Annotated in this window: 115 protein-coding genes (2 of these 115 cut by a window edge); 60 read left to right on the top strand and 55 right to left on the bottom strand. The window is 63.9% G+C overall.

Annotation, left to right across the window (positions count from 1 at the left end; translation table 11 throughout):
- From gcvH to ACK3BK_RS05325, 6 genes are all read left to right on the top strand, one after another.
- Positions 1-118: the 3' end of a glycine cleavage system protein GcvH gene (gcvH, locus tag ACK3BK_RS05350; protein ID WP_411383859.1), read on the top strand. The gene continues 266 nt to the left of window position 1, outside the view; 118 of the gene's 384 nt are visible here — the last part of the coding sequence; the start codon falls outside the window, past its left edge; the stop codon is at positions 116-118.
- A gap of 11 nt (positions 119-129) precedes the next feature.
- A complete protein-coding gene (gene gcvP, locus ACK3BK_RS05345) occupies positions 130-2,985 on the top strand; it encodes an aminomethyl-transferring glycine dehydrogenase (RefSeq protein WP_186721707.1) in 2,856 nt (951 codons plus the stop codon).
- A 106-nt stretch (positions 2,986-3,091) separates the two neighbouring features.
- Positions 3,092-4,468 carry an L-serine ammonia-lyase gene (locus ACK3BK_RS05340; RefSeq protein WP_411383858.1) on the top strand — a complete coding sequence of 459 codons (1,377 nt, stop codon included), beginning with the start codon at positions 3,092-3,094 and terminating at the stop codon, positions 4,466-4,468.
- A 26-nt stretch (positions 4,469-4,494) separates the two neighbouring features.
- Complete coding sequence (gene gcvT, locus ACK3BK_RS05335) at positions 4,495-5,616, top strand: glycine cleavage system aminomethyltransferase GcvT (RefSeq protein WP_411383857.1); 1,122 nt, start codon at positions 4,495-4,497, stop codon at positions 5,614-5,616.
- Between the two features lie 344 nt (positions 5,617-5,960).
- Positions 5,961-6,173 carry a cold-shock protein gene (locus ACK3BK_RS05330; protein WP_046854299.1) on the top strand — a complete coding sequence of 71 codons (213 nt, stop codon included), beginning with the start codon at positions 5,961-5,963 and terminating at the stop codon, positions 6,171-6,173.
- Between the two features lie 92 nt (positions 6,174-6,265).
- On the top strand, positions 6,266-6,754 hold the full coding sequence (locus ACK3BK_RS05325; RefSeq protein WP_411383856.1) for an RDD family protein: 489 nt from the start codon (positions 6,266-6,268) through the stop codon (positions 6,752-6,754).
- A gap of 79 nt (positions 6,755-6,833) precedes the next feature.
- Here ACK3BK_RS05325 and lptG read toward each other — a convergent pair whose 3' ends face one another.
- Both lptG and lptF read right to left on the bottom strand, forming a co-directional pair.
- Positions 6,834-7,895: an LPS export ABC transporter permease LptG gene (lptG, locus tag ACK3BK_RS05320; RefSeq protein ID WP_054895506.1), complete on the bottom strand. Its 1,062-nt coding sequence runs from the start codon at positions 7,893-7,895 to the stop codon at positions 6,834-6,836.
- Positions 7,888-9,003 (bottom strand): LPS export ABC transporter permease LptF, encoded by a 1,116-nt coding sequence (lptF, locus tag ACK3BK_RS05315; protein WP_186667899.1) that lies wholly within the window; start codon positions 9,001-9,003, stop codon positions 7,888-7,890. The genes lptG and lptF overlap by 8 nt, the downstream gene beginning before the upstream one ends.
- A 354-nt stretch (positions 9,004-9,357) precedes the next feature.
- Between lptF and ACK3BK_RS05310 the strand changes: the two genes are divergently transcribed.
- From ACK3BK_RS05310 to rlmF, 5 genes are all read left to right on the top strand, one after another.
- Positions 9,358-10,851 (top strand): leucyl aminopeptidase, encoded by a 1,494-nt coding sequence (locus ACK3BK_RS05310; protein WP_186667897.1) that lies wholly within the window; start codon positions 9,358-9,360, stop codon positions 10,849-10,851.
- A gap of 137 nt (positions 10,852-10,988) precedes the next feature.
- Positions 10,989-11,417, top strand: coding sequence for a DNA polymerase III subunit chi (locus tag ACK3BK_RS05305; RefSeq protein WP_186721699.1), 429 nt, complete (start codon positions 10,989-10,991; stop codon positions 11,415-11,417).
- A gap of 5 nt (positions 11,418-11,422) precedes the next feature.
- Positions 11,423-11,791: a DNA polymerase III subunit chi gene (locus tag ACK3BK_RS05300; protein WP_186667893.1), complete on the top strand. Its 369-nt coding sequence runs from the start codon at positions 11,423-11,425 to the stop codon at positions 11,789-11,791.
- Between the two features lie 208 nt (positions 11,792-11,999).
- Positions 12,000-14,846: a valine--tRNA ligase gene (locus ACK3BK_RS05295; RefSeq protein WP_186721697.1), complete on the top strand. Its 2,847-nt coding sequence runs from the start codon at positions 12,000-12,002 to the stop codon at positions 14,844-14,846.
- 170 nt (positions 14,847-15,016) lie between these two features.
- Positions 15,017-15,973, top strand: a complete 957-nt coding sequence (gene rlmF / locus ACK3BK_RS05290; RefSeq protein ID WP_411383855.1) for a 23S rRNA (adenine(1618)-N(6))-methyltransferase RlmF — start codon at positions 15,017-15,019, stop codon at positions 15,971-15,973.
- 50 nt (positions 15,974-16,023) lie between these two features.
- Here the strand turns inward: rlmF and ACK3BK_RS05285 are convergent, their stop codons facing one another.
- Positions 16,024-16,305 (bottom strand): HU family DNA-binding protein, encoded by a 282-nt coding sequence (locus ACK3BK_RS05285; protein WP_054894359.1) that lies wholly within the window; start codon positions 16,303-16,305, stop codon positions 16,024-16,026.
- 389 nt (positions 16,306-16,694) lie between these two features.
- Here ACK3BK_RS05285 and yejK point away from each other — a divergent pair, with 389 nt between their 5' ends.
- Entirely contained in the window at positions 16,695-17,702 is a 1,008-nt protein-coding gene (gene yejK / locus ACK3BK_RS05280) for a nucleoid-associated protein YejK (RefSeq protein ID WP_186667880.1), read from the top strand.
- Positions 17,703-17,713: 11 nt separating this feature from the next.
- Here the strand turns inward: yejK and ACK3BK_RS05275 are convergent, their stop codons facing one another.
- Entirely contained in the window at positions 17,714-18,004 is a 291-nt protein-coding gene (locus ACK3BK_RS05275; RefSeq protein WP_288374342.1) for a GIY-YIG nuclease family protein, read from the bottom strand.
- Between the two features lie 57 nt (positions 18,005-18,061).
- Here ACK3BK_RS05275 and ACK3BK_RS05270 point away from each other — a divergent pair, with 57 nt between their 5' ends.
- Entirely contained in the window at positions 18,062-18,934 is an 873-nt protein-coding gene (locus ACK3BK_RS05270; protein ID WP_186667879.1) for a hypothetical protein, read from the top strand.
- An 8-nt stretch (positions 18,935-18,942) separates the two neighbouring features.
- Here ACK3BK_RS05270 and ACK3BK_RS05265 read toward each other — a convergent pair whose 3' ends face one another.
- The 13 genes from ACK3BK_RS05265 to ACK3BK_RS05205 form a co-directional block, all read right to left on the bottom strand.
- Complete coding sequence (locus ACK3BK_RS05265; protein ID WP_186721693.1) at positions 18,943-19,410, bottom strand: nuclear transport factor 2 family protein; 468 nt, start codon at positions 19,408-19,410, stop codon at positions 18,943-18,945.
- 102 nt (positions 19,411-19,512) lie between these two features.
- Positions 19,513-20,793, bottom strand: a complete 1,281-nt coding sequence (locus tag ACK3BK_RS05260; RefSeq protein WP_411383854.1) for a CynX/NimT family MFS transporter — start codon at positions 20,791-20,793, stop codon at positions 19,513-19,515.
- A gap of 13 nt (positions 20,794-20,806) precedes the next feature.
- On the bottom strand, positions 20,807-21,454 hold the full coding sequence (locus tag ACK3BK_RS05255; protein ID WP_186667872.1) for a FadR/GntR family transcriptional regulator: 648 nt from the start codon (positions 21,452-21,454) through the stop codon (positions 20,807-20,809).
- Between the two features lie 120 nt (positions 21,455-21,574).
- Positions 21,575-22,624 (bottom strand): histidinol-phosphate transaminase, encoded by a 1,050-nt coding sequence (gene hisC, locus ACK3BK_RS05250; protein ID WP_186667870.1) that lies wholly within the window; start codon positions 22,622-22,624, stop codon positions 21,575-21,577.
- A gap of 2 nt (positions 22,625-22,626) precedes the next feature.
- On the bottom strand, positions 22,627-23,949 hold the full coding sequence (gene hisD, locus ACK3BK_RS05245) for a histidinol dehydrogenase (RefSeq protein ID WP_411383853.1): 1,323 nt from the start codon (positions 23,947-23,949) through the stop codon (positions 22,627-22,629).
- 127 nt (positions 23,950-24,076) lie between these two features.
- Positions 24,077-24,712, bottom strand: a complete 636-nt coding sequence (hisG, locus tag ACK3BK_RS05240; RefSeq protein ID WP_186667866.1) for an ATP phosphoribosyltransferase — start codon at positions 24,710-24,712, stop codon at positions 24,077-24,079.
- Between the two features lie 103 nt (positions 24,713-24,815).
- Complete coding sequence (gene murA, locus ACK3BK_RS05235) at positions 24,816-26,081, bottom strand: UDP-N-acetylglucosamine 1-carboxyvinyltransferase (RefSeq protein ID WP_186721687.1); 1,266 nt, start codon at positions 26,079-26,081, stop codon at positions 24,816-24,818.
- A gap of 24 nt (positions 26,082-26,105) precedes the next feature.
- Positions 26,106-26,345, bottom strand: a complete 240-nt coding sequence (locus ACK3BK_RS05230; RefSeq protein WP_028689666.1) for a BolA family protein — start codon at positions 26,343-26,345, stop codon at positions 26,106-26,108.
- Positions 26,346-26,463: 118 nt separating this feature from the next.
- Positions 26,464-26,766 (bottom strand): lipid asymmetry maintenance protein MlaB, encoded by a 303-nt coding sequence (locus tag ACK3BK_RS05225; protein WP_186667862.1) that lies wholly within the window; start codon positions 26,764-26,766, stop codon positions 26,464-26,466.
- On the bottom strand, positions 26,763-27,416 hold the full coding sequence (locus ACK3BK_RS05220) for a phospholipid-binding protein MlaC (protein WP_186667860.1): 654 nt from the start codon (positions 27,414-27,416) through the stop codon (positions 26,763-26,765). The genes ACK3BK_RS05225 and ACK3BK_RS05220 overlap by 4 nt, the downstream gene beginning before the upstream one ends.
- 9 nt (positions 27,417-27,425) lie before the next feature.
- Positions 27,426-27,911 (bottom strand): outer membrane lipid asymmetry maintenance protein MlaD, encoded by a 486-nt coding sequence (gene mlaD, locus ACK3BK_RS05215; protein WP_186667858.1) that lies wholly within the window; start codon positions 27,909-27,911, stop codon positions 27,426-27,428.
- Positions 27,911-28,708, bottom strand: a complete 798-nt coding sequence (gene mlaE / locus ACK3BK_RS05210) for a lipid asymmetry maintenance ABC transporter permease subunit MlaE (RefSeq protein WP_186667856.1) — start codon at positions 28,706-28,708, stop codon at positions 27,911-27,913. The genes mlaD and mlaE overlap by 1 nt, the downstream gene beginning before the upstream one ends.
- Complete coding sequence (locus tag ACK3BK_RS05205; RefSeq protein ID WP_186667853.1) at positions 28,708-29,517, bottom strand: ATP-binding cassette domain-containing protein; 810 nt, start codon at positions 29,515-29,517, stop codon at positions 28,708-28,710. Before ACK3BK_RS05205 ends, mlaE begins: the two co-directional genes overlap by 1 nt.
- Before the next feature lie 245 nt (positions 29,518-29,762).
- On the opposite strand from ACK3BK_RS05205, the gene ACK3BK_RS05200 reads away from it, so the two are divergent.
- The 10 genes from ACK3BK_RS05200 to ACK3BK_RS05155 all read left to right on the top strand — a co-directional run bounded on the left by ACK3BK_RS05200 (position 29,763) and on the right by ACK3BK_RS05155 (position 36,761).
- Positions 29,763-30,737: a KpsF/GutQ family sugar-phosphate isomerase gene (locus ACK3BK_RS05200; protein ID WP_186721685.1), complete on the top strand. Its 975-nt coding sequence runs from the start codon at positions 29,763-29,765 to the stop codon at positions 30,735-30,737.
- Positions 30,738-31,262 carry a 3-deoxy-manno-octulosonate-8-phosphatase KdsC gene (gene kdsC, locus ACK3BK_RS05195; protein ID WP_186711068.1) on the top strand — a complete coding sequence of 175 codons (525 nt, stop codon included), beginning with the start codon at positions 30,738-30,740 and terminating at the stop codon, positions 31,260-31,262.
- An 8-nt stretch (positions 31,263-31,270) separates the two neighbouring features.
- Positions 31,271-31,843: an LPS export ABC transporter periplasmic protein LptC gene (lptC, locus tag ACK3BK_RS05190; protein ID WP_186667840.1), complete on the top strand. Its 573-nt coding sequence runs from the start codon at positions 31,271-31,273 to the stop codon at positions 31,841-31,843.
- Complete coding sequence (gene lptA / locus ACK3BK_RS05185) at positions 31,830-32,354, top strand: lipopolysaccharide transport periplasmic protein LptA (protein WP_065863249.1); 525 nt, start codon at positions 31,830-31,832, stop codon at positions 32,352-32,354. The genes lptC and lptA overlap by 14 nt, the downstream gene beginning before the upstream one ends.
- The gene (gene lptB / locus ACK3BK_RS05180; RefSeq protein WP_186667838.1) at positions 32,355-33,080 is read left to right on the top strand and encodes an LPS export ABC transporter ATP-binding protein; all 726 of its coding nucleotides are present in this window, start codon (positions 32,355-32,357) and stop codon (positions 33,078-33,080) included.
- 173 nt (positions 33,081-33,253) lie between these two features.
- Positions 33,254-34,747, top strand: coding sequence for an RNA polymerase factor sigma-54 (locus ACK3BK_RS05175; RefSeq protein WP_186667837.1), 1,494 nt, complete (start codon positions 33,254-33,256; stop codon positions 34,745-34,747).
- Positions 34,748-34,825: 78 nt separating this feature from the next.
- A complete protein-coding gene (gene hpf, locus ACK3BK_RS05170) occupies positions 34,826-35,134 on the top strand; it encodes a ribosome hibernation-promoting factor, HPF/YfiA family (RefSeq protein ID WP_054894382.1) in 309 nt (102 codons plus the stop codon).
- A gap of 12 nt (positions 35,135-35,146) precedes the next feature.
- A complete protein-coding gene (ptsN, locus tag ACK3BK_RS05165) occupies positions 35,147-35,611 on the top strand; it encodes a PTS IIA-like nitrogen regulatory protein PtsN (protein WP_186667836.1) in 465 nt (154 codons plus the stop codon).
- A gap of 2 nt (positions 35,612-35,613) precedes the next feature.
- Positions 35,614-36,468 carry an RNase adapter RapZ gene (rapZ, locus tag ACK3BK_RS05160; RefSeq protein WP_186667835.1) on the top strand — a complete coding sequence of 285 codons (855 nt, stop codon included), beginning with the start codon at positions 35,614-35,616 and terminating at the stop codon, positions 36,466-36,468.
- 20 nt (positions 36,469-36,488) lie between these two features.
- Positions 36,489-36,761 carry an HPr family phosphocarrier protein gene (locus ACK3BK_RS05155; RefSeq protein WP_054894385.1) on the top strand — a complete coding sequence of 91 codons (273 nt, stop codon included), beginning with the start codon at positions 36,489-36,491 and terminating at the stop codon, positions 36,759-36,761.
- A gap of 29 nt (positions 36,762-36,790) precedes the next feature.
- On the opposite strand, the gene ACK3BK_RS05150 is transcribed toward ACK3BK_RS05155, so the two are convergent.
- From ACK3BK_RS05150 to pmbA, 6 genes are all read right to left on the bottom strand, one after another.
- Positions 36,791-37,684: a ZIP family metal transporter gene (locus ACK3BK_RS05150; protein WP_411384442.1), complete on the bottom strand. Its 894-nt coding sequence runs from the start codon at positions 37,682-37,684 to the stop codon at positions 36,791-36,793.
- 11 nt (positions 37,685-37,695) lie between these two features.
- On the bottom strand, positions 37,696-38,307 hold the full coding sequence (locus ACK3BK_RS05145) for a superoxide dismutase (RefSeq protein ID WP_411383852.1): 612 nt from the start codon (positions 38,305-38,307) through the stop codon (positions 37,696-37,698).
- Position 38,308: 1 nt separating this feature from the next.
- A complete protein-coding gene (locus ACK3BK_RS05140) occupies positions 38,309-38,770 on the bottom strand; it encodes a hypothetical protein (protein ID WP_186667833.1) in 462 nt (153 codons plus the stop codon).
- Between the two features lie 28 nt (positions 38,771-38,798).
- Positions 38,799-40,175 carry a class II fumarate hydratase FumC gene (gene fumC / locus ACK3BK_RS05135; RefSeq protein ID WP_411383851.1) on the bottom strand — a complete coding sequence of 459 codons (1,377 nt, stop codon included), beginning with the start codon at positions 40,173-40,175 and terminating at the stop codon, positions 38,799-38,801.
- A complete protein-coding gene (locus tag ACK3BK_RS05130; RefSeq protein ID WP_082421003.1) occupies positions 40,168-40,569 on the bottom strand; it encodes a FagA protein in 402 nt (133 codons plus the stop codon). The genes fumC and ACK3BK_RS05130 overlap by 8 nt, the downstream gene beginning before the upstream one ends.
- A gap of 130 nt (positions 40,570-40,699) precedes the next feature.
- On the bottom strand, positions 40,700-42,046 hold the full coding sequence (pmbA, locus tag ACK3BK_RS05125; RefSeq protein WP_411383850.1) for a metalloprotease PmbA: 1,347 nt from the start codon (positions 42,044-42,046) through the stop codon (positions 40,700-40,702).
- Positions 42,047-42,155: 109 nt separating this feature from the next.
- Here pmbA and yjgA point away from each other — a divergent pair, with 109 nt between their 5' ends.
- Positions 42,156-42,677, top strand: a complete 522-nt coding sequence (gene yjgA, locus ACK3BK_RS05120) for a ribosome biogenesis factor YjgA (RefSeq protein ID WP_054894391.1) — start codon at positions 42,156-42,158, stop codon at positions 42,675-42,677.
- Between the two features lie 74 nt (positions 42,678-42,751).
- Here the strand turns inward: yjgA and tldD are convergent, their stop codons facing one another.
- From tldD to mreB, 8 genes are all read right to left on the bottom strand, one after another.
- Positions 42,752-44,191, bottom strand: a complete 1,440-nt coding sequence (tldD, locus tag ACK3BK_RS05115; protein ID WP_411383849.1) for a metalloprotease TldD — start codon at positions 44,189-44,191, stop codon at positions 42,752-42,754.
- Between the two features lie 2 nt (positions 44,192-44,193).
- Complete coding sequence (locus ACK3BK_RS05110; protein WP_411383848.1) at positions 44,194-45,045, bottom strand: carbon-nitrogen hydrolase family protein; 852 nt, start codon at positions 45,043-45,045, stop codon at positions 44,194-44,196.
- Between the two features lie 8 nt (positions 45,046-45,053).
- A complete protein-coding gene (locus tag ACK3BK_RS05105; protein ID WP_411383847.1) occupies positions 45,054-48,875 on the bottom strand; it encodes a YhdP family protein in 3,822 nt (1,273 codons plus the stop codon).
- Between the two features lie 73 nt (positions 48,876-48,948).
- Positions 48,949-50,406: a ribonuclease G gene (gene rng, locus ACK3BK_RS05100; protein WP_186667824.1), complete on the bottom strand. Its 1,458-nt coding sequence runs from the start codon at positions 50,404-50,406 to the stop codon at positions 48,949-48,951.
- 54 nt (positions 50,407-50,460) lie between these two features.
- Positions 50,461-51,057 (bottom strand): Maf family protein, encoded by a 597-nt coding sequence (locus tag ACK3BK_RS05095; RefSeq protein ID WP_186711499.1) that lies wholly within the window; start codon positions 51,055-51,057, stop codon positions 50,461-50,463.
- 29 nt (positions 51,058-51,086) lie between these two features.
- The gene (mreD, locus tag ACK3BK_RS05090) at positions 51,087-51,575 is read right to left on the bottom strand and encodes a rod shape-determining protein MreD (protein ID WP_054894397.1); all 489 of its coding nucleotides are present in this window, start codon (positions 51,573-51,575) and stop codon (positions 51,087-51,089) included.
- Positions 51,575-52,582 carry a rod shape-determining protein MreC gene (mreC, locus tag ACK3BK_RS05085; RefSeq protein ID WP_411383846.1) on the bottom strand — a complete coding sequence of 336 codons (1,008 nt, stop codon included), beginning with the start codon at positions 52,580-52,582 and terminating at the stop codon, positions 51,575-51,577. Before mreC ends, mreD begins: the two co-directional genes overlap by 1 nt.
- A gap of 223 nt (positions 52,583-52,805) precedes the next feature.
- Positions 52,806-53,843: a rod shape-determining protein MreB gene (gene mreB / locus ACK3BK_RS05080; protein ID WP_003255163.1), complete on the bottom strand. Its 1,038-nt coding sequence runs from the start codon at positions 53,841-53,843 to the stop codon at positions 52,806-52,808.
- Between the two features lie 202 nt (positions 53,844-54,045).
- Here mreB and gatC point away from each other — a divergent pair, with 202 nt between their 5' ends.
- The 6 genes from gatC (at position 54,046) to ACK3BK_RS05050 (ending at position 59,195) form a co-directional block, all read left to right on the top strand.
- Positions 54,046-54,333, top strand: coding sequence for an Asp-tRNA(Asn)/Glu-tRNA(Gln) amidotransferase subunit GatC (gene gatC / locus ACK3BK_RS05075; protein ID WP_054894398.1), 288 nt, complete (start codon positions 54,046-54,048; stop codon positions 54,331-54,333).
- A gap of 15 nt (positions 54,334-54,348) precedes the next feature.
- A complete protein-coding gene (gatA, locus tag ACK3BK_RS05070) occupies positions 54,349-55,800 on the top strand; it encodes an Asp-tRNA(Asn)/Glu-tRNA(Gln) amidotransferase subunit GatA (RefSeq protein ID WP_411383845.1) in 1,452 nt (483 codons plus the stop codon).
- 11 nt (positions 55,801-55,811) lie between these two features.
- Positions 55,812-57,257 (top strand): Asp-tRNA(Asn)/Glu-tRNA(Gln) amidotransferase subunit GatB, encoded by a 1,446-nt coding sequence (gene gatB, locus ACK3BK_RS05065; RefSeq protein WP_054894400.1) that lies wholly within the window; start codon positions 55,812-55,814, stop codon positions 57,255-57,257.
- Between the two features lie 74 nt (positions 57,258-57,331).
- Positions 57,332-57,706 carry a septal ring lytic transglycosylase RlpA family protein gene (locus ACK3BK_RS05060; protein ID WP_176717867.1) on the top strand — a complete coding sequence of 125 codons (375 nt, stop codon included), beginning with the start codon at positions 57,332-57,334 and terminating at the stop codon, positions 57,704-57,706.
- Positions 57,707-57,766: 60 nt separating this feature from the next.
- Positions 57,767-58,810 (top strand): calcium/sodium antiporter, encoded by a 1,044-nt coding sequence (locus ACK3BK_RS05055; protein ID WP_186668001.1) that lies wholly within the window; start codon positions 57,767-57,769, stop codon positions 58,808-58,810.
- Between the two features lie 10 nt (positions 58,811-58,820).
- The gene (locus ACK3BK_RS05050; protein ID WP_186667816.1) at positions 58,821-59,195 is read left to right on the top strand and encodes a carboxymuconolactone decarboxylase family protein; all 375 of its coding nucleotides are present in this window, start codon (positions 58,821-58,823) and stop codon (positions 59,193-59,195) included.
- 107 nt (positions 59,196-59,302) lie between these two features.
- On the opposite strand, the gene ACK3BK_RS05045 is transcribed toward ACK3BK_RS05050, so the two are convergent.
- A complete protein-coding gene (locus ACK3BK_RS05045) occupies positions 59,303-60,664 on the bottom strand; it encodes an amino acid permease (protein WP_186667814.1) in 1,362 nt (453 codons plus the stop codon).
- A 51-nt stretch (positions 60,665-60,715) separates the two neighbouring features.
- Positions 60,716-61,657, bottom strand: a complete 942-nt coding sequence (locus tag ACK3BK_RS05040; RefSeq protein WP_186667812.1) for an AEC family transporter — start codon at positions 61,655-61,657, stop codon at positions 60,716-60,718.
- 198 nt (positions 61,658-61,855) lie between these two features.
- On the opposite strand from ACK3BK_RS05040, the gene ACK3BK_RS05035 reads away from it, so the two are divergent.
- Entirely contained in the window at positions 61,856-63,472 is a 1,617-nt protein-coding gene (locus tag ACK3BK_RS05035) for a phospholipase (protein ID WP_411384441.1), read from the top strand.
- Positions 63,473-63,486: 14 nt separating this feature from the next.
- On the top strand, positions 63,487-63,675 hold the full coding sequence (locus tag ACK3BK_RS05030) for a hypothetical protein (protein WP_186667808.1): 189 nt from the start codon (positions 63,487-63,489) through the stop codon (positions 63,673-63,675).
- A 58-nt stretch (positions 63,676-63,733) separates the two neighbouring features.
- Here the strand turns inward: ACK3BK_RS05030 and ACK3BK_RS05025 are convergent, their stop codons facing one another.
- On the bottom strand, positions 63,734-64,294 hold the full coding sequence (locus ACK3BK_RS05025; RefSeq protein ID WP_186667806.1) for a response regulator transcription factor: 561 nt from the start codon (positions 64,292-64,294) through the stop codon (positions 63,734-63,736).
- Positions 64,291-65,550, bottom strand: coding sequence for an ATP-binding protein (locus ACK3BK_RS05020; protein ID WP_186667804.1), 1,260 nt, complete (start codon positions 65,548-65,550; stop codon positions 64,291-64,293). Before ACK3BK_RS05020 ends, ACK3BK_RS05025 begins: the two co-directional genes overlap by 4 nt.
- Positions 65,551-65,749: 199 nt before the next feature.
- Here ACK3BK_RS05020 and ACK3BK_RS05015 point away from each other — a divergent pair, with 199 nt between their 5' ends.
- The 9 genes from ACK3BK_RS05015 to ACK3BK_RS04975 all read left to right on the top strand — a co-directional run bounded on the left by ACK3BK_RS05015 (position 65,750) and on the right by ACK3BK_RS04975 (position 77,428).
- The gene (locus ACK3BK_RS05015) at positions 65,750-66,463 is read left to right on the top strand and encodes an SIMPL domain-containing protein (protein WP_186667802.1); all 714 of its coding nucleotides are present in this window, start codon (positions 65,750-65,752) and stop codon (positions 66,461-66,463) included.
- A 369-nt stretch (positions 66,464-66,832) separates the two neighbouring features.
- Positions 66,833-68,458, top strand: coding sequence for an ABC transporter substrate-binding protein (locus tag ACK3BK_RS05010; RefSeq protein ID WP_411383844.1), 1,626 nt, complete (start codon positions 66,833-66,835; stop codon positions 68,456-68,458).
- 204 nt (positions 68,459-68,662) lie between these two features.
- Positions 68,663-70,255, top strand: a complete 1,593-nt coding sequence (locus tag ACK3BK_RS05005; RefSeq protein WP_186711246.1) for an ABC transporter substrate-binding protein — start codon at positions 68,663-68,665, stop codon at positions 70,253-70,255.
- A 161-nt stretch (positions 70,256-70,416) separates the two neighbouring features.
- The gene (locus tag ACK3BK_RS05000) at positions 70,417-71,796 is read left to right on the top strand and encodes an OprD family porin (protein ID WP_186667796.1); all 1,380 of its coding nucleotides are present in this window, start codon (positions 70,417-70,419) and stop codon (positions 71,794-71,796) included.
- Positions 71,797-71,865: 69 nt separating this feature from the next.
- The gene (locus tag ACK3BK_RS04995; protein ID WP_411383843.1) at positions 71,866-73,461 is read left to right on the top strand and encodes an ABC transporter substrate-binding protein; all 1,596 of its coding nucleotides are present in this window, start codon (positions 71,866-71,868) and stop codon (positions 73,459-73,461) included.
- Positions 73,462-73,533: 72 nt separating this feature from the next.
- Positions 73,534-74,544, top strand: coding sequence for an ABC transporter permease subunit (locus tag ACK3BK_RS04990; RefSeq protein WP_186667792.1), 1,011 nt, complete (start codon positions 73,534-73,536; stop codon positions 74,542-74,544).
- Positions 74,545-74,554: 10 nt separating this feature from the next.
- Entirely contained in the window at positions 74,555-75,481 is a 927-nt protein-coding gene (locus tag ACK3BK_RS04985; RefSeq protein WP_186667790.1) for an ABC transporter permease subunit, read from the top strand.
- A gap of 10 nt (positions 75,482-75,491) precedes the next feature.
- A complete protein-coding gene (locus tag ACK3BK_RS04980) occupies positions 75,492-76,460 on the top strand; it encodes an ABC transporter ATP-binding protein (RefSeq protein ID WP_186667788.1) in 969 nt (322 codons plus the stop codon).
- Positions 76,460-77,428, top strand: a complete 969-nt coding sequence (locus ACK3BK_RS04975; protein WP_186667786.1) for a peptide ABC transporter ATP-binding protein — start codon at positions 76,460-76,462, stop codon at positions 77,426-77,428. The genes ACK3BK_RS04980 and ACK3BK_RS04975 overlap by 1 nt, the downstream gene beginning before the upstream one ends.
- A 167-nt stretch (positions 77,429-77,595) precedes the next feature.
- On the opposite strand, the gene ACK3BK_RS04970 is transcribed toward ACK3BK_RS04975, so the two are convergent.
- Entirely contained in the window at positions 77,596-78,534 is a 939-nt protein-coding gene (locus tag ACK3BK_RS04970) for a hypothetical protein (protein ID WP_411383842.1), read from the bottom strand.
- A gap of 240 nt (positions 78,535-78,774) precedes the next feature.
- Here ACK3BK_RS04970 and ACK3BK_RS04965 point away from each other — a divergent pair, with 240 nt between their 5' ends.
- The 4 genes from ACK3BK_RS04965 (at position 78,775) to ACK3BK_RS04950 (ending at position 82,584) form a co-directional block, all read left to right on the top strand.
- Positions 78,775-79,599 carry an AraC family transcriptional regulator gene (locus ACK3BK_RS04965; RefSeq protein ID WP_186667782.1) on the top strand — a complete coding sequence of 275 codons (825 nt, stop codon included), beginning with the start codon at positions 78,775-78,777 and terminating at the stop codon, positions 79,597-79,599.
- A gap of 67 nt (positions 79,600-79,666) precedes the next feature.
- Entirely contained in the window at positions 79,667-81,073 is a 1,407-nt protein-coding gene (locus ACK3BK_RS04960) for an NAD(P)/FAD-dependent oxidoreductase (protein ID WP_186721652.1), read from the top strand.
- A gap of 33 nt (positions 81,074-81,106) precedes the next feature.
- Complete coding sequence (locus ACK3BK_RS04955; protein WP_054893487.1) at positions 81,107-81,448, top strand: cupin domain-containing protein; 342 nt, start codon at positions 81,107-81,109, stop codon at positions 81,446-81,448.
- A 56-nt stretch (positions 81,449-81,504) separates the two neighbouring features.
- Positions 81,505-82,584 carry a polyamine ABC transporter substrate-binding protein gene (locus ACK3BK_RS04950; protein ID WP_186721650.1) on the top strand — a complete coding sequence of 360 codons (1,080 nt, stop codon included), beginning with the start codon at positions 81,505-81,507 and terminating at the stop codon, positions 82,582-82,584.
- A gap of 71 nt (positions 82,585-82,655) precedes the next feature.
- Here ACK3BK_RS04950 and ACK3BK_RS04945 read toward each other — a convergent pair whose 3' ends face one another.
- From ACK3BK_RS04945 to ACK3BK_RS04925, 5 genes are read right to left on the bottom strand one after another with little or no spacing between them, the layout of a single operon-like run.
- Positions 82,656-83,633, bottom strand: a complete 978-nt coding sequence (locus tag ACK3BK_RS04945) for a FecR family protein (RefSeq protein ID WP_411383841.1) — start codon at positions 83,631-83,633, stop codon at positions 82,656-82,658.
- Positions 83,630-84,187 carry an RNA polymerase sigma factor gene (locus ACK3BK_RS04940; protein WP_054893490.1) on the bottom strand — a complete coding sequence of 186 codons (558 nt, stop codon included), beginning with the start codon at positions 84,185-84,187 and terminating at the stop codon, positions 83,630-83,632. The genes ACK3BK_RS04945 and ACK3BK_RS04940 overlap by 4 nt, the downstream gene beginning before the upstream one ends.
- Positions 84,184-84,510: a DUF3325 domain-containing protein gene (locus ACK3BK_RS04935; RefSeq protein ID WP_411383840.1), complete on the bottom strand. Its 327-nt coding sequence runs from the start codon at positions 84,508-84,510 to the stop codon at positions 84,184-84,186. The genes ACK3BK_RS04940 and ACK3BK_RS04935 overlap by 4 nt, the downstream gene beginning before the upstream one ends.
- Positions 84,510-86,081: a PepSY-associated TM helix domain-containing protein gene (locus ACK3BK_RS04930; protein WP_186667770.1), complete on the bottom strand. Its 1,572-nt coding sequence runs from the start codon at positions 86,079-86,081 to the stop codon at positions 84,510-84,512. Before ACK3BK_RS04930 ends, ACK3BK_RS04935 begins: the two co-directional genes overlap by 1 nt.
- Positions 86,078-86,383, bottom strand: a complete 306-nt coding sequence (locus tag ACK3BK_RS04925) for a DUF3649 domain-containing protein (RefSeq protein ID WP_054893493.1) — start codon at positions 86,381-86,383, stop codon at positions 86,078-86,080. Before ACK3BK_RS04925 ends, ACK3BK_RS04930 begins: the two co-directional genes overlap by 4 nt.
- Positions 86,384-86,561: 178 nt before the next feature.
- Between ACK3BK_RS04925 and ACK3BK_RS04920 the strand changes: the two genes are divergently transcribed.
- From ACK3BK_RS04920 to ACK3BK_RS04900, 5 genes are all read left to right on the top strand, one after another.
- Positions 86,562-87,056 (top strand): sigma-70 family RNA polymerase sigma factor, encoded by a 495-nt coding sequence (locus ACK3BK_RS04920; protein WP_186721645.1) that lies wholly within the window; start codon positions 86,562-86,564, stop codon positions 87,054-87,056.
- Entirely contained in the window at positions 87,053-87,976 is a 924-nt protein-coding gene (locus tag ACK3BK_RS04915; RefSeq protein WP_411383839.1) for a FecR domain-containing protein, read from the top strand. Before ACK3BK_RS04920 ends, ACK3BK_RS04915 begins: the two co-directional genes overlap by 4 nt.
- A gap of 94 nt (positions 87,977-88,070) precedes the next feature.
- Complete coding sequence (gene fecA, locus ACK3BK_RS04910; RefSeq protein WP_186710696.1) at positions 88,071-90,386, top strand: TonB-dependent Fe(3+) dicitrate receptor FecA; 2,316 nt, start codon at positions 88,071-88,073, stop codon at positions 90,384-90,386.
- A gap of 348 nt (positions 90,387-90,734) precedes the next feature.
- Positions 90,735-91,079 (top strand): HPF/RaiA family ribosome-associated protein, encoded by a 345-nt coding sequence (locus tag ACK3BK_RS04905; protein WP_186667761.1) that lies wholly within the window; start codon positions 90,735-90,737, stop codon positions 91,077-91,079.
- A 158-nt stretch (positions 91,080-91,237) separates the two neighbouring features.
- Positions 91,238-91,537 (top strand): DUF3509 domain-containing protein, encoded by a 300-nt coding sequence (locus ACK3BK_RS04900; protein WP_186667758.1) that lies wholly within the window; start codon positions 91,238-91,240, stop codon positions 91,535-91,537.
- A gap of 156 nt (positions 91,538-91,693) precedes the next feature.
- Here the strand turns inward: ACK3BK_RS04900 and ACK3BK_RS04895 are convergent, their stop codons facing one another.
- Positions 91,694-92,167: a phosphate-starvation-inducible protein PsiE gene (locus ACK3BK_RS04895; protein WP_186667756.1), complete on the bottom strand. Its 474-nt coding sequence runs from the start codon at positions 92,165-92,167 to the stop codon at positions 91,694-91,696.
- A gap of 256 nt (positions 92,168-92,423) precedes the next feature.
- Between ACK3BK_RS04895 and ACK3BK_RS04890 the strand changes: the two genes are divergently transcribed.
- Positions 92,424-92,687, top strand: a complete 264-nt coding sequence (locus ACK3BK_RS04890) for a YebG family protein (RefSeq protein WP_288374297.1) — start codon at positions 92,424-92,426, stop codon at positions 92,685-92,687.
- Positions 92,688-92,748: 61 nt separating this feature from the next.
- Here ACK3BK_RS04890 and ACK3BK_RS04885 read toward each other — a convergent pair whose 3' ends face one another.
- The gene (locus ACK3BK_RS04885) at positions 92,749-93,768 is read right to left on the bottom strand and encodes a Glu/Leu/Phe/Val dehydrogenase family protein (protein ID WP_186667752.1); all 1,020 of its coding nucleotides are present in this window, start codon (positions 93,766-93,768) and stop codon (positions 92,749-92,751) included.
- 123 nt (positions 93,769-93,891) lie between these two features.
- Here ACK3BK_RS04885 and ACK3BK_RS04880 point away from each other — a divergent pair, with 123 nt between their 5' ends.
- Positions 93,892-94,698, top strand: coding sequence for a SirB1 family protein (locus ACK3BK_RS04880; protein ID WP_288374296.1), 807 nt, complete (start codon positions 93,892-93,894; stop codon positions 94,696-94,698).
- Here ACK3BK_RS04880 and ACK3BK_RS04875 read toward each other — a convergent pair.
- The 4 genes from ACK3BK_RS04875 to hmgA are packed head-to-tail and all read right to left on the bottom strand — an operon-like array spanning position 94,687 to position 99,336.
- Positions 94,687-96,042 carry an MFS transporter gene (locus ACK3BK_RS04875; RefSeq protein ID WP_411383838.1) on the bottom strand — a complete coding sequence of 452 codons (1,356 nt, stop codon included), beginning with the start codon at positions 96,040-96,042 and terminating at the stop codon, positions 94,687-94,689. The genes ACK3BK_RS04880 and ACK3BK_RS04875 overlap by 12 nt on opposite strands.
- 57 nt (positions 96,043-96,099) lie before the next feature.
- A complete protein-coding gene (maiA, locus tag ACK3BK_RS04870; protein WP_411383837.1) occupies positions 96,100-96,726 on the bottom strand; it encodes a maleylacetoacetate isomerase in 627 nt (208 codons plus the stop codon).
- 12 nt (positions 96,727-96,738) lie between these two features.
- On the bottom strand, positions 96,739-98,031 hold the full coding sequence (gene fahA / locus ACK3BK_RS04865) for a fumarylacetoacetase (RefSeq protein WP_411383836.1): 1,293 nt from the start codon (positions 98,029-98,031) through the stop codon (positions 96,739-96,741).
- A 3-nt stretch (positions 98,032-98,034) separates the two neighbouring features.
- Positions 98,035-99,336 carry a homogentisate 1,2-dioxygenase gene (hmgA, locus tag ACK3BK_RS04860; RefSeq protein WP_411383835.1) on the bottom strand — a complete coding sequence of 434 codons (1,302 nt, stop codon included), beginning with the start codon at positions 99,334-99,336 and terminating at the stop codon, positions 98,035-98,037.
- Positions 99,337-99,535: 199 nt separating this feature from the next.
- Here hmgA and ACK3BK_RS04855 point away from each other — a divergent pair, with 199 nt between their 5' ends.
- Positions 99,536-100,312 (top strand): IclR family transcriptional regulator, encoded by a 777-nt coding sequence (locus ACK3BK_RS04855; RefSeq protein WP_411383834.1) that lies wholly within the window; start codon positions 99,536-99,538, stop codon positions 100,310-100,312.
- 269 nt (positions 100,313-100,581) lie between these two features.
- On the opposite strand, the gene ACK3BK_RS04850 is transcribed toward ACK3BK_RS04855, so the two are convergent.
- From ACK3BK_RS04850 to ACK3BK_RS04835, 4 genes are all read right to left on the bottom strand, one after another.
- On the bottom strand, positions 100,582-101,496 hold the full coding sequence (locus tag ACK3BK_RS04850) for an SDR family oxidoreductase (protein ID WP_411383833.1): 915 nt from the start codon (positions 101,494-101,496) through the stop codon (positions 100,582-100,584).
- A 118-nt stretch (positions 101,497-101,614) separates the two neighbouring features.
- The gene (locus ACK3BK_RS04845) at positions 101,615-102,520 is read right to left on the bottom strand and encodes an alpha/beta fold hydrolase (RefSeq protein WP_186667736.1); all 906 of its coding nucleotides are present in this window, start codon (positions 102,518-102,520) and stop codon (positions 101,615-101,617) included.
- 176 nt (positions 102,521-102,696) lie between these two features.
- Entirely contained in the window at positions 102,697-103,383 is a 687-nt protein-coding gene (locus tag ACK3BK_RS04840) for an LrgB family protein (protein ID WP_411383832.1), read from the bottom strand.
- Positions 103,373-103,759, bottom strand: a complete 387-nt coding sequence (locus ACK3BK_RS04835) for a CidA/LrgA family protein (RefSeq protein ID WP_186667732.1) — start codon at positions 103,757-103,759, stop codon at positions 103,373-103,375. The genes ACK3BK_RS04840 and ACK3BK_RS04835 overlap by 11 nt, the downstream gene beginning before the upstream one ends.
- Before the next feature lie 96 nt (positions 103,760-103,855).
- Here ACK3BK_RS04835 and ACK3BK_RS04830 point away from each other — a divergent pair, with 96 nt between their 5' ends.
- The gene (locus ACK3BK_RS04830) at positions 103,856-104,740 is read left to right on the top strand and encodes a LysR family transcriptional regulator (protein WP_186667730.1); all 885 of its coding nucleotides are present in this window, start codon (positions 103,856-103,858) and stop codon (positions 104,738-104,740) included.
- Positions 104,741-104,784: 44 nt separating this feature from the next.
- Here ACK3BK_RS04830 and ACK3BK_RS04825 read toward each other — a convergent pair whose 3' ends face one another.
- Complete coding sequence (locus ACK3BK_RS04825; protein ID WP_186667728.1) at positions 104,785-105,240, bottom strand: flavodoxin; 456 nt, start codon at positions 105,238-105,240, stop codon at positions 104,785-104,787.
- A gap of 92 nt (positions 105,241-105,332) precedes the next feature.
- On the opposite strand from ACK3BK_RS04825, the gene ACK3BK_RS04820 reads away from it, so the two are divergent.
- Together ACK3BK_RS04820 and ACK3BK_RS04815 are read left to right on the top strand one after the other, a co-directional pair.
- Positions 105,333-105,764 carry a PAS domain S-box protein gene (locus ACK3BK_RS04820; RefSeq protein WP_411383831.1) on the top strand — a complete coding sequence of 144 codons (432 nt, stop codon included), beginning with the start codon at positions 105,333-105,335 and terminating at the stop codon, positions 105,762-105,764.
- Between the two features lie 73 nt (positions 105,765-105,837).
- On the top strand, positions 105,838-106,455 hold the full coding sequence (locus ACK3BK_RS04815) for a hypothetical protein (protein WP_411383830.1): 618 nt from the start codon (positions 105,838-105,840) through the stop codon (positions 106,453-106,455).
- Here ACK3BK_RS04815 and ACK3BK_RS04810 read toward each other — a convergent pair.
- Entirely contained in the window at positions 106,440-107,381 is a 942-nt protein-coding gene (locus tag ACK3BK_RS04810; protein WP_411383829.1) for a MerR family transcriptional regulator, read from the bottom strand. The two genes, ACK3BK_RS04815 and ACK3BK_RS04810, sit on opposite strands and share 16 nt — an antisense overlap.
- 214 nt (positions 107,382-107,595) lie before the next feature.
- Here ACK3BK_RS04810 and ACK3BK_RS04805 point away from each other — a divergent pair, with 214 nt between their 5' ends.
- From ACK3BK_RS04805 to ACK3BK_RS04790, 4 genes are all read left to right on the top strand, one after another.
- Positions 107,596-108,168, top strand: a complete 573-nt coding sequence (locus ACK3BK_RS04805) for an antibiotic biosynthesis monooxygenase (RefSeq protein WP_186667721.1) — start codon at positions 107,596-107,598, stop codon at positions 108,166-108,168.
- A 74-nt stretch (positions 108,169-108,242) separates the two neighbouring features.
- Positions 108,243-108,935: a dihydromonapterin reductase gene (gene folM, locus ACK3BK_RS04800; protein WP_411383828.1), complete on the top strand. Its 693-nt coding sequence runs from the start codon at positions 108,243-108,245 to the stop codon at positions 108,933-108,935.
- A gap of 9 nt (positions 108,936-108,944) precedes the next feature.
- Positions 108,945-109,241: a DUF1244 domain-containing protein gene (locus tag ACK3BK_RS04795; RefSeq protein ID WP_186667717.1), complete on the top strand. Its 297-nt coding sequence runs from the start codon at positions 108,945-108,947 to the stop codon at positions 109,239-109,241.
- Positions 109,234-109,575 carry a HopJ type III effector protein gene (locus ACK3BK_RS04790; RefSeq protein ID WP_186667715.1) on the top strand — a complete coding sequence of 114 codons (342 nt, stop codon included), beginning with the start codon at positions 109,234-109,236 and terminating at the stop codon, positions 109,573-109,575. The genes ACK3BK_RS04795 and ACK3BK_RS04790 overlap by 8 nt, the downstream gene beginning before the upstream one ends.
- Positions 109,576-109,648: 73 nt before the next feature.
- On the opposite strand, the gene ACK3BK_RS04785 is transcribed toward ACK3BK_RS04790, so the two are convergent.
- Complete coding sequence (locus ACK3BK_RS04785; protein ID WP_186667713.1) at positions 109,649-110,557, bottom strand: alpha/beta fold hydrolase; 909 nt, start codon at positions 110,555-110,557, stop codon at positions 109,649-109,651.
- A 90-nt stretch (positions 110,558-110,647) separates the two neighbouring features.
- Positions 110,648-111,169, bottom strand: the 3' portion of a protein-coding gene (locus ACK3BK_RS04780) for an N-acetyltransferase (RefSeq protein ID WP_186710684.1). 165 nt of this gene lie beyond the right edge of the window; 522 of the gene's 687 nt are visible here — the last part of the coding sequence; its start codon lies off the right edge, out of view — the gene reads right to left on this strand; its stop codon occupies positions 110,648-110,650.

Here is a 111,169-nt window from a genome sequence, read left to right as displayed (position 1 = left end):
AGACCCGCTGGGCAAAGGCTGGTTCTTCCGCTTCGTTCCTGCAGACATGAGCGAGGTGACCGCCCTGCTCGACCAGGATGCCTACGACCGCCTGCTCAAAGCCAACGACGACGCCTGAGGACCACGACCATGACCATCAACCTCGGCACCGCCAACGAATTCATCGCCCGTCACATCGGTCCGCGCAGCACCGACGAACAGGCCATGCTGACCACCCTGGGCTTCGACTCTCTCGACGCCATGACCGCCGCCGTCATTCCCGACAGCATCAAGGGCACCAGCGTGCTCGGTAACGCCGACGGCCAGAGCGAGGCCGATGCCCTCGCCGCCCTCAAGGCGATCGCCGGCAAGAACCAGCTGTTCAAGAGCTTCATTGGCCAGGGCTACTACAACACCCACACCCCAGCACCGATCCTGCGCAACCTCCTGGAAAACCCTGCCTGGTACACCGCGTACACCCCCTACCAGCCAGAAATCTCCCAGGGTCGCCTGGAAGCACTGCTGAACTTCCAGACCCTGATCAGCGACCTCACCGGCCTGCCGATCGCCAACGCTTCGCTGCTCGACGAAGCCACCGCCGCCGCCGAGGCGATGACCTTCTGCAAACGCCTGTCGAAGAACAAGGGCAGCCATGCCTTCTTCGCTTCCGTGCACTGCCACCCGCAGACCCTCGACGTGCTGCGTACCCGCGCCGAGCCGCTGGGCATCGAAGTGGTGGTGGGTGACGAGCGTGAACTGGGCGATGTCAGCGCCTTCTTCGGTGCCCTGCTGCAATACCCGGCAAGCAACGGTGATGTGTTCGACTACCGCGAGCTGGTCCAGCGCCTGCACGGCGCCGGTGCCCTGGTGGCCGTGGCCGCCGACCTGCTGGCCCTGACCCTGCTGACCCCGCCGGGCGAATTCGACGCCGACGTGGCCATCGGCAGCGCCCAGCGCTTCGGCGTACCGCTGGGCTTCGGCGGCCCGCACGCGGCCTACTTCGCCACCCGCGATGCCTTCAAGCGTGACATGCCAGGCCGCCTGGTCGGTGTCTCGATCGACCGCTTCGGCAAGACCGCCCTGCGCCTGGCCATGCAGACCCGCGAGCAGCATATCCGCCGCGAGAAAGCCACCAGCAACATCTGCACCGCCCAGGTACTGCTGGCCAACATCGCCAGCATGTACGCCGTCTACCACGGCCCGGCCGGTCTCAAGCGCATCGCCGAACGCACCCACGCGCTCACGGCCATCCTCGCCAGCGGCCTGAAGTCGCTCGGCGTTCAGGTCATCACTGGCGAGTTCTTCGACACCCTGACCCTGGCCACTGGCACCGATACCACCAGCCTTCATGAGCAAGCCCGTACCAAGGGCTTCAACCTGCGCCAGGTCGACGCCACGCACCTTGGCCTTTCGCTGGACGAAACCACCTGCCAGGCCGATGTCGAGGCGCTCTGGGCGTTGTTCGCCGATGGCCAGGCGCTGCCGGACTTCGCCGCCCTCGCCGCCAACCACAGCCCGCGCCTGCCGGCTGCGCTGGTGCGCCAATCGGCGATCCTCGAGCACCCGGTGTTCAACCGCTACCACAGCGAAACCGAACTGATGCGCTACCTGCGCCGCCTGGCCGACAAGGACCTGGCGCTGGACCGCAGCATGATCCCGCTGGGCTCGTGCACCATGAAGCTCAACGCTGCCAGCGAAATGATTCCGGTCACCTGGGCCGAGTTCGGCAACCTGCACCCCTTCGCCCCGGCCGCCCAGAGCCAGGGCTACCTGCAGATGACCACCGAGCTTGAAGCCATGCTCTGCGCCGCCACCGGCTACGATGCCGTGTCGCTGCAGCCCAATGCCGGCTCCCAAGGCGAATACGCGGGCCTGCTGGCGATCCGCGCCTATCACCGCAGCCGCGGCGATAGCCACCGCGACATCTGCCTGATCCCCTCGTCGGCCCACGGCACCAACCCGGCCACCGCACACATGGCCGGCATGCGCGTGGTGGTCACCGCCTGCGACGCCCGGGGCAACGTCGACATCGACGACCTGCGCGCCAAGGCCCTCGAGCACCGCGAGCGCCTGGCAGCCATCATGATCACCTACCCCTCGACCCATGGTGTGTTCGAGGAGGCGATCGGCGAGATCTGCGCGATCATTCACGACAACGGCGGCCAGGTGTACATCGACGGCGCCAACATGAACGCCATGGTCGGCCTGTGTGCGCCGGGCAAGTTCGGTGGCGATGTGTCGCACCTCAACCTGCACAAGACCTTCTGCATCCCCCACGGCGGTGGCGGCCCGGGCGTCGGCCCAATCGGCGTCAAGTCGCACCTGGCGCCGTTCCTGCCCGGCCATGCCACCCTGGAAAACACTGCCGGTGCGGTTTGCGCTGCACCGTTCGGCAGCGCCAGCATCCTGCCGATCACCTGGATGTACATTCGCATGATGGGTGGCGCAGGCCTCAAGCGCGCATCGCAGATGGCGATCCTCAACGCCAACTACATCGCCCGTCGCCTGGAAGAGCACTATCCTGTGCTGTACACCGGCGGCAACGGTCTGGTTGCCCACGAATGCATCCTCGACCTGCGTCCGCTCAAGGACACCAGCGGCATCAGCGTGGATGACGTGGCCAAGCGTTTGATCGACTTCGGCTTCCATGCCCCGACCATGTCCTTCCCGGTGGCGGGCACGCTGATGATCGAACCGACCGAAAGCGAGTCCAAGGAAGAGCTGGACCGTTTCTGCGATGCGATGATCCAGATCCGCGAAGAGATTCGCGCCGTGGAGAACGGCAGCCTGGACAAGGACGACAACCCGCTGAAGAACGCCCCGCACACGGCGGCGGAGCTGGTTGGCGAATGGTCCCACGGCTACAGCCGCGAGCAGGCGGTGTATCCGCTGCCGAGCCTGGTGGAAGGCAAGTACTGGCCACCGGTCGGACGGGTCGACAACGTGTACGGCGATCGCAACCTGGTCTGCGCCTGCCCGTCGATCGAGAGCTATCAGGACGTCTGATAGCCCTCGGCCCGCCCTCTGATAGAGGTGTGTTCCTCTGTGGGACCGGGCAAGCCCGCTCCCACAGGGTTCAGCATCTGCCCAACCAACCTGGCAGGAGGTCACCATGTCTTTGAGCGTCTTCGACCTGTTCAAGATCGGCATCGGCCCCTCCAGTTCGCACACGGTCGGCCCGATGCGCGCCGCCGCGCGCTTCGCCGAGGGGCTGCGGCGCGATGGCCTGCTGGCCAGCACGGCCAGCGTCAAGGCCGAGCTCTACGGCTCGCTCGGTGCCACCGGCAAGGGTCACGGCAGCGATAAGGCTGTGCTCCTGGGGCTCGAGGGTGAACACCCCGACACCGTCGACACCGAATCCATCCCCGAGCGCCTGCAGGCGATCCGCGCCAGCGGTCACCTGCAGCTGCTTGGCGAACACAGGATCGACTTCGTCGAGAAGCAGCACCTGGCGATGATCCGCAAGCCAATGGACTACCACCCCAACGGCATGATCTTCCGTGCTTTCGATGCCGCCGGCCTGCAGATCCGCAGCCGCGAGTACTACTCGGTGGGCGGCGGTTTCGTCGTCGACCAGGATGCAGCCGGCCAGGACCGTATCGTCGAAGACAACACCGCCCTGCCCTACCCCTTCACGACGGCAAAGCAACTGCTCGGCCATTGCGTCGCGCAGCACCTGTCGTTCAGCCAGGTGATGCTGGCCAACGAAGCCGCCTGGCGACCCGAACATGAAACCCGTGCAGGCCTGCTGCGCATCTGGCAGGTCATGCAGGATTGCGTCGAAGCGGGCTGTCGCCACGAGGGCATTCTGCCGGGTGGCCTCAAGGTCAAGCGCCGCGCCCCTGCTTTGTACCGCCAGCTCAGCCGACACCCCGAAGCCAGTCTGCGCGATGCGCTGTCGGTACTCGACTGGGTCAACCTCTACGCCTTGGCGGTCAACGAAGAGAACGCCTATGGCGGACGCGTCGTCACCGCACCGACCAACGGCGCGGCGGGTATCGTCCCCGCGGTGCTGCACTACTACATGCGGTTCGTTCCCGGCGCCAGCGAAGACGGCGTGGTGCGTTTTCTGCTCACCGCAGCCGCCATCGGCATCCTCTACAAGGAGAACGCCTCGATTTCCGGCGCCGAGGTCGGCTGCCAGGGCGAAGTGGGGGTGGCCTGCTCGATGGCGGCGGGCGCCCTCTGCGAAGTCATGGGCGGCACCCCGCAGCAGGTGGAGAACGCCGCCGAAATCGGCATGGAACACAACCTGGGCCTGACCTGCGACCCCATCGGTGGGCTGGTCCAGGTGCCCTGCATCGAACGCAACGCCATGGGCTCGGTCAAGGCGATCAACGCCGTGCGCATGGCCTTGCGCGGCGACGGGCAGCACTTCGTCTCGCTCGACAAGGTCATTCGCACCATGCGCCAGACCGGCGCCGACATGAAAAGCAAATACAAGGAGACCGCCCGCGGCGGTCTGGCCGTCAACATCATCGAATGTTGACCCGAACAAAAACCAAGGAGTTACCGATGTCCGAAACGTTGCTCAAGACCCCGCTCCACGCCCTTCACCTGGAACTGGGCGCGCGCATGGTGCCGTTCGCAGGCTTCGACATGCCGGTGCAGTACCCATTGGGCGTGCTCAAGGAGCACCTGCACACCCGCGAGCAGGCCGGCCTGTTCGATGTGTCGCACATGGGCCAGATCGTGTTGCGTGGCAGCGACGCGGCCAGGGCCTTGGAAAGCCTGGTGCCGGTAGACATCATCGACCTGCCGGTGGGCATGCAGCGCTACGCCATGTTCACCAATGAGCAAGGTGGCATCCTCGACGACCTGATGGTGGCCAACGTGGGCGATGACACGCTGTTCCTGGTGGTCAATGCCGCCTGCAAGGATCAGGACCTGGCTCACTTGCAGAAACACATCGGCCAGCGCTGCGAGATCCAGCCCCTGTTCGAGGAGCGTGCCCTGCTCGCCTTGCAGGGCCCAGCCGCCGTCAAGGTGCTGGAGCGCCTGGCGCCGGAAGTGGCCGGCATGACCTTCATGCAGTTCCGCCCGGTGCAGCTGTCGGGCGAGGACTGCTTCGTCAGCCGCTCGGGCTACACCGGCGAGGATGGCTACGAAATCTCGGTTCCCGCCACTGCCGCCGAAGCCCTGGCCCGACGCCTGCTGAGCGAGCCTGAAGTGCAGCCGATCGGCCTGGGTGCACGCGACTCGCTGCGCCTGGAAGCCGGCCTGTGCCTGTACGGCCACGACATGGACACCCAGACCACGCCGATCGAGGCCAGCCTGTTGTGGGCAATCTCCAAGGTTCGTCGCGCCGACGGTGCTCGTGCCGGTGGTTTCCCGGGGGCCGAATCGGTGTTCGCGCAACAGCAACAAGGCGTGGCACGCAAGCGCGTCGGCCTGCTGCCACAGGAGCGCACACCGGTCCGCGAAGGGGCCGAGATCGTCGATGCGAACGGCAAGGCGGTCGGCAAGGTCTGCAGCGGTGGCTTCGGCCCAACCTTGGGCGCACCGGTTGCAATGGGGTATGTCGATAACGAACATGCCGCACTGGAAACGCCATTGTTTGCGGTCGTGCGCGGCAAACAAGTTGCCTTGAAAGTCAGCAAAATGCCTTTCGTGGCGCAACGTTACTACCGAGGTTGAAAGCGATCTCACAACACTGCGCTTATTCGTTTACGAACCTGCGCAATAACTTTTGAACATGGCGCCAGGCCAGGCGCCATGCCGTTTCCGACAATTTTGTCGGTAATCGGCAAAAGCCTTGATCCGTGCACCGAACGGGGCTTGTTTTTGTCGCTGGAGTTGGCGTAGAGTCGTCTCACTGTGTTTGCATGGGTCGCAACAGTTCGTGACCTGGGCCAGTAGCCGCAATTTGCTACAACCCGTTCGACGTCTCTTACTTTCCTGCAACCCAGCCCAGTACTCTTTCGCTCTGTGATGCGAAAGAAACTGAAATCACTATCTAAAGATTCATAGGAAATAAGAAAATGGCTGAGCGTCAGAACGGTACCGTCAAGTGGTTCAATGACGAGAAAGGTTACGGCTTCATCACCCCAGAGAGCGGTCCGGATCTGTTCGTTCACTTCCGCGCCATCCAAGGCAACGGCTTCAAGAGCCTGAAAGAAGGCCAGAAAGTCACCTTCGTTGCAGTGCAGGGCCAGAAAGGCATGCAGGCTGACGAAGTACAAGCAGAAGGCTGATTTCTGTGAAAAAGCCCCTGCGTTGACGCGCAGGGGCTTTTTTGTGCCCGCAATTTCATAGAATGAGGACTTTCCACCCGGAGCCCTCCTGCATGTCCAAGCGTTCTCTCACCCCCCAGGGCGATTTCCCGCCCGCAGGCCTGGGGCGCCGTCTGGCGGCAATGTTCTATGACTTCCTACTGTGCACCGCCCTGCTGATCGTCACGGCAGGTGTCTACAAGTTGGTGCAGATGTCGATCATCGGCGAGGCCCGCATGCGTGAGCTGACCGACGCCGGGGCGCTCGATGGCGATCCGCTGTTGTCCACCGTCCTGTTGTTTGCCCTGTTCGGCTTCTTCGCCAAATTCTGGACCCACGGCGGCCAGACCCTGGGCATGCAAGTGTGGGGCGTGCGTGTACAGAATGCCGACGGCAGCGCGATCAGTTTGTGGCAGGCGCTGTTGCGCTTCGTGGTGTCGATCGCGTCGTGGTTGTGCCTGGGGCTGGGGTTCGTCTGGTCGTTGATCGACAAGCGCAAGCGCAGCTGGCATGACATCTACTCGGAAACCCAGTTGGTGCGGATTCCGAAGCAGAAGAAATGACCCTGGGCTGCGATAAAGCCAACTTCGAGCCACAAAAAAGCCGACCCTGGGGTCGGCTTTCTCATTCACGCCTGGCTCATCACCCTGCCCGACGCAACAACCACACACCGGCCAGCGCACAGATCCCGGCCGGAATCACCACCGCCAACAGCGGCGGGAAACCGAACACCTGGCTCGACGGCCCCAGCAGGTCCTGGGCGATGCGGAACACGAAGCCCACCAGCACGCCGGTAAACACGCGCTGCCCCAGGGTCACCGAGCGCAGCGGGCCGAAGATGAAGGAAATCGCCATCAGGACCAGTGCAGCGGTCACCGCGGGTTGCAGGATCTTGGTCCAGAACGCCAGCCAGTAACGGGCGTTGTTCAGGCCCTGGTCGGCCAGGTAGTGGATGTATTCCCACAACCCGGTGATCGACAACGACTCGGGTGGCAGCACCACGGTATTGAGCAATTCCGGCGTCACCGACACGTCCCAGATTTCTTCCGGTGCCTGCACCACTTCGGTGTGGTCGCCACGGAAGAACGTGGTGCTGACGTCGTGCAGCACCCAGCGCTGATCCTGGTACAGCGCGCGGCGGGCGAAGCTGGAAGCGACGATCTTGCGTTGCTCGTCGAAACGGTAGCGGGTCACCCCGAGCAGCAAGCCGTTGGGCTGTACCGAGTTGATGTGCACGAACTCTTCGCCCTGGCGGTGCCACATGCCGCGCTTGGAGCTTTGCGCCTCACCACCGCCCTGGGCCAGCGAGCGCTCGGCCTGGGCCTTGTTCTCGGTGACCGGGGCGACGTATTCGCCAATCAGCAGACCGACCAGCATCAGCACCAGCATCGGCTTCATCACTGCCCAGACGATACGACCGATGGACACGCCCGCAGCACGCATGATGGTCAGCTCGCTGCTGCTGGCCAGGCTGCCCAGGCCGATCAGGCAGCCGATCAGCGCAGCCATCGGCAGCATGTCATACAGCCGACGCGGCGCGGTGAGCAGCACGTAGCTGCCGGCGTCGAGCAGGGTATAGGTATCACTCAAATCGCCCATCTCGTCGATGAAGGCGAACAGCGAAGCCAGGCCGAGGATGATCCCCAGCACGGCCAGAATGGCCAGCAGTACGCTCTGGCCGATATACCGGTCGATCTTAACCATGGGCCACCCCCGCTCGGCGCGCGGCCATCTTCAGGCGCAGCGGCTCCCAGTACATCAGCGCCAGGCCGATGAGCAGGAACAACGCGTGCACCCACCAGATGCCCAGAGAGATCGGCAACTTGCCCTTCTCGAGGGCGCCGCGAACGGAAATCAGCATCGTCAGGTAGGCCATGTACAGGAGGATCGCCGGCAGCAACTTGAGGAAGCGGCCCTGGCGCGGGTTGACCTTGGACAGCGGCACCGCCAGCAGGGTCACGATGAATACCAGCAACGGCAGCGACAGGCGCCATTGCAGTTCGGCGCGCTCACGCAGGCCATCATGCCCGAACAGGTCGGTGGTCGGGATGGCTTCACGCTCGGTGACCTCCTCGCTGACCTCAGGCTTGGGCAGCAGCACACCGTAGGTGTCGTACTTGATCGCCCGATAGTCGGCCTGGCCAGGGTTGCCGTCGTAACGGTAACCGTTTTCCAGGATCAGGTAGCGGTTGCCATCAGGCTGCACTTCCTGGTGGCCTTTTTCTGCCACCAGTACCGACGGTGCACGGTCCTTGGTCTTGTCCTGGTTGAAGCGTTTCTCGGAAATGAACACCCCGCCCAGATTGACGCGATCGTCGGACATCCGCTCGGTGTAGGTGACACGGGTGCCGTCACGCAGGGTCTGGAAACGCCCCGGCACAAGGGTGTCGAACTCGGTCAGGGCATCCTGCTGGGCGATGATCTTCTGCACCTGGGACACACCCTGGGGGGCCAGGCTCAGGCTCAGCCAGGCCACCACCAACGCGACCAGCGCAGCCGGCGCCAGCGTCAGCGTCAGCAGTCGCTGCTGGCTCATGCCGGTGGCCGAAAGCACGGTCATCTCGCTTTCGAGATACAGGCGTCCATAGGCCAGCAGAATACCGAGGAACAGGCCCAGCGGCAGGATCAGCTGCAGGAAGCCCGGCAGGCGGAAGCCCATGATCAGGAACAGCACGCCCGGATCGAGCGCACCCTGGGCCGCCTGGGCCAGGTATTTGATGAAGCGCCCGCTCATGATGATCACCAACAGCACAGCGCTGACGGCGCTCAAGGTCACCAGGACCTCGCGGGACAGATAACGAAAGACGATCAAACCAGACACTCCTGGGTTGTCAGGGGCGGATTGCCAGACAATGACTGAGTACAGCCAAGACCTATGCCGGTTCGCCTCAAGCGAACCTCCATGTAAAAGTGCGCGCATTATCCTGTGATTGGGCGCGCCTGTCACTTGGCGGCGCATGACAGTGGATGTCATGCCCGCAAAAATGCGGCAAAGCCCCATCATTGAAGCAGACACTGCCCCGCAAAAGCATAGACCGGGGTTGTCAGCGAGGCGGCGGCAGGCTCAAACTGGCTGCTTTTCAACTGGCACGCAAGCACGCGGCCAGGCCTGTCGTACCCCGTGTGCGGCAGTGGCCAACAACAGAGATCATTCGGGGAACCTGACATGGAACTGGTTGTAAAGACCGTAGCCGCAGCATCCGTGAAAACCGCCACCCTGGTCGTGCCAGTCGGTGAAGGCCGCAAGCTTGGCACCGTGGCCAAGGCCGTTGATCAGGCGACCGATGGCGCCATCAGCGCCATCCTCAAGCGCGGCGACCTGGCCGGCAAGCCGGGCCAGACCCTGCTGCTGCAGAGCCTGCCGGGCCTCAAGGCCGAGCGCGTACTGCTGGTTGGCAGCGGCAAGGATGAAGCGCTGGGCGATCGTGCCTGGCGCAAGCTGATCGCCAGCGTTGCCGGCGTGCTGCGCAACCTGGCAGGCGGTGACGCCGTGCTGGCCCTGGACGACATCGCCGTGGCCAACCGCGACGGTCATTACGGCAAATATCGCCTGCTGGCCGAAACCCTGCTCGACGGCGCCTATGTGTTCGACCGTTTCAAGAGCCAGAAGGCCGAACCGCGCGCCCTGAAGAAAGTCACCCTGCTCGCCGACAAGGCCGGCCAGGCTGAAGTCGAGCGCGCGGTCAAGCATGCCACCGCGATCACCACCGGCATGAGCCTGACCCGCGACCTGGGCAATCTGCCGCCGAACATCTGCCACCCGAGCTTCCTCGCCGAGCAGGCCAAGGAACTGGGCAAGGCGCACAAGGGCCTGAAGGTCGAAGTACTCGACGAGAAGAAGATCAAGGACCTGGGCATGGGCGCGTTCTATGCCGTTGGCCAGGGCAGCGACCAGCCGCCACGGCTGATCGTCATGCAGTACCAAGGTGCCAAGAAGACCGACAAGCCGTTCGTGCTGGTCGGCAAGGGCATCACCTTCGACACCGGCGGCATCAGCCTCAAGCCCGGCGCCGGCATGGATGAGATGAAGTACGACATGGGCGGTGCCGCCAGCGTGTTCGGCACCCTGCGCGCGGTGCTCGAACTGCAGTTGCCGATCAACCTGGTGTGCCTGCTGGCGTGCGCCGAAAACATGCCCAGCGGCGGCGCGACTCGCCCGGGCGACATCGTCACCACCATGAGCGGCCAGACCGTCGAGATCCTCAACACCGACGCCGAAGGCCGTCTGGTGCTGTGCGACACGCTGACCTACGCCGAGCGCTTCAAACCGCAGGCGGTGATCGACATCGCCACCCTCACCGGCGCTTGCATCGTTGCCCTTGGCAGCCACACCTCGGGCTTGATGGGCAACAACGACGACCTGGTCGGCCAGTTGCTCGACGCCGGCAAGCGCGCCGACGACCGCGCCTGGCAACTGCCGCTGTTCGACGAGTACCAGGAACAACTGGACAGCCCGTTCGCCGACATCGCCAACATCGGCGGCCCCAAGGCCGGCACCATCACCGCGGGCTGCTTCCTGTCGCGCTTCACCAAGAACTACAGCTGGGCCCACCTGGACATCGCCGGTACCGCATGGGTCAGCGGTGGCAAGGACAAGGGCGCCACCGGCCGCCCGGTTCCGCTGCTGACCCAGTACCTGCTGGACCGCGCGGGCATCTGATGACGTAAGACCATGGCGACCCTATCGCGGGCAAGCGCGCTCCCACAGATTCAGCACTGCAGCGAACCTGTGGGAGCGGGCTCGCCCCGCGATAGGGCCGTCACGGACACCCACCTTCCAGCTCAACGTACCTGACCATGGGCAAAGTCGACTTCTACATCCTCCCCACCGACTCCCTCGCCGCACGCCTGGATTTCGCCTGCAAGCTGTGCGAAAAGGCCTGGCGCCTCGGCCACCGGGTCTACCTGCACTGCCAGGACGACGAACAGCGAAACGCACTGGACGAACGCCTGTGGTGCTTCAAGGGCGAGGCCTTCGTGCCGCACGACCTGGCCGAGCAACATGCCGATGCCAGTGTCGCGCTGGGCCTTGGTGGCACGGCTGGCGAGCACCGCGACCTGCTGATCAACCTGGGCGGCGATGTGCCGGGGTTCGTCGGCCAGTTCGAGCGGGTCGCCGAGATCGTTGTCGAGGAGGCGTCCATACGCCAGTTGGCCCGCGAGCGGTTCCGTTTCTACCGCGAACAGGGCTATGCTCTGCAAGACCACCGCTTACAGCGACTTTGACGACGATGGACAAACCCTCTTCACTGACCCAATCCGCCCACCTGCTCGACGATCTCGAGTCGATCCGCCAACTGCTTGGCGACGCCGACCTGCAACCGCCGCTGCTGACCGAAACGGTCGAACAGATTCCCCTGCTGCTCGATGAGCCGGTCGGCAAAGCGCCAAGCGCCGTCGAACCGTCCGCGGCCAGCGCACCGATAGAGGATGCCCAGACTCGCCGCCAGGACACCCTTCTGCACCTGGACACCGAACTGCGCGCTGCGGCGCAATCGATCATGCAGGACGTGATCAACGACTTCGTTCCGCACATCGAGACCGAGGTCAAGCGTCGCCTTGAAGCGCGGATGGAACGGTTGATCAAGCGTTCCGAGTAACACTCGCCTTTTGCGGCGTCCTTTTCGCGGGCAAGCCCGCTCCCACAGGCACACCACAGCCCTCGAGAACTGTGGTGTGCCTGTGGGAGCGGGCTTGCCCGCGAAAAGTACACCATCGTCTGCAACATAACGACACCATGTCCCCTTCGCCTTGCCCGTTGTATACTTCTCGGCTTTCCCGAATTAATGCCTAAGGGTCCCCCCGCGCATGGATAAGACCTACCAGCCGCACGCCATCGAAACTTCCTGGTACAACACCTGGGAGTCCGAGAACTATTTCGCCCCGCAAGGTGCAGGCGAGTCCTACACCATCATGATCCCACCGCCGAACGTGACCGGCAGCCTGCACATGGGTCATGGGTTCAACAACGCGATCATGGACGCCCTGATCCGCTTCCGCCGCATGCAGGGGCGCGACACCCTGTGGCAGCCAGGCACCGACCACGCCGGCATCGCCACGCAGATGCTGGTAGAACGCCAGCTCGAGGCGAAAGGCCAGAACCGTCACGACCTTGGCCGCGAAAAGTTCCTGGAGAAGGTCTGGGAGTGGAAGGATCAATCCGGTGGCAACATCAGCCGCCAGATCCGTCGCCTGGGTTCGTCGGTCGACTGGAGCCGCGAACGCTTCACCATGGATGACGGCCTGTCCGAGGCAGTCAAGGAAGCCTTCGTGCGCCTGCACGAGGACGGCCTGATCTACCGCGGCAAGCGCCTGGTCAACTGGGACACCAAGCTGCACACCGCGATTTCCGACCTCGAAGTGGAAAACCACGACGAGAAAGGCCACCTGTGGAACCTGCGCTACCCGCTGGCCGATGGCGCCACCACGGCCGAAGGCAAGGACCACCTGGTCGTCGCCACCACCCGTCCGGAAACCCTGCTCGGTGACGTCGCCGTTGCCGTCAACCCGACCGACGAGCGCTATCAGGCGCTGATCGGCAAGTTCGTCGAACTGCCGCTGGTCGGACGCCGCATCCCGATCATCGCCGACGACTACTGCGATCCAGAATTCGGCACCGGCTGCGTGAAGATCACCCCGGCCCACGACTTCAACGACTATGAAGTCGGCAAGCGCCACAACCTGCCGCTGCTGAACATCTTCGACAAGAACGCCACCGTGCTCGCCGCGGTCCAGGCCTTCAACCTCGACGGCAGCGTCAACGAAAACCTCGACACCTCGCTGCCTGCCCAGTACGCCGGCCTCGACCGCTTCGTGGCGCGCAAGCAAATGGTTGCCGACCTGGACGCCCAGGGCCTGCTGGTCAGCGTCGATGACCACGCCCTGAAAGTGCCGAAGGGCGACCGCTCGGGTACCGTCATCGAGCCGTGGCTGACCGACCAATGGTACGTCTCCACCAAGCCACTGGCCGAGCCTGCAATCGCCGCGGTGGAAGACGGTCGCATCCAGTTCGTGCCGAAACAGTACGAGAACATGTACTTCTCCTGGATGCGCGACATCCAGGACTGGTGCATCAGCCGCCAGCTGTGGTGGGGCCACCGCATCCCGGCGTGGTACGACGAGGCCGGCCAGGTCTATGTCGGCCGCAACGAGGAAGAAGTCCGGACCAAGCATGGCCTGGGCAACGATGTGGTCCTGCGCCAGGACGACGACGTGCTCGACACCTGGTTCAGTTCGGGCCTGTGGACCTTCTCCACCCTCGGCTGGCCGGAGCAGACCGAGTTCCTGAAGAAATTCCACTCCACCGACGTACTGGTCACAGGCTTCGACATCATCTTCTTCTGGGTCGCCCGGATGATCATGCTGACCATGCACCTGATCAAGAACGAGGATGGCACCCCGCAGGTTCCGTTCAAGACCGTCTACGTGCATGGTCTGGTGCGCGATGGCCAAGGCCAGAAGATGTCCAAGTCCAAGGGCAACGTGCTCGACCCGCTGGACATCGTCGACGGCATCACGCTTGAAGCGCTGCTGGAAAAACGCACCAGCGGCATGATGCAGCCCAAGCTTGCCGAGAAGATCGCCAAGCAGACCAAGGCGGAGTTCCCCGAAGGTATCGCCAGCTACGGCACCGACGCCCTGCGCTTCACCTTCTGCTCGCTGGCCTCTACCGGCCGTGACATCAAGTTCGACATGGGCCGCGTCGAAGGCTACCGCAACTTCTGCAACAAGATCTGGAATGCCGCCCGCTACGTGCTGGACAAGGGCGAGGACTGCGGCCAGAACGGCGAGGCCTACGAGCTGTCGCTGGCCGATCGCTGGATCATCTCGCAACTGCAACGCACCGAAGCCGAAGTGACCCGCCAGCTCGAGCAGTTCCGCTTCGACCTGGCCAGCCAGGCACTGTACGAGTTCGTCTGGAACCAGTACTGCGACTGGTACCTGGAGCTGTCCAAGCCGGTACTGTGGGACGAGAACGCTCCGGTCGAACGCGCCCGCGGCACCCGCCGCACCCTGGTCCGCGTGCTGGAAGTGATACTGCGCCTGGCGCATCCGTTCATGCCGTTCATCACCGAAGAGATCTGGCAGCGCATCGCGCCGCTGGCGGGCGTCCAGGGCAAGACCATCATGCTGCAGCCTTGGCCGGTGGCCAATGAGAGCCGCATCGATTCTGGCGCCGAAGGCGACATCGAATGGCTCAAGGAGCTGATGGTCGGCCTGCGCAACATCCGCGCCGAGATGAACATCGGCCCGGGCAAGCCGCTGCCGCTGTTCCTGAAGAACGCCAATGCCGACGACCAGCGTCGCCTGCAGGAAAACGAAGCGCTGCTCAAGAAACTGGCCAAGGTCGAGACCTTCACCGTACTCGGCGAACAGGACGAAGCACCGCTGTCGGCCACCGCACTGGTGGGCGATCTGCAGGTGCTGGTGCCGATGGCCGGCCTGATCGACAAGGATGCCGAGCTTGCACGCCTGAACAAGGAAATCCAGCGCCTGCAGGGCGAGGTCCAGCGTGTCGGCGGCAAGCTGTCCAACGCCGCCTTCGTCGACAAGGCACCACCTGCGGTGATCGAGAAGGAACGCGCGAAGTTGGCCGAGTCCGAACAGGCCCTGGCCAACTTCACCGAGCAGCATGCGCGGATTGCAGCGCTGTAACCTGACATTGCTGAACTGACCGGCGAGGGCCCCGCCCTCGTTCGCGGCCAAGGCCGCTCCCGCAGGAATGGGCTGTCTTCAAGGAGCCCCACTATCCTGTGGGAGCGGCCTTGGCCGCGAATGGGCCGCCCTGCGGCCTCTGGCCAGTGCACGCAACACCGGACACGAGCATGACCCAGAATAAACCCACCCTGCACCCGCGCAACCGCCACCAGGGCCGCTACGACTTCCCCGCGCTGATCAAGGCGCACCCGGACCTTGGCCGCTTCACCCTGACCAACCCCCACGGCAAACCCAGCATCGATTTCGCCAACCCCGAGGCCGTGCGGGTGTTCAACCGTGCCTTGCTCAAGGCCCAGTACGGCATCCAGCACTGGGACATCCCCGCTGACTACCTGTGCCCGCCGATCCCTGGGCGGGCCGACTACATCCACGTGCTGGCCGACTTGCTGGCCGAAGACAACGGCGGGCAGGTGCCACGCGGCGCCCAGGTGCGCGCGCTGGACGTCGGCGTCGGCGCCAACTGCATCTACCCGCTGCTCGGCCATAGCGACTACCGCTGGCGCTTCCTCGGCTCGGATATCGACGCCACGGCGCTGGCTTCGGCCAAGGCGATCGTCCAGGCCAATGGCCTGACCAAGGCCATCACCCTGCGCCAGCAGGCCAACCGCAAGCACATCCTCAGCGGCCTGCTGCAGGACGACGAGCGCTTCGACCTGACCCTGTGCAACCCACCCTTCCACAGTTCGCGCGAGGAGGCCACCCGTGGCAGCCAGCGCAAATGGAAGAACCTGGGCAAGCAGGACCCCAGCCGCAAGCTACCGGTGCTGAACTTCGGTGGGCAGAACAACGAGTTGTGGTGCGAAGGCGGTGAGATCCGCTTCGTCACCCAACTGGTGAACGAAAGCGTGCAGTACGGCGGGCAGGTGCTGTGGTTCACCAGCCTGGTGTCCAAGGCCGGCAACCTGCCGGGTATCGAAGCGGTGCTCAAGAAAGCAGGCGTGAAAGCCCAGCGCATCGTCGAGATGGGCCAGGGCCAGAAACAGAGCCGCATGGTGGCCTGGAGCTTCCAGGACGACGCCATGCGCGGCGCCTGGCATGCCGCGCGGGGCAAGGCCCAGACATGAAAAAACCGCGCCCGGACAAGCCGGGCGCGGTTTCAATGAAGCATCGACAATTACTTGTTGATGGCGTCGTTCAGGACCTTGGCCGGTACGAACTTGACGACTTTCTTGGCAGCGATTTCGATGGCAGCGCCAGTCGAAGGGTTGCGGCCAGTACGGGCAGGACGCTCGGAGACTTTCAGCTTGCCGATGCCTGGCAGGGTGATTTCAGCGCCGTTTTCCAGTTGGTCGGCGACGATCTGGCCCAGTTGCTCCAGAGCGTTGCGCGCGGTGGTTTTCGGCGCGTCGATGGCTTCGGCGATGTCGGCAATCAGTTGGTCTTTGGTCAATGCCATGGTGGTGTTCCTTCCCTATCAAATCAGAGGTATGCAGCGTGCTTCATCGTTATCGGGCTGCGCGGAAGGTCCGGCGAGCCTCGCCAATCGCGTATGTAGATACGAAAATCAGCGTTTGGTTCGACACGACGCAAGCGAGCTGCCAGCAATGCGCCACCCCAAGGGGCGCAAGACGGCGCAAAGCTAACACAGGAATCAGGAAATATCCGCTGTCGACCGTGATTTTATTCAGGTTTTTCGGGGGGTTGCCCGAAAAACGCAGATTTTTGAACAAAAAACGAACAACTGACATTTCCGCCAACATATGGCCACTGCATCACCCCTGCCCTGCGGTAAACTGAGCCACTTTGCAGCGCGGTTTCGCTCCGCCCACCCTTTCAGAGAATTCCATGCCAATCCGTCATTGCATCGTTCACCTGATCGACAAGAAGCCCGATGGCAGCCCCGCCGTGCTCCATGCGCGAGACACCGAGCTGGCGGCGTCGGACGCCATCGAGAACCTCCTGGCCGACCTCAACGACAGCTATAACGCCAAACAAGGCAAAGCCTGGGGCTTCTTCCACGGAGAGTCCGGCGCCTATCCGCTCAGCGGCTGGCTCAAGCAGTATCAGGAAGAGGAAAAGGACTTCACCACTTTCAGCCGCATCGCGGTCGAGCACCTGCAGAAGCTGATGGAAGAGTCGAACCTGTCCACCGGCGGTCACGTGCTGTTCGCCCATTACCAGCAAGGCATGACCGAATACCTGGTCATCGCCCTGCTGCACCACAGCGAAGGCGTGGCAGTGAACGCCGAACTGGACGTCACTCCGTCGCGGCACCTGGACCTGGGCCAACTGCATCTGGCCGCGCGAATCAACCTGTCCGAGTGGAAGAACAATCAGCACTCGAAGCAGTACATTTCCTTTATCAAAGGCAAGAATGGCAAGAAGGTGTCGGATTACTTCCGCGACTTCATCGGCTGCCAGGAGGGTGTCGACGGCCCGGGCGAAACCCGCACGTTACTCAAGGCCTTCAGCGACTTCGTCGAAAGCGAAGACCTCCCCGAAGAGGCTGCGCGCGAGAAGACCCAGACCCTGGTGGACTACGCCACCAGCCAGACCAAGCAGGGCGAGCCGATCACCCTGGAGGAACTGTCGAGCCTGATCGACGAGGACCGCCCCAAAGCGTTCTTCGACCATATTCGCAACAAGGACTACGGCCTGTCGCCGGAAATCCCCGCGGACAAACGCACCCTCAACCAGTTCCGCCGTTTCACCGGCCGCGCCGAGGGCCTGTCGATCAGCTTCGAGGCCCACCTGCTGGGCTCGAAGATCGAATATGACGAAGAAGCCGGAACCCTGGTGATCAAAGGCTTGCCGACCCAACTGGTCGACCAGCTCAAACGCCGCAAGGACTGATCACGCCCCCGCTACACCTCGCCAACAGTAAAGGAGGCGACCAGCGCCTCCTTTGCCGACTTGCGCAGTTTTTTCACCAGCCGTTCCTGGCGCAAGGCCTCGCCCTTGTCCGGCCACTGCTCGACATAGACCAGCGCCTGCGCCGGACTGGTCTTGAAATAACGTGCGCCCTGCCCTTTCCGATGCTTCTGGAAGCGTCGCTGCGGATCGTCACTGATGCCGCAATACAACGAGCCATTGGCCGCCCGCACGAGGTAGACGTACCAGGGTTTGGCCTCCCGTTCGGGAATCTCTTCACTCACCACAGGGATCCTGAGTGTCATTAGTTTGGAGAGCCCATCCATCTCGAGGGCTCTACCATGTTGAAAGAATCTTCCCGGCTGCTCCTGGCCGCAGCTGCGCTGCTGACCTCACATTTGGCCCAGGCGTCCCTGGGGCAGCGAACCGCTGCACAGATGCAGGAAAACTATGATGCCGCACTGATTGACTGCGGGGGCTCGGCCATTCCGGCCCACGGCTGTTCGGGCGTACTGATTCGCGCGACCAAACCCTCCCCCAAATACCACACCTGGCATCATAGCCCGAACAACAAGGAAAAAGGCGGCGTCTCGTTCTCCTATCTGCGCGCCGATCTGCCAATCACGCGTCTGGCTGCCGACGCCCGCAGCGGCTTTACCCTGTACCCACGCATGCAGCGCCCGGCAGGGTCGATCAGCTATCAAGTGCTGTGCGCCTGGCCAACCGATGGCGATACCTGGACCCGTGAACAACAAGGGTGTGGCAACAACAGCGAAACTACCTTCAACGAACGCCTGTGCCACGAGCAAGGCATCATGACCGCGCAGGCCTGGATCGACCAGTTCCGCCGCACCGGGGACTACAGACGCCAATGCGCATTCGATGTCCGTGACACCCGCAAGAGCGAGCGCGCCGAAGCCTTTTACCAGAGTCTGATGGCACAGCGAATGTTCGCCTCCGAACTGCCATTCCCTTGGAACGAAGTCATCGTTCAGGCTTGGGAGGAAGACCAGTCCCACAGACTGCCGATCCAGTCGTTCTTCCATATCGAAGGGATGTGGGGGGCGCTCGAGCAGGCACAGGCCGACCAGAAGGACTGGCACAGGACCTACGGCACCTACATCCCGATCATTCGCATCCGCATGCCCCTGCAGGCCCACGACAAGGCCACATTCAGCTATCACAGCAAAGAGCAGGCGGTTCCCACGTCCTGAAAAGACGCTCAGCGCGCCTGAAATGCCCGCAGGCCCTTGTTGGCCTGCTGGCGGACCTTGTTTCTGACCAGGGGACTCCATCCCAGCAACAGGCCGGGCGTACCAAGGGCTTGGCGCGACCAACGCCACAGGTCGAAGCTGTCGTCATGCTGGCAGATCAAGCCGTCGCGAAACACGAAACGAGCCTGGATATCATTGACTACGGTGCGTCCGGTCTGGCTGAACAGGTAAGTGGCGACCCAATGGGCACTGCCACCCCGTGCGTCCGCGTGCACGCTGTCGAAGGTCAGGGAGAAGTCTTTGGCGCGAGTGGTCAGCATCCGCCACATATCGCCCACATCCTGGCCGCGCAAAGTACCGAAGGCCGGATCGCTGAAGACGATGTCATCGCTGTAGCAGGCCACCATGGCCTCGGCGTCCAGGCGCTGGAACGCCTGGTAGAAACGGGTGATCAGGGCGCTGTTGGCGTCGCTCATGGGGCAGGTCCGTCCTGGGAATCGAGAGCTGCACGATAATCCGCGCCACGCCTTCGCGCCATGGTCATTTGCGCCATGAATGCATCCAGCGTCGTACCGGCTTCACACCCGTTCGCTAACGGCCTGCACATGCAGTGCCCGCCCAGCGCCCAGGCCAAAGACGATCGCCCCCAACCCCAGTACCGCGAAAATCCAGCCGACCGCTGCCCAGCCGCCGGTGAGGTCATGTACCAGGCCGACAGCGAACGGGCCCATCGAAGCCAGCGTGTAGCCGACCCCCTGGGCCATGCTCGAAAGGTTCGCCGCCACGTGCGAATCCTTCGAGCGCAACACGATCAGGGTCAGGGCCAGAGCGAAGGTACCGCCTTGCCCCAGCCCCAGCAGTATCGCCCAACCCCACAGCCCCGAGATCGGCGCATACAGGCATCCGAACAGACCACCGAGGGTGACCAGCATCACCACCACGATCGCCAGGCGCTGGTCCTTGCCGCGGGTCGCCAGCCAAGGCGCACTGAGCGAACTGATCAACTGCACCAGCACCGACCCCGAGAGCACCAGCCCAGCTTCCGTGGGGCTCAGCCCACGACCGATGAGAATCGACGGCAGCCAGCCGAACACGATGTAGGCCAGCGAGGACTGCAACCCCATGTACAGGGTCACCTGCCAGGCCAGCCGATCACGCCACAGCCCGCGTACCCGATAGGCCACCTGGTGCGCACCATGTCCATGGCGCGCCTGGGGCGACCACACCAGCATCGCCAGCAGCGCCGGTAGCAGCCAGAAGCCCAGCCCCATGGCCCAACTGTCGCCGAAGTACCGACTCAAGGGCACGGTGCTGCCTGCGGCCATCGCTGCACCGAAGCACAGGGCCATGGTGTAGACGCCCGTCAGGGTGCCGGCGTGAGCCGGGAAGTCACGCTTGACGATACCCGGCAGCAGCACGCCGATGATGCCGATGCTGGCACCGGCGATCAGGCTGCCGACGAACACACCGGTCGCACCGAGCGCACTGCGCAGCAGGATCCCCAGCGCCAGGGTCAGGAGGATGCCCAGAATCACCCGCTCGCTGCCGAAACGACGCGCCAGGATCGGCGCCAGCGGTGCGAACAGGCCCAGGCACAGGACCGGCAAGGTCGTCAGCAGACCTGCAGCGGACGCATTGAGCCCCAGGCCCTCGGACACCTGGCCCAGCACTGGCGCCATGCTCGACAGCGCCGGGCGCAGGTTCAGCGCGACCAGCACCAGCCCCAGCAGCAGCAACCAAGGTCGACGCAGCACCACCGGTTGCTGCTGGACCTGTTCGTCGTCGGCCTCGGCATCGATCAGCAGTTCATCGAGTTCGGGGTCGTGCTTGGAACGGTTGGGCGTCAGTTGTTCAGGCATGGGGCACTCGGGCTCAGGATTCGATGAGGGCCCGGCTCAGGCGCTTGGCCGTGTCCGGGTCGCGTTGTTCGATGGCGTCGAGGATCTGCACGTGCAGATCGAACACCCGTTGACTGCGGGGAAGCGCACTCATGTTGTGCTGTACCGCTGCAGCGACGACGCTGGAAAAGTAGCGGTACAACTCGCTCAGTGCGGGGTTGTGCGCAGCGTCCACCAGGCGCTGGTGGAACACCAGGTCACAGGCCACATAGGTGTCCAGGTCGCCGTGGAAGTGCCCGCAACTGTGCTCCAGGGCCTCGCGCAAGCCGCGCAGATCATCGTCGGTACGCCGCAAGGCGGCGAGGCCGATAGCCTCGGCTTCGAGGATGCAGCGGGTCTCGCGAGCCTGCTCGACCGTGCAGCGCGAGATGGCCTGCACCGCCTGCAAGGGGTCTTGGGCGGCGCGCAGGTAACTGCCATCGCCCTGGCGCACTTCGACCAGACCACTGAAGGCCAGCACGCGCATGGCCTCACGCACGGTATTGCGGCTGATGCCCAGCTCCAGGGCCAGTTCCGGCTCGGTAGGCAGACGCTGCCCCACAGCCCATGCGCCCTGGGCGATGCGCTCGCGCAATTGGTCCACGGCTTGCTCCACCAGGGAGCGCTTGATCAACAGGGACATATTAACGTCCAGTCATCGGATGAATTTACAAGTTGTGACAATAGCGCTGAAAAGCATCGCGGGGCAAGTCGGAGTGGCAATGCAGCGATCCGACCTGCCCCGCGATAGAGACGCCGCGAACTATCCGTTCAACGCATCGATCAAGGCCTGGTTCATCTCCGGCGTCCCTACGGTGATCCGCAGGAACTGCGCAATCCGCGCCTGCTTGAAGTGCCGCACGATCACACCCTGCTCACGCAGACGCGCCGCCAGTTCAGCCGCGTCCTGTTGCGGGTGACGGGCGAAGATGAAGTTGGCCGCCGATGGCAACACCTCGAAGCCCCGCGCCGTCAACTGCTCGACCAGTGCCTCGCGGCTGTCGATGACCTTGCGGCAGGTCTCGTCGAAATAAGCGCGATCTTCGAACGCCACCGCCGCGCCGACGATCGCCATGCGATCCAGCGGATAGGAGTTGAAGCTGTTCTTGATCCGCTCCAGCGCCTCGATCAGGTCCGGGTGTCCCACTGCCAGCCCCACCCGCAGGCCAGCCAGCGAGCGCGACTTGGACAGGGTCTGGGTCACCAGCAGGTTGTCGTAGCGGTCCACCAGGGCAATGGCGGTTTCGCCGCCAAAGTCGATGTAGGCTTCGTCCACTACCACCACCGAGTCGCGATTGGCCTTTAGCAACTGCTCGATCGCCTCGAGCGGCAACAGGCAGCCGGTCGGTGCGTTGGGGTTGGGGAAGATGATCCCGGCGTTTGGTTTTTCATAGTCCTCGATGCGGATCTGGAACTGCTCGTCCAGCGCTACCTGCTCGAAGTCGATACCATACAAGCCGCAGTACACCGGATAGAAGCTGTAGCTGATATCCGGGAACAGCAGCGGCGCGCCGTGCTGGAACAAGCCGTGGAAGATGTGCGCCAGCACCTCGTCCGAACCGTTGCCGACGAAGACCTGCTGCGGGGTGACCTTGTAGTAGTCAGCCACGGCCTGCTTGAGCCGGTCGCTGTTCGGGTCCGGATACAGGCGCAAGTTGTCGTTCAACTCGCCACGCATGGCCTCCAGCGCCTTGGGCGAAGGCCCATAGGGGTTTTCGTTGGTATTGAGCTTGACCAGGCGTGCCAGCTTGGGTTGCTCGCCCGGCACGTAAGGCACCAGGTCCTTGACGAAGGGGCTCCAGAATCGACTCATGTTCAGTTCCCCTTCTCGTTGAGGATGCGGTATTCGGCGCTACGGGCGTGGGCGGTCAGCGACTCGCCGCGGGCCAGTACGGATGCAGTGTGACCGAGCTCGGACGCGCCCTGCTCGGAGCAGAAGATGATCGACGAACGCTTCTGGAAGTCATACACCCCCAGAGGCGAGGAGAACCGCGCGGTGCCGGAGGTCGGCAACACGTGGTTGGGACCTGCGCAGTAGTCACCCAGGGCCTCGCTGGTGTGGCGGCCCATGAAGATCGCGCCGGCATGACGGATCTGCGGCAACCAGGCCTGCGGGTCGGCGACCGACAGTTCGAGGTGCTCGGGGGCGATGCGGTTGGCGACCTCGATGGCCTGCTGCATGTCACGCACCTGGATCAGGGCGCCTCGGCCGTTGATCGACTTCTCGATGATCTCGGCGCGCTCCATGGTTGGCAGCAGCTTGCCGATGCTGGCCGCCACGCGGTCGAGGAAAGCCGCATCGGGGCTGACCAGGATTGCCTGGGCGTCTTCATCGTGCTCAGCCTGGGAGAACAGGTCCATGGCGATCCAGTCCGGGTCGGTCTGGCCATCACATACCACGAGAATTTCCGACGGCCCGGCGATCATGTCGATGCCAACCTGGCCGAACACGTGACGCTTGGCGGTGGCTACGTAGATATTGCCGGGACCGACGATCTTGTCGACCTGCGGCACGCTCTCGGTGCCATAGGCCAACGCCGCGACTGCCTGGGCGCCACCAACGGTGAACACGCGGTCGACACCGGCGATGCAGGCTGCAGCCAGCACCAGTTCGTTGATTTCTCCACGCGGGGTCGGCACCACCATGACCACCTCGCCGACACCGGCGACCTTGGCGGGGATGGCATTCATCAGTACCGACGACGGGTACGACGCCTTGCCGCCAGGCACATACAGCCCTGCGCGATCGAGCGGGGTGACTTTCTGGCCGAGCACGGTGCCATCGGCTTCGGTGTACTGCCAGGAGTCCTGTTTCTGCCGCTCGTGGTAGCTGCGCACGCGGTTGGCGGCGGTTTCCAGCGCCTCGCGCTGGGCTGCGGAAATGCGGGTCAGGGCCAGTTCCAGGCGCTCGCGACCAAGGATCAGGTCATCGATGGACTTGGCATCAACGCCATCGAAACGCTGGGTGAGCTCCACCAGCGCCGCATCGCCACGCTCGCGAACGGCCTTGATGATGTCGAGAACCCGCTGGTTGACCGCGTCATCGGACACGCTTTCCCAGCTCAGCAGATGATCCAGATGTCGCGCGAAATCCGGATCAGCGGCGTTGAGACGGGCAATTGCAGTGGACACGGTCATGACGAGGGCCTCGTTTTATTGGCGAATGCTCAGGCGCCCTAGGCTACCAGTCCATCCGCGCGGGCACCCGAGAAAAGTGGCTATGACGCGGATAGACGGGCGCGACAGCGAAGGTCGCGCGCAGAAGTCAGCCGCGGTGTCGCGATTCGACAGCCTTGCGCAGGGTGTCGATGAGACTCTGGATACGGGCGTGCTGCATCTTCATGGAGGCCTTGTTCACCACCAGGCGCGAACTGATCGTGGCGATCAGCTCCTGTGGCTCCAGGCCATTGGCGCGCAGGGTGTTGCCGGTATCCACCACGTCGATGATCTTGTCGGCGAGGTTGATCAGCGGGGCCAGTTCCATTGAGCCATAGAGCTTGATGATGTCGACCTGGCGGCCTTGTTCAGCGTAATAGCGCTTGGCTACGTTGACGAACTTGGTGGCCACACGCAGACGCCCCTTGGGCTCGGGTGCGCCGACGACACCAGCGGTCATCAACTTGCACTTGGCGATCTGCAGGTCGAGCGGCTCGTACAGGCCCTGGCCGCCGTATTCCATCAACACGTCCTTGCCGGCTACACCCAGGTCGGCGGCACCATGCTCGACATAGGTCGGCACGTCGGTGGCACGCACGATGAGCAGGCGCACATCGTCCTGCGTGGTGGGGATGATCAGCTTGCGGCTCTTGTCCGGATTCTCGGTCGGCACGATACCGGCCTCGGCCAGCAGCGGCAGGGTATCGTCGAGAATACGGCCTTTTGAAAGCGCGATGGTCAACATTGCAACGTCGGTCCTTAAGCGGCTACAGCCGACCAGGTCATCGACCTGGCCGTGTTCGATTCGGCTGGCACGTCCGTGTGCCGATCACAGGCAGATAGCGCGACTAGCCCGGTACGCGACGGATCTTCGCGCCCAGCATCTGCAGTTTTTCCTCGATGCACTCGTAACCACGGTCGATGTGGTAGATGCGATCGATCAGGGTATCGCCCTCGGCCACCAGCGCAGACAGCACCAGGCTCGCCGAAGCGCGCAGGTCAGTCGCCATCACGGGCGCGCCCTTGAGCATGTTGACCCCAGTGACGATGGCGGTGTTGCCCTCGACCTGGATCTGCGCGCCCATGCGGTGCATCTCGTACACGTGCATGAAGCGGTTTTCGAAGATGGTCTCGATCACAGCGCCAGTGCCTTCGGCAATGGCATTGAGGGAGATGAACTGTGCCTGCATGTCGGTCGGGAATGCCGGATACGGCGCGGTACGCAGGTTCACGGCTTTGGGCCGCTTGCCGTGCATGTCCAGCTCGATCCAGTCTTCACCGGTGGTGATGTCGGCACCCGCTTCCTTGAGTTTCTCGAGGACGGCTTCGAGGATGGTCGGATCGGTGTCCTTGACCTTGACACGGCCGCCGGTGACAGCAGCAGCCACGAGGTAGGTACCGGTCTCGATACGGTCGGGCATCACACGGTAGCTGGCCGAGTGCAGGCGCTCGACGCCATCGATGGTGATGGTGTCGGTGCCGGCGCCCTGGATCTTCGCACCCATGGCGATCAGGAAGTTGGCCAGGTCGACCACTTCAGGTTCGCGCGCGGCGTTCTGCAGCACGCTGCGGCCCTTGGCGAGCGCAGCGGCCATCATGATGTTCTCGGTACCGGTCACGCTGACCGTGTCGAAGAAGAAGTGCGCGCCACGCAGGCCACCTTCAGGGGCCTTGGCCTTGATGTAGCCGCCTTCGACTTCGATCTTCGCGCCCATGGCTTCAAGGCCACGGATGTGCAGGTCAACAGGGCGCGAACCGATGGCGCAGCCACCTGGCAGGGCGACTTCGGCCTCACCGAAGCGAGCGACCATCGGGCCGAGCACCAGGATAGAGGCGCGCATGGTCTTGACCAGCTCGTAGGGCGCGACCAGCGTCTTGATGGTGCGCGGGTCGATCTCCACCGCCAGCTTCTCGTCGATCACAGGCTCGATGCCCATGCGCCCGAACAGCTCGATCATGGTGGTGATATCGTGCAGGTGCGGCAGGTTGCCGACGGTGACCGGGCCATCGGCCAGAAGCGTAGCCGACAGAATCGGCAGGGCAGCGTTCTTCGCGCCGGAAATGCGGATCTCGCCGTCGAGGCGCGCGCCGCCAGTAATAATCAGTTTGTCCATTTCAATCTCGCCGCCAACGTTGGCTCAGGTGCGCTCAGCCCAGGCTGCGCTGCTGAAAAATTTCATGGTTACCGCATGGATGCTGCCGTTGGCGATCCACGGATTCAGGTGAGCATAGATCGCCTGCTGACGCTTGACCGGGCTCTGGCCAGCCAGCTCGTCGCTGATCACGTTCAACTGGAAGTTGCAGCCTTCGCCTTCAACTTCGACCCGGGTTCCCGGCAGTTTTTCTTCAAGGAAGCTCTTAACTTCTACGGCCTGCATGCTCAACCTCAATCGGCGCCCAGTGCGCGCGGGTCGGCCATGATACAAAAAAGCCCCTCGCCTGCGAAGCCCATACGAGGACGCGCTGACCGAGGGGCCTTCCCTTGTTGACGGGTCATCAGCCCGCCAGTACTTCATCGAGGTCGTAGACCTCGGCGATTTCACGCATGTCTGCAGGCATGCCGCGCACTTCCCAGGCCTTGCCAGCGGCCTGGGCATCACGCATGAACGCCAGCAGCAACGACAGCCCCACGCTGCTGGACTTGCTCACGGCCGAGCAGTCGAGCACCAGCCGCTGCTCGCGGCTGGCGGCGATCAGCGCCTTGCCCTGCTTGCGCAGTGCCGGCCCGCTGCGGTAGTCCAGCACACCGGCCAGGCGCAGGACACCCGGCTCGGCCATAGTCATGTCGGCTTCACTCATTTGACAGTCTTCTCGGGAGAGCTGTCGGCAGCTTCCTTGGCCTTTGCCACTTCGCCAGCCCAGCCGTCGATGGTCTTGTCGAGGTTGTTGCCGTTACGGTTCATCGCGTCGGCGAACTGATCGCGGAACAGCTTGCCGATGTTGATGCCGTTGACGATGACATTGCGCACCTTCCATTCGCCCCCGATGTTTTCCAGGGTGTACTGGACCGGATACACGGCACCATTATTGCCGGACACCTTCATGCCCACCGAGGCACGCTGGCCATCATCCGGCTTGGCGGGATCGACGGTAATGCCCTGGTTGTCGTATTCCAGCAATGCATTGCCGTAGAACTGGAACAGGCTGCGGCGGAAATTCTCCTGGAAGCGCTGCATCTGCTCGGGCGTGGCCTTGCGCGAGTACTTGACGGTCATGATGCTTCTGGAAATGCCGTCAGCGTCTACTACAGGGCCAAGGATGCGGTTGAGCGCATCATAGAAGGCTGCGGGGTTGGACTTGTACTGTTCCTTGTTCGCCTTGAGGTCGGACAGCAGCTCAGTGGTGGTGCCCTGAACCACGTCGCGCGGGGACTGGCCCGGCGCCGCCAGGGCCATCAGGGGGAAGGCCGCCAGCAGGACCAGCAGGCCACGTCGCAGGATCGAAATCATGGAAACTCCTCAATTAGCTGGTTGGGCTTCTTTCGGTTCCTTGCCAACGGAGTTGAGCAGGAACTTGCCAATCAGATCTTCCAGCACCAGCGCCGACTGGGTGTCGTGGATGGTGCTGCCATCCTTGAGCACCTGCTCTTCACCGCCCACGCTGATGCCGATGTACTTCTCGCCGAGCAACCCGGCGGTCAGGATCGAGGCAGTGGAATCGGTCGGCAGGTTGTCGACCGACTTGTCCAACTGCAAGGTGACCCGACCGGTGTAGGAGTCGCGATCCAGATCGATGGCCGTGACCTTGCCGATGGTCACACCGGCCATGGTCACTTTAGCTCTGACAGTCAAACCGGCGATATTGTCGAAGTACGCATAAACTTTATAGGTATCGCTGCTCGGGCTGGCCGACAATCCACTGACACGCAGGGCCAGCAGCAGCAGCGCCAGGATCCCGGCCAGGAGGAACAGGCCGACACCGATTTCCAGGGTGCGGTTTTGCATCAGAAATCTCCAAACATCAAGGCGGTCAGAATAAAGTCCAGACCCAGGACTGCCAACGAGGCATAGACCACGGTCTTGGTGGTGGCACGGCTGATCCCCTCTGAAGTGGGTTCGCAGTCATACCCCTGGAATACGGCGATCCAGGTGACGACGAAGGCAAACACCAGGCTCTTGATCAGCCCGTTGATCACGTCATCGCTGAAAGAAACGCTGTTCTGCATGTTGGCCCAGAAAGAGCCTTCGTAGACCCCCAGCCAGTCCACGGCCACCCACGATCCACCCCAGATGCCGACCACGCTGAAGATCAGCGCCAGCAGCGGCAGCGAGATGAAGCCGGCCCACAGGCGTGGGGCAACGATGTACTTGAGCGGGTCGACACCGATCATCTCCAGGCTGGAGAGCTGCTCGGTGGACTTCATGTTGCCGATCTCGGCGGTCAGTGCCGAACCCGCACGCCCGGCGAACAGCAGCGCCGTGACGACAGGGCCCAGCTCGCGAAGCAGCGTCAGCGCGACCATCTGCCCGACAGCCTGCTCGGAACCGTACTTGGTGAGGATGCTATAGCCTTGCAGGGCCAGCACCATGCCGATGAACACGCCGGACACCACGATGATCGCCAGCGACAGCACGCCCACCGAATAGAGCTGCTTGGTCAGCAGCTGGAAGCCGCCACCGATGCCGCCACGCCCGGCCAGGGCATGAAAAAGGAACAGGCACGAGCGCCCGAGCACGGCCAGCACGTCGATGGCGGCACGCCCGAACAGGCGAATGCGTTCGAGTAAGGATTTTCTGCGCATCAACGCGCTCCCAGCAGATCGGCGCGGTAGTCTGGCGCAGGAAAATGAAATGGCACCGGACCATCCGGGTCGCCCTTCATGAACTGGCGGATGCGCGGATTGTCCGACCCCATCAGTTCGTCAGGCGTGCCCTGCCCCAATACCTGCCCATCACCCACCACATAGAGGTAGTCGGCGATACTCGCGGTTTCGGCGAGGTCGTGGGAGACAACGATGCTGGTGATGCCCAGGGCATCGTTGAGCAGACGGATCAGGCGCACCAGAACGCCCATCGCGATCGGGTCCTGGCCGACGAAAGGCTCGTCGTACATGAGGATCTGCGGGTCCAGCGCGATCGCCCGGGCCAGCGCCACACGGCGCTTCATGCCGCCTGACAGCTCGTCCGGCATCAGGTCGATGGCACCGCGCAGGCCCACGGCCTGCAGCTTCATCAGGACGATGTCGCGAATCATCTCGTCGGACAACTGGGTGTGCACCCGCAGCGGGAAGGCCACGTTCTCGAAGACATCCAGGTCGGTGAACAGCGCACCGCTCTGGAACAGCACCCCCATCTGCTTGCGCGCATCGAACAGGTCGCTGCGCGACAGGGCCGGCAGGTTCTGCCCGCCTACCCAGACTTCGCCGCTGGAGGGACGCAGCTGCGCGCCCATCAGGCGCAGCAGGGTTGTCTTGCCGCACCCGGAAGGTCCCATGATGCCGGTGACCTTGCCGCGGGGGATACGGATGTCGACATTGCTGAAAATGCTGCGCGAACCGCGTTTGAAGGTGACCCCCTTCAACTCGACCGCGTAGGCGCTATCCGAACTCATCTAGACTCCTTGCAATGCAGCCTCGTCTACATGGACGCCTGCCTTCATCGTGAAGGCACACGCATCCCTGGCGGGCCGAATAGCGGCGAACTATAGCACCGCGCAAAGTTGTCCCCAAGGCCATTTCCCCGAGTCGTTCAGGCACCGTACAGCTATTTTGCAACTTCCTACGACAACTCGAAGGTGAGCGTTTCACACATTGCCGCTATAATCGGCGCCTTTTCATCAGGCATTGCTTTTTCGACATGAGCCAATCCAGCGAGCTGATCCAATCCGCCCAGCGCACCCTGCGCCTGGAACTCGAGGCCGTAGAAGGCCTGCGGGCCCGTATCGACGACAATTTCGTCAAGGCCTGCGAGCTGATCCTGGCCAGCAAGGGTCGGGTCGTCGTGGTGGGCATGGGCAAGTCCGGCCATATCGGCAACAAGATCGCCGCCACCCTCGCCAGTACCGGCACCCCGTCGTTCTTCGTGCACCCGGCAGAGGCCAGCCACGGCGACATGGGCATGATCACCCGCGACGACGTCATCCTCGCCCTGTCCAACTCCGGCAGCACCGCCGAGATCGTCACGCTGCTGCCGCTGATCAAGCGCCTGGGCATCCAGATGATCAGCCTGACCGGCAAGCCGGACTCACCGCTGGCACAGGCCGCCGAAGTCAACCTCGACGCCAGTGTCGCCCAGGAAGCCTGCCCGCTGAACCTGGCGCCCACCTCGTCCACCACCGCTGCATTGGTCCTGGGTGATGCCCTGGCCATCGCCCTGCTCGAGGCACGCGGCTTCACCGCCGAGGATTTCGCGTTCTCCCATCCGGGTGGCGCCCTGGGCCGTCGCCTGCTGTTGAAAGTCGAGAACGTCATGCACGCGGGTGACGAACTGCCCCAGGTACAGCGCGGCACGCTGCTCAAGGACGCCTTGCTGGAGATGTCGCGCAAGGGCCTGGGCATGACCGTGGTCATGGAGCACGACGGCCGCCTGGCCGGCGTCTTCACCGACGGCGACCTGCGCCGCAGCCTGGATCGCAACATCGACGTGCACAAGACGCTCATCGACGAAGTCATGACTGTTCACGGCAAGACCGCCCGCGCCGAAATGCTCGCGGCCGAAGCCCTGAAGATCATGGAAGACCACAAGATCAGCGCACTGGTGGTGGTCGATAACCAGGATCGCCCGACCGGCGCCCTGAACATGCACGACCTGCTGCGCGCCGGAGTGATGTAAATGACCCAGGACCTGATGCAACGCGCCAAGGCCATCAAGCTGGCCGTCTTCGACGTGGACGGCGTGCTGACCGACGGCCGCCTGTACTTCCTCGAGGACGGCAGCGAATTCAAGACCTTCAACACCCTCGATGGCCACGGCATCAAGATGCTCATGGCCTCGGGCGTGACCACCGCGATCATCAGTGGGCGCAAGACCCCCGTGGTCGAGCGTCGAGCTAAGAACCTGGGCATTCCACACCTGTTCCAGGGGCGCGAGGACAAGCTGGTGGTGCTCGACGGCCTGCTCGCCGAACTGGGCCTGAGCTACGAGCAGGTCGCCTACCTGGGCGACGACCTCCCCGATCTCCCGGTAATCCGCCGGGTGGGCCTGGGCATGGCCGTGGCCAACGCGGCGCCCTTCGTCCGCGAGCACGCCCACAGCGTCACCCAGGCGCGCGGCGGCGAAGGCGCAGCCCGCGAGTTCTGTGAACTGATCATGCAGGCCCAGGGCACCCTGGACGCTGCCAACGCCCATTACCTGTAGGCCACGCCATGCTCAGCAAGAAACTTCGAAACGCCGTGCTGCTGGCAGCCATCGCTGCGCTGCTGGTTGCGATCGGCTACTGGAACATCAGCCCTGAGAGCTTCCTCGACAAGCCCACGGCACAGGTCGACGAAAGCGCCATCGACTACTATGCGATCAACGCCCACAGCGTACAGTTCCTGCCCGACGGCAGGCTGCAATACGAAATGACCGCGGACAAGGTCGAACACTTGAAAGCCAGCGAAGTCACCCTGGTGACCACGCCAGACATGCACATCTACCGTGGGACAGCATTCCCATGGCACGTGCAGAGCGTGCGCGCCGAGGTCAATCCGGACGGCACCGAGGTCGAACTGATCGACAACGTGCGGATCGCCCGCACCGACGAAAAACAACGCGACACCCTGATCACCAGTAGCCGGATGACCGTGTTCCCGCAGAAGCAATATGCGCAGACCGATCAAGCCGTTAGAATCGACGGCGCCGGTGGCACGACTACGGGCGTAGGAATGAAAGCATATTTGGAAGACGGCAGGATGGACCTGCTGTCCAACGTAAGAGGACAGTATGAGGCTCGTTAAAACCCTCCCCCTTTTGCTCAGCCTGAGCGCAGCACTGGGAAGCGCGAGCGCCTTCGCCCTGCCGAACGACCGTGACCAGCCGATCCGCATCCAGGCGGACAACGCGCACCTGGACGACAAACAGGGCGTTGCCACCTACACGGGCGATGTGATCATCACTCAGGGCTCGATGATGATCAAAGGCAATACCGTGACCATGACTCGCGCCGCCTCGGGCGACATCGACGTCGTGACCTCGGTGGGCAACCTGGCCTACTTCGAGCAGCAGCAGAGCGCCGCCAAGCCCGACAAGATGAAGGGCTGGGCCGTCACCATCCAGTACCAGGCGCAAAAGGATATCGTCATCCTCACTGACCGCGCCAAGGTCGAGAACGAAGGCAACACCACCGAAGGCGAGAAGATCGTCTACAACACCAAGACCCAGGTGGCGACCGCCGGTCGTGGTGGCAACGTGACTGCACCTCGTCAGCGTATCGACATGGTGATCCAACCGAAGAAAAAGGCCGAGTAAATGGCAACCCTCAAAGCCCAGCACCTGGCCAAGAGCTACAAGGGCCGCCAGGTCGTCCGCGACGTCAGCCTGTCGATCGACAGCGGCCAGATCGTCGGCCTGCTCGGCCCTAACGGCGCCGGCAAGACCACCTGCTTCTACATGATCGTGGGGCTGGTCCAGGCCGACCAAGGGCGCGTGCTCATCGACAGCCACGATGTCAGCCACCAGCCCATGCATGGCCGGGCCCAGGCAGGCATCGGCTATCTGCCGCAGGAAGCGTCGATCTTCCGCAAGCTGTCGGTCGCCGACAACATCATGGCCATCCTCGAGACGCGCAAGGACCTGGACCGCGATGGACGGCGCAAGGAGTTGGAAAGCCTGCTGCAGGAGTTCCACATCAGCCACATCCGTGACAACCTCGGCATGAGCCTGTCCGGTGGCGAACGCCGCCGCGTCGAAATTGCCCGCGCCCTGGCGACCGCACCGAAGTTCATCCTGCTGGACGAACCCTTCGCTGGCGTCGACCCGATTTCCGTGGGTGATATCAAACAGATCATCCACCATCTGAAGGCCAAGGGCATCGGCGTGCTGATCACCGACCACAACGTGCGCGAAACACTCGACATCTGCGAGACCGCCTACATCGTCAACGATGGTCAACTGATCGCCGAAGGCGACGCCGAGACCATCCTGGCCAACCAGCTGGTCAAGGAAGTCTACCTGGGCCACGAGTTCCGACTCTGATCCCCGGGACCTGCCTGGAGCATTGGAAAAGCCTGGTGAAACGGGCTTAAGTGTTACAGTGCTCTAGGCAAACGCTACAATTTCAGGCATATAACTTGCTTAAGATTTGGCGCTCCGGCGCCCTGTAGTGGATGGCGCATGCGCGCCGGCGAACAAGGTATTAAGCCCCAGCCATGAAACCATCGCTCGTCCTAAAAATGGGCCAGCAACTGACGATGACCCCGCAGTTGCAACAGGCCATCCGTCTGCTCCAGCTCTCCACCCTGGACCTCCAACAGGAAATCCAGGAAGCGCTGGAGTCCAATCCGATGCTCGAACGTCAGGAAGACGGCGACGACTTCGACAACAGCGATCCGATGGCGGAAAACGGCGAAAGCAAACCTGCCACCGAAGCCCAGGACAACAGCTTCCAGGAAACCACCGTCAGCACGGAAAACCTCGAAGAGGGCGAGTGGAACGAGCGCATCCCCAACGAATTGCCGGTCGACACGGCCTGGGAAGACATCTACCAGACCAGCGCCAGCAGCCTGCCCAGCAACGATGACGACGAGTGGGACTTCACCACGCGCACCTCGGCCGGCGAAAGCTTGCAGAGCCATCTGCTGTGGCAGCTCAACCTGGCACCGATGTCCGACACCGACCGCCTGATCGCTGTCACTCTCATCGACAGCATCAACGATCAGGGCTATCTGGAAGACAGCCTCGAGGAAATCTGCGCCGGATTCGATCCGGAGCTGGACATCGAGCTGGATGAAGTCGAAGCCGTGCTGCACCGCATCCAGCAGTTCGAGCCGGCCGGCGTCGGCGCCCGCAACCTGGGCGAATGCCTGCTGCTGCAACTGCGCCAACTGCCGGCGAGCGTGCCGTGGATGGCCGAGGCCCAGCGCCTGGTCACCGACTACATCGACCTGCTCGGCAGCCGCGACTACAGCCAGCTCATGCGTCGCATGAAGCTCAAGGAAGACGAGCTGCGCCAGGTCATCGAGCTGGTGCAAAGCCTCAATCCGCGCCCGGGCTCGCAGATCGAATCGAGCGAGCCGGAGTACGTGATTCCAGACGTCATCGTGCGCAAGGACAGCGACCGCTGGCTGGTCGAACTGAACCAGGAAGCGGTGCCGCGCCTGCGGGTCAATCCGCAGTATGCAGGCTTCGTCCGCCGTGCCGACACCAGCGCGGACAACACCTTCATGCGCAACCAGTTGCAGGAAGCGCGCTGGTTCATCAAGAGCCTGCAAAGCCGCAACGAGACACTGATGAAAGTGGCGACCCAGATCGTCGAACACCAGCGTGGTTTCCTCGACCACGGCGATGAAGCCATGAAGCCCCTGGTGCTGCATGACATCGCCGAGGCGGTGGGCATGCACGAGTCGACCATTTCGCGGGTCACCACGCAGAAGTACATGCACACTCCCCGTGGCATCTACGAATTGAAATACTTTTTCTCGAGCCATGTGAGCACCGCCGAAGGCGGCGAATGCTCGTCTACGGCGATCCGCGCGATCATCAAGAAACTGGTGGCCGCGGAAAATCAGAAAAAGCCATTGAGTGACAGCAAGATCGCTGGTTTACTGGAGGCACAAGGCATCCAGGTAGCCCGCCGCACCGTCGCCAAGTACCGCGAATCGCTGGGGATTGCCCCGTCGAGCGAGCGCAAGCGATTGATGTAGCCCCGGGATGTGCCACAGCGTTTCAGTGGCAGGTGCAATACCTGCCTCTTTATGCACGGGCAACAAAGGAGAAGCTGTATGCAAGTCAACATCAGTGGCCAGCATGTAGAAGTCACCCAACCACTGCGCGAATACGTGCTCGAGAAGCTCGCCCGCGTGGAAGGGCATTTCGACAAGATCACCAATGCAACGGTGATCATGAAGGTCGAGAAGCTGCAGCAGAAGGTTGAAGCAACACTCCAGATTCCCGGCGGCGAAGTGGTCGCCAACGCTGAACACCAAGACATGTATGCCGCGATCGACGCATTGGCTGACAAGCTCGACCGCCAACTGAAAAAACACAAGGAAAAACAGCAAAGCCTGCTGCAAGGTGCAGCTGCCCGCTGATCCCCCTCATCCATGATCCGACTTGAAACCATCCTGACCCCCGGCCGTTCCCTCGTGAACGTGCCGGGCGGCAGCAAGAAGCGCGCCCTGGAAAAGGTCGCCACCCTGATTGCCGAGCAAGTACCTGAGCTTGCGATGCAAGACGTCTTCGAAAAGCTCATCGCTCGCGAAAAACTGGGCTCCACCGGCTTCGGTAATGGCATCGCCATTCCCCACTGCCGTCTGGAAGGTTGTACCGCCCCCGTCAGCGCCCTGCTGCACCTGGACGCACCCATCGACTACGACGCCATCGACGGCGCCCCCGTGGACCTGCTGTTCGTGCTGCTGGTCCCGGAAGCGGCCACCGATGCCCACCTCGAACTGCTGCGCCAGATCGCCAGCATGCTCGATCGCAAGGAAGTCCGTGATCGCCTGCGTGCCGCCGACAGCAGCGAAGCCCTCTACCAGGTAGTCCTGGACGCACAGAACGAGCACTGAACATGCGCCTGATCATCGTCAGCGGCCGGTCCGGCTCCGGCAAGAGCACCGCGCTCGATGTGCTGGAAGACAACGGCTACTACTGCATCGACAACCTGCCCGCCGGGTTGCTGCCGCAGCTGGCGGAAAACGCGCTGATCAACACCGAACTGATGCAACCCAAGGTCGCCGTGTCCATCGATGCGCGCAATCTACCCAGCCATCTGTCGCGCTTCCCCGAATTGCTCGAGGAAGCGCGCGCCCGTCACATCCAGTGTGACGTGCTGTACCTGGACGCCGACGAAGACACGCTGCTCAAGCGGTTCTCCGAAACCCGCCGTCGCCACCCCCTGACCAACGCGGACCGTTCGCTCGCCGAAGCCATCCGCGTCGAAAGTGAGCTGCTCGGCCCCATCGCCGACCTTGCCGACCTCAAGATCGATACCACCAGCCTCAATCTTTACCAACTGCGTGACTCGATCAAGCTGCGCCTGCTTAACCAGCCTGAGCCCGGCACCGCTTTTCTCGTCGAATCCTTCGGTTTCAAGCGCGGCATGCCGGTGGACGCCGACTTGGTGTTCGACGTGCGCTGCCTGCCAAACCCTTACTGGAAACCCGAGCTGCGCGAGCACTCGGGCCTTGAAGCTCCGGTGATCGAGTACCTGGCCGCACAACCGGACGTCGAGGAAATGTTCCAGGACATCTCCAGCTATCTGCTTAAATGGCTACCGCGCTTTGCCGCCAGCAACCGCGCCTATGTCACCATCGCCATCGGCTGCACCGGCGGACACCACCGCTCTGTCTATATCACCGAGCGCCTCGGACAACTGCTGCAGCAAACCCTGAAAAACGTCCAGGTCCGTCACCGCGACCTCTAACCCACAGGATCCACCCCACGATGCCCGCCCGCGAAATCACCATCATCAACAAGCTGGGCCTGCACGCCCGGGCGGCAGCCAAGTTCGTCGGCGTGGCCGGGAAGTTTCCCTGTCAGGTTCGAGTCGGGCGAGCCCCCGACAAGCTGGTGGACGGCAAGAGCATCATGGCAGTGATGATGCTGGCCGCAGGTAAAGGCACCCAGGTGCACCTGCATACCGAGGGTGAGCAGGACAACGACGCACTGGATGCGCTGGTGGCGTTGATCAACAACTATTTCGACGAAGGCGAGTAAGCCCTCGCCCCGCCTCTGGCCTGGCAGCCTCAGGACATCGCCGTGTCCATCACCATCATCAGGCAGAAACCGATGCATAGCCCCAGGCTTGCCAGTCGGTGATTACCATTGCTGCGCGACTCGGGAATGATTTCCTGGGTCACCACCAGCAACATCGCTCCCGCCGCACACGCAAGCCCCAGCGGTAGCAGCAGTTCGGCGACATTCACCAGCCAGGCACAGATCACCGCCGCCACCGGCTCCACCAGCCCGGATGCTGCACCGATCAGGAAGGCCTTGAACCGCGACATCCCTGCCCCCGCCAACACCAACGCAATCACCAGCCCTTCAGGCACATCCTGCAGGGCAATGCCCATGGCCAGGCTGTCAGCGTCCGGCATGCCGCCCCCCGCTGAAACACCAATGGCCATACCTTCCGGGATGTTGTGCGCAATGATCGCGGCCACGAACAGCCAGATACGCGCAGCGATCACCGGCTGATTGCCCTGCCCGACCATGGATTCCGGCGAAACCCCGGAGATTCGCAAGTCGACCAGGAACAGGCACAGCGCCCCGAGCAACAACCCGGCACTGACCAGACCACCGGCGCCCCAAGGGCTGAAGCCGATGGACTGCGCCGCATCAAGACCCGGGATGATCAGGGAGAACGCGGTGGCCGCCAGCATCACCCCGGCGCCGAAGCCAAGCAAGGTGTCAGCCACCGCTACCGGCATGTTGCGGATCACCAGCACCGGTACCGCGCCCAACGCCGTGCCCAGCGCGCACAGTGCGCCGCCTTCGAGCGCACGTAACATGCGCGGTTCCAGGCCCAGCCAGGCGATGCCCCGCGCCACCAACAGCGCCGTGCCGACCAGCAACAGCAAAGTCCCAAGCGCCAGTCGGAACAGGCGCACACTGCTGACAGACATCACCTCGGAGCGCATGGCAGATCGACTCACTTCAGGGCTTCAAGGTAGCGACGTTCCACTTCCGTCCAGTCGACGACGTTGTAGAAGGCACCGATATATTCGGGACGACGGTTCTGGTACTTCAGGTAGTAGGCGTGCTCCCACACGTCCAACCCCAGGATCGGTGTGTTGCCGTGCATCAGCGGACTGTCCTGGTTGCCGCTGCTCTCCACCACCAGCGTCTTGGCCGGGGTGACGCTGAGCCAGGCCCAACCGCTGCCGAAACGGGTCAGCGCAGCCTTGGTGAATGCGTCCTTGAACGCCTCGAAGCCACCGAGCTGCGTATCGATGGCCTGGGCCACCTGACCCTGGGGGTGGCCACCGCCCTTGGGCGACATCACGGTCCAGAACAACGCATGGTTAGCATGGCCGCCGCCCTGGTTGATCACCGCTCCCTGCAGCTTTTCGGGCAACTGCTTGACCGCGCCGACCAATTTTTCGACCGGCCATTCGGCCCACTCGGTCCCTTCGATGGCGGCGTTGAGGTTGTTCACATAGGCCTGGTGGTGCTTGCTGTGGTGAATCTGCATGGTCTGGGTATCGATGTGCGGCTCCAGCGCATCGTAGGCGTAAGGCAGAGCAGGCAAGGTGTGGGGCATGTCAGTGAATTCCGTATGCAGGTGAACGGTGAGTGGCATCCGGCCGGGCAGCCAGTTCGCTCGCTTCAGGCACATGGCGATTGAGCAGGCGCTCGGTGCGTGGGTACTGGCCGTATTCGGCGATAAAGCTCAACAGCTCGGTGTAGGTGCGCCCGCTGTGGCGCAACGCGGCATCACGCAGCGCCTGGGGCAGGCGCGGCTCCTGACTGGCCTGGAGCAGCCGCTGGTGGGCCGCACACAGGTAATCGGCGCTCTCGTGGGGCTGGTTCAGGCGCAGGTGCAGGTCAGCCAGGTTGTGATGGGCAATGACGAAGGCCGCCACCGCCTCATCGACGTCATGCCAGCGCTCGAACAGCACCTGGGCCAGGGCCAGGGCTTGCAGGTAGTGTTCCCGGGCGTCTACCAGCTCACCTTGTTCGAACAGGCGATTGGCGGTTTCCGTGGTGCGTTTCCAATGCTGCATGACGTGTCTCCTGGGCGAGGACCGTGGATCAGATACCGCCAGCGGTGAGTTTTTCCGGGTCCAGCAGGGCCTCGAGCTGGTCACGCGACAGGTCGGTATGCTCCAGCGCCACTTCCACGATCGGGCGACCTTGCTTGTAGGCGGTCTTGGCAATCTCGGCGGCCTTGAGGTAGCCGATGATCGGGTTCAGTGCCGTGACCAGAATCGGGTTGCGCGACAGCGCCTCCTTGAGCTTCGGCTCATTGACCTTGAAGCTGGCAATAGCCTTGTCTGCCAGCAGGCGGCTGGCGTTGGCCATCAGCTCGATGCTCTCCAGCAGGTTGCGAGCGATCACCGGCAGCATGACATTGAGTTCGAAGTTGCCCGACTGGCCGGCAACGGCGATGGTCGCGTCGTTGCCGATGACCTGCGCGGCAACCATCGCGGTGGCTTCGGGGATCACCGGGTTGACCTTGCCTGGCATGATCGAAGAGCCCGGCTGCAGCCCCTCGAGCTCGATTTCGCCAAGCCCGGCCAGGGGGCCGGAGTTCATCCAGCGCAGGTCGTTGGCGATCTTCATCAGCGCGACAGCGGTGGTCTTGAGCTGGCCGGACAACGCCACGGCCGTGTCCTGGGAGCCGATCAAGGCGAACAGGTTTTCGCCAGGTGTGAACGGAATGCGGGTCAAGTCGCTCAGTTCACGGGCAAAGCCCACGGCGAACTGCGGGTGGGCATTGATGCCAGTGCCGACCGCTGTACCGCCCTGGGCCAGCGCCTGCAGCGCAGGCAGGGTCGCTTCCAGATGCGCTTGGGCGCCTTTGATCTGTGCCGCCCAGCCCCCCAGCACCTGGCTCATGCGCACTGGCATGGCATCCATCAGGTGGGTGCGGCCGGTCTTGACGTAACGGTGAACCTCGACAGCCTTGGCCTCGATCACCTGGACCAGATGCCTCAGCGCCGGCAGCAGTTGCTCGTGCAAGGCCAGCGCTGCGCTGACGTGAATGGTGGTCGGAATGATGTCGTTGCTGCTCTGACCGCAATTGACATGGTCGTTGGCGTTGACCTTGTCACCCAGCACCCGGCTGGCCAAGGTGGCGATCACCTCGTTGGCGTTCATGTTGGAACTGGTGCCGGAACCGGTCTGGAACACGTCCACCGGGAAATGCTGGATGAAGTCCTCGGCCAGCAGTTGCTCGACCGCCTTGACGATGGCACCGCCCTGCTCCGCGCTCAGTTGCCCCAGCGCGATGTTGGCCTTGGCTGCTGCGGCCTTGGCCAACAGCAGTGCCCGGATGAACTGCAGCGGCATGCGCTGGCCGCTGACCGGGAAGTTGTCGACCGCGCGCTGGGTCTGGGCACCATACAGGGCCTGGGCCGGCACCTGCAGTTCGCCCATGCTGTCACGCTCGATACGGGTATTACTCATCATCGGATCCTTGCATCAGTTCATCGGGGGAAATCGAAGGCAGCAACACGCAACTGGCCAGTTGCATCGCATAAGGCTGCCAGCGCTCGTTCTGCTCGCAACGGTCGAGGTTGCGCAGGTCAAGCAGCGGGCGCCAGGCCTGATCCAGGCACTGGCAGCGCCAATGCCAGGGCAACATGCGGTCGCAGGCGGTATCCAGCAGCAGGCGGAAGGAGGTCAGCGCCACGGTCCAGGGCGAGGTCTCGGTGCAACAGACCAGATAGCGCCCCTCGGCCAGGTAATGTTCGATCAGCCGTGGCTCGTCCGGCTCGAGGGCGCAGCGGATGCGCCGACTCAACCAGCGCCAGTTTTCCAGGTAGGGCAATTCGTGGAGGACGGTTTTCATGAACATCATCGCCGAGGGTTACTGGATAATGATATTCATTATTAATTGATAAATAGAATCACTTCAAGAGCGAGACCACAAACAAAAAACCCGGCGCGATGGCCGGGTTTGTCGTAACGCGTAGGTCAGACGTGCACCGTCAGCTACCGGCGACGGTCATCCGTTCGATCAGCACCGAACCGCTGTGAATATTGCTGCGCGTTTCAATATCGCTGCCAATCGCGACAATCTGCTGGAACATGTCCTTCATATTGCCGGCGATGGTCACTTCCTGAACAGGGAACTGGATTTCACCGTTCTCCACCCAGAAACCCGCAGCGCCACGGGAGTAGTCACCCGTGACCATGTTCAGGCCATGCCCCATCAGCTCGGTCACCAGCAGGCCGCGCCCCATGCGACGGATCAGTGCGGCCTGGTCTTCGACGCCATGGGTGACGAACAGGTTATGCACGCCGCCAGCGTTGGCGGTGCTTGGCAGCTTGAGCTTGCGACCAGCATAGGTGCCAAGGATGTAGGACACCAGTTCGCCCTTGTCGATGAACGGCTTGGCATAGGTGGCCAGGCCATCGCCGTCGAACGCGGCACTGCCCAGCGCGCGCGGAATGTGCGGACGCTCGTCGAGGGTCAGCCAGGTTGGGAACAGACGCTGGCCCAGGGTGCCTTCGAGGAACGACGACTTGCGGTACAGGTTGCCGCCGGAGATTGCCGACAGGAAGCTGCCGAACAACCCGCCGGCCAGCTCCGCAGCGAACAGCACCGGCACCTCGCAGGTCGGCACTGGACGTGCACCAAGACGGCTGGCGGCACGATGGGCAGCGCGCTGGCCGATACTGCGCGGGTCGGCCAGCAATTGGCCCTGGCGATTGACGTCATACCAGTAGTCGCGCTGCATCTGCCCTTCGCCTTCGGCGATCATCACACAGCTCAGGCTGTGGCGGGTCGAGGCGTAGCCGCCGATGAAGCCATGGCTGTTGCCATACACCCGCACCCCTTGGTGCGTGTTGAGGGTGGTGCCGTCGGCATTGAGGATGCGCTTGTCGGCATCGAAGGCGGCCGCTTCGCACTCCAGGGCCATCTCGATGGCACGCTCGGGCTCGATGTCCCAGTCGTGGTAGAGGTCGAGGTCAGGCATTTCGCGCGCCATCAGCGCCGCGTCAGCCAGGCCCGAACACTCATCCTCGGAAGTGTGCTTGGCGATTGCCAGTGCAGCAGCCACCGTTTCGCGAATGGCCTCGGGACCGCTCGCCGACGTACTGGCAGACCCCTTGCGCTGACCCACGTAGAGGGTGATGCCAAAGCCCTGGTCACGGTTGAACTCGACCGTCTCGACCTCGCGCTGGCGCACGCTGGTGGACAGGCCCTGCTCCAGCGAAACCGCCACCTCGCAGGCACTGGCGCCCTGGCGGCGTGCTTCGGCAACGATCGCCTCGACCTGCTCCTGCAACGCTGGCAGGTCCTTCGGACCTATGCTCTGGACTGCACTCATGGTTTTCTCCACTCAAATTCTGCGTTCGGCGAGGGCCATTCTTCGACCGGGCCGGACAAAGCGGCCCCCGACTGGTTATCATGGCGGCGATTTCCTGCGGACTGCCACCATGGTTGATTCATACGACGACGCCTTCGACGGCGAAAAAAGCAAGACCCAGATCAAGCGCGAGCTGCATGCGCTGGTCGAACTCGGCGAGCGCCTCACCACGCTCAAGCCCGATATCCTCGCGCGCCTGCCACTCACCGACGAGTTGCGCAAAGCACTGGAGGAAGCGTCCAAACACACTGCCCACGGTGCCCGCAAACGCCACATGTCGTTCGTCGGCAAGCTGATGCGCGTACAGGACCTGGATGCCATCCATGCGCTGCTCGAGCAGATAGACAGCTCCACGCGCCAGTACAACGAACGTTTCCACGGCCTCGAGCGCTGGCGCGACCGGCTGATCGACGGCAACGACGAAGACCTCGAGCGCTTCGTCCAGGAGTTCCCCGATACCGATCGCCAGCAACTGCGCTCGCTGATCCGCCATGCCCAGCACGAAAAGGCGCGGAACAAACCGCCAGCCGCTGCGCGCAAGGTGTTCAAGTACATCCGCGACCTCGACGAGCTCCAGCGCGGCCTGCGCTGAGCCCCGCCACTGACCGCCTGCAGGAGCGGCCTCGCGTCGCGACACGAGGCCGCTCCTGCAGGCAGCGCGTGCCATCAGGCCCCGGTACCGCCCACGGTGATCGCGTCCAGCTTCAGGGTCGGCTGGCCAACGCCAACCGGCACCGACTGCCCATCCTTGCCACAGGTGCCCACGCCGCTGTCCAGGGCCAGGTCGTTACCGACCATCGACACCCGACTCATCGCCTCAGGACCATTGCCGATCAGGGTCGCGCCCTTGACCGGCGCGGTGATCTTGCCGTCTTCGATCAGATACGCCTCGCTGGTGGAGAACACGAACTTGCCACTGGTGATGTCCACCTGACCACCGCCGAGGTTGGCGCAGTAGATGCCCTTCTTCACCGAGGCGATGATCTCCTGCGGGTCGCTCTCGCCGGCACGCATGTAGGTGTTGGTCATGCGCGGCATCGGCAGGTGCGCGTAGGATTCGCGCCGACCATTGCCGGTAACCGCCATGCCCATCAGGCGGGCATTGAGCTTGTCCTGCATGTAGCCTTTGAGGATGCCGTTCTCGATCAGGGTGGTGCATTCGGTTGGGGTGCCTTCGTCATCGACGCTCAGCGAACCGCGACGGCCTTCCAGCGTGCCGTCATCGACGATGGTGCACAGCTTCGACGCCACCGCCTCACCGATCCGGCCGCTGTAGGCGGAGCTGCCCTTGCGGTTGAAGTCGCCTTCCAGGCCGTGGCCGACCGCTTCATGCAGCAGTACGCCCGACCAACCGGGACCGAGCACCACCGGCAACGTGCCGGCCGGCGCGGGCTGCGCCTCGAGGTTGACCAGCGCCTGGCGCAGCGCCTCGCGGGCGTAGCCCATCACCCGCTCTTCGGTGAAGTAGCGGTAGTCGGTACGCCCGCCCCCGCCTTGGCCGCCGCGCTCGCGGCGACCGTTGTGTTCGACGATGACGCTGACGTTGAAACGCACCAGCGGCCGCACATCCGCGGCCAGGCTGCCATCGGCCGCCGCCACCAGGATGCGCTCCCACACACCCGCCATGCTCACGCTGACCTGCTGAATGCGTGGATCGAGGGCACGGGTGGTGGCATCGACGCGCTTGAGCAGTTCGACTTTCTCGGCCCGACTCAGGACATCGAGTGGGTTGTTCGGTGCATACAGGGCGGTCACGTCCTGACTGCGGAAGGCCTGCACCTTACCGTTCTGGCCAGCGCGGGAAATCGAGCGGGCGGCGCGCGCCGCTGACGTCAAGGCTTCAAGATTGATCGCGTTGCTGTAGGCGAAGCCGGTCTTCTCGCCGGACAACGCACGCACGCCGACACCTTGGTCGAGGTTGAAACTGCCTTCCTTGACGATACCGTCTTCCAGTGCCCAGGTTTCCGAGATCTGCCCCTGGAAATACAGGTCGGCAGCGTCGATGCCGGGCCCTGCCAACTCACCCAGCACAGCCTGCAGGCTGTCCAGGGTCAGTCCGCCCGGGGCCAGGAGCTGCTCGCTGACGGTGGATAACATCTGGCTCATAGTCACTCCGAGGTGTGCGCAGGCCGCAAGGCGTCCTGCGAGAAAAAGCGCCGGTGCGAAACGACCGGCATACGCGCCCGTATGGACGCTTGTTCTTCAGCGTCGCGCTCGGCGAGCAATATCGCTTCGCCCTGCGCATGTTCGGCGACGATCCTCCCCCAAGGGTCGACGATCGCCGCATGGCCATGGGTTTCCCGTGGGCCTGGATGGCTGCCGCCCTGCGCGGCGGCCAGCATATAGCACTGGGTTTCGATGGCGCGGGCACGGATCAACACTTCCCAATGTGCCGCGCCGGTCACCGCAGTGAACGCCGACGGAGCGCTGATCAGCTCGGCCCCGGCAGCGCGCAGGGCGCTGTAGAGCTCGGGAAAGCGCAGGTCGTAGCACACCGACAAGCCCAGGCGCCCAACCGGTGTATCGGCCACCACCACCTGCGCGCCATGGGCGTAATCGTCCGATTCGCGGTAGCGCCCACGGTTGTCGGCCACGTCCACATCGAACAGGTGCAGCTTGTCGTAACGCGCGGCGATCTCGCCGTGGTCGTCGACCAGCAGCGAGCAGGCATGTGACTTGGCCTCGGGCTGACCGACCGGGGGCAACGGCAAGGTGCCGGCAACAATCCATAACTTGAGGTCGCGTGCGGCGCGTTTCAACCAGGGCAGGATCGGGCCTTCGCCAAGCGCTTCGGCGCGACCGATCGCCGCGGCATCGCGCCGGCCCATGGCCGCGAAATTCTCCGGCAGCACCGCCAGCCGTGCGCCGCTGTCAGCCGCCTGTTCCAGCAGCACGTGAGCCCGCTGCAGGTTGGCCAGTACGCCGTCCTGGCTGACCATCTGGATCACTGCTGACTTCATGACCACTCCTAACGCGATTTATCGAAAGGTTTCACAAAGGTGATTTTAGGCTCTTTGACCGGACCTTCGACCCGATAGTGCACGCTGGCGAAGCGCGCGACCCGATCACCGATCAGTCGATCGACCAGGAACAATGCGCCACCGACCGCAGGCGCCCCGACGATCAGCGCCGCCAACGGCAGGTTGTTGGTGACCGGCAGGGTCACCTGCAGGTTGGCATCGATACGGTCGCGCACAAAGTCGAGTGTGCCATCGAGCTCGAAATTGCTGGAGGGGCCGGTGACAGCGATCGGTTCACGGGTCACATAGACGCCCTCGCTGGCCACCAGCAGGCCCTTGACCCGATCATAGGCCAGCCCCTCGCCGAACAGGTCGGAGAAGTCCAGGCGCAGACGGCGACCAATCGAGTTGAAGTTGAGCAAGCCGAACACCCGCAACGCCTGGGCGCCGCCCTCGACCTCGACGAACTGGCCAGTGCGCAGCGAGGCATCGAGGCTACCGGAGAATCGCTTGAGACTGACCCAGGCCGGCGAACCCGGCCAACGGCCATCGACGTCCATGCGGAAGTCGCGGCTGGTGACCGTGGGCGCGAAGCCCCAGGCCTTGAGCACATCGCCCAGGTCCTTGCCGTCCAGGCGCCCCTTGTACCAACTGCTGGTGCTGCCGGGAACACCTTCCCAGCCGCCGCTGCCGTCGATGTGCAGGCCCTTGAGATTGAGGTCGATGTCGCCCAGGGACACACCACGGGCATTCGGCCGCAGCTTGACCGAGGCGCTGCCGAACAGGTCGTCGCCGCGATACAACTTGTCGATGCTTAGATCCAGGGCCGGCGCCTTGCGCGGGTCGAAGGTGGCCAACGGATCAGGCGTGTCTTCGGCCTGGGCCTCCTGCGGATCGGCAGGCGGCAGGCGCAAGGTCTGCAGCTTCACCACCATGGGCGCGGCCTTGGCATCCGGGATCCGCGCATTGCCGATCACTTCCTTGCTGTCCAGGCGCAGATCCCAGGCGCTGGCAACACGCGCCAGGCGCACCACCGCCTGGTTGAGGTCGGTGCCGAATGCCTTCAACTGGCCAATGCTCACATCCACACCCTGCAGGCTCTGACGAGCGCTGCCACCTGGATCCTGGCCAGCATACTTGTCCAACTGCTGCTGCCAGGGCTCGAGGTCCAGCGATTCGAGCCGCCCGCGCACCCGCAGACCCTGGCCGCCCGGCACCAGCGCATCGCCACCGCCCAGCACCAGCTCGCCGCGTCCCTGGGCCAGCTTGTCGAGCGAGGCCGCATAGGCCAACCGCGCCACATCGGCGTAGCTCGCATCAAAGCGCCGCTCACCACCCTGCAGGTTCATGCTGAAGCTGCTGTTGCGTGACTCGGCCGCCGTCTTGCCGAAGGGCGCTGGCAGGTCGATGGTCAGGCCCTTGAGCGACGAGTTGACGCTCAGGCGATTGTCGCGGCTACCCAGGCTGACCTGCAGTTGGTAGGGAATGTCGCCCGAGGCCGGCAGTGCCTGCTTGAACTGCAGCCAGTCGGTCAACGACTTGAGCGGCACCTGGCCGGTGGCGTTGATCCGGGTCTGGATCTGGCCACCCTGCCCTTCGGCGAGAATCTGCGCGGTCACCGGCCTGTCGAAGGCCTGGAGACTGATGCCCTTGCCGCTCAGGCCCTTGTCGAGATCGAAGGTGAAGTCGCCCTTCAGGCGGCTCAGGTCGAGCTCCGGCGGCTCCACCTTGAGCCGGGCATCGGAAGTCGAGAAATCCACCAGCACCTTGGGACGCAGACCGTGTTCCAACGGGATGTCCAGTTTGACCTTGCCCTGCAGCGGGCCCTCGCCTTCCCAGCCGGCGAAGATCTCGCCAGTGCCGATCGGCGCCTCTTTCAGAATCTTCAGGCCGTCACCCAGGCTGCCGTCGAACTCGCCGTCCAGGTACAGGCGGCTATGCTGGTCGCCCTCGACATGGGGGATGTTGACGCTGACATCACTGACTCGGGTGTCCAGCAGCAGGCCCTTGCTGGCCTGGATGCGCACACCGGTATCCTCGATGTACACATTGCCGTCCACCTGCTGCACCTGCGGCCAGCCCGGCTGGAAATCGAGGGCCGCATCATGCACCTTGAAGAACAGGCTGATGCTGCGCGAATGCGCCGGCGCGTTATGGTTCAGAGATCCCTGGTACTGGAAGTAGCCCTCGTCGACCGCCCCCTTGACGATGGCACTGCGAAGCCACTCGTCCAGCGCCGGGCTGAGCACTTCCGGCAGGTACTTGGCCGTGTAGCGGCCATCGCCCTCGGTGAGGCCGACGCGCAGGTCCATATAGTCGGCCTGCTCCTCGTGGAACCTGAAGCGAATGAGAAAATCGGCGGCGATCTTGCCTTCATCGCCCAGCACCTTGATGTAGGGCGCGATGAGGGTAAAGCCGTCCTTGTCCAGCGCCCAAGTCAGGCGGGCATTGGCTTTCTGGTAGTGCCAGGGTTTGCCGAAGATGGGGTACAGGTGCAGCATGAAGGCATCGGTATCAAGGCGCAGTTCACCGTGCCCGAGATCGCCGCTGATGCTGCCGCTGACATTGCCCGCTGCGGGCGCGCCGTGATACGCATCGAAGCCGATCTTGTCGAGATTGGCGGCGAACTGCAGGCGCTGGTCACCTTCGGCATGGGGACGGATGTCGAGCTGAACATTGCGCAGTGTACCGGTCACGTTCAGGGCATCGACCACGGTCATCAGGTTGTCCGGCAGCGGTGCCAGGCCATCGATCAGTGGGGTCAACGGCGTCAGGTCGAGGCGATCGGCCTGGACCTGCCACGTCTCCCCGGCGGCCTCCTGCCCACGGCGCTGGCGCGCTTGCAGGTGGGTTTCCCAGCGGGTTTCACCGATACTCGCCGCCAACGAATCGACCACGATCTCGTAGCCTTCCTTGCCCCGGCGCACCCAACTGGACAGCGCCAGGTTGTCGAGGGTCACGGTCTTGCGCCCGACATAGGCGCCGCGCAGTTGCGGCGCGTTCAGGCGGGCGACGGCGTGCTGCAACTGGCCTTTGTTCCAGTCGATCCAGAATTCGCCCCCCGCACGCAGCGTCTTGGCTCGCCATTGGCCGAGCAGGCTTGGCGGCACCCAGCGCGCCCAATCGCTCTGCGGCAGGCTGGCGTAGGCCTCCAGCCGCCCGTCACGCCAGGCGTCAGGGGTGGCGCGGCTGCGCAGGTTCAACGCCAGGGGTTGGCCGTCGGGCAAGGTCGCGCGCAGCTCAAGGCGCTGGCGCGACGGACCGGCCTGCAGGCCAAGGCTGACATAAGTGAGCGTGACCGAATCACGGCGCCACGGCTGGAACGTGACCTGGCTGTCGAACACATCGACCCTGCCCAGTTGCTGGAGGCGTTGCAGCAATTGGGCCGGGTCGATGGGCGCATCGTCTTTGTTCGGCAGGCCTTCAAGGGTCCAGGCGCCTTGCTGGTCCTCATGCAGGATCAGCTGCAGGCCGCCTAGCTGGACATGCGCCAACCGCACTTCTCGGGCCTTCAGGCTGGCCCACAGGTCGGGCACCAGCTTGACGTCATCCAGGCGCAAGGCCGCCGAGCCCTCGCCCAATTGCAGGTCGCGCAGCCTGAGCACCGGGGCCAGGCCACTCCATCGCCCCTCGAGCGCCCCCACATGCACGGGCAGGCCCAAGGCTTGCTGGGCCTTGTCTTCAAGGTCGGCCCGGTATTCGGCCACCAGCGGCACCAGTTGCCGACCGAGGCTGACATACAGCGCCACCAGCACTGCCAGCAGGGCACACAGCCCCAGCCCCCAGCGGGTCAACGCGCCAAGAACGCGGGTCAGACGTTCCATGGCCATTGCCCTCCGAGTCGTCCATTAACTATGGCCGCAAGCGGCATTTTCGCCACTGGGCGAACGATTTCAGAACGCGTCAGAGCAGCACCACATCATATTGTTCCTGGGAATACATGGACTCGACCTGGAAGCGAATGGTTCGCCCGATGAAGGCCTCCAGCTCGGCGACGTTACCCGACTCTTCATCGAGCAGACGATCGACGACCTTCTGATTGGCCAGCACCCGGTAGCCTTCTGCCTGATAGGCCCGCGCCTCGCGGAGGATTTCGCGGAAGATTTCGTAACAAATAGTCTCTGGCGTCTTCAGCTTGCCACGCCCCTGGCAGGCCAGACAGGGCTCGCACAGCACCTGCTCGAGGCTTTCACGGGTGCGCTTGCGGGTCATCTGGACCAGGCCCAACTCGGTGATGCCGATGATGTTGGTCTTGGCATGGTCGCGCTCAAGCTGTTTTTCCAGCGTGCGCAGAACCTGGCGGCGGTGCTCTTCGTCTTCCATGTCGATGAAGTCGATGATGATGATGCCGCCGATGTTGCGCAGGCGCAGTTGCCGTGCGATGGCCGTGGCTGCTTCGAGGTTGGTCTTGAAAATGGTCTCTTCGAGATTGCGATGGCCGACGAAAGCGCCAGTGTTGACGTCGATGGTCGTCATCGCCTCGGCGGGGTCGACCACCAGGTAGCCCCCGGACTTGAGCGGCACCTTGCGTTCCAGGGCGCGCTGGATCTCGTCCTCGACCCCATAGAGGTCGAAGATCGGCCGCTCGCCGGGATAGTGCTCCAGGCGGTCGGCGATCTCGGGCATCAGCTCGCCGACGAACTGCGTGGTCTTCTGGAAGGTCTCCCGCGAGTCGATGCGGATCTTCTCGATCTTTGGATTGACCAGGTCGCGCAAGGTGCGCAGCGCCAGGCCGAGGTCTTCGTAGATCACAGTCGGCGCACCGCAGGTCTGGATCTGGCTGCCGATCTGCTCCCAAAGGCGACGCAGGTAGCGGATGTCCTGGAGGATGTCTTCGGCGCGCGCGCCTTCGGCGGCGGTACGCAGGATGAAGCCACCGGCATCCTTGATGTTCTCTTGCGTCATCGAATCGCTGACCACCTGTTTGAGACGGTCACGCTCGGCTTCGTCTTCGATCTTCAGCGAAATGCCGACATGGCTGCTGCGCGGCATGTACACCAGGTAGCGCGACGGAATCGACAGCTGGGTAGTCAGGCGCGCGCCCTTGGTGCCGATAGGGTCCTTGGTCACCTGCACCACAAGAGCCTGGCCTTCGTGGACCAGCGCGGTGATGGTCTCGACCGCCGAGCCTTCACGCTGGGAGATCTCCGAGGCGTGGATGAACGCCGCACGCTCCAGGCCGATATCGATGAAGGCGGCCTGCATGCCAGGCAGCACACGCACCACCTTGCCCTTGTAGATATTGCCGACGATGCCACGGCGCTGGGTGCGCTCGACATGCACCTCCTGCAGCACTCCGTTCTCCACCACTGCCACACGTGACTCCATTGGCGTGATGTTGATCAGGATCTCTTCACTCATGGCAGGCTCTCGTCAAAGGTCTTCGGTAATGATGGATCGCTGTCGGGCGGCTGGCTAGCGCTGGGCGTTATCCTCTTGCTGCCAGCAGGGAATGGCGAACTGTTCGAGCAGCTCGGCGGTTTCGCTCAGGGGCAGGCCGACCACGGCCGAATAGCTGCCCTCGATGGCGCTGACGAACACCGCTCCCAGCCCCTGGATCGCATAACCGCCGGCCTTGTCCAGCGGTTCACCGCTGTCCCAGTAGCGACATGCTTCATCGAAGGAAATGGTACGGAACCGGACTTTGGTGGCCACGCACAGGCTCAGCGAGCGCTGGCCGTCGGTCACAGCTACGGCCGTAAGCACCTGATGCTCGCGTTTGGACAGGTCGCCGAGCATCGCCAGGGCGTGCTCGCGGTTTTCAGGCTTGCCGAGGATCTGGCCGTCGAGCACCACGGCGGTATCCGCGCCGAGCACCACACCCGGGGCATCGAGCAGATTGAAACCGGCCACCGCCTTGGCTTGCGCCAGGCGCTCGACGTAGGCCTGGGCGGCTTCGTCGGGCAACGGGGTTTCGTCGATGGGGGCGCTGACCACGGTGAATGGCACGCCAATCTGGGTCAGCAGCTCACGCCGGCGCGGGGAGCCGGAGGCCAGGTGCAGTCGAGTCATGTGGACATCTCCCTGTCAGTGGCGACGCGTCAGTGGATATGCAGGCGTCGGCGCATGCCGCGCAGGGCGAAGCTGATCCAGGGCCAGAGCAACGCGCTGATCACCGCCGACCACACCAGCGCAAGCGTCGGCAGGCGATTGCCGGTCAGGGCGCTGAGCCACAGCTGGATCAACTGGGCGATGCCGAACACCACCAGGATCACCAGGCTCTGCTGCCACATGGGGAACATACGCAGGCGTTGCTGCAGGGACAGCACCAGGAAGGTGATCAAGGTGAGGATCAGCGCGTTCTGCCCCAGCAGGGTGCCGTAGAGCACGTCCTCGGCAAGGCCCAGCACGAAGGCGGTGGTCATCCCGACCTTGCTGGGTACGGCCAGGGTCCAGAACGCCAGCAACAAGGCCAGCCACATGGGGCGGAACACCTCCATGAACTGCGGCATCGGCGTGACGCTGAGCAGCAGGCCGATGACGAAGGTCAGCCAGATGGCCCAGCCGTTTCTGCTACGGGTACTGGCCATCATTCTCTCCGGGGCTGTGCAGGCGACGCGGGTGCGGCTGGCGGGTGTGAGGTGGACGTACCGTGGGCCGGCGCAGTGGCAGCCGGTGCGGCAGGTGCGGGTGCGTGGGCCGGCGCGCCGCTCGCTGGCGCAGTTGCCGGTGCTGGCGCAGCTGTCGGCTTGGCACTCGCACCGTCCTGACGGTCGGCCTCTTCCTGGGCGATCGCTGCATCCGTGGCACGCTGCTCAGGTGTACGACGATCGCTGAACACCAGCAGCATGTAGCGGCTGCGATTGAGGGCGGCGGTAGGAATGGCGCGCACGATGGCGAACGGCTGACCGGAATCGTGGATCACCTCGTTGACCGTGGCCACCGGATAACCGGCCGGGAAACGCTGCCCCATGCCCGAACTCACCAGCAGATCGCCTTCCTTGATGTCGGCGGTATCGGCCACGTGACGCAGCTCCAGGCGTTCCGGGTTGCCGGTGCCGCTGGCAATGGCGCGCAGGCCGTTGCGGTTGACCTGTACGGGAATGCTGTGGGTGGTGTCGGTCAGCAGCAGCACGCGCGAGGTGTAGGGCATCAGCTCGACCACCTGGCCCATCAGGCCACGGGCATCGAGCACCGGCTGGCCGAGGAACACCCCGTCGCGCTCGCCCTTGTTGATCAGGATGCGATGAGTGAAGGGATTGGGATCGACCCCGATCAGCTCGGCGACTTCGACCTTTTCGTTGACCAGTGCCGAAGAATTGAGCAGCTCGCGCAGACGCACGTTCTGCTCGGTGAGCGCCGCCAGCTTCTGCAGGCGCCCCTGCAACAGCAGGGCTTCGGTCTTGAGTTTCTCGTTTTCGGCGATCAGCTCGGTGCGGCTGCCGAACTGCCCGGCCACGCCCTGCCACAGACGCTGCGGCAAATCGGTGACCCAATAGGATTCCATCAGCACCAGCCCCATCTGGCTGCGTACCGGCTTGAGCACGTCAAAGCGCGAGTCGACCACCATCAGCGCGACCGACATCACCACCAGCACGAGCAGACGAACGCCCAGCGAAGGGCCCTTGGAGAAAAGCGGTTTAATGGGCCGTTCCTCGTGGACGACGATTCAGGCGGTCATTGCACGAGGTCAATGCAACCACCAGCCTGCGGATTGACGGAAACGACGCCCGACGGACGTCAACAGCGCATACAGGTAGCACTGTGCGTGCCACCTGTAAACCAGACGATCTTCAGCGACGGCTGGACAGCGCCAGGACTCACTCGCTGGAGAGCAGGTCCATGGCGTGCTTGTCCATCATTTCCAACGCACGACCACCGCCACGGGCGACACAGGTCAGCGGGTCTTCGGCAACGATCACCGGCAGGCCGGTTTCCTGGGCCAGCAGCTTGTCGAGGTCACGCAGCAGCGCGCCACCACCGGTCAGCACCAGGCCGCGCTCGGCGATGTCGGAGGCCAGCTCCGGCGGCGACTGCTCCAGGGCGCTCTTGACCGCCTGGACGATGGTCGCCAGCGATTCCTGCAGCGCTTCGAGCACTTCGTTGGAGTTCAGGGTGAAGGCACGTGGTACACCTTCGGCCAGGTTGCGGCCACGCACGTCGACTTCGCGGACTTCGCCGCCCGGGTAGGCGGTGCCGATTTCCTGCTTGATGCGCTCGGCGGTGGATTCGCCGATCAGGCTGCCGTAGTTACGGCGCACGTAGGTGACGATGGCTTCGTCGAAACGGTCGCCGCCGACACGCACGGATTCGGCGTACACCACACCGTTGAGCGAGATCAGGGCGATTTCGGTGGTACCACCACCGATGTCGACGACCATCGAACCGCGGGCTTCCTCGACCGGCAGGCCGGCACCGATGGCGGCGGCCATGGGCTCTTCGATCAGGAACACTTCGCGGGCACCGGCGCCCAGCGCCGATTCACGGATGGCACGGCGCTCGACCTGAGTGGACTTGCACGGCACGCAGATCAGCACGCGAGGGCTGGGCTGCAGGAAGCTGTTTTCGTGCACTTTGTTGATGAAGTACTGCAGCATCTTCTCGCAGACGCTGAAGTCGGCGATCACGCCGTCCTTCATCGGACGAATGGCAGCGATGTTGCCGGGAGTGCGGCCGAGCATGCGCTTGGCTTCGGTACCGACGGCCACGACGCTTTTCTGGTTGCCGTGGGTACGGATGGCAACAACCGAGGGCTCATTCAGGACGATACCGCGCTCACGCACGTAAATAAGGGTGTTGGCAGTACCCAGGTCGATGGACAGATCGCTGGAAAACATGCCACGCAGTTTCTTGAACATGGGAAAGTGACCCTGGGGAAAGCGTGGGTAAAAAAGTGCGGCAAACTCTAACAATGGCAGGGATTTTGGGCAAGGAGCCAATATGTTAAATTGGCAGTTTTTCCGAGCACGCCAGCCGATGATCGCGGCCGTATGACCGCCAGAATCCCGGCATGTTCCTCATTACGGAAGCATTCTGTTTCTGTTTTTCCTGGAGATCCCCATGGCGCTTCAACGCTGTGACGTGGAAAAGATCGCCCATCTGGCCCGCCTGGGCCTTAATGAAGGCGAACTGCCACGCATTACCGATGCCTTGAACAGTATTCTCGGGCTGGTCGACCAGATGCAAGCCGTCGACACCACCGGCATCGAGCCTCTCGCCCACCCGCTCGAAGCCACCCAGCGCCTGCGTCCCGACCAGGTGACCGAAAGCAACCAGCGCGATCGCTACCAAGCGGTGGCACCCTCGACCGAAAACGGTCTGTACCTGGTTCCGAAAGTCATCGAGTAAGGGATAGAGCCTGCCATGCATCAACTCACTCTGGCCGAGATCGCCCGCGGACTCGCCGACAAGTCGTTTTCTTCCGAAGAGCTGACCGGCGCGCTGCTGTCGCGCATCAAGCAGCTCGACCCACAGATCAACAGCTTCATCAGCATCACCGAAGCGCAGGCGCTGCAGCAGGCCCGCGCTGCCGACGCCCGTCGCGCCAATGGCGAAACCGGCGCACTGCTGGGCGCACCGATTGCCCACAAGGACCTGTTCTGCACCCAGGGCGTGCGCACCAGCTGCGGCTCGAAGATGCTCGACAGCTTCACCGCCCCCTATGACGCCACCGTGGTCGCCAAGCTCGCCGAGGCCGGCATGGTCACCCTGGGCAAGACCAACATGGACGAGTTCGCCATGGGTTCGGCCAACGAATCCAGCCACTACGGCGCGGTAAAGAACCCCTGGAACCTCGAACACGTGCCAGGCGGCTCGTCGGGTGGCTCCGCCGCAGCCGTGGCCGCGCGCCTGCTGCCGGTCGCCACCGGCACCGACACCGGCGGCTCGATCCGCCAGCCAGCCGCGCTGACCAACCTCACCGGTCTCAAGCCTACCTACGGCCGTGTCTCGCGCTGGGGCATGATCGCCTACGCCTCGAGCCTCGACCAGGGCGGCCCGATGGCCCGCACCGCCGAAGACTGCGCCCTGCTGCTGCAAGGCATGGCCGGTTTCGACGCCAAGGACTCGACCAGCGTCGACGAATCGGTACCCGACTACAGCGCCAACCTCAATGCCTCGTTGCAGGGCCTGCGCATCGGCCTGCCGAAGGAGTACTTCGGCGCCGGCCTCGATCCGCGCATCGCCGAACTGGTCCAGGCCAGCGTCAAGGAACTGGAGAAGCTCGGCGCGGTGGTCAAGGAAATCAGCCTGCCGAACATGCAGCACGCCATCCCGGCGTACTACGTGATCGCCCCGGCCGAAGCTTCCTCCAACCTCTCGCGCTTCGACGGCGTGCGCTTCGGCTACCGCTGCGAAGCCCCGAAAGACCTCACCGACCTGTACAAGCGCTCGCGTGGCGAAGGCTTCGGCGCTGAAGTGCAGCGCCGGATCATGGTCGGTACCTATGCCCTGTCGGCCGGCTACTACGACGCCTACTACGTCAAGGCCCAGCAGATCCGCCGCCTGATCAAGAACGACTTCATGGCCGCCTTCGAACAGGTCGACGTCATCCTCGGCCCGACCACTCCGAACCCGGCCTGGAAACTCGGCTCGAAGAACGCCGACCCGGTCGCCGCCTACCTCGAGGACGTCTACACCATCACCGCCAACCTCGCGGGCCTGCCCGGCCTGTCGATGCCGGCCGGCTTCGTCGATGGCCTGCCGGTGGGCGTGCAACTGCTGGCCCCGTACTTCCAGGAAGGCCGCCTGCTCAACGTCGCGCACCGTTACCAGCAAGTCACCGACTGGCACACCCGCGCCCCCAACGGCTTCTGAGGAATTCACACATGCAATGGGAAGTTGTGATCGGGCTGGAGATTCATACCCAGCTCGCCACCCAGTCGAAGATCTTCTCCGGCAGCGCCACCACCTTCGGCTCCGAGCCGAACACCCAGGCCAGCCTGGTCGACCTGGGCATGCCCGGCGTACTGCCGGTGCTGAACCAGGAGGCCGTACGCATGGCCTGCATGTTCGGCCTGGCCATCGATGCCGAGATCGGGCCGCGCAACGTGTTCGCGCGCAAGAACTACTTCTACCCCGACCTGCCCAAGGGCTATCAGATCAGCCAGATGGACCTGCCGATCGTTGGCAAGGGCCACCTGGACATCGCCCTGGAAGACGGCACCCTCAAGCGCATCGGCGTCACCCGCGCACACCTTGAGGAAGATGCCGGCAAGAGCCTGCACGAAGATTTCAACGGCGCCACCGGGATCGACCTGAACCGCGCCGGCACACCGCTGCTGGAAATCGTTTCCGAGCCGGACATGCGCAGCGCAAAAGAGGCCGTGGCCTACGTCAAGGCCATCCACGCCCTGGTGCGCTACCTGGGTATCTGCGATGGCAACATGGCCGAAGGCTCGCTGCGTTGCGACTGCAACGTCTCGGTTCGCCCCAAAGGCCAGGTCGAGTTCGGCACCCGCTGCGAGATCAAGAACGTCAACTCGTTCCGCTTCATCGAGCGGGCGATCAACAGCGAGATCCAGCGCCAGATCGACCTGATCGAGGACGGCGGCAAGGTGGTCCAGGAAACCCGCCTGTACGACCCGAACAAGGACGAGACCCGCTCCATGCGCAGCAAGGAGGAAGCCAACGACTACCGTTACTTCCCCGATCCGGACCTGCTGCCGGTGGTCATCGAGCCAAGCTTCCTCGAGACCGTCCGCGCCTCGCTGCCCGAGCTGCCGACACAGAAGGTCGAGCGCTTCCAGAGCCAGTACGGCCTGTCGGCCTACGACGCCAACGTGCTGGCCAGCAGCCGCGAACAGGCCGACTACTTCGAGCAGGTGGCCAGTATCGGCGGCGACGCCAAGCTGGCGGCCAACTGGGTCATGGTCGAGCTGGGCAGCCTGCTGAACAAGCTGGGTGTCGAAATCGACCAGTCGCCAGTCAGTGCCGAGCTGCTCGGTGGCATGCTGCAGCGCATCCGCGACAACACCATCAGCGGCAAGATCGCCAAGACCGTGTTCGAGGCCATGGCTGCCGGTGAAGGCGATGCCGACAGCATCATCGAGAGCAAGGGCCTCAAGCAGGTGACCGACACCGGCGCGATCGACAAGATGCTCGATGAAGTGCTGGCGGCCAACGCCGAGCAGGTCGAACAGTACCGCGCCGCCGATGAGGCCAAGCGCGGCAAGATGTTCGGTTTCTTCGTCGGCCAGGCGATGAAGGCCTCCAAAGGCAAGGCCAACCCGGGGCAGGTGAACCAATTGCTCAAGGCCAAGCTCGAAGGGTGACCTGAACGCCCTCGTTCGCGGGCAAGTCGGGGCGCCGACTTGCCCGCGAATGGAAGCACCGGAGAGCACCTGCCTTGCTGAAAAAAAACCTCACCGCCCTGGCTCTTTTCTCTGCCTTGGCCGGCTGTGCCAGCCATGACATCGACCCACGCGGCTACGACGAAACCGGCACCGCCTCCTATTACGGCTCCCGCCACCACGGCAAACGCACCGCCAGCGGCGAAGCCTTCAACCAGCACGGCCTGACCGCCGCCCATCGCACCCTGCCGTTCGGCAGCCAGGTACTGGTGACCAACCTGTCCAACCAGCGCAGCGTGGTGGTACGCATCAACGACCGCGGCCCCCATACCCGTGGCCGACTGATCGACCTGTCACGCGCTGCCGCAGAAAAAATCGGCATGCTCCGTAGCGGAACGGCGCGAGTCCGGGTACAAGGTCTGAGCGACTGACCTGACTGGAGCCCTGCCATTTTCGACCTCGCTACCCTCCCCACCTTCAGCCTCCTGCAACTGGGCCTGGGCCTGGTGCTGTTGGTCATCGGTGCCGAACTGCTGGTGCGCGCCGCCCTGCGCCTGGCCACGCGCCTGCATGTGCGGCCGCTGATCATCGGCCTGAGCCTGGTGGCCTTCGGCAGTACCGCACCACAACTGACGGTCAGCCTGCAGGCGGCCTACCAGGGTGCCCCGGACGTGGCGGTGGGCAGTGTGATCGGCAGCAACATCTTCAATGTGCTGGTGATCCTCGGGCTTGCCGCGCTGATCATCCCGCTACGCGTTTCGCGGCAACTGGTACGCCTGGACATCCCCTTGATGATCGCCGCCAGTGCAGTGGTCTACCTGCTGGCGGCCAACGGCGAACTGGGGAGGCTCGAAGGCGGGCTGTTGTTGCTGGGCCTGCTGGGCTACCTGGGCATGCTCTGGCACCAGTCACGCCACTATGCCCGCACCTATCCGGCGCCCGACGCCGCGCGCCGCAGCCCGGGCCGTTTCTGGAGCACCGTGGTGCTGCAGACCCTGTTCGGGCTGGTGCTGCTCAGCCTCGGTGGGCACTTGCTGCTGGAGGCGGCGGTCGAGGTCGCCACGGATCTGGGCCTGTCCGAGCGGATCATCGGCCTGACCGTGGTCGCGGTCTGCACTTCGCTGCCGGAACTGGCCGCCGCGCTGATCGCCGCCCTGCGGGGCGAACGCGAGATCGCCGTGGGCACGGTGATCGGCAGCAACCTGTTCAACCTCCTGGCAGTGCTGGGGCTGACCGCCTTGACCACGCCCGAGCCACTGACCATCTCACCCAACGCACTGGCATTCGACCTGCCGGTGATGCTTGGGGTCGCCGCCCTGAGCCTGCCCGTGTTCTATTCCGGCTACCGGATCACCCGCGCCGAAGGGCTGGTGTTCCTGGCGCTCTACCTGGCCTACGGCCTGCATGTGGTGGCCTTCACCACCGGCATGCCACTGGCCGGGCGACTGGAGCGTCTGATGCTGTTCTACGTCATGCCGGTGCTGGCTGTGGTGTTGCTGTACACCACGGTTCGTGCCTGGCGCCGCCAACACTGAGGATTACGCAATGACCGACAACAAGAAGGCCGGCGAGCAGGTTCGTCGCCAGGTAATGGGGGACGCTTTCGTCGATCGTGCCCTGGGCAATGCCACCGCGTTCACCCAGCCCCTGCAGGACTTCGTCAACGAGCATGCCTGGGGCAGCGTCTGGTCCCGCGAGGGGCTGCCATTGAAGACCCGCAGCCTGATCACCCTGGCGGCGCTGACCGCACTGAAGTGCCCACAGGAACTCAAGGGCCATGTGCGCGGGGCGTTGAACAACGGCTGCACGGTGGAGGAAATTCGCGAAGCACTGCTGCATTGCGCAGTGTATGCCGGGGTGCCTGCAGCGATCGATGCATTCCGCGCGGCGCAGGAAGTGATCGACAGCTACCAGGCCTGAGATCGCACCGGACTCTTCGCGGCTAAACCCGCTCCCACAGGCACGCCACTATGCGGCCCCTGTGGGAGCGGGTTTACCCGCGAAAAGAACGACGCATCAGCGCAGATTCATCCCCTGGCCTGACGCGCTTTCTTCACCCGGAACGCTACCCACAGCGCAGCGATCCACAGCGGAATCAGCATCACCGAGATGCGCACTGGCGGGGTGAGGTACATCACCACCAGGATCAGCACGATGAACGCCAGGCACAGGTAGTTGGTCAGTGGATGCCCCCAACTGCGGTAGAACGGCGTGACGCCCGCCGCCAGCTTGGCCTTGCGGAACTTGAGGTGGGTGATGCTGATGCTCGCCCAGTTGATCACCAGCGCCGACACTGCCAGGGCCATCAGCAAACCGAACGCCTCCCCCGGCATCAGGTAGTTGATCACCACGCAAAGACCGGTGGCCAGAGCCGAAACCCCCAGCGCCACCAGCGGTACGCCGCTGCGGCTGACCTTGAGCAACTGGCGCGGCGCATCGCCCTGGCTGGCCAGGCCGAACAGCATGCGGCTGTTGGCGTAGACGCAGCTGTTGTAGACCGACAGCGCGGCGGTCAGCACCACGACGTTGAGCACGGTGGCGACCACATCGCTGTCCAGCTCATGGAAGATCATCACGAACGGGCTGCCGCCCTGCACCACCTTCTGCCACGGGTACAACGCCAGCAACACAGCGAGCGCGCCGATGTAGAAGATCAGGATGCGGTAGACCACCTGGTTGGTAGCCTTGGGGATGCTCTGGCGCGGATTGTCCGCCTCGGCAGCGGTAATACCCACCAGCTCCAGGCCGCCGAAGGAGAACATGATCACCGCCAGCGCCATGATCAGCCCGGTGACGCCATTGGGGAAGAAGCCACCGTACTGCCACAGGTTGGCCACGCTGGCATCCGGGCCACCATGACCGCTGCCCAGCAGCCAGGCGCCGAAGCCGATCATGCTGACGATCGCCACCACCTTGACCAGGGCGAACCAGAACTCCATCTCGCCGTAGACCTTCACCTGGGTCAGGTTGATGGCATTGATCACCACGAAGAAGATCGTCGCTGTGGCCCAGGTCGGAAAGTCCGGCCACCAGTACTGCACGTAGATACCCACGGCCGTCAGTTCGGCCATGCCCACCAGCACGTAGACGACCCAGTAGTTCCAGCCGGAGACGAAGCCGGCGAACTCACTCCAGTATTGATGGGCGAAGTGGCTGAAGCTGCCTGCGACCGGTTCCTCGACCACCATCTCGCCAAGCTGGCGCATGATCAGGAAAGCCATCAGGCCAGCGATCGCATAGCCCAGCAGTACCGAAGGGCCGGCCAACTGGATGGTCTGGGCGATCCCCAGGAACAGGCCGGTGCCGATGGCGCCGCCCAGCGCGATCAACTGGATATGGCGATTCTTCAGCCCGCGTTGCAACCCCGCGGGCGTGCTCTGGTCTTGCATGAAGTGTCCTTTAGTTCAGGAGGCAGTGTTGTTGTGTTGTGCGGCGAGCATCTAGATCCATCCGCCCCATTGCAAGATGAATATGCCGATATTGGTGGTGATCGCCGCCATTAGCGTCGTGATCACGATGATAGACGCAGCCAGCTCGTGATTGCCATTGGCCGCGCGGGCCATGACATAACTGGCCGCCGCCGTCGGGCTGCCGATGTAGAGAAACAGAATCCCCAGCTCCGCGCCGCGAAACCCGCACAGCCAGGCGCCCAGGGTACCCACCAGCGGCAGCCAGACCATCTTCACCAGGCTGGCATCCACCGCGAGCTTGCCGCTGTCGCGCAGGGCAGCCAGCGACAGGGTGCCGCCAATGCAGATCAGCGCCAGTGGCAGGGTCATCTGCGCCAGGTAGTCGCCTGAAGTCAGCAACCAGTTGGGCAGGGGCACCTGCCCATACGCCATGGGCGTCGCCGCCAGCACGCTGATGATCAGCGGGTTGCTGAAGATGCTCTTGCACAGGCTCCACGGGTCGGATTTCAGGCTCGGGCTGTACACCGCCAGCACCACCGTCGACAGCGAGTTGTAGAGCAGGATCACCAACCCGGCGAGTACCGCACCCAGGGAAATCCCGTAGTCGCCATAGAGGCTGGCCGCCAGCGCCAGGCCGATCACCCCGTTGTTGCCACGAAACGCACCTTGCGTGTAGATGCCGCGGTCCTCTGGCGGGCTGCGCCAGATCGCCAGCCCCCAGGACAGCGCAAAGCACACCAGGGTCGCGAGGATGAAGTAGAGGATGACCCCGGGCTTGACTGCCGTCGACAGGTCGGCGTGATAGATACCCAGGAACAGCAGCGCCGGCATGCAGGTGTTGAACACCAGCGAGGACGCGACCTTGATGAAATTGTCGTCGATCAAGCGGATGCGTTTGAGTAGCACGCCCATGAACAGCATGGCGAAAACCGGGGCCGTGATGTTCAACGTCTGGATGAGAAGGGCGAGCATTGCGCGCGATCCTGAGAAGGTTGCCGATAGGGAGCTAATCATACGTCAGTGCCAGGTGATTGCGTCCGCCATGGATGAAGGATCTGCCCACAAACAGATCTTGACGTAGGAAATTTCCACCCTATTATCAAAACAACTGTATATACATACAGTTAATTAGGACTTTTCAGACATCGCATGGAGCAACCAATGTCAGAAATGCAATCACTGCCCGCAACCGGCCAAGCCAATCTGCAAGTCGCGGACCTCGACCGCTTGTTCGACCCCGAAGGCATCCCCTTGGAGGGGGAGCACACGCATCTGGTGCTGGTGGTGGACGGCCATCACACCATCAAGTACCACCGCCTGCCACCACTCGAAGCACCGAAGCCCACCGGGCCCGAGTTGCGCTTCGAGGGCGGCGAGCACACCGCCATCGGCGACAACGTCCTGCTGCGCTTCACGGCCAACCAACCACCGATCGTGGCGCACCAGTCTCCGCTGCCGTTGCCCAACGGCCTGAGCCTGACCTACGGTCAGGTGGTTGCGCTGGGAGGTGACTTCTACGGCGTGCCGGAACGCCCCATCGCCGATGGAACAACACCCTCCGAGCGCATCGAACGCTTCGTCCAGGCTTTCGACTCGCTGGCCCGCCTGCCCGCCTCCCGTGCCGAAGCCCAGGAAATTCTGGCGGTCATGCAGGAAGAGATCTCGGCGGCCAACCGCGCCATCAAGGACGGCCGTCAACCCCATGAAGCCTATGACGCACTGGGCGACAGCCTGTCGGCGCGCTGGAATCGCATCACCGGGGGCGGTAGCGTGGCTTCGGATCTCCTGCCACTGGGTCGCTACCTGAAACTGGCCGCCAGTAACTGGGACCATTTCGGCCGGTCGGCCCTGCTGGCCTACCAGGCCGGTCACGGCGCAGCACTGCAACAGGCGCTGCGCGCCCGTGACAGCGGCGACGAACGCGACCTGCAACTGGCCTATGCCATGAACGCCTTCGCCGACCACTTCCTTACCGACCTGTTCTCCGCCGGCCACCTGCGTGTACCGCGCAAGGCCCTGGCCGACACGGTCACGCCGAGCGACATCGGCTCGCTGGTGTCACGCTTCATGCACGACGAGGACAGCAAGTACGGCCTGCGCGTGCGCAATGCCGAAGGCGAGCAGTGGCGTGCCTATGGTGACAAGCGTTATTTCGACAGCGTTGATGTGGCCAACCGGCGCCAGGTCGGGCGCGCGGTACAGCGTTCGGCCGACGAAGTGTTCCAGGCCTTCGACAAGGGGCGGGCCGCATCGCCGGAGCAGTACGCCGCCCTGCGTCTGACGCCAGACCTGCAGGCAGCCGAGCAGGACCTGGTCCCCGGCAATTTCGCTGCGCTCTACCGCCAGCAAGGCTCCACGGTACTGCGGCGCAAGAATGTGGCCGACCTCAACGACCGCCAGTACACCAGTGACTGGTGGGGCTGGAGCACCTACCTGCTGCTCAAGGACTACAAACCCAACCGCCCGACGGGCTTCATCGATGCCCCGGCAACTTCACCGACCATCGTTGCCGGCGGCTGGCAGCGCCGCGAGCCGGATGGCCTGAACTGGCGCCAGGGTAATGCCGTGCGCTATGCCTTCAGTGTCGACGATGGCGTCAACGAATCCTACATCGGCCCCTGGAACCCCTATACCGAGCTGGGCGAGCAGTTCCACCCGACCGTGCAGGTACCGCTCGATGCCCAACGTCGTGGGCGCAACCTGTTCCGCCAGTTCCGCGATGGCGCACCGGAGCTGATCGCGCGCCTAGACGGGCAGGCCACCACTTACATCGACCGTAACGCGTGACAAGGAGGTCACCGATGAATATCAGGATCAAACTGGAACTGGCTTCGGGCCAGTCGCTGCAAGGGATGCCGCTGGAGCTGCTGCGCGATGGGCAAGTGATCGGGCGAGCGCAGGTGGCGCGGGAGGGAGAGGTGTCGTTCGCGGTCGAGCCAGGCACAGGTGCGCTGGCGGTGCGCATGGATCGGACGGTGATCGGGGGCTGATTTTCGCGGCGCCTGCTTCACGGGCAAGTCGAAGCAGGCGCCGCGGTCTGTCGTCCGATCAGCGCCGCACCGGCCGCTTCTGCAGCTTGCGCTGCAAGGTGCGCCGGTGCATGCCCAGCGCCCGCGCCGTCGCCGAGATATTGCCTTCGTGCTCGGTCAACACGCGCTGGATATGCTCCCACTGCAGGCGGTCCACCGACATCGGGTTTTCCGGCACCAGGGTATCGAGGTCGGCATGTTCGGACAGCAGCGCCGCCAGCACATCGTCGGCGTCGGCCGGCTTGCACAGGTAGTTGCAGGCGCCGCGCTTGATCGCCTCGACCGCAGTGGCGATGCTGGAATAGCCGGTCAGGATCAGCACGCGCATCTCCGGGTCCAGCTCCAGCAGCTTGGGCAACAGGACCAGGCCCGAATCACCTTCCATCTTCAGGTCGAGCGTGGCGTAGTCCGGCAAGTCCTGCTGAGCCAGGATCAACCCCTCCTCGGCACTCGAGGCGGTGCTCACCCGAAAACCGCGGCGGCTCATGGCACGGGCCATCACCCGGGTAAAGGTGGCGTCATCATCCACCAGCAGCAGGTGCGGCAGCTCTTCGCCTTCGATCTGGTTCTCATCGCTCATCGTTCATCTCCTCGCTTGCCATGGGGCAGGCGCAGCTCGGTCAGGGTGCCGCCCTCTTCATGACTATAGAGTTTCACCGAGCCCCCCGCGCGGGTAACGCTGGCCTTGCTCAGGAACAGGCCCAGGCCGAAGCCTTTGCCCTTGGTGGTAAAGAAGGGTTTGCCGATCGCCTCGGCGATGGCTACCGGTACGCCGGCGCCATGGTCGCGGATACTGATCAGGATATCCTGGGCATCCCAGTCCAGACGCACTTCGAGGTCGTTCGGGCAGGCATCGGCGGCGTTGTTCAGCAGGTTGAGCAGCGCCTGGGTGAGGTCTGGTGGCGGAGTCAGCCGCGGCACCTCGCCATCGCGCAGGCGCTGGAAACGGTAACTGGCTTCCGGACGCATCAGGTGCCAGCGATTGAGCGCCTCGTCGAGCCATGCCGTGACATCCTGCTCCTGCACATTCATGCGTCGGTTGGCTTCGGCGGCACGCACCAGTTGCTGCAGCGTCTCCTTGCAAAGCTTGACCTGGTCCTGCAGCACCGCAAGGTCTTCCTGCAACTGCGGATCGGTATGGTCCTGGCGCATCTCGTTGATCAGCACGCTCATGGTCGCCAGCGGCGTGCCCAGCTCATGGGCGGCCCCGGCGGCCTGCGTTGCCACGGCCAGCAACTGTTCGTCGCGCAGGCTATCCTCGCGCCGCTCGGCACGCATCTGCTCCTGGCGGCGAAGTTCCTCGGCCATGCGCGCGGCAAAGAAGGTAATGACAGCAGCGGCCAGGGCGATGCTCAGCCACATGCCATACACCTGCATGGTGTCACGTGCCAACGGCAGCGTCTCCAGCGGGTAGAACTGCACCAGCAACAGGCTATAGGCAACCAGCGCAATGCCCGACAACACCAGTGAATAGATCCACGGCAGGGTCACGGCGGCAATCGCCAGCGGCACCAGGTAATAGGACACGAAGGGGTTGGTCGAGCCCCCCGAGTAGTACAGCAGGGCGCTGTGGATCAGCAGGTCACAGGCCAGTTGCAGGGCGTATTCCATCTCCGTGACCGGCAAGGTCAGGCGCAGGCGCAAGGCTGTAAAGGCACACAGCAGCGACGACAGCGCGAGCGTTGCCGCCAGCGACAGCCACGGCAGCGGCAGCAGCTCGGTCCAGTAGGCCACGCCCACGGAGCCGGCCTGGGCGGCCAGGACCAGGATGCGAATAATGGTCAGGCGCCAGAGGTTCTGACGGGTGGCGGACATTGGGTGTGCGGGGGCGAGCATGAGCTCTCCTGATGAGTGCTCCAGGACAATCGGCTGGAGTATACCGAAGCCAGGCGCCCCGCTGCAGCAATGCGGCAAAGCGCCACACTCTGTCACAAAGTCATGATGGCATTGTTGAACCCACTACACTGTTTCCGGTCTGATGGGCCATGCGTGGAATGGACGTCATCCCCACGCTTTCTACTTGAAGGAGTCATACATGCACATTTCCCGTCGCAGCGCCGCGTTAGTCCTGTCTTGTGGCATGCTCGCCAGCCTGCCGGCCCTGGCCGCCGACGAGCCGCGCTACAACCAGGTATCGCTGCGCGCCGAGGTCAGCAAGGAAGTGGCCCGCGACCTGATGGTCGTCACCCTGTACAGCGAAGCGCAGAACACCGACCCGGGCAAGCTCGCCAAGCAGATCACCGAAACCATGAACAAGGCGGTCCAGCAGGCCCGCGAAGTCAAGGACGTGAAGATCAGCCAGGGCAGCCGTAACAGCTATCCGGTCTACGACACCAAGGGCCAGAAGATCACCGGCTGGCGCGAGCGCGCCGAGCTGCGCCTGGAAAGCGCCGACTTCCCGGCCCTGTCCAAACTCACCGGTGAGCTGCTGCAGGAACTGAAGATGGGCGGCATGGACTTCTCCATCGCGCCGGCCACCCGCAAGGCCAGTGAAGACGAGCTGCTCAAGGATGCGGTCAACGCCTTCAAGGCCCGCGCCCAACTGGCCACCGAAGCCCTCGGCGGCAAAGGCTACAAAGTGGTCAGCCTGAACCTCAACAGCAGCGGCTACCCGCGCCCTTACATGCGCAGCGCACCGATGGCGATGAAAGCCATGGCTGCGGATGAAGCCGCCTCGCCGGACATCGAAGCCGGCACCAGCGAAGTCAGCATGAATGCCGACGGGCTAATCGAAGTACAGATGCCGTAATCGCGGCTGCGCTCGACTGAGCGACCGGGGCCACCTGCAAGGTGGCCCCCTCCTGGCCACCGCACCTGTCGCAACGACAGCGGGGGCAATCGTCATTTCCACCCTTCATCTGAATCTTCCTACGCACTATTTCGGTGCAACCTACATCCCTTATCGCTTCGAAACATGTCGCAAAATGCCAGCATTTTTCTTGCGCAAACGTTCAACCTGCGCAAAATTTACATGAATGCGACATCCATGTACGACCGTGCCACATTTCTGGCGCCGACTATCCTGTTGAGTGTTGCAATGGGTACACCCCCTGCATAAGTATCCGCAGGTCGGCTCACGAGGCCACCTCAAATCAAAAATGACAACAATGAGGCCACCATGCTCAAACACGCAGTCATTCCGTTCCTGGTAGGCGCAGGCCTGCTGGCTGGCGCCCCTGCAGCCCTCGCCGCGTCCAACCTGGTGTTCTGCTCCGAAGGCAGCCCCGCCGGTTTCGACCCGGGCCAATACACCACCGGAACCGACTTCGACGCCTCGGCCGAAACGATCTTCAACCGCCTGACCCAGTTCGAGCGTGGCGGCACCGCCGTCGTACCCGGCCTGGCCACCAAATGGGACGTTTCCGACGACGGCAAGACCTACACCTTCCACCTGCGTGAAGGGGTCAAGTTCCACACCACCGACTACTTCAAGCCGACTCGCGAATTCAACGCCGACGACGTGCTGTTCACCTTCAACCGCATGCTCGACAAGGACATGCCGTTCCGCAAGGCGTACCCCACCGAATTCCCGTACTTCACCGACATGGGCATGGACAAGAACATCGCCAAGCTCGAGAAGCTCGACGATCACACCGTCAAGTTCACCCTCAACGAAGTGGACGCCGCGTTCATCCAGAACCTGGCGATGAGCTTCGCCTCGATCCAGTCCGCCGAGTACGCCGACCAGTTGCTCAAGCAGGGCAAGGCCGCCGACATCAACCAGAAGCCGATCGGCACCGGGCCGTTCGTGTTCAACAGGTACCAGAAGGACGCGCTGATCCGCTACAAGGGCAACAAGGACTACTGGAAACCGGACGACGTGAAGATCGACAACCTGGTCTTCGCTATCAGCACCGACGCCTCGGTGCGCATGCAGAAGCTCAAGCGTGACGAGTGCCAGGTCACCCTGTTCCCGCGCCCGGCCGATATCGAGCCACTGAAAAAGGATCCGAAGCTGCAGATGCCTGAACAGGCCGGCTTCAACCTCGGCTACATCGCCTACAACGTGATGGACAAGATCAAGGGCAGCAACGAGCCCAACCCCATGGCCCAGCTCAAGGTGCGCCAGGCGCTGGACATGGCGGTGAACAAGCAGCAGATCATCGATTCGGTGTACCAGGGCGCCGGCCAGCTGGCAGTCAATGCCATGCCACCGACCCAGTGGTCCTACGACACCACCATCAAGGACGCCAAGTACGATCCGGAAAAAGCCAGGCAGTTGCTCAAGGAAGCCGGCGTCAAGGAAGGTACCGAGATCACCCTGTGGGCCATGCCGGTGCAACGCCCCTACAACCCCAACGCCAAGCTGATGGCCGAGATGCTGCAATCGGACTGGTCCAAGATCGGCATCAAGGCCAAGATCGTCAGCTACGAATGGGGCGAATACATCAAGCGTTCCAAGGGCGGCGAAAACGGCGCCATGCTGATTGGCTGGAGCGGCGACAACGGTGACCCGGACAACTGGCTCGGCACCCTGTTCGGCTGCGACGCACTGGAGGGCAACAACTTCTCCAAGTGGTGCTACAAGCCCTACGACGACATCATCAAGCAGGCCAAGGCCACCTCCGACCAGGCCAAGCGCACCGAGCTGTACAAGCAGGCGCAGCACATCATCAAGGAGCAGGTGCCGATGACCCCCATCGCCCACTCCACGGTCTATCAGCCGATGAGTGCAAAAGTGAAGGACTTCAAGATCAGTCCGTTCGGCCTGAACTCCTTCTATGGAGTAAGCGTGGAGAAATAGCGCCCAGCCAGCCCCGCCATGTGACGGGGCTGGCATGGGTTCGGCGAATTGTCGAAATTTCTCGGCAACATTCCGAAGTTTCTTACGCCACTAGACATATTCATTACCTGTCTCGCCCTTCCTGATGCCGCTAACGTCAGGAACGGGCTTCTGTTGCCGCCTGTTCAGTACGCGGCAGCGCAAACAGATGAGGAAAGGATCGCCATGCGCCGTACCACACTACTTGGCACCATGCTGGGCCTGGGCCTGCTCGGCCAGGCCATCGCTGCCCAGGCCAACAACCTCGTGTTCTGCTCCGAAGGCAGCCCGGCTGGCTTCGACACCGCCCAATACACCTCGGCCACCGACAACGACGCCGCCGAGCCCCTGTACAACCGCCTGGTCGAATTCGAGCGTGGCGGCACCGCTGTGCAGCCAGGCCTGGCCACCGACTGGCAGGCGTCCGAGGACGGCCTGCGCTACACCTTCCACCTGCGGCCTGGGGTGAAGTTCCACCACAACAAGGACTTCAAGCCCACCCGCGACTTCAACGCCGACGACGTGCTGTTCACCTTCAATCGCATGCTCGACAAAGAGCATCCGTTCCGTAAGGCCTACCCCACCGAGTTCCCCTACTTCATCAGCATGGGCCTGGACAAGAACATCGCCAAGGTCGAGAAAACCGACCCGCTCACGGTGGTTTTCACCCTCAACAAGGTCGATGCCGCGTTCATCCAGAACATCGCCATGGCCTTCGCGTCCATCCTCTCCGCCGAATACGCCGAGCACCTGTTGGCGACCGGCAGGCCCAGCGATATCAACCAGAAGCCGATCGGCACCGGCCCGTTCGTGTTCCAGCGCTACCAGAAGGACTCGCAGATCCGCTTCAAGGGCAACAAGGACTACTGGGCCCCTGACCGGGTGAAGATCGACAACCTGGTGTTCTCTATCAACATCGACCCTTCAGTGCGTATCCAGAAACTGCGCCGCAACGAGTGCCAGGTCACCCTTCATCCACGCCCGGCCGATCTCCCTGCGCTCAAGCAGGACGGCAAGCTGCAGATCATGACGCAGCCCGGCTTCAACCTCGGCTACATCGCCTACAACACCCAGCATCCACCGTTCGATCGACTTGAAGTGCGCCAGGCGATGGACATGGCGGTCAACAAGCAGGCGATCATCCAGGCGGTCTACCAGGACGCCGGGCAAGTGGCAGTCAACGCCATGCCGCCCACCCAATGGTCCTACGACGATACGCTCAAGGACGCGCCGTTCGATCCGCAAAAAGCCAAGCAGTTGCTGGAGCAGGCCGGGGTCAAGCCAGGCACGGAAATCACCCTCTGGGCCATGCCGGTGCAACGCCCCTACAACCCCAACGCCAAGCTCATGGCTGAAATGCTCCAGGCCGACTGGAGCAAGCTCGGCTTCAAGGTCCGTATCGTCAGCTACGAATGGGGCGAATACCTCAAGCGCATGAAAAATGGCGAACACGACATCGCCCTGATCGGTTGGACCGGCGACAACGGTGACCCGGACAACTGGCTCGGCACCCTGTTCAGTTGCGATGCCATTGGCAGCAACAACTACTCGCAGTGGTGCGACAGCCAGTACGACGAACTGGTCAAGAAGGCCAAGCAGGTCACCGACCGCGAACAGCGCACCCACCTCTACCAGCAGGCCCAGCAACGCCTCAAGCAGCAGGTACCGATTACCCCGGTGGCCCATTCGACGGTCAACCAACCCCTCAGCATCAGTGTGAAAGACTTCAAGGTCAGCCCCTTCGGACGCAACGTTTTCTCCGGCGTCAGCATCGATTGACCCTGTATCGCCAGACCGGGAGTACCCCCCACTCCCGCGACCGCGTGCAGCCCGGATTTGCCTGGCAATCCCAGGTGAACACCCGCAGTACCGCGTCACCGAGCCAAGCCCGACCCACAAGATCGGGCCACAGATATAAGAATAGAAAGGGAGCTTTAACCTTGAAACGAACCACCAAAACCGCGCTGGCCCTATCCATCGGCGCCTTCTGCGCCGCCGCCCAGGCAGAACCTGTCAGCCAGGACTTCTACCCGCTGAGCCTCAAGTCAGGCAGTGAGCAGGCCGATGCATCAGGCTTCTTCGAAGGCCAGAGCCTGAGCGGCAGCACCCGCAACTGGTACGCCCGCGAACGCGCCACCCGTGCGCCGCTGTGGAAGTACTACAAGAGCGACGGCACCCGCCACGACACCCACAGCCGTGACAACTGGGTACAGGGCACCATCCTCAACTACAGTTCGGGCTTTACTCAGGGCACCGTGGGCTTCGCCACCGAAGTCGCCGCCTACAACGCCATCGCCCTCGAGCGTGGTCGCGCAGCGATTGCCGGGCCGAACAACCGCACCCTGACCCATAGCGATGGCGACCCTGTCGGCCAGTGGAGCAAGGCGGGCCTGGCCAACGTCAAGGCGCGCATCTCCAACACCACCCTCACCGTCGGCCGTCAGTCCCTGGACACGCCGATGATCGCCTACATCGGCAACCGTGCCCTGCCTTCGAGCTTCCAGGGCGTGGCGTTGCACAGCGCCGAATTCGACAACCTGTCGTTCGACATCGGCACCTTCGACCGCGTCTCGCCGCGTACCGAACAGAGCCTGAGCAAATTCCGCTCCGAATACAGCGCCACCGGCGTGGAAACCGACCGTGCCAGCACCGCCGGTATCAACTACCAGCCGTTCAAGAGCCTGACCACCAGCCTGTACGCCACCAAGGTCGACGACTTCTGGAACCAGTACTACTTCGGTGCCAACCACGTGCTGGGTGACAGCGCGGTGCTGAGCCTGACCACCGGCCTGAACTACTACAAGACGGTCGATGCCGGCAGCAAGAAGATGGGCGAGATCGACAACGACACCTACAGCCTGTCGTTCGGCCTCACCCACCAGGCGCACACGCTCACCGCCTCCTGGCAGCAGGTCAACGGCAACGAGTACTTCGACTACCTGCACGAAACCAACGGTATCTACCTGGCCAACTCCCTGCTGTCGGACTTCAACGGCCCGAACGAGAAATCCCTGCAGATTTCCTACGTGCTGAACATGGCCCAGTACGGCGTGCCAGGCCTGAAGTTCAACCTGTACAACGCCCGCGGCTGGGGCATCGACGGTACCCACTACCGCGGTACCGCCTACGACGTGCGTGGCATGGATGGCGAGACCCACTACGAGTGGGGCATCGGCACCAGCTATGCGGTGCAGAGCGGCATGCTGAAGGACACCAGCATCCGCGCCACCTATACCGCCCACCGCGCGAGCAAGGCCCAGGCCGACGGCAGCCTGGACGAGCTGCGCATCGTGACCACCATTCCGTTCAACATTCTCTGACCGCCACGGTCACGGCCCGGGCTTTCCGGGCCGTGACGTCTACGCTGGAGTCATTCGCAGGGAGGTTCCATGAAATCGCTACCGCTACGCGCTGCCCTGGCAGCGATCATCCTGGGCGCCGCAGGCAACCTCGCGGCCAAGCCCCTGGTGGTGTGCACCGAAGCCAGCCCCGAAGGTTTCGATATCGTCCAGTACACCACCGCGGTCACCGCCGACGCCTCGGCCGAAACCGTGTTCAACCGCCTGGTCGACTTCAAGCCCGGCACCACCGATATCCAGCCCGCGCTGGCCGATAGCTGGGACGTCAGCGCCGACGGCCTGACCTATACCTTCCACCTGCGCAAGGGCGTGAAGTTCCACACCACCGACTACTTCACTCCCACCCGTGACTTCAATGCCGACGACGTGCTGTGGAGCCTGAACCGCCAGTTCGATGCCAAGCACCCATGGCACGACAAGACCAGCGTTGGCTACCCCTATTTCGAGAGCATGGCCTTCGGGCAACTGCTCAAGTCGGTGAGCAAGACCGACGACCACACCGTGGTGATCACCCTGACCCGCCCGGAAGCGCCGTTCCTGCGTGACCTGGCCATGGCCTTCACCTCGATCTACTCCGCCGAATACGGCGACCAGTTGCTCAAGGCCGGCAAGACCGGCGACCTGAACAGCAAGCCGATCGGCACCGGGCCATTCGTGTTCCAGCGCTACAACAAGGACGCCCAGGTCCGCTTCAAGGCCAACCCCGACTATTTCCGCGGCAAGCCGCCCAGCGAAACGCTGGTGTTCGCCATCGCCACGGACAACAACGTGCGCCTGCAGAAACTGCGGGCCAACGAATGCCAGATCGCCCTGTACCCCAAACCCGACGACGTCCCGGCGATCAAGACCGATCCCAAGCTCAAGGTCGCCGAGATCGAGGCCCTGGTCACCGGCTACATCGCCATGAACACCGAGCACAAGTACCTGAGCGACGTGCGCGTGCGCAAGGCGATCAACATCGCCTTCGACCGCCAGACTCACGTCGACCAGTTGTTCGGCAAGGGCAACGCGCTGGTCGGGGTCAACCCCTACCCGCCGACCATGATCGGCTACAACACCGCCAACAAGAATCCGCCGCGCGACCTCGACAAGGCCCGCGCCCTGCTCAAGGAAGCCGGCGTTCCCGAAGGCACCGTCATCACCCTGTTCACCCGCAACGGTGGCGGCCCGACCAACCCCAATCCACGCCTTTCGGCAGAGATGCTGCAGGCCGACCTTGCCAAGATCGGGCTCAAGCTCGACATCCGCGTGATGGAATGGGCCGAGATGCTGCGCCGCGCCAAGAAGGGTGAAGCAGACCTGGTCTCCGCCGGCTGGGCCGGCGACAACGGTGACCCGGACAACTTCCTGACCCCGATGCTCAGTTGCGATGCCGCCAAGACCGGCGAGAACTATGCGCGCTGGTGCAACCCTAAGTTCCAGGAACTGATCACCCGTGCCCGCGAGATCATCGACAACGATGAACGCGCCAAGCTCTATAGCGAGGCGCTGGCGGTGTACGATGAGGATCAACCGTGGATCAGCATGGCCCACCCGAAGATGTTCACGGCCATGCGCGACAACGTAGAGGGATATGTCATCAACCCTCTGACCAATAACAACTTCGCCACCACCAAGGTGAAGTAGAAGAAAAACATGACCGCTGGCCTCTGCAAGGGCCGGCGGCTGCCTTGACCGGCCGATGAGGTACCTCCGACGATGTTGAGTTTTATTGCCCGGCGCCTGGGCCTGCTGATACCGACCTTCTTCGGTATCACCCTGCTGACCTTCGCGCTCATACGCCTGATCCCCGGCGACCCGGTGGAAGTGATGATGGGCGAGCGCAGGGTCGACCCTGAAATGCACGCCCAGGCCATGGAACGCCTTGGCCTGAACAAACCCCTGCCGGCCCAGTACATGGACTACATCGGCAAGCTTGCCCAAGGCGATCTCGGCGAATCGCTGCGCTCGCGCGAGAGCGTGTGGAAAGAGTTCACCACGCTGTTCCCCGCCACCCTGGAGCTGGCGTTCTGCGCGTTGATCTTCGCCGGCGTCTTCGGCCTGCTGGCCGGGGTGATCGCGGCGCTCAAGCGCGGATCCTTGTTCGACCATGGGGTGATGGGCGTCTCGCTCGCCGGCTACTCCATGCCCATTTTCTGGTGGGGCCTGATCCTCATCATGTTCTCGTCGGTGAGCATGGGCTGGACACCCGTGTCCGGGCGCATCGACCCGCTGTACGACGTCGAGCCGGTGACCGGTTTCATGCTGATCGACACCTTGCTGGTGGGCGATGAAGGCTCGTTCAAGGATGCCTTCATGCACCTGATCCTGCCGACCATCGTGCTCGGCACCATCCCGCTGGCGGTGATCGCCCGCATGACCCGCTCCTCGATGCTCGAAGTGCTGCGCGAAGACTACATTCGTACCGCCCGCGCCAAGGGCCTGTCGCCGGCCCGCGTGGTCTTCGTGCACGGCCTGCGCAATGCGCTGATCCCGGTGCTGACGGTGTTCGGTCTGCAGGTCGGCACCTTGCTCGCAGGTGCCGTGCTCACCGAAACCATCTTCTCCTGGCCGGGCATCGGCAAATGGCTGATCGAAGCCATTGGCGCCCGTGACTACCCCGTGGTCCAGAACGGCATCCTGTTGATCGCCTGTCTGGTGATCCTGGTCAACTTCGTCGTGGACATCCTCTACGGCCTGGCCAACCCACGCATCCGTCATCAGCGCTGAGGTCCCCGCCATGACTAATCCGACTTCCAACGCTGTGACCCAGGCTGCAACCGCCGACCACAGCCAGCTCTACCCCTCCCCGTACAAGGAGTTCTGGCAGGCCTTCTCGCGCAACAAGGGCGCAGTGGCAGGCCTGGCCTTCATGTGCCTGATCGTGTTCTGTGCGCTGTTCGCCCCATGGGTCGCACCACACAACCCCAGCGAGCAATACCGCGACTTCCTGCTGACCCCACCAGTCTGGCTCGAGGGCGGCACCTGGCAATTCATCCTCGGCACCGACGAACTGGGCCGCGACCTGCTTTCGCGCCTGATCCAGGGCGCAAGGCTGTCGCTGCTGATCGGCCTGTCGTCGGTGGTGATGTCGCTGATCCCCGGCATCCTGCTGGGCCTGTTCGCCGGGTTCTTCCCACGCTTGCTAGGCCCGTCGATCATGCGCCTGATGGACGTGATGCTGGCCCTGCCCTCACTGCTGCTGGCCGTGGCCATCGTCGCCATCCTCGGCCCTGGCCTGATCAACACAGTGATCGCCATCGCCGTGGTCTCGCTGCCTTCCTACGTGCGCCTGACCCGCGCCGCGGTGATGGGCGAGCTGAACCGCGACTACGTCACCGCCGCACGCCTGGCCGGTGCCAGCCTGCCGCGCCTGATGTTCGTCACCGTGCTGCCCAACTGCATGGCACCACTGATCGTGCAGGCTACCTTGAGTTTCTCCTCGGCGATCCTCGACGCCGCCGCCCTGGGCTTCCTCGGCCTCGGTGTCCAGCCGCCCACCCCCGAATGGGGCACCATGCTGGCCTCTGCCCGCGACTACATCGAGCGCGCCTGGTGGGTGGTGAGCCTGCCTGGCCTGACGATCCTGCTCAGCGTGCTGGCAATCAACCTGATGGGCGACGGCCTGCGCGATGCGCTGGACCCGAAACTCAAGAACGCCGCCTGAGGAGAGCGCCATGTCACTGTTGCAGATCAACAACCTGAACGTGCGCTTCGGCGACGCCAACGCCGTCCCCGTGGTGGACGGCCTCGACCTGTCGGTAGACGCCGGCGAGATCCTCGCCATCGTCGGCGAGTCCGGCTCCGGCAAGTCGGTGACCATGATGGCCCTGATGGGCCTGATCGACGCCCCTGGGCGCATCACCGCCGACAGCCTCACCTTCGACGGCATCGACATGCTCAAGCTCAGCGGTCGTCAGCGCCGCAAGGTAGTGGGCAAGGACATCGCCATGGTCTTCCAGGACCCGATGACCGCACTCAATCCCAGCTACACCGTGGGCTACCAGATCGAGGAAGTGCTGCGCCAACACCTCGGTCTGAAGGGCAAGGCTGCACGCCAGCGCGCGTTGGAGCTGCTCAAGAAAGTCGAGATCCCGGCCGCCGAAAGCCGCCTGGACGCCTACCCGCACCAGCTCTCCGGCGGCATGAGCCAGCGCGTCGCGATCGCCATGGCGATTGCTGGCGAACCCAAGCTGCTGATCGCCGACGAACCGACCACCGCCCTCGATGTGACCATCCAGGCACAGATCATGGAACTGCTGGTCAACCTGCAGAAGGAGCGCAACATGGCGCTCATCCTGATCACCCACGACCTGGCCGTGGTTGCCGAAACCGCCAGGCGTGTGTGCGTGATGTATGCAGGGCAGGCGGTGGAGGTGGGCCAGGTGCCGGAGCTGTTCGACATCCCCGCACACCCCTACAGCGAAGCGCTGCTGGCAGCGATCCCCGAGCACAGCATCGGCGCCGAACGGCTGGCCACCCTGCCTGGCATCGTGCCCGGGCGCTATGACCGCCCCCAGGGTTGTCTGCTGTCACCTCGCTGCCCTTATGTACGTGACAACTGCCGGGCACAGCGTCCGGCCCTCGATCCCCAGGCCCACAGCCTGGTGCGCTGCTTCTACCCGTTGAACCAGGAGGTGGCGTGATGACTGTCGTTCTGTCCGCCCGTGAACTGACCCGTCACTACGAAGTCTCCCGCGGCCTGTTCAAGGGCCATGCACTGGTGCGCGCGCTCAATGGCGTGTCGTTCGAACTGGAGGCCGGCAAGACCCTGGCCGTGGTCGGCGAATCCGGCTGTGGCAAGTCCACCCTGGCCCGTGCCCTGACCTTGATCGAAGAGCCCTCTTCGGGCTCGCTGCAGATTGCCGGCACCGAGGTCAAAGGCGCCGACAAAGCCCAGCGCAAGCAGTTGCGCCGTGACGTGCAGATGGTCTTCCAGAGCCCCTATGCCTCGCTCAATCCGCGGCAGAAGATCGGCGATCAGTTGGCCGAGCCCTTGCTGATCAACACGTCGCTGAGCAAGGCCGAGCGCCGCGACAAGGTGCAGAAGATGATGCAGCAGGTCGGCCTGCGCCCTGAGCACTACCAGCGCTACCCGCACATGTTCTCCGGCGGTCAGCGCCAGCGTATCGCCCTGGCTCGGGCGATGATGCTGCAGCCCAAGGTGCTGGTGGCGGACGAACCGACCTCGGCGCTCGATGTGTCGATCCAGGCCCAGGTGCTGAACCTGTTCATGGACCTGCAGAAAGAGTTCAACACCGCCTACGTGTTCATCTCGCACAACCTCGCGGTGGTGCGGCATGTCGCTGACCAGGTGCTGGTGATGTACCTGGGCCGCCCGGCGGAAATGGGGCCCAAGGAAGACATCTACGAGAAGCCGCTGCACCCCTACACGCAAGCGCTGCTCTCGGCGACCCCGGCCATTCACCCGGATCCGCTCAAACCGAAGATCCGTATCGCCGGCGAGCTGCCCAACCCGCTGAATCCGCCAGACGGCTGCGCCTTCCACAAGCGCTGCCCCTATGCCACGGAGCGTTGCGGCAAGGAGATTCCAGCGTTCAGGCAGGTCGGAACGCGGCAGGTGGCCTGTCACTACGCGGAGCAGTTTCTGTAAGCAGCATGAAGCCGCTACCGTAGGACAACAGTTGCAAGAAGGGCCGCAGTAGCGGCCCTTTTCTATTAGTGCATGAAGATCGCGATCAGAATGATCACCGGGATTGGCACCCCAAGCATCCAGAGCAGTATCGAGCGCATGATGGTTCCTCCAGTCGTGAATTCGAATTAGCGGACAACAGTGGTCGAAGCATGCAGCGCACGGTGGTCTTGCTCGACCCACCGCGCACCGTCACGCAGTCGGCCACCGAACAGGGCTGCGAAGCTGGCGAAGAACGCGCCGCACAGCAAGGCGATGAAGGTCCAGATGGCGGTCCAGGCCGCGACCTTGGCCGCAGTGTCGGCAGCTTCCTGGGCCGCCTGCTTGGCTTGCGCAGCATCCTGACGCGCCTCTTCATAGACTTGCTCGACCCGCGCCTGGGCTTCGGTTTGGGTCAGTCGGGTACGCTGGGCCACCAACTGGGCCAGGTAGGTGCGATCCTCGGCAGCCATCCCGCCATCGGCAGCCAGGCCACGGACCAGGATTCGGCTGGCCACGCCATTGGCCGCATCCTCGCTCACCGCGACCGGACCATCCCCACGGAACAGACGATCGACGTAGTAACCCATGGGGTCGGCGGCGCCCGACGGCTTGCTCTTGTCATCCGCCATGGAAACGCTGGCGACGGCTCCGGAAGCGGCAGCAGCGCCTGCCGAGGCACCGGCACTGGCGAGTCCGCCAGCAGAGGACACGACCAGCAACGCAGTCACCAGGGTGGCGATGGCCCAGGACAGGAAGCCATGGGCGGTATCGCGGAAATACACCTCGTCACCATGCAGGTTGGCCCACTTCACCCGCAAGCGACCCGCCATATACCCGCCCAGCCCGGAGGCGAGGATCTGGGTAATCAGCAGCCAGACGATGGTGGATATCCCCAGCGCCTTGGCGCTGGCACCTTCGTTGGCCCAGGGAGATGAGGCGGCAAAGCCCAGGCCCGCGCCCAGTATCACGAGGATCAACGACAACGCCGCCGCAGCAGCGGCACCGGCGAAGATGGCGGCCCAGGATACGCCCGAGCGGTTCGGGGCCTCGGAAACAACGGTTGGCAGATCGGCAGTGGTAATCATGATTCGCGCCTTATGAGGGTGAGCAAAACTTCCTTTTTGTTTGCCACTGGATCAGTGCAGTGCGCGTGCCAGTTGTGACAAAAAATGACATCCAACTAAATCAATCACTTAGCTGAAAACCACTTCCTAGGATCGTGCGAATCGCCCGAACCCACCCATTCGAACTGGGCGTTATGCAGTCCCCGCAGCCCTGTGGCTTCTCAGGCCAGGCCGTGCGCCCTTGTCGCCCGGAGCGGCCCGATGCATTATCGGCCCATGACCGCCACTCTCCTTCCAGACGGCCCCGCCCAGACACCGCTCACTGCGGAAGTCGTCATGCGCTACCACTTGTGCTGGAAGCATCGCGACCTGGATGGGGTCATGGCGCTGTATCACCCAGAGATCCAGTACCACGACTTTTTCCAGAACCGCGTGCTCGGCTTCGACGAGCTGCGCGAATACGTGCGCGTCTCGTTGCCCCACGAAGCCGGGGAAGACATCGTCCACAGCGACCGCATCCGGGTCGACGGTTGCACAGCCTTCATCCAGTACCAGGTGACGGTCCAGGGCGGTGAAGGCCTGGTGGCCTTCCAGTCCAGCGAGGCGATCACGGTCAAGGACAACCTGATCTGGCGGGTCAACGAATACGGCACGCTGATCCGCCGCGACGGCAAGGGCGCCAGCGCCTCCGGGCCGCGTCCCGCGACCAGCCGCCTGGGCCTGTCGCCACGGCAACTGAGCACCATGGCCCAGGACCTGGAACATTACTTCCAGGCCCAGCGCCCCTACCTGGACCCTGAGCTGGACCTGCAACAGGTCGCACAGGAGAGCGGCTACAGCCGCAACCAGATCTCCTACCTGCTCAACCAGGTGCTCGGCCAGAGCTTCTACCGCTACGTCAACCAGGCCCGCCTGCAGCACCTGCTCGCCGGGCTCGATGACGCGGGCTGCAGGGCGCCGATCGACGAACTGGCCTTTGCCGCCGGCTTCAATTCGCTGTCGGCCTTCTACAAGTGCTTTCGCGAACACACCGGGCTCTCGCCCAAGGCCTACGTGAAGCAGATTTCTCTGCGTGCACGCACGTAAGACAGCGAAGCGCCCGCCCTACTAGCATCGCTCCCAGAACCTTGAACGGAAGTGGGAGCAGTACCTGATGCAAGCCTGGCGCACGATCAGCCTCTGGATGGACCAGCTCGACGAGCCGCTCGACGCCCGCCCGTCGCTGCAGCAGGACCTGGATGTCGACGTGTGCATCATCGGTGCCGGCTACACCGGCCTGTGGACGGCCTACTACCTCAAGCGCCAGGCCCCGCACCTGCGCATCGCCATCCTCGAGGCCAACACCGCAGGCTTCGGTGCCTCCGGGCGCAATGGCGGCTGGCTGATGGGCAACCTGCTGGGCGAAGACCGCCTGCTGGCCACCCTTTCCCCACAGCAGCGCCGCGCCAGCGTCGACCTGCTGCACGCCATCCCCGACGAAGTGCACGGCGTGCTGCAGCGCGAAGGCATCGACTGCGACTACCGCAAGGGTGGCGTCATCTACTGCGCCGCCCGCTACCCCGAGCAGGAGCGCAGCCTGCGCGCCTACCTCGACGACCTGTACCGCCAAGGCATGAACGAGGACGACTATCGCTGGCTCAAGCCCGAACAACTGGCCGGCCAACTGCGGGTCAGCAATGCCTACGGCGCGATCTTCAGCCCCCACGTCGCAACCATCCAGCCTGCCAAGCTGGTGCGCGGCCTGGCACGGGTGGTCGAGGGCATGGGCGTACCCATCTACGAAAACACCCCGGCCAGCGACTGGCAGACCGGTGAGGTGCGCACTGCCCAGGCCAAGGTCCGTTGCCAATGGGTCGTGCCGGCGGTCGAAGGCTACGCCGCCAGCCTGCCGCCGCTGGATCGCCATCAACTGCCCGTGCAGAGCCTGCTGGTGGCGACCGAGCCGCTGCCGGAATCGGCCTGGGAGCAGATCGGCCTGAGCCAGGGCCAGGCCTTCAGCGAAGGCAGCCGCCAGGTCACCTATGGTCAGCGCACCACCGACAACCGCCTGGTGTTCGGCGCCCGCGGCGGGTATCGCTTCGGTGGCCGTCTGCGCGAGGACTTCAGCCTCAGCGACGCCGAGATCGAGCTGCGCCGCTATCTGTTCGGCGAACTGTTCCCCCACCTGAAGAACGTGCGCATCACCCACTCCTGGGGCGGCAACCTGGGCATGGCGCGGCGCTTCCGCCCGCACATGCTGTGCGACCGCCAACGCGGCCTGGCGCTCTCGGGTGGCTATGGCGGCGAAGGTGTCGGCGCCACCAACCTGGGCGGGCGCACGCTCGCGGCACTGATTCTCGGCCAGCACAACGAGCTGACCGCCCAGCCTTGGGTCCACGACAACCGCCCGCTGTCGAGCCTCGCCAGTTGGCCGCCCGAGCCCTGCCGCTGGCTAGGCTACAACGCGATCATCCAGAGTTTCGTCCACGAGGACCGCACCCTCGCCAACCCGGCCAGCCCGGCTTGGCGGCGACGCCTGGCCAGCGGCCTGGCCGGGTTCATGGAAGGTTTCATGCACTGAGTTGCACCCACTACCACAAGAGATCCTGCAGTCATGAGCATCACCCAGTTCAAGCACACCGACAGCGCCGCGCTGGAAACCTCCAACCCGGTCGCCGTCCCCCTCGGAGAACCCGTCGCAGTGACCTCGGTCACCTGCGTCGAACGCAACGATGGCGTCGAAACCGGTATCTGGGAATGCACCCCCGGGCGCTGGCGCCGGCAGATCGTGCAACAGGAGTTCTGCCATTTCATCAAGGGCCGCTGCACCTTCACCCCAGACGGTGGCGAGCCCCTGGTCATAGAAGCCGGAGACGCACTGATGCTACCGGCCAACAGCACCGGGATCTGGGATATCCAGGAAACCGTGCGCAAGACCTACGTACTGATTTTCTGATCCGCTGATCGCCTGCCGTTCTTCGATAACAACAGACAAAGCAAGGTAAACCGGACATGCGCAAACTCCTCCTCGCCCCCCTGATGCTGGCTGCTGGCGTCGCCAGCGCCGCCGACTCGGTGAAGATCTACAACTGGTCCAGCTACGTCGCCCCGGACACGCTGCAGAACTTCCAGAAAGCCACCGGCATCGTGCCCACCTACGATGTCTACGACAGCAACGAGACCCTCGACGGCAAGCTGATGACCGGCAACTCCGGTTACGACGTGGTCTTCCCCTCCAACCACTTCATGGCCCGGCAGATCCAGGGCAAGGCCCTGAAGAAGCTCGACAAGAGCCAGCTGCCGAACTGGCAGAACCTCAACCCGGTGCTGCTCAAGGCGCTGGAAGTGAACGACCCGGGCAACCAGTACGGCTTCCCGTACCTGTGGGGCAGCACCGGCATCGGCTACAACATCGACAAGGTCAAGGCCGTGCTCGGCGACAAGGCACCGGTCGATTCCTGGGACCTGGTGTTCAAGCCCGAGAACATGGAAAAGCTCAAGAGCTGTGGCGTGGCCATGCTCGACAACGGCCCGGAATTGCTGCCGATCGCCCTGAACTACCTGGGCCTGCCGCCGCACAGTCAGAAGCCTGAGGATTACGAGAAAGCCAAGGAACTGTTGATGAAGGTGCGTCCGTACATCAACTACTTCCACTCTTCGAAGTACACCGGTGACCTGGCCAACGGCAATATCTGCGTGGTGGTCGGCTTCTCCGGCGACGTGCTGCAGGCCAAGAACAGCGCCGAAGATGCGAAGAACGGGGTGAAGGTGGGCTATTCGATTCCCAAGGAAGGTGCGCCGCTGTGGTTCGACATGGTCGCCATGCCAGCCGATGCACCGGACGAGAAAGCCGGCTACGCCTACATGAACTACCTGCTGCAGCCTGAGGTGATGGCCAACATCAGCAATTCGGTGCAGTACGCCAACGGCAATGCCAAGGCAGACGCCCTGGTCGATCCGGCACTCAAGCAGAACACCATGATCTACCCGAGCCCGGACGTGATGGGCAAGCTGTTTGCCCTGGAAGCGATGCCAGCGAAGATCGACCGCATCCGCACGCGGATCTGGACCAGCATCAAAGCGGGGAACTGAAGCCCTCGCATATGCGAAAAACCCCACCGGCACCAGGGTGCCGGTGGGGTTTTGCCGTTATGGGGTCGGCTTCAGCGCACCACCGTCACCCGCCCGAACAGCGTCTGCGGCACGAAGCCCATGACCTTGCCCAGCGACGCCAGCGCCAGCAAGGGCTCCTCCACCGGGAAACTGCCGCTGACCTTGCGCTGCGCCAAGGCATCGTCGAGCAGCAGGATGCGCCCCGGGTAATACCGCTCCAGGTCCTCGACCACCTGCGCCAGCGGCACCTGGTAATAGTTCAGCCAGCCCTGGCGCCAGGCCAGGCGACTGTCACTGTCCACGGCACTGATCGCCCCCGCCACGCCCTCGGCGTAGGTCAGTTGCTGGTTGGCGGTCAGCTCACGCGCCACGGCACCGGCAATCGGTGTCACCGCCACCCGTCCGCTGCGCACGGTAATCTGGGCGCCGTCGCCCTGCCCGCGTACCTCGAACTGAGTGCCCAGCACCCGCACTTCGCCGCCCGCCGCATCGACCAGGAACGGCGCACCGGTGTGGGTCACCTCGAAGAACGCCGCGCCACGCAGCAGGCGTACGCGCCGCTCGCCATGGTCGAAATCCACCACCACGGCGCTGTTGGCATCCAGGGTCAGGCGTGACTGGTCGGCCAGGGTGATGTGGCGCACATGCTCATCACTGCGATAGTCGGCACGCAGGTCCTGCAGCCAGTATTGCGGCTGCCAACCGGCCAAGCTGCCCAGTGTCAGCACCAGGCAGGCCGCTGCCGCCAGTGCCCCGCTACGCCGTCCCCAGCGGGCCTTCGGCCGGCGCATGGCCTGCAGGTACTGCTCGAGGCCCTCGCGTTCCTCTTCGGCCAGGCGCGCGGCGGGCGCCTCGCTCAGTTGCCACAGGGCCTGGGCCTCGGCATAGGCGGCGCGGTGCGCAGGATCGGCCAGCAACCAGCGCTTGAACTCGGCGCCTTCGGCTGCCGGAGGATGCTCGTTGATGCGGCTCAGCCAGCCCAGGGCCATGCGCGACTGTTCGGCGGTGATCGGATAGGGCTGGCTCATCGACGGTCGCTCCCTGGCCTGCGCAATGGGGTAGCGGGCTCGGCGACACTCGCCTTGCACGCTTCGAGGGCGCGCATCATATGCTTTTCCACCGCACTCTGGGACACCTGCATGGCCTTGGCGATCTCGCCGTACTTGCAGCCATGGATGCGGTTGAGCAGGAAGATCTGTCGCGTACGTTCCGGCAAGGCGCGCAGCGCCTGCTCGATGCGCCGTAGATCGTGATCGACCTCCAGCGCCTGCTCTGGCGCCTGGGCCGACAGCGCCTCGTCGCTGATCGACAGCCCTTCGGTGACACGACCGCGACTGCCCTCGCTGCGCAGGTGATCGATCGCCAGGTTGCCGGCGCAGCGCAAGAGGTAGGTGTCGAGCGCCTCGACCTTGACCGCAGGCCGACGCCAGAAGCGCAGGAACAGTTCCTGGACCAGGTCCGAGGCGGTGGCACGACAGCCGACGCGCCGGCTGACCAGCGCCTCCATGCGTCCGCGCTGGGCCAGGAACACCTGCAGGAAGCGCGCCCGGCCACCGGCCTCGTCGAGGTCAGGCTCGCTCACGCGCCAAACACCGCCACGACCGGCGCCAGCACCAGGCTCGCCGTTGCCAGACTCAGCAGCAGGCGTGGCTGGTACGGCAGGCCGAACACCCAGAGGGTCAGCCCGGCCATCAACACGGCCGTCCACTCCACCAGCCCCAGCGCCCAGCCACGCAGGTGCACGGCCAGTACCGCCGACAGCACCAGCAGTAGCCAGCCGACGATGCGCAAGGCACGCAACTGGGCCTGCCGCGGCTTGCGGCCCAGCAGGTCGGTGAAGTGTTTTTCCATGGCCAGGCACAGGGCAGCCAGGCCGGCGAAGGTGAACAGCGCCAGACTCAGCATCAATTCGCCTCCACGGTTTCGGCGCGGGCCTTGACCTTGGCCGAGCGCTTGGCGACCGGCTTGGGCGCGCGCAGCATCTTGCCGGCCGCCCAGCCGAGGAACAGGCCGGTGGCCAGGGCCGTGAGATCGAACCCAGCCATCGCCCAGTCACCGACGATCAGCGAATGATCCAGGCCTTGGCCTGTGGTCACGGCATTGAGCAACGGCAACGCAGCGAACACCAGGGCACCCAGCGCCAACTGCTCGCCCCAGGCGCGACGCCCGGGGCGCAGCATGGCGTGCAGCAGCGACAGTGCCCAGACCAGAAAGAACGCATTGACCTCCCAGTCGGCCCGCCCTTGCAGCCCGACCGGCAGCAGGCGATTGGCCCAGAAGAACGCCGCCACGCCCAGCAGCAGGCCGCTCATGCTGGCGATGTTGAGCACCTCGACCAGGCGCAGCTCCGCGGGCATGCGCTCGCTCTTGGCATGCTTGAGCTGACGCTTGCCCAGCCACATCACAAGGCCAGTGCCGATCACCGCCGTGCCGGCGACCCCGAAGACGAAGTACAACCAGCGCAGCCAGGGCCCGGCGAAGTTGCCCATGTGCAGGCCGACGAAGGTGAAGGAGGTCATCATCGCCGCGCTTTCCGGCGCACCCTGGGTGAGCAGTGCACCGGTGGCACCGTCGAAGGTCCAGTTGGCGCTGCGCTTGTACGCGACACTGTCGGCCGAGGCACGGCTCAAGGTGACGCGGGCATTCTGGTCGCCAGGGTTCTGTACCTGGATGAAGCCCATGCGCGCGCCTGGCGCCTGCTCCTGGACCTTGGCGTACAGGCTCGACAGGGGGACCAGCGGCGCGGCCACACCAGCCACCTTCGGCACTTCGTCGCGGCCGAACAGGTCGTTGAAGTAACCGTTGGCGCTGCCATAGCTGGCCATGATCCCGGCAGGCATGACCATGTACATGAAGATCACCAGACTGCTGTAGCTGATCATCAGGTGGAAGGGCAGCACCAGCACGCCGATGGCGTTGTGGCCATCGAGCCAGGAGCGCTGGCCCTTGCCGGGGCGGAAGGTGAAGAACTCCTTGAAGATCTTCTTGTGGGTGATGATCCCGGTCACCAGCCCCAGCAGCATGATGAAGGCACAGAAGGTCGACAGCCAGCGCCCCCAGGGGTGCGGCATCTCCAGTTGGAAGTGGAAACGGTAGAAAAAGTCGCCGCCACGGCTGTCGCGGCCCTCGACCATCTCGCCGCTGGCCGCGTCCAGCTCCTTGCTGGTGAAGCCGCGTCGCCCACCGGCGTTGGGGTCGCGATAGCCGACGCTCAGCGCCGCCTCGCGCTCGCTGGGCAGGCGGATGAACCAGGTGCTGGAATCAGCGGCGTTGGCTTGCAGGTAGCGCTGCGCCATCTCCAGGCTGGCCGCCGGGTTCAGCGGATGGCTGTGGATCTCCGGTTTGCTCCAGTGGTTGATCTCTTCCTTGAAGTAGGCAAGCGTGCCGGTGAGGAAGATGGCGAACAACAGCCAGCCGAAGATCAGGCCGGTCCAGGTGTGCAGCCAGGCCATGGCCTGGCGGAAGCCCTCTTTCATGGGTTCTTCATCCAATAAGCCAGCCCGCCGATCGCGCCCAGCACGAGGCTTGGCAGCAAGACGCCCAGCCAGGCGCGCAATGCGCTGCGGCAGGCGAAGCACCAGATGAAGGCGAGCAGATAGAACACGAACGACAGCATCATCCCGGTCAGTGCCGCATCGACCTGGGCGCCGGGCATCAGCAGGCTGACGCAGACGCTGGCCGCCGAGGCCAGCAGGTAGCCACCCAGCAAGGCAGCCAGGCTGCGCGAGGTCACGGCCAGGCGGTAGCTCAGGGGCAGGCCGGCGGCTTTGCTTTTCATGGGGCGACGGTCCGGGGACAGGTTGAGAGGGGTGCAATAGTAATGATTTCAATTCTCATAAGCAAAGATTGGGGATGAGCTGTGCCCGGCCCAACAGGATTGCGACACCACACCACCCTGAATATAATGCGAACAATTCTTACTCCCAATCGCGTCATCGGACGCCGGAGTCACCTCGGTGTCCAGTGCCCTCTCCTCCACCGTCGAAGGCCTCTACCACGCCCACCACAACTGGCTGACCGGTTGGCTGCGCCGTCGCCTGGGCTGCCCGCAGAGCGCCGCCGACCTGGCCCAGGACACCTACGTGCGCCTGCTCCAGGCTCGCGACACCCCACAGTTGATCGAGCCCCGGGCCTTTCTCGCCACCGTCGCCAAGCGCGTGCTGTGCAACCATTTCCGCCGTCAGGAGCTGGAGCGCGCCTACCTCGAAGCCCTGGCCCAGGTGCCCGAGCGCCTGGCGCCAAGCGAGGAAGAAAAGGCGCTGATCTTCGAAACCCTGCTCCAACTCGACCGCCTGCTCGATGGCCTGCCGCCGCTGGTCAAACGCGCCTTCCTGCTGGCCCAGGTCGATGGCCTGGGCCAAGCCGAGATCGGCCGTGAACTGGGTATTTCCCTGGCAACGGTCAAACGCTACCTGCACAAGGCAGCCCTGCGCTGTTATTTCGCCCTGTGAGCGCAGGCATCTCGCCCCAGGTCGCCGAGCAGGCGGTGCACTGGCTGATCGAATCCCAGGGGGCCGATTTCGATCCGGCCCAGCAGCAGGCACTCGAACACTGGTTACAGGCGGACGGCGAACACCAGCGCGCCTGGGCGCATATCCAGCAGGTCAACCAGCGTCTGCGTGGCGCGACCTCGCCCGTGGTGCACGCCACCTTGCAGGCACCACCCTCCCCGGCCCGGCGTCGCGCGCTCAAGGCGTTGCTGCTGGCGGGCGTGGCCAGTGCCACCGGACTGGGATTGCAATCGCACAATCCGTTGCCAGGGCTGATGGCCGACTACCGCAGCCCCGTGGGCCAGCGCCGACGCCTGCCGCTGGACGACGGCAGCCTGTTGCGACTGAACACCCGCAGCGCCGCCGATGTGCGGTTCGATGGGCAGCAACGTTACGTGCACCTGCTCGACGGTGAGTTGTCGCTAGACGTCGCCCGCGATACCCGCCCGCTGGTGTTGCGCACCGACGATGGCAGCCTGCAACTCGAAAGCGGCCGCTTCAACGTGCGCCAGTTCGAGGGGTTCAGCCAGGTCTCGGTGTTCAGCGGCATGGCTCGGCTACAGGGCCAGGTGCTGCTCGCGGGGCAGCAAGCCCGTCTGGCAGCGGGCCACTGGGAAGGTATCGGCGCGCTGGATCGCAACATCGGCGCCTGGGTCGATGGGATGCTGGTGGTCTCGCAGATGCGCCTGGGCGAGTTTCTCGCCGAGCTGTCACGTTATCGCCACGGACAGCTGGGCTGCAGCGAGCAGGTCGCAGGGCTGCGGATTTCCGGGTCGTACCCGCTGGATGACAGCGAACGGATCCTGGAGATGCTGGAGGTGGCGCTGCCGGTGCGGGTGCGGCGGTTCACCCGGTACTGGGTCAAGGTCGAGGCGGTTTGAGCCTGTGCCGACAACTATTTTTCTTCCAACCTGAGCCATTTCGCTTCCCTCGCGTGACAGAGCAGGCAGAACCCTCCTTACAGGACCCAACCCCATGCCCCTGCGCCCCACGCCTCTCGCCATCGCCCTGCTGCTCGCCACCAGCCTGAACTTCGCCCAGGCTGCCGAACCGCGCGCCTATCACATCGCGCCCGGCACCCTGGAAGACGCCCTCAACCAGTTCGGCCGCGAAAGCGGTGCGCTGATTTCGTTCGGCTCCAGTGTCACCCAAGGCTTGCGCAGCCCCGGCCTGGAAGGCCAGTACGGCGTGCAGCAAGGGTTGGAGGCATTGCTGCATGGCAGCGGCCTGCAGGCGCGTCAGGAGGCCGACAATGCCTACAGCCTGCAACCGCTCGCCACGTCCGGCAGCGATGCGGCAATCGAGCTGGGTGCCTCGACCGTGGTTGGCGACTGGCTGGCCGAGGCACGTCAGGACAACGTCTTCGAACACCCCGGCGCACGTGACGTGGTCCGCCGCGAAGCGTTCGAGCGCAGTGGCGCCAACAACGCCCGTGAGGTGCTCAACCGCATCCCCGGCGTCAATGCCCCGGAAAACAACGGCACCGGCAGCCACGACCTGGCACTGAACTTCGGCATCCGTGGCCTCAACCCGCGCCTGGCCTCGCGTTCCACGGTGCTGATGGACGGCATCCCGGTCCCCTTCGCCCCCTACGGCCAGCCACAGCTGTCGCTGGCCCCGCTGAGCCTGGGCAACATGGATGCGGTCGATGTGGTGCGCGGCGGCGGCGCAGTGCGTTACGGCCCGCAGAACGTCGGCGGTATCGTCAACTTCGTCACCCGTGCCATCCCCGAAGAGGCGACCTTCAAGGCCGCCATGCAGAACCAGATCAGCCCCTCGTCCAGCCACGACGGCTTCAAGAACAGCGCCAACCTGCTGGTCGGCGGCACCAACGACAACGGCCTGGGCGGCGCCCTGCTCTACTCCGGCACCCGCGGCGGCGACTGGCGCGAACACAGCGACACACAGATCGACGACCTCATTCTCAAAGGCAAGCTGCAACTGGACGAGGCCAACAGCCTGCACGCCATGGCCCAGTACTACGAGGGCGAGGCCGACATGCCCGGCGGCCTGAGCAAGGCGGCGTTCGATGAAGACCCGTACCAGTCGACCCGCCTGAAGGACAAGTTCTGGGGCCGTCGCACCCTGGTCAACTTCGGCTACGACTACAAGCAGGACGACCGCCAGTTCAGCGTCAACAGCTTCTTCACCAAGACCTTGCGCAGCGGCTACCTCGACCAGGGCAGCTTCGTCTCGCTGTCGCCACGCGAGTACTGGGTACGTGGCATCGAGACCCGCTTCTCGCAAGGTGTGGCACTGGGCGACAGCTGGCACGAACTGGGCGTGGGCTACCGCTACATCAACGAAGCCGGCCACGAACTGCGCTTCCGTGAACCGGTGACCGGCAACCTGCCGACCACCGCCAGCCGCAACGACCGCGACACCCGTGGCGCCACCGAAGCCCACGCGATCTACCTGGACGACCGCATCGACATCGGCCGCTGGACCATCACCCCCGGCATCCGCTACGAGATGATCGACTCCGAGCAGAGCAACAAGCTCAGCAACCAGCGTTACCAGGGCAGCTACAACACCGCATTGCCGGCCCTGAACGTGATGTACCACCTGACCGACACCTGGAACCTCTACGCCAACACCGAAGGCTCGTTCGGCAGCGTGCAGTACAGCCAGATGCCCAACCGTGTCAGCAGCGGCGAAGTGAAGCCGGAAAAGGCGCGCACCTGGGAAGTCGGCACCCGCTACGACAGCGGCGACCTGCAGGCAGAGATCGGCGCCTTCCTGATCAACTTCGACAACCAGTACGAAAGCAACCAGACCAACGACTCGGTGATCGCCCGCGGCGAAACCCGCCACCAGGGCATCGAGACCAGCGTGCGCTATGCCCTCGACGGACTGAGCCCGGCGCTGGCCGGCTTCGATGTGCACGCCAGCTACGCCTTCGTCGACGCCACCATCCGCGAGGACGGCCCGAACAAGGGCAATCAAGTGCCGTTCTCCTCGCGCCACAAGGGCACGCTGGGGCTCGGCTACACCGAGGGGCCATGGCAGTTGAACCTGGATGGCAGCTTCCAGAGCAGCCAGTACGCCGACAACGCCAACACCGCCAGCGAAAGCGCCGATGGCAGCACCGGACGGATACCGGGCTACATGCTGGTCAGCACCCGCGCCGGGTACGACTTCGGGCCGCAGTTGTCGAACCTGAAGGTGGCGGTGGGGGTGAAGAACCTGTTCAACCGCGAGTACTACACCCGTTCGTTCGACGACAACAACAAGGGCAAGTACGTGGGCGAGCCGCGCACGCTGTATGTGCAGACTTCGGTCGCGTTCTGACGATGGCACGGTCCTCAGTACCAGTGCGGTACCTGTGTAGGAGCGGGCTTGCCCGCGAAAAAGACACCGCGCTGCCTGGCACGGGCTACGCCCGTGTTCGCGGGCAAGTCGCAGCGGCGAACCGCCGCTGCCACAGGGAGCCTGGGCTGGCCTTTAGATTTTGAACAAGACAGTCGCTCCTGCAGCAACAGTGTCAACCTTGCGAATTGCTACAAAAAATTTATCGGAAAAGGGGCTTGAATTCGGCGCGCCAATCCCTGACCTTAGAGTCAAGAGGCGATGCTTTCCCCAAGGGCCTCAAGGGCCTAGGCACGCCTCCATGCGAGCAAGCTGAGTAAGGATTGAATCATGCAAATCCAGGTCAACAGCAGCAACCATATCGACAGCAGCAGCCGTCTGAACGAATGGGTCCGCAGTACGCTGGAAAGCACGCTGCAGCGCTACGAGGACGACCTTACCCGCATCGAGGTCCACTTGCGTGACGAGAACGGCGACAAGCCCGGCCCGCATGACAAACGCTGCCAGATGGAGGCTCGCCCCAAAGGTCATCAACCGATTTCCGTCAGCCATACCGCCACCTCGCTGGACCACGCGATCGACGGTGCGGCCAGCAAGCTGAACAACGCGCTGGAACATTTCTACGGCAAGTTGCGCAGCAAGCGCAGCGTGGTGCAGCAAACCGAAGAAGAGTGATCGGTGACACACAGACGCCCGGTGCCTGGCACCGGGCGTTTTCGTTTCCAGGGTTCCAGGCCGGCACCAGCCACACACGGCATCAATTGATCAACGTCGCTGAACCATCCCTGCTGTCTCCCGGTCAATCGGTGAACATTCTTTGCAGATGCCAGCCCATGACCAATCCCTTCGACCTCATCAGCGACGCCTTCGCCCCGTATTACCGGGTCAACCTGAGCATCGAGCGGCTCGACGGCAGCATCATGCTGACCCTCTCCAACGATACCGGCGTGGTCGCCAAGCGACTGATCAGCGCCGCCCAACGCAATGACCCGACGCGCCTGCGCCGGGTGGTGGACAGCATTCGCCTGGGGCTGGCCATCGAACAAGGGGAAGATGCCCTGCAAGTGCTGGCGGGGATGACCGACAGTGCGGGACGGGATCAGGTCTGGCGGGGTGCGGGGGTCGCTCGATAGAGCGAATCGGCAGGTCGCAGCGATGCTGCAACCACGACGTCAGCACTTCAGAGTGCGGGCGCCAGAGTGTAGGCGCTGCCATTGAGCAAGGCGCCCGCGCAGTAAGTATTTCCCATCACCCAGCCGTCCAGCTTGCCCAAGTCGCTGCCGGATGGATCAGACCTTGCCGTCATCCATATCCTTGCCGCTGGCATCGATCACCCGCGTCGACGGATAGCGGTACGAGGCAAAACGCACCACCAGGATCGCGAAGGCCAGCAGCAGGATGCCGCCACACACGTACAGCAACCCCACGTCCGGCGCCTTGTGGTGCGAGACATCGCCGATCAGCAGGCGTGTGAGTGCGGTGATCGCCACGTACAGCAGGAAGCGGATGGGCATGTGGTTGGTCTTGAAGTAGATCCCCACCATGGCCCCCAGCTCGAGGTAGATGAACAGCAGCAGAATGTCATCGACACTGATGCCGCCCTTCTCGAGCATCTCGATGAAGGTCGCCACGGCGGCATAGGCCGTGATCGCACCGATGCCGAACAGGGCCAGGTAGTGGAACGATTCGACGAACAGATTTCCCAGTGCGTCGGCGGGCGCATGCAGGCCCTTGCGCAGCTTTTCTGGCCATTTGGATTTCACGATGCAGGATTCCTCGATACGACATGAAGGATGATGCGCCACCGATGTGACGCTTTTGACATGCAGTTAAAGGGCCAGGCCCCGTACTTGGAAGGTGACCGATTGCCGCAAGGCACCTATGAACTATGCTTCGCCGCGTGCATCCGGGTAAATCAGAACGCCACTATCCGATTGCCAAAGAATCCGCTATGCTCGATACTGTATAAAGATACAGTTGTTATCCAACTCACATACACAAAAGGCACAGAGGTGATGAATGGCCGTCGAAGTGGTGTACCGCAGCAGCCGCGACCCGGAGCGCTTGTTCATGGATAAGGCCGAAGCAGATCGTCACGACAAGATGCTCGAGCTGGCCGAACGGCTGGCCGAAGTACTGCACAAGGCCGTGCCGTCGCTGAGCGAGCAGCAGGTCGAGGAAGCGGGCATCTACATGGCCAAGAACCGCGACGTGTTCGCCCGGGCATTCAAGAGCCAGCCCGATGCGCTGGCCGAGCTGCTCGCAGGCGAGGCAGCCGAGTAAGGCTCCTGCAGCAGCATCTGCGCCGACTGTACACGGCGGCGTGGATGCTGGCGCTGTCCGCTCAACCGTACAACAGCCGCTCCGCCAGCATCTGCGCCACGCGCGCAGGCGAGCGTTTCTCGGCCTGGGCATGGGCGAACACCTCGGTCAAGCGCGTGGGGATGCGCGCCAGGTGCGCGGTAATGGTGCTCAGGTCAGCGCCTCGGTGGGTCAGCGCCACATAGATCAGCCCACCGGCATTGATCACGTAGTCCGGGGCGTACAGAATCCCGCGGCTCTCGAGCTGGTCGGCCACCTGCAAGGTGGTCAACTGATGATTGGCGGCGCCGGCCACCGCCGCGCAACGCAACGTCATCACGCTCTGGCCATTGAGCACAGGCCCTACCCCGCAGGGCGCGAAGATATCGCAGGGCGTGCTGATCAGCGCATCGTTGGTCACCGGATGCGCCCCGAACTGCTCCACCGCCAGCCTCACCCGCCCGGGGTCGAGGTCACTGACCAGCAACTCTGCCCCTGCCGCACGCAACTGCTCGGCCAGTGCATAGCCCACATTGCCCAGCCCTTGCACCGCCACGCGCAACCCCTCGAGATTATCGCTGCCCAGCCGTGCCATCGAGGTGGCGCGAATGCCGGCGAACACGCCCATGGCCGCGTGCGGTGAAGGGTCGCCCGAGGCCGTGGTGCTGGTGACATGAGGGGTGGACTGGGCGATGCAGTCCATGTCCAGCGTCGAGGTGCCGCTGTCCACGGCGGTGATGAAGCGCCCTTGCAGGCTGTCGACGAAACGCCCGAACGCCTCGAACAGCGCCGCGCGATTTTCCACATGAGGGTTGCGCACGATCACCGCCTTGCCGCCGCCCAGCGCCAGCCCGGCCAGGGCCGCCTTGTAGCTCATGCCCTGGGCCAGGTGGATGGCATCGGTCATCGCACTTTCATCGTCGGCGTACGGCAGGTAGCGACAGCCCCCCATGGCTGGCCCCAGATGCTCGCTATGAATCGCCACCACGGCTTTCAAGCCGGTGGCAGGGTCGTTCCACAGGTGCAGGGACTGGGTACGGGTGCTTTGCATGAGCGCGAACATCGACGGGCTCCCCACAAGGTGCTCCCATCAGTATAGGCAGCCCGCGACGGTCCAGGGCCTGGGCGGACCACTGGACGAATCGGTGCACCGGAGCTAAAAATCTAGTGTGTGTGGAGAAGTCCGATGAACCCACGTAAAGCCTGCCTGGCCTGCCTCGACCGCACCCCGGTCGCCCTGCTGGAAGCCACCCTCTGGATCGCCGCCGAGCATGACCGCGAGGTCGATCCCGCCGCCAACCTCGCGCAGTTGCACGACCTGCATCGAGAAATCAACGCGCGCCTGCCGATGCTTCCCGTCGGCGAACTCGCCCAGCCATTGCTGCGCCAACTCAATGCCCTGGGCTTCCAGCAGGACGAATACCACCCGCTACGTCCGCAAGCAGCATTGATGGACAAGGTGCTGCAACGCCGTCGAGGCCAGCCGTTGCTGCTGGCGATCCTGGCGTTGGAGATGGCGCAGCGCCTGTCGATCCCACTGGAGGGGGTGAACTTTCCTGGCCATTTCCTGTTGCGCGTGCCCGGCGCCGATCATCTGCTCGACCCCTGCGGCGGTCGACGCCTGTACCCCGCGGATTGCCGCGAACTACTCAACCGCCAGTACGGCCCGCACATGACCCTGACCGCCGAACACCTGCATAGCGCCAGCCCGATGCAGATGCTACAGCGCCTGTCGCGCAACCTGCGCCAGCTGCACAGTAGCAACGACAACGACCTGGCTGCGCTGATCGACGCTGAACGGGTGATGCAACTAGGGCCAGTGCAGGTCGCCGACTATCTGGCCCGCGCCACCCTCTACCAGAACCTGGACTGCCCCCAGGCCGAGCGCTTCGACCTGGAGCACGCATTGCTGTTGAGCGACGATCCGGTGCAGCGCCTCAAGCTGGGCGAGCGCCTCGCCCAGTTGCCTTCGACAAACCGTTCAATCCACTAGCGCATCGACCTTGGCCGCCTGCGTATCGGCCCGCTTGCCCGGCGCACGCACCTGGCTGATCAGCAGCGCCGCGATGACTGCCGGAATCGCGCAGAAGAAGAATATCCACTCCACCGGCATGTGCATGGCCAGCAGCAGGCTGCCGAACAACGGCCCGAGGATCGAACCGAAACGCCCGACGCCCAACGCCCAGCCGGTGCCGGTCGCCCGAACCTGAGCCGGGTAGAAGTTGCTGACGAAGGCATTGAGCGTCAGTTGCCCGCCAATGATGCAGAAGCCTGCAGCGAACACGCTCGGCACCAACCAGCGCGGATCGGCGTGGTTCAGCCCGACCAGCACGCTGAAGACCGCAGCGCCCAACAGGACCGCCGCCAGCAGCCTGACCTTGTTGACCATGCGATCGGCGCACCACGCCAGGCATATCGCGCCGAAGGTCCCGGCGAACAGGAACAGCGAGGTCACCAGGTTGGCATGCTTGAGCGCCAGCCCGCTCTCCAGCAACAGCGACGGCAACCAGCTGATCATGAAGTAGAGCAGGATCAAGCTGACGAAGAAGGTGCCCCAGATGAGCAGCGTCGGCCGGGCGAAGCCATCGCGGAACAAGCCCAACACGGTCAGTTGGTCTGCCGCCGGTTCATCCACCGCACCCTGTGCCGCAGGTACTTGCCAGCCGGGTAGCATGCGCGCAGCCAGGCGTTGCAGACGGGCGTAGGGAGGCGCATCGCGCAACAGGCGCGGCAAGGACTCGGGCAGGAACATCACCAGGAAGGGGAACAGCAGCAGCGGCGCCACGCCACCGGCAAGAAACACCGCCTCCCAGCCGAACCTGTCGATGAAGCCTGCCGCGACGAAGCCCCCCGCCGCGCCGCCGAGGGAGAAGCCGCAGGCCGCGAGGGTCACCATCAAGGTGCGCAGGCGCGGCGGTGCATAATCGGCCATCAGCGCCATCGCACTGGGCATCGCCCCGCCCATGCCGATCCCGCACAGAAAGCGCGCCAGCATCAGGCTGTTCAGCGATGTGGAAAACACCATCAGCAGGGTCAGGCTCGCGTACAGCAGTACGCACCAGAGCAGCACCCTGCGCACGCCGAAGCGATCGGCCAACGGGGTGACGGCCAGCGAGCCCAGTGTCAGCCCCAGCAGGTTGGCGCTGAACACCGGCCCGAACGCTGCCTTCTCCAGGCCCCAGTCCTGGGCCAGGGCCGGAATCACGTAGCCCAGCACCTGGGCGTCATAGCCGTCGGTCACCAGCAACAGGATCAGCAGCGCCAGCAGGCGCCACTGGTAGGAGGACACAGGACGCCCATCGAGGGCCGCGCGAAAGCTGGCTATCTGGTTGTGCATCGCAAGGTACCTGGTTGTTTTTGTTGTAGAGGTGCGGGGGCAATGCCGGCCCGGTGGTCAGGGCGTATCCGGCTGGTTCGCCGGGTGTGCCTTGACGAAGGCTTGATGCTCCCCAGCCAGGGCGGCGACCCGGCGAATGCGCGAGTAACCCTCCAGGTCCACATTGAACCGCTCGGCCGCGTACACCTGCGGCAGCAGGTACACATCCGCCAACCCCGGCGTATCGCCAAAGCAGAAGCCCTGATCGCCGATCAGTTGCTCCACCGCCGCCAGCCCCTGGCCGATCCAGTGGGCGATCCACTGATTGACCTGGGTTTCATCGTGCCCCAGTTGGCGCAACTGGTTGAGCACGCTGACGTTGTGCAATGGGTGCACGTCGCAACCGATGATCGCCGCAACGCCGCGCACCCGCGCGCGGGCCTGCTCGCCCTTGGGCAACAGCGGCGTGCCCGGGAAGCGCTCTTCCAGGTATTCGATGATCGCTGGTGACTGCACCAGCAATTCGCCGCTGTCCGTGCGCAGGGCCGGTACCCGCCCCTGGGGGTTGAGCGCCAGGTAATCCGCAGCACGGTGCTCGCCCTTGAGCAGGTTGACTGGCCGGGCCTGATAATCCAGGCCCTTGAGCGCCAAGGCGATGCGCACCCGGTAAGAAGAGGTGGAACGGAAGTAGGTGAACAGCTCCATCGCCCAGCCCTCTCAGTTGGCCCCGACCACCGTGCCACGGCATTCGCCGAAACCGATGCTGGCCACGCCATCGCGCACGCAACGCGCCCGCAGGATGATTTCGTCGCCGTCCTCGAGGAACTTGCGCACCTCACCATTGGCCAGTTGCACCGGTTGTTTGCCGCCTTCGGTGATCTCCAGCAGGCTGCCGAACGAGCCCGGCACGGCCCCGGACAAGGTGCCCGAACCGAACAGGTCACCGGCTTGCAACTGGCAGCCGTTGACACTGTGGTGGGCGACCATCTGTGCCACGGTCCAGTACATGCTGCGGGTGTTGCTCAGTGTGAGGCGGTGCGCCGGCAAGCCTTCGTCACGCATGCGCTCGGTCAGCAACAGCACTTCCAGTTCGATATCGAAGGCGCCGCCGGCCTGGTCGCGCTGGTCGAGCAGGTAAGCCAGGGGTTGCGGATCGCCTTCCGGACGTGCCGGTTGCGCACAGCGGAACGGCTCCAGCGCCTCGGCGGTCACCACCCAGGGCGAGACGCTGGTGATGAAGCTCTTGGACAGGAACGGCCCCAGCGGCTGGTACTCCCAGGCCTGGATATCGCGCGCCGACCAGTCGTTGAGCAGGCAGAAGCCAGCCACGTGCTCGGCCGCATCACCGATTGCGATCGGCTGCCCCATGTCATTGCCCTGGCCGATCCAGATGCCCAACTCGAGTTCGTAGTCCAGCCGCGCGCATGGGCCGAAACTCGGCTCGGTCTGCCCGGCCGGAAGCGTCTGGCCCTTGGGGCGGCGCACGTCGGTGCCGGACGGGCGCAAGGTCGAGGCACGGCCGTGGTAGCCGATCGGCACGTGCTTGTAGTTGGGCAGCAGTGGATTGTCAGGACGGAACAGCTTGCCGACGTTCTTGGCGTGCTCGATACCGACGTAGAAGTCCGTGTAGTCACCGACCCGGGCCGGCAGGTGCAAGGTGCATTCGCCAGCAGGATACAGTGCCGCTTGCAACACGGCCTGATGCTCGCTGTGCTCGCCGAGTACAACCAGCAAGCGCTCGCGCAGGGCCACCCGGGCCGGACGGCCGAGGGCGAAGAAGGCGTTCAGGGCGCCGCCGCGAGTGGCCTCGACAGCAGCCTTGGCCGCCCCCTCGAACACACCGGCGGCAAGCGCGGCTTCCAGGTCGAGGATGGCGTCGCCGATGGCCACGCCGCAGCGCGGCGCCTGGCCCGGACGACTGAAGATGCCCAGCGGCAGGTTCTGCAGCGGGAAATCGCGGTGCCCGTTGGCGTGTTCGACCCAGCTACGGGCAGTGGCGGTCTGGTTCATCGGTCATCTCCGGTTCGGATTGAAGGTGCTCGGCAGCGTTGCCCAGCAACTGTCGTAGTCGGCCTGCAGTTGCGGGCTCTCGAGGGCCTGCTCGCTCGGGCGCAGCACCTGGCTGGTCTCGAACATGAAGGCCATGGTGTGGTCGATCTTGTGTGGCGCCAGCTCGGCGGCGATCGCCTTGTCGCAGGTTTCGGCGTCCGGCCCGTGGGCGCTCATCACCCCGTGCAGCGACGCGCCACCGGGCAGGAAGCCCTCGGCCTTGGCATCGTAGGCGCCGTCGATCAGACCCATGAACTCGTTCATCAAGTTGCGGTGGAACCATGGGGGACGGAAGGTGTTCTCGGCCACCATCCAGCGCGGCGGGAAGATCACGAAGTCCATGTTGGCCAGGCCGTGCACGCTGGAGGGTGAGGTCAGCACGGTGAAGATCGACGGGTCCGGGTGGTCGAAGCTGACCGTGCCGAGGGTGTTGAAACGGCGCAGGTCGTACTTGTACGGCACGTTGCTGCCGTGCCAGGCCACTACATCCAGCGGCGAATGCTGCAGTTGGCAGGCCCAGTGCTCGCCGAGGAACTTCTGCACCAGCTGCACCGGGCCACTGGCTTCTTCGTAATGCGCAACGGGGGTGAGGAAGTCCCGCGGGTTGGCCAGGCCGTTGCTGCCGATCGGCCCCAGGTCCGGGAGGCGCAATGGCGCGCCGTGGTTCTCGGCGATATAGCCGCGCGCCTGGCCGTCAGGCAGCTCGACACGAAACTTCATGCCACGTGGAATCACCGCGATCTCCAGCGGCTCGACCTGCAACACGCCCAGTTCGGTGGCAATGCGCAGCCGCCCCTGCTGCGGCACCAGCAGCAACTCGCCGTCGGCGTTGAAGAACACCCGCTCCATGGAGCGATTGGCGCGGTAGATATAGATGCTCACCCCGGCCGGTTTGTCAGCGGCCGCATTGGCCACCATGGGCAACCAGCCCTCGATGAAGTCGGTCGGTTCGGACGGGATTGGCTGCGGGTTCCAGCGCAGGCGATTGGGGTTCGCCGCAGCGAGCGGGCCGACCAGTGGCTGACGCGCCAGGCGCTCGAAGCGCGGGTGCAACGCGGAGGGGCGGATACGGTACAGCCAGGTGCGGCGCAATTCGCTGCGCGCCATGGTGAAGGCGGTGCCTGACAGCAACTCGGCGTACAGCCCATAGGGTGCTTTCTGTGGCGAGTTCTGCCCGACCGGCAGCGCGCCGGGCAAGGCTTCGCTGGCGAATTCGTTGCCGAAGCCGCTCAGGTAGCTGAGTTCGGGGAAGGTGTCGCGGGTCATCGGGGCCTCCGGGCTCGGTGGAGCCGTTGATGGCAGAGAGCTGCAGCCCCGAATCGGCGGACGGACCGACCACTGCCAGGGGATACACAGCGCATCTGAATTTATATTTATCGTAATCCGATTACGAATAACGTAATTTGCTCGGTAAGGGGCGTCAAGCTATAAAGTCGGCCAGAATGAATTCCGGAAGCGTCTTACGATGTCCAGAGACAAAACCGCAGTTGACAACAGCAAACAGAAGGTCCGTTCCGCTGAAGTCGGCACTGACATCCTCAAGGCGCTGGCCGAACTGTCGCCCTCCACCTCGCTGTCGCGCCTGGCCGAACATGTGCAGATGCCCGCCAGCAAGGTCCATCGCTACCTGCAGGCCTTGATCGCTAGCGGTTTCGCCGAGCAGGATGCGGCGACCAATCACTACGGGCTCGGGCGCGAAGCCTTGCGCGTGGGGATGGCGGCGCTGGGCAGCATCGATGTGCTGAAGGTCGCTGCCCTGCCGCTGTCGCAATTGCGCGACGCGCTCAACGAGAGCTGCTTCATCGCCGTGTGGGGTAACCAGGGTGCAACCGTGGTGAACATCGAGCCTGCGGTGCGCGCCGTGACGGTGGTGACCCAGATCGGCTCGGTGCTGCCCCTGCTGAGTTCCTCCACCGGGCTGGTATTCGCTGCCCATCTGCCAGAGCGGGAAACCAACGAGTTGCGCGACCGAGAACTGGCCGCACGGGGGCAACGGGTCGAGGACTACATGGACCTGTTGACGCAGATCCGCACACGCGGCCTGCACCATGTTCACGGTTTGCTGATGCCGGGGGTGGATGCCTTGTCGGCGCCGGTGTTCAACGCCATGGGCCAGATTGCAGCGGTGATGACGGTCGTTGGCCCGACGTCGATCTTCCATGCCGATGAAGATGGCCCGGCCGCCCGGCAATTGCTGACCGCGGCGCGGACTGTCAGTTGGCGGATGGGCTACGAAGCCTGAGCCGGGCCGGGGTTTCAAGGCCCGCACTGTCGTGACGCGGCCTGACTGCTTTTGGGGCACTTTTACCCGAAACGTAAAGGTGAATGTCACCCAGGGCTATTTTTCCCGTGGGATCAGAGGCTTATTCTGTCTTCACTGGCTGGCGCGAAAGGCACTCCCCCGTCGTTCGGGCCGCCACGTGTGAACGACGTTGATTTTGAAGCTCCTTGATCTGACGTCTCGATTGGCCGCTGCCTGTGCAGCGGCCTTTTTTTTGCGCCCGAAGCACGCTACCCCTGCGGATGCTTCTGCAGATTCGCCATCATCTGCTGCAAGGCCTGCAACGTATCCTGTGGATGAATCGCCCCCTCGAAGTCGCCGATCTGCCCCCACTGCTCGGCCACCTGTTCAGGCGTGAAGCCGGTGATCGGATCAAATCCGACACCAAGGCTTCTTTCCCAGCGAACCTTGCCAACCCAGCCCCCGCCCACTTCATACAACTGCCCCGTGTCCTCGCATTGATCGCTGCCCAGGTACACCACCACCGGGCTGATCAGTTCAGGCTTGAGACGCTCGAACACCTGCGGCGGAATCAGGCCCTCGGTCATGCGCGTGCCCCCAGTGGGCGCAATGGCGTTGACCAGAATCCCATACTTGCGGCCTTCGATGGCCAGGGTGCGGGTCAGCCCGTAGAGGCCGAGCTTGGCCATGCCATAGTTGGCCTGGCCGAAATTGCCGTAGATGCCGGAGGTGGAGGCAGTAAAGATCACCCGTCCCCAGTTCTGCTCGCGCAGGTGCGGCCAGGCGGCATGGGTCACCTTGTAGGCACCTTCGACATGAACCCGGTAGACCTGGTCCCAATCGGCGTCGTCCATCTTGTGGAAGGTCTTGTCGCGCAGGATGCCGGCGTTGTTCACCAGCACATCGACCCGCCCGAAACTGTCCAGCGCCTGCTCGACGATACGCGCCCCCTCGGCCACCGAGTCATGGTTGGCCACCGCCGTGCCGCCAGCGGCGCGGATCTCCTCCACCACCCGGTCGGCCGCCGAGGCGCTGGCGCCTTCGCCATGGGTCGAGCCGCCCAGGTCGTTGACCACCACACGTGCACCACGGGCCGCGAACAGCAGCGCGTGGGCCCGGCCCAGGCCACCGCCGGCCCCCGTGACGATCACTACGCGGTCTTGCAGATTTACCGGCTCGCTCATGCTCAAGGCTCCAGGCAAGGGTTGGGATACCTGGAGTGTCCGACAGCCATCGGCAGCGGACAATCAAGCGCAGTGACGCTGAATGGCAGGCGATAACACAGGGCGATGATCGCCGCGCTCAGGACCAGGCAACCCGCTGAGGTATATAGCGCAGGGGCTGCTCGCGAAACGCCAGGTAATGACGCAGCACCTGCACCGGCGCTTCGGTGTGCGGATAGTGGCCGATCCCCTGCAGCACCACGGTATCGGGATCAGGCACCAGTTGCCGGTAGCGCTCGACCATGTGCGCACCCGACAGCGGGTCGACCGCACCATTGATCAGGCGCAACGGCACCCCCTCCGCCTGCAGTGCACCGACCCAGCGTTGTCGCTGTGCCTGCCGCTCCGGCACATAGGCCATCAACTTGTGCAGGATGCGCGTCCCGCGGTTCGACACCATCAGGCTCCAGCAATCGTCCAGCGCGCTTTCGCTGGGGTGGGTGCAAGGGCCATAGACCTGGCTGACATTGCGCACCAGATCATCCCGCCCGAACGAACGCGCCACCAGCCAGCCCAGCGGGCTGAGCAGCAGTTTCTGCACCAGCAGCAACGGACACAGCTCGGGGAACAGCGCACTGTTGAGAAAGACACAACTGGCGATGTCGGCGCGTCCTTCGTGATGACGCGCGAGCAACTCCTGGGCGACGCTGCCACCGTAGTCGTGCGCCAGCAGGTGCACCGGCCGTTCGATCCTCAGGTGCTTGAGCAGCGCCTGTTGCAGATCGGCCTGCTCCATCAGGCTGTACTCGTGGTCGGCAGGCTTGGCCGAGTCGCCGAAGCCAAGCATGTCGCAGGCCACCACGCGAAAGCGCTGCGCCAAGGGCGCCCACAGGTAGTGCCAGTCCCAGCTGGCGGTTGGGAAGCCATGTAACAGCAGCAAGGGCTCTCCTTGCCCCGCTGTCCAGTAACGGATGCTCTGGCCCCGGAAGGAAAAACTCTGTCCCCGGGTACGCCAGACGCACAATGGAATTTCGGCCAAAGGCATCGGAATCGTCCCGCTGATCAGGTGTTGACGGTATAGGGCAAGGCTGCGTTCATTGCATGTCACCTCGGCACTTGCATGTGCTCTCTGTGTCGAGGCTGAGTCTAGTCAGCGCCTTGAATGGCGGAACTTACCTTGGCAGCCAGCTTGATGACCTTGCAGGACACTGGCACGAACGGTCATAGCAGGCAGGCGAGCAATGGCGCGGCGAACAGGTTGAGCAGGCCGGTCAGCACCATCACCAGCCCCGCCACCGAGCCCTCCTCCCCGCCCACTTCATGGGCGCGGCTGACCCCGGCGCCATGGGCACCGACACCAAACAGTGCGCCGCGCGCCAGTGACGTACGCAACGGCAGCACGCGCAACAGCAGGCCGCCGAACACAGCCCCCAGCACACCGGTGAACATCACGAACACCGCCGTCAGCTCGGGCACGCCGCCCAGGTCGTGGGCCAGCGGCATGGCGAACGGCGTGGTGATAGAGCGCGGCACCAGTGACAGGCTGACCGACTCATCCAGCGCCAGCAGGTGCGCCAGCCCCCAGGAAGTGGAGATCGACGCCAGGCTGCCCGCCAGCATCCCCAGCAACAGCGCCGGCCAATGTCGTGCCAGCATCGCCCGCTGCTGCCAGATCGGCACGGCGAAGGCCACGGTCACCGGCCCCAGCACACCGATCAGCCAATGTGTGTTGCGAGCATATTCGGCGTAGGCGGTGTGCAGCGGAATCGCCACCGCCAGCAGCAGCGCCGGGACCAGCACCAGCGGCGACAGCAGATAACGGCCAGTGCGCCCATACAGCCAGCGGCTGAACAGGTAGGCCGCCACTGTCAGCGCAAGCCAGAACAGCGACATGGGTTCAAGCTTCATGGCGCAGGCTCCAGCGGCAGACCAGTTCGACCGTGAGCGCCGTGACCACCATCACCACCAGGGTGCTCAGGGCGATCACCAGCAGGATGCGCCACCCCTCGCTGCGCATCAGGCTGCCGTAATCGAGCAGGCTCATCAGCGCCGGGATGAAAAACAGCAGCATCTGCGCCATCAGCCAACCGGCGCCACGTTGCAAGGTTCCGGGCTTCAAGGCCCCCACGGCAAACAGCATCAGCAACAGCGCCATGCCCATGACTCCGGCCGGGATCGGCCAGCCCAGCCAGGCGACAAGTTGACCGCCCACGAAGTACAGGACAAACAGCGCGCACAGCTCGGCGAGCAGGCGGGGCAACGCATTCGATACGGTGGCTTTCATGATGGGTTTCCTCGGGATGCCCCATTTTAAAAAGCCGCTGCCAAGGCCAAAAGCGAATTGTTAGACTGTTATCCATTCCAATCTGGAATTCACGCAATGGAATTCAAGCAGCTGCGCAGCTTTATCGAAGTGGTTCACCGGGGCGGTTTCACCCAGGCCGCACAGACGCTGCACATCAGCCAGTCGGCGGTAAGCAAGCAGGTGGCCCAGCTCGAGGAAGACCTCGGCCAGCTCCTGCTCGAGCGCCAGAGCTCGCAATTACACCTCACTGCTGCCGGACGCATCGTGCTCGAACGCGGCGAAGCCTTGCTGCGCCAGCGCCATGAGTTGCTGGCCGAGCTCGACGACCTGAGCCAGATGGCCCGTGGCGAACTGCGCCTGGGTTTGCCGGTGGTCGGCGGGGAGGCCCTGTTCGCTAGCCTGTTCGCCGAATATCGGCAGCGCTATCCGAACATCAGCGTTCACCTGGTTGAAGGCGGCAGCCGGATCGTCGAACAGGGCGTCAGAAGTGGCGAACTCGAACTTGGTGGCAGTGTCACCCCGAGCGACCCGGCTTTCGACTACCAACCGTTCTGCAACGAACCGCTCGATGCATTGCTTCCAGACAATCATCCGTTGGCCGGACGCGACGGCGTGAGCCTGCGCCAACTGGCCGATACGCCGTTCCTGCTGTATCACCGCAGCTTCATGCTCAACGACAAACTGCTCAGCGCCTGCGAACAGGCCGGCTTCACCCCGAAGGAAGGAGGGCGCAGCGGCCAGGCGGATTTCCTCACCGCGCTGGTGGCCGCCGGACAGGGCGTGGTGCTGCTGCCCAGCGTGGTGGCACGTGGGCTGGAGCGTGATGGTGTGGTGAGGGTGCCGCTGGTGGAGCCGGATCATCTACGCTGGGACATCGCCTTCATCTGGCGGCGCGGGGCGTACCTGTCGCGAGCGGCACAGGCGTGGCTGGCGTTGGTGCGGGAACGAAAGGGAGAGTGAGCGGCGAATCGCCGCTCACGAAAAGATCGCGCAGAACCCGGGGCTTACCCCTTGAGCCGTTGCACCAGCTCTGCCAGCCAGGGCTCGGCGTCCGTTTCCGGGGTGACGGTCTCGCTGGCATCCAGTCGCAGCATCGGCTGCACTTCCTGCACGCCCAGTTCGGCAAACAGCTCGCGCATCTGCTCGCCCCCGCCGCAGTAGGTGTCGCCATAGCTCGAATCGCCCAGGGCCAGCACCGCGCCCGGCAAACCGCGCCACTCGCCCGGCAGCGTATCGCGAATGGTGCTGTACAGCGGCATAAGGTTGTCGGGCAGCTCACCCATCCCGGTGGTCGAGGTCACCGCCAGCAGCGCCTGGGGGGCAAAACCGCGCAGATCGTCGAGGGTGGCACGCGCCGCATGCCAGGCTTCGAACCCGGCAGCCTTGAGCAAGGATTCGGCATGGCGGGCGACTTCTTCGGCGGTGCCATAGACCGAGCCTGAAATAATGGCGACTTTCATCAGGAGAGGATTCCGAAACTGAGTGAAAACGTAGGATACTACCATTCGACAGTGGCAAAAGGCCGCTCCACTTGACTCCCGTGGCCAGGAACATGATCAACGCGCAACTGCTGCACGCCATGATCGACGCATCGAACGACGGCATCGTGGTCGCCGAGCAGGAAGGTGACGACACCATCCTGATCTACGTGAACGCGGCCTTCGAACGCCTCACCGGCTACGCGCGCGACGAGATCCTCTACCAGGACTGCCGCTTCCTCCAGGGCGACGATCGCGACCAGTTGGGTCGCGCCCGTATCCGCAAGGCCCTGGCCGAAGGTCGGCCGTGTCGCGAGGTACTGCGCAACTACCGCAAGGACGGCAGCGGGTTCTGGAACGAACTGTCGATCACCCCGGTGTACAACGAGGCTGATCAACGCACCTATTTCATCGGCATCCAGAAGGATGTCAGCCGTCAGGTCGAACTCGAACGCGAGCTGGCCGACGCACACACCCGACTGGGCGGGCAACCATCCGTCCAATGACCTGAACCAAACGCCCCGGGCACAGTCCATGGCAATGAAGAACCCACCGACGACGCCCGACCCGAGTCCGATCATGCAAGCAGACGCCCTCCTTACTCAGGATGAGCTGGATTTCATTCAGGACATGCAGCATACGCCCCAATTGAACCTGGCCGATCCCACCTCGAGCCTGCTGGTCAATGGCGATCGTCGTCTGCAGCAATTGCTCACCCGCCTGGTGGCCAACGAGCAGGTCACGCTGCAGGCGCAATTCAACAACCAGCAGATCAGCATTCCCCTGCAACTGGTCGAAGACGAGTTTCACGCCCTGCACCTGCAACTGGGTTCACCGGAAATCTACGAAGACGGCCCGATGCTGCGGCCCTGGCGCCTGTCGCTGGACCAGCCGGCGGCACTGGTCGACGCCCGCGGCACGCAGAGCGAGCTGTGGGTGCGCGATATCTCGTTCAAAGGGGTACTGCTGCAAGTGAACGGCCAGGACCAGGCACCCAGCCACTTCGAGCTGTTCTTCGCTCCACCGGGCATCGAGCCGATCGAACTGCACGGCACGCTGCGCCGCCGCATCGGCCCGGACCTGGCGGCCTACGACCTCAGCCACAGCCCGGACGAGGAAATCGACCGGCTGCGTGAGTACATTCTCCAGGCCCACCGCCAGGCGCACCCAGAGTTGCACGCTCAGGTCTCGATCTGACCGGCGAGGAACTGGCGCAACCGCTGCTTCATCAAAAAGGCCTGGGCGCCCAGGCAGCCCACCGGCCCGCCCTCGAGACTGTCCTGGGCCATTTCGGCAGCCTCGCCCGCCAGCAGCAGCGGGCAATTCACCCGCTGCGCCAGACGCGCCAGGCGCTTGTCCAGGTCGCTGGCAGGGCGATGGTTGTCGAACAGCACCAGCGCATCCGGCGCCAACCGCTCGCAGACCAACGCCAGCTCTTCGACAGGCTGCCCTGGCGCCAGCACCGTGACGGCTACCTCGTCACTGCTCAGCAGCAGTCCCGCCACCAGCAATTCGAGCTCCTGGCCCTGTGCCGACAACGGTGACAGCAGGATCCGACGGCTCTTGGGCTCGCGCACCAGTTGCAGGCGCAACAGCACCCGCGCGCGCAGGAACTGATCGAAGAACAGCCACTCGCTGACCTGCCCATACCCCGCCTGGCCGGCGCGCAGGGCCTGCCATACCGGCATGAACACCTCGCCGAAGACTTGCTCCAGGGCATGGCTGGCAAACACCTGCTCGAACAACCGCCCCAACTGCGCAGCATCGAACTGGCGCACGGCCTCGCGTACCTGGGCCTGCCAGCGCGAGCGATCGCCAACCGTGGCACCGACCCAGGCCCCTTCCGCCGGCCCCTGGCTACGCGCCAGGATACTGCCGACCTTGCTCACCGCGACCCCACGGCGCAACCAGCCGAGGATGCTGTCGATGGCGTCGATGTCGGCCTGCGAATAGAGACGATGGCCACTCTCGGTGCGGGTCGGCTGAATCAGCCCGTAGCGGCGCTCCCAGGCGCGCAGGGTCACCGGATTGACGCCAGTCAGGCGCGACACTTCGCGGATCGGAAACAGCTCCTGATGCACCAGCCCATGTTCGATCAGGGCACTCGCTTGTGGCTCTTTCATGAGAGTGGCAACTCTGTCTCGTAGATTCGTGGTGGCCATTCTACGCCGGGATCGGCCAGGGGTCAGCGCAACGGCTCGATCACGACACTGACCGGTCACGAAATTTACGCGATAATCCGCGCCCGATTCTTGCATCCACGCCTGCGTCGCCCACCACCCCGGGCACAGGCCAAGGGGCCGGCTACCCGCCAGCCCCGTCGTAAGGAGATACACGATGTCTACCGCACCCGTCACCCTGATGGTGTCGCGCCGCGCCGCCAATGGACGCTACCAGGACCTGCTGGCCTGGCTCCATGAAGGCGAGCAGTTGGCCACCGACTTCCCCGGCTACCTGGGCTCGGGCATCCTCGCGCCGCCGGCCGACAGCGACGCCTTCCAGATCATCTTCCGTTTCAACGACGAACCGACCCTGCACGCCTGGGAACATTCAGCCTCGCGACGCGCCTGGTTGCAGCGTGGCGACGGCCTGTTCGAGCGCCCCGAAGAGCGGCGCGTCAGCGGCATCGACGCCTGGTTCGGCACCGAAACGGTGCATAAACCGCCGCGCTGGAAGCAGGCTACCGCCATCTGGCTGGCGTTCTTCCCGGTGTCGCTGCTGTTCAACCTGTTGTTCGGCCACTGGCTGGCACCGCTGGACCTGCTGCCCCGGGTACTGCTGAGCACCCTGGTACTGACGCCGCTGATGGTCTACCTGTTCATTCCGTTGTCCACCCGCCTGCTGGCCGGCTGGCTCAATCCCTCGGCACGCACGGCGTCACAGCGCCGCGAAGGGTTGCGCAGCCGCTGAGGAGCGGGCACGCAAGCCTGCGCAGTTCGGGTATGCTGGGGCACGAACGAACAGACGAACAGACTGCCCCGAACATGAACAGCCCTATCCTCATCACCGGAGCCAGCCAGCGCGTCGGGCTGGCTCTGGCCCTGGAGCTGGCCAAGGCCGGCCATCAGGTGGTCAGCGCCAGCCGCAGCCTTCATGCGCAGGCCGCACACCCGAACATCATCCAGTTCCAGGCCGACCTCACCCGCGAGGCCGACCGCCTGGCGCTGATCGAACACCTGCAGCACAACTACGACGGCCTGCGCGCAATCATCCACAACGCCTCGCTGTGGCTGGACGACGACCTGCAGAGCCTCGACACCATGTTCCGCCTGCACGTCGAGGCGCCCTACCACCTCAACCTGGCGCTGGGCGAGCACCTGGCCAAGGTCGAGAAGGCCGACATCATCCACATCTGCGACGAAACCTCCTCGCGCGGCAGCAAGAGCCATATCGGCTACGCCGCAACCAAGGCCGCGCTGCAGAACATGGTGCTGTCTTTCGCCGAAAAATACGCGCCCAAGGTGCGTGTCAACGGTATCCTGCCGGGCCTGCTGATCCTTAAGGAAGGCGGCGACGAACAGTACCGCCGGCAGACCCTGAAAAAGGCCCTGCTGGAATTCGAACCGGGTGCACAGCCGCTGATCGAAGCGGTGATGTTCCTGCTGCAAAGCCAGTACAGCACCGGCAGCCAGGTGGTCATCAACGGTGGCCGCCATCTGAAGAACCGCATGACCTGAGGTAAGCCCATGACTGAGCAACAACAGCTCGAACTCGAAGCCGCCGCGTTCCGGCGCCTGGTCGAACACCTGCAAAAGCGTACCGACGTGCAGAACATCGACCTGATGAACCTCTCCGGCTTCTGCCGCAACTGCCTGTCCAAGTGGTACAAGGCCGCCGCCGACGAGCGCCAGGTCGAGCTGAGCCTGGACGACGCCCGCGAAGCGGTGTACGGCATGCCCTACGCCGAGTGGAAAGCCCAATACCAGAAAGAAGCCAGCGCCGAACAACAAGCGGCGTTCGAACAAGGAAAACCCCGTGACTGACCTGAACACCCTGCGCAGCAGCCTCGCCAGCGGCGAACACGTGTTTGCCGACACCCTGGGCTTCATTGCCGCCAACTACAGCTACCAGCCCCAGGCCTTCAACAACGGCGGCGTGGAAAACGCTGCCGGGCAGAACGAGGGTTCGTGCAAGACCCTGGGCCTGGCGCTGCTGGAAGGGCTGAGCGATCAGGAAGCGCTGCTGGCCTTTGGCGAACACTACCGCAGCGTGCTCGCCACCCCCGAGGGCAGCGACCATGGCAATATCCGCGCGCTGATCAAGCACGGCCTGGCCGGCGTGAAGTTCGCCGAGCAGCCGCTGACCCGCAACGCCTGAGCAAAGCGGTCAGAGCAGCAGTCGCAGCGCCGCCCGCTGCGACTTGCCCGCGAAAGGGCCGACACAGCCCCCATCACCTCATGCGCTGCCCCGGTATCCGCTCCGACAGCACACCCTCGCGCAACCACTCCAACGCAATCGGCCACAGGCTTGCCCGAAAGCGATCATGGAAGAACGCGAAATGTCCGACCTCCTGCTCACCGATATCCACAGGTGCCACGCGCAGGTGGCGAGGTTGGGCGTGCTCCAGGTAGCCCAGCAAGCGATCCGTCGCCGCCACAGTGCCGAAAGGATCGTCGCTCAGGCTCACCGCCAGGGCCGCAGCCTGGACCTGGGCGAAAGGACGCGCCTGCAGCAGCCGTCCACTGGGACGCTGCTCGTAGCGCGGCGCCGGCGTGCTCCAGTCACGCACCACCCCGGCCGGCGTGTCCTCCATCCAGCCCAGGCGCTTGCCGGGGAAATAGCCCAGTAGCCGGGTCAGCAATGGCATCACCACATGCCACTTGCCCACCATCCGCCAGCGGCCTTCGGCCGCATAGTCACGCCAGTAGGCAAACTGTGCGCCGACCATCACCAGCCGCCGCACCTGCCCGGCCGACGGCGCCAGGCCAGTTGCCCAGCCACCGAAGCTGTGCCCCACCACATTCACCGGCTGCCCGGGGAATTCGCTGGCGGCGCGTTGCAGGATAGCTTCGAAGTCCAGGCAGCCCCAGTCGCTCCAAGACGCCTGGAAACCGCGCAACGATGCCGGGCGAGACTCGCCGATGCCACGGTAGTCGTAGCTCAGCACGTCGAAGCCGTGGGCGAACAGGTAATCGGCAAAGCGAGCGTAATAGCGGCAGCGCACCGAGGTGGCCGCATTGATGATCACCAGCGGGCGCTGGGGGTCGGGTTCGGCGTGGCGCCACTGGAAACCGCCGAGGCTGTAGCCGTCGGCGGCTTGATGGCGAAAGGCAGTCGCAGGTTGGGTCAGGCTGCTCATGGCGGGCTCCCTGCGCCGTCGCGCCGGGAGGCGGGCGGCGTTTTTTGTCATCCGCCCACGCTAGCAAATTTTTCGCTGGCTGTACCTGCCTCAGGTGGTCGACAACGCCCGCGCCACGCCAGGCTTGCGCAGCACCTCCAGGCGCGAACCGTGATAACGCGTTTCGCGGAACAACTTCCAGCGCCCGAACAGGCCATACACATGCATCACCCGCCCTTGCTCGTGATAGCCCATGCGCAGGTGCAGCTTCATGGCCGGCACGTTATGCGTCTCCACCACATCCACCACCTTGCGGCAGCCCTTGGCATGCATGGTGTTCCACAACTCGACCTGAGCGGTGACCGACAGCTCGCTGCCAAAGTAGCGCCGGGTCATCTCGCCGCCGAACTCGAAGAACTCGCCGGGCTTCACCGGGAAGGTGCAGCCGTAATAGTGCTTGTCATGGTAGTCGACCACGCTCGCCCAGATGAAGGCCACCGCATCGCCGTGCTCATCCAGGTACATGTGCCCGGTATGGCCTTCGGCAGCGAGTTCGCGCATGGTTTCGACACGGTCGCCGAAATAGCGCGCAAAGGCGTCGGCATTGGCGGTGGTGATATCCACCAGGGTCAC

This window comes from Pseudomonas sp. L7 (assembly GCF_046605565.1).
Lineage (GTDB): Bacteria > Pseudomonadota > Gammaproteobacteria > Pseudomonadales > Pseudomonadaceae > Aquipseudomonas > Aquipseudomonas wayambapalatensis.
This window is presented reverse-complemented; position numbering and strand designations above follow the sequence as displayed.

What these genes read in the sequence shown, in the direction of transcription:
- gcvP (WP_186721707.1), top strand. Translation starts at nt 130, where the DNA reads ATGACCATCAACCTCGGCACCGCCAACGAATTCATCGCCCGTCACATC.
- ACK3BK_RS05340 (WP_411383858.1), top strand. Translation starts at nt 3,092, where the DNA reads ATGTCTTTGAGCGTCTTCGACCTGTTCAAGATCGGCATCGGCCCCTCC.
- gcvT (WP_411383857.1), top strand. Translation starts at nt 4,495, where the DNA reads ATGTCCGAAACGTTGCTCAAGACCCCGCTCCACGCCCTTCACCTGGAA.
- ACK3BK_RS05330 (WP_046854299.1), top strand. Translation starts at nt 5,961, where the DNA reads ATGGCTGAGCGTCAGAACGGTACCGTCAAGTGGTTCAATGACGAGAAA.
- ACK3BK_RS05325 (WP_411383856.1), top strand. Translation starts at nt 6,266, where the DNA reads ATGTCCAAGCGTTCTCTCACCCCCCAGGGCGATTTCCCGCCCGCAGGC.
- lptG (WP_054895506.1), bottom strand. Translation starts at nt 7,895, where the DNA reads ATGGTTAAGATCGACCGGTATATCGGCCAGAGCGTACTGCTGGCCATT.
- ACK3BK_RS05310 (WP_186667897.1), top strand. Translation starts at nt 9,358, where the DNA reads ATGGAACTGGTTGTAAAGACCGTAGCCGCAGCATCCGTGAAAACCGCC.
- ACK3BK_RS05305 (WP_186721699.1), top strand. Translation starts at nt 10,989, where the DNA reads ATGGGCAAAGTCGACTTCTACATCCTCCCCACCGACTCCCTCGCCGCA.
- ACK3BK_RS05300 (WP_186667893.1), top strand. Translation starts at nt 11,423, where the DNA reads ATGGACAAACCCTCTTCACTGACCCAATCCGCCCACCTGCTCGACGAT.
- ACK3BK_RS05295 (WP_186721697.1), top strand. Translation starts at nt 12,000, where the DNA reads ATGGATAAGACCTACCAGCCGCACGCCATCGAAACTTCCTGGTACAAC.
- rlmF (WP_411383855.1), top strand. Translation starts at nt 15,017, where the DNA reads ATGACCCAGAATAAACCCACCCTGCACCCGCGCAACCGCCACCAGGGC.
- ACK3BK_RS05285 (WP_054894359.1), bottom strand. Translation starts at nt 16,305, where the DNA reads ATGGCATTGACCAAAGACCAACTGATTGCCGACATCGCCGAAGCCATC.
- yejK (WP_186667880.1), top strand. Translation starts at nt 16,695, where the DNA reads ATGCCAATCCGTCATTGCATCGTTCACCTGATCGACAAGAAGCCCGAT.
- ACK3BK_RS05270 (WP_186667879.1), top strand. Translation starts at nt 18,062, where the DNA reads ATGTTGAAAGAATCTTCCCGGCTGCTCCTGGCCGCAGCTGCGCTGCTG.
- ACK3BK_RS05265 (WP_186721693.1), bottom strand. Translation starts at nt 19,410, where the DNA reads ATGAGCGACGCCAACAGCGCCCTGATCACCCGTTTCTACCAGGCGTTC.
- ACK3BK_RS05260 (WP_411383854.1), bottom strand. Translation starts at nt 20,793, where the DNA reads ATGCCTGAACAACTGACGCCCAACCGTTCCAAGCACGACCCCGAACTC.
- ACK3BK_RS05255 (WP_186667872.1), bottom strand. Translation starts at nt 21,454, where the DNA reads ATGTCCCTGTTGATCAAGCGCTCCCTGGTGGAGCAAGCCGTGGACCAA.
- hisC (WP_186667870.1), bottom strand. Translation starts at nt 22,624, where the DNA reads ATGAGTCGATTCTGGAGCCCCTTCGTCAAGGACCTGGTGCCTTACGTG.
- hisD (WP_411383853.1), bottom strand. Translation starts at nt 23,949, where the DNA reads ATGACCGTGTCCACTGCAATTGCCCGTCTCAACGCCGCTGATCCGGAT.
- hisG (WP_186667866.1), bottom strand. Translation starts at nt 24,712, where the DNA reads ATGTTGACCATCGCGCTTTCAAAAGGCCGTATTCTCGACGATACCCTG.
- murA (WP_186721687.1), bottom strand. Translation starts at nt 26,081, where the DNA reads ATGGACAAACTGATTATTACTGGCGGCGCGCGCCTCGACGGCGAGATC.
- ACK3BK_RS05230 (WP_028689666.1), bottom strand. Translation starts at nt 26,345, where the DNA reads ATGCAGGCCGTAGAAGTTAAGAGCTTCCTTGAAGAAAAACTGCCGGGA.
- ACK3BK_RS05225 (WP_186667862.1), bottom strand. Translation starts at nt 26,766, where the DNA reads ATGAGTGAAGCCGACATGACTATGGCCGAGCCGGGTGTCCTGCGCCTG.
- ACK3BK_RS05220 (WP_186667860.1), bottom strand. Translation starts at nt 27,416, where the DNA reads ATGATTTCGATCCTGCGACGTGGCCTGCTGGTCCTGCTGGCGGCCTTC.
- mlaD (WP_186667858.1), bottom strand. Translation starts at nt 27,911, where the DNA reads ATGCAAAACCGCACCCTGGAAATCGGTGTCGGCCTGTTCCTCCTGGCC.
- mlaE (WP_186667856.1), bottom strand. Translation starts at nt 28,708, where the DNA reads ATGCGCAGAAAATCCTTACTCGAACGCATTCGCCTGTTCGGGCGTGCC.
- ACK3BK_RS05205 (WP_186667853.1), bottom strand. Translation starts at nt 29,517, where the DNA reads ATGAGTTCGGATAGCGCCTACGCGGTCGAGTTGAAGGGGGTCACCTTC.
- ACK3BK_RS05200 (WP_186721685.1), top strand. Translation starts at nt 29,763, where the DNA reads ATGAGCCAATCCAGCGAGCTGATCCAATCCGCCCAGCGCACCCTGCGC.
- kdsC (WP_186711068.1), top strand. Translation starts at nt 30,738, where the DNA reads ATGACCCAGGACCTGATGCAACGCGCCAAGGCCATCAAGCTGGCCGTC.
- lptC (WP_186667840.1), top strand. Translation starts at nt 31,271, where the DNA reads ATGCTCAGCAAGAAACTTCGAAACGCCGTGCTGCTGGCAGCCATCGCT.
- lptA (WP_065863249.1), top strand. Translation starts at nt 31,830, where the DNA reads ATGAGGCTCGTTAAAACCCTCCCCCTTTTGCTCAGCCTGAGCGCAGCA.
- lptB (WP_186667838.1), top strand. Translation starts at nt 32,355, where the DNA reads ATGGCAACCCTCAAAGCCCAGCACCTGGCCAAGAGCTACAAGGGCCGC.
- ACK3BK_RS05175 (WP_186667837.1), top strand. Translation starts at nt 33,254, where the DNA reads ATGAAACCATCGCTCGTCCTAAAAATGGGCCAGCAACTGACGATGACC.
- hpf (WP_054894382.1), top strand. Translation starts at nt 34,826, where the DNA reads ATGCAAGTCAACATCAGTGGCCAGCATGTAGAAGTCACCCAACCACTG.
- ptsN (WP_186667836.1), top strand. Translation starts at nt 35,147, where the DNA reads ATGATCCGACTTGAAACCATCCTGACCCCCGGCCGTTCCCTCGTGAAC.
- rapZ (WP_186667835.1), top strand. Translation starts at nt 35,614, where the DNA reads ATGCGCCTGATCATCGTCAGCGGCCGGTCCGGCTCCGGCAAGAGCACC.
- ACK3BK_RS05155 (WP_054894385.1), top strand. Translation starts at nt 36,489, where the DNA reads ATGCCCGCCCGCGAAATCACCATCATCAACAAGCTGGGCCTGCACGCC.
- ACK3BK_RS05150 (WP_411384442.1), bottom strand. Translation starts at nt 37,684, where the DNA reads ATGCGCTCCGAGGTGATGTCTGTCAGCAGTGTGCGCCTGTTCCGACTG.
- ACK3BK_RS05145 (WP_411383852.1), bottom strand. Translation starts at nt 38,307, where the DNA reads ATGCCCCACACCTTGCCTGCTCTGCCTTACGCCTACGATGCGCTGGAG.
- ACK3BK_RS05140 (WP_186667833.1), bottom strand. Translation starts at nt 38,770, where the DNA reads ATGCAGCATTGGAAACGCACCACGGAAACCGCCAATCGCCTGTTCGAA.
- fumC (WP_411383851.1), bottom strand. Translation starts at nt 40,175, where the DNA reads ATGAGTAATACCCGTATCGAGCGTGACAGCATGGGCGAACTGCAGGTG.
- ACK3BK_RS05130 (WP_082421003.1), bottom strand. Translation starts at nt 40,569, where the DNA reads ATGATGTTCATGAAAACCGTCCTCCACGAATTGCCCTACCTGGAAAAC.
- pmbA (WP_411383850.1), bottom strand. Translation starts at nt 42,046, where the DNA reads ATGAGTGCAGTCCAGAGCATAGGTCCGAAGGACCTGCCAGCGTTGCAG.
- yjgA (WP_054894391.1), top strand. Translation starts at nt 42,156, where the DNA reads ATGGTTGATTCATACGACGACGCCTTCGACGGCGAAAAAAGCAAGACC.
- tldD (WP_411383849.1), bottom strand. Translation starts at nt 44,191, where the DNA reads ATGAGCCAGATGTTATCCACCGTCAGCGAGCAGCTCCTGGCCCCGGGC.
- ACK3BK_RS05110 (WP_411383848.1), bottom strand. Translation starts at nt 45,045, where the DNA reads ATGAAGTCAGCAGTGATCCAGATGGTCAGCCAGGACGGCGTACTGGCC.
- ACK3BK_RS05105 (WP_411383847.1), bottom strand. Translation starts at nt 48,875, where the DNA reads ATGGCCATGGAACGTCTGACCCGCGTTCTTGGCGCGTTGACCCGCTGG.
- rng (WP_186667824.1), bottom strand. Translation starts at nt 50,406, where the DNA reads ATGAGTGAAGAGATCCTGATCAACATCACGCCAATGGAGTCACGTGTG.
- ACK3BK_RS05095 (WP_186711499.1), bottom strand. Translation starts at nt 51,057, where the DNA reads ATGACTCGACTGCACCTGGCCTCCGGCTCCCCGCGCCGGCGTGAGCTG.
- mreD (WP_054894397.1), bottom strand. Translation starts at nt 51,575, where the DNA reads ATGGCCAGTACCCGTAGCAGAAACGGCTGGGCCATCTGGCTGACCTTC.
- mreB (WP_003255163.1), bottom strand. Translation starts at nt 53,843, where the DNA reads ATGTTCAAGAAACTGCGTGGCATGTTTTCCAGCGATCTGTCCATCGAC.
- gatC (WP_054894398.1), top strand. Translation starts at nt 54,046, where the DNA reads ATGGCGCTTCAACGCTGTGACGTGGAAAAGATCGCCCATCTGGCCCGC.
- gatA (WP_411383845.1), top strand. Translation starts at nt 54,349, where the DNA reads ATGCATCAACTCACTCTGGCCGAGATCGCCCGCGGACTCGCCGACAAG.
- gatB (WP_054894400.1), top strand. Translation starts at nt 55,812, where the DNA reads ATGCAATGGGAAGTTGTGATCGGGCTGGAGATTCATACCCAGCTCGCC.
- ACK3BK_RS05050 (WP_186667816.1), top strand. Translation starts at nt 58,821, where the DNA reads ATGACCGACAACAAGAAGGCCGGCGAGCAGGTTCGTCGCCAGGTAATG.
- ACK3BK_RS05045 (WP_186667814.1), bottom strand. Translation starts at nt 60,664, where the DNA reads ATGCAAGACCAGAGCACGCCCGCGGGGTTGCAACGCGGGCTGAAGAAT.
- ACK3BK_RS05040 (WP_186667812.1), bottom strand. Translation starts at nt 61,657, where the DNA reads ATGCTCGCCCTTCTCATCCAGACGTTGAACATCACGGCCCCGGTTTTC.
- ACK3BK_RS05035 (WP_411384441.1), top strand. Translation starts at nt 61,856, where the DNA reads ATGCAATCACTGCCCGCAACCGGCCAAGCCAATCTGCAAGTCGCGGAC.
- ACK3BK_RS05030 (WP_186667808.1), top strand. Translation starts at nt 63,487, where the DNA reads ATGAATATCAGGATCAAACTGGAACTGGCTTCGGGCCAGTCGCTGCAA.
- ACK3BK_RS05025 (WP_186667806.1), bottom strand. Translation starts at nt 64,294, where the DNA reads ATGAGCGATGAGAACCAGATCGAAGGCGAAGAGCTGCCGCACCTGCTG.
- ACK3BK_RS05020 (WP_186667804.1), bottom strand. Translation starts at nt 65,550, where the DNA reads ATGCTCGCCCCCGCACACCCAATGTCCGCCACCCGTCAGAACCTCTGG.
- ACK3BK_RS05015 (WP_186667802.1), top strand. Translation starts at nt 65,750, where the DNA reads ATGCACATTTCCCGTCGCAGCGCCGCGTTAGTCCTGTCTTGTGGCATG.
- ACK3BK_RS05010 (WP_411383844.1), top strand. Translation starts at nt 66,833, where the DNA reads ATGCTCAAACACGCAGTCATTCCGTTCCTGGTAGGCGCAGGCCTGCTG.
- ACK3BK_RS05005 (WP_186711246.1), top strand. Translation starts at nt 68,663, where the DNA reads ATGCGCCGTACCACACTACTTGGCACCATGCTGGGCCTGGGCCTGCTC.
- ACK3BK_RS04995 (WP_411383843.1), top strand. Translation starts at nt 71,866, where the DNA reads ATGAAATCGCTACCGCTACGCGCTGCCCTGGCAGCGATCATCCTGGGC.
- ACK3BK_RS04990 (WP_186667792.1), top strand. Translation starts at nt 73,534, where the DNA reads ATGTTGAGTTTTATTGCCCGGCGCCTGGGCCTGCTGATACCGACCTTC.
- ACK3BK_RS04985 (WP_186667790.1), top strand. Translation starts at nt 74,555, where the DNA reads ATGACTAATCCGACTTCCAACGCTGTGACCCAGGCTGCAACCGCCGAC.
- ACK3BK_RS04980 (WP_186667788.1), top strand. Translation starts at nt 75,492, where the DNA reads ATGTCACTGTTGCAGATCAACAACCTGAACGTGCGCTTCGGCGACGCC.
- ACK3BK_RS04975 (WP_186667786.1), top strand. Translation starts at nt 76,460, where the DNA reads ATGACTGTCGTTCTGTCCGCCCGTGAACTGACCCGTCACTACGAAGTC.
- ACK3BK_RS04970 (WP_411383842.1), bottom strand. Translation starts at nt 78,534, where the DNA reads ATGATTACCACTGCCGATCTGCCAACCGTTGTTTCCGAGGCCCCGAAC.
- ACK3BK_RS04965 (WP_186667782.1), top strand. Translation starts at nt 78,775, where the DNA reads ATGCATTATCGGCCCATGACCGCCACTCTCCTTCCAGACGGCCCCGCC.
- ACK3BK_RS04960 (WP_186721652.1), top strand. Translation starts at nt 79,667, where the DNA reads ATGCAAGCCTGGCGCACGATCAGCCTCTGGATGGACCAGCTCGACGAG.
- ACK3BK_RS04955 (WP_054893487.1), top strand. Translation starts at nt 81,107, where the DNA reads ATGAGCATCACCCAGTTCAAGCACACCGACAGCGCCGCGCTGGAAACC.
- ACK3BK_RS04950 (WP_186721650.1), top strand. Translation starts at nt 81,505, where the DNA reads ATGCGCAAACTCCTCCTCGCCCCCCTGATGCTGGCTGCTGGCGTCGCC.
- ACK3BK_RS04945 (WP_411383841.1), bottom strand. Translation starts at nt 83,633, where the DNA reads ATGAGCCAGCCCTATCCGATCACCGCCGAACAGTCGCGCATGGCCCTG.
- ACK3BK_RS04935 (WP_411383840.1), bottom strand. Translation starts at nt 84,510, where the DNA reads ATGCTGAGTCTGGCGCTGTTCACCTTCGCCGGCCTGGCTGCCCTGTGC.
- ACK3BK_RS04930 (WP_186667770.1), bottom strand. Translation starts at nt 86,081, where the DNA reads ATGAAAGAGGGCTTCCGCCAGGCCATGGCCTGGCTGCACACCTGGACC.
- ACK3BK_RS04925 (WP_054893493.1), bottom strand. Translation starts at nt 86,383, where the DNA reads ATGAAAAGCAAAGCCGCCGGCCTGCCCCTGAGCTACCGCCTGGCCGTG.
- fecA (WP_186710696.1), top strand. Translation starts at nt 88,071, where the DNA reads ATGCCCCTGCGCCCCACGCCTCTCGCCATCGCCCTGCTGCTCGCCACC.
- ACK3BK_RS04905 (WP_186667761.1), top strand. Translation starts at nt 90,735, where the DNA reads ATGCAAATCCAGGTCAACAGCAGCAACCATATCGACAGCAGCAGCCGT.
- ACK3BK_RS04900 (WP_186667758.1), top strand. Translation starts at nt 91,238, where the DNA reads ATGACCAATCCCTTCGACCTCATCAGCGACGCCTTCGCCCCGTATTAC.
- ACK3BK_RS04890 (WP_288374297.1), top strand. Translation starts at nt 92,424, where the DNA reads ATGGCCGTCGAAGTGGTGTACCGCAGCAGCCGCGACCCGGAGCGCTTG.
- ACK3BK_RS04885 (WP_186667752.1), bottom strand. Translation starts at nt 93,768, where the DNA reads ATGTTCGCGCTCATGCAAAGCACCCGTACCCAGTCCCTGCACCTGTGG.
- ACK3BK_RS04880 (WP_288374296.1), top strand. Translation starts at nt 93,892, where the DNA reads ATGAACCCACGTAAAGCCTGCCTGGCCTGCCTCGACCGCACCCCGGTC.
- ACK3BK_RS04875 (WP_411383838.1), bottom strand. Translation starts at nt 96,042, where the DNA reads ATGCACAACCAGATAGCCAGCTTTCGCGCGGCCCTCGATGGGCGTCCT.
- maiA (WP_411383837.1), bottom strand. Translation starts at nt 96,726, where the DNA reads ATGGAGCTGTTCACCTACTTCCGTTCCACCTCTTCTTACCGGGTGCGC.
- fahA (WP_411383836.1), bottom strand. Translation starts at nt 98,031, where the DNA reads ATGAACCAGACCGCCACTGCCCGTAGCTGGGTCGAACACGCCAACGGG.
- hmgA (WP_411383835.1), bottom strand. Translation starts at nt 99,336, where the DNA reads ATGACCCGCGACACCTTCCCCGAACTCAGCTACCTGAGCGGCTTCGGC.
- ACK3BK_RS04855 (WP_411383834.1), top strand. Translation starts at nt 99,536, where the DNA reads ATGTCCAGAGACAAAACCGCAGTTGACAACAGCAAACAGAAGGTCCGT.
- ACK3BK_RS04850 (WP_411383833.1), bottom strand. Translation starts at nt 101,496, where the DNA reads ATGAGCGAGCCGGTAAATCTGCAAGACCGCGTAGTGATCGTCACGGGG.
- ACK3BK_RS04845 (WP_186667736.1), bottom strand. Translation starts at nt 102,520, where the DNA reads ATGCCTTTGGCCGAAATTCCATTGTGCGTCTGGCGTACCCGGGGACAG.
- ACK3BK_RS04840 (WP_411383832.1), bottom strand. Translation starts at nt 103,383, where the DNA reads ATGAAGCTTGAACCCATGTCGCTGTTCTGGCTTGCGCTGACAGTGGCG.
- ACK3BK_RS04835 (WP_186667732.1), bottom strand. Translation starts at nt 103,759, where the DNA reads ATGAAAGCCACCGTATCGAATGCGTTGCCCCGCCTGCTCGCCGAGCTG.
- ACK3BK_RS04830 (WP_186667730.1), top strand. Translation starts at nt 103,856, where the DNA reads ATGGAATTCAAGCAGCTGCGCAGCTTTATCGAAGTGGTTCACCGGGGC.
- ACK3BK_RS04825 (WP_186667728.1), bottom strand. Translation starts at nt 105,240, where the DNA reads ATGAAAGTCGCCATTATTTCAGGCTCGGTCTATGGCACCGCCGAAGAA.
- ACK3BK_RS04820 (WP_411383831.1), top strand. Translation starts at nt 105,333, where the DNA reads ATGATCAACGCGCAACTGCTGCACGCCATGATCGACGCATCGAACGAC.
- ACK3BK_RS04815 (WP_411383830.1), top strand. Translation starts at nt 105,838, where the DNA reads ATGCAAGCAGACGCCCTCCTTACTCAGGATGAGCTGGATTTCATTCAG.
- ACK3BK_RS04810 (WP_411383829.1), bottom strand. Translation starts at nt 107,381, where the DNA reads ATGAAAGAGCCACAAGCGAGTGCCCTGATCGAACATGGGCTGGTGCAT.
- ACK3BK_RS04805 (WP_186667721.1), top strand. Translation starts at nt 107,596, where the DNA reads ATGTCTACCGCACCCGTCACCCTGATGGTGTCGCGCCGCGCCGCCAAT.
- folM (WP_411383828.1), top strand. Translation starts at nt 108,243, where the DNA reads ATGAACAGCCCTATCCTCATCACCGGAGCCAGCCAGCGCGTCGGGCTG.
- ACK3BK_RS04795 (WP_186667717.1), top strand. Translation starts at nt 108,945, where the DNA reads ATGACTGAGCAACAACAGCTCGAACTCGAAGCCGCCGCGTTCCGGCGC.
- ACK3BK_RS04785 (WP_186667713.1), bottom strand. Translation starts at nt 110,557, where the DNA reads ATGAGCAGCCTGACCCAACCTGCGACTGCCTTTCGCCATCAAGCCGCC.